95 protein-coding genes, 1 tRNA gene and 1 pseudogene are annotated in these 115,343 nt (G+C 56.5%); 42 read left to right on the top strand and 55 right to left on the bottom strand.

Annotated elements, in window-relative coordinates; all coding sequences use genetic code 11:
* Positions 1-62: 62 nt before the first annotated feature.
* Both cdd and sanA read left to right on the top strand, forming a co-directional pair.
* Positions 63-947, top strand: coding sequence for a cytidine deaminase (cdd, locus tag PGR79_RS15740; RefSeq protein WP_087860163.1), 885 nt, complete (start codon positions 63-65; stop codon positions 945-947).
* Between the two features lie 169 nt (positions 948-1,116).
* Positions 1,117-1,833: an outer membrane permeability protein SanA gene (gene sanA, locus PGR79_RS15735; RefSeq protein ID WP_015365714.1), complete on the top strand. Its 717-nt coding sequence runs from the start codon at positions 1,117-1,119 to the stop codon at positions 1,831-1,833.
* A 70-nt stretch (positions 1,834-1,903) separates the two neighbouring features.
* Here sanA and mglC read toward each other — a convergent pair whose 3' ends face one another.
* The 6 genes from mglC to folE all read right to left on the bottom strand — a co-directional run bounded on the left by mglC (position 1,904) and on the right by folE (position 8,883).
* Positions 1,904-2,914, bottom strand: coding sequence for a galactose/methyl galactoside ABC transporter permease MglC (mglC, locus tag PGR79_RS15730; RefSeq protein WP_015365713.1), 1,011 nt, complete (start codon positions 2,912-2,914; stop codon positions 1,904-1,906).
* Positions 2,915-2,929: 15 nt separating this feature from the next.
* Positions 2,930-4,450 (bottom strand): galactose/methyl galactoside ABC transporter ATP-binding protein MglA, encoded by a 1,521-nt coding sequence (gene mglA / locus PGR79_RS15725; RefSeq protein ID WP_015365712.1) that lies wholly within the window; start codon positions 4,448-4,450, stop codon positions 2,930-2,932.
* A 116-nt stretch (positions 4,451-4,566) separates the two neighbouring features.
* On the bottom strand, positions 4,567-5,565 hold the full coding sequence (gene mglB, locus PGR79_RS15720) for a galactose/glucose ABC transporter substrate-binding protein MglB (protein WP_045391288.1): 999 nt from the start codon (positions 5,563-5,565) through the stop codon (positions 4,567-4,569).
* 298 nt (positions 5,566-5,863) lie between these two features.
* The gene (gene galS / locus PGR79_RS15715; RefSeq protein ID WP_015365710.1) at positions 5,864-6,886 is read right to left on the bottom strand and encodes an HTH-type transcriptional regulator GalS; all 1,023 of its coding nucleotides are present in this window, start codon (positions 6,884-6,886) and stop codon (positions 5,864-5,866) included.
* Positions 6,887-7,041: 155 nt separating this feature from the next.
* On the bottom strand, positions 7,042-8,199 hold the full coding sequence (gene yeiB, locus PGR79_RS15710; protein WP_113374364.1) for a DUF418 domain-containing protein YeiB: 1,158 nt from the start codon (positions 8,197-8,199) through the stop codon (positions 7,042-7,044).
* A gap of 15 nt (positions 8,200-8,214) precedes the next feature.
* Positions 8,215-8,883 (bottom strand): GTP cyclohydrolase I FolE, encoded by a 669-nt coding sequence (gene folE, locus PGR79_RS15705; RefSeq protein WP_015365708.1) that lies wholly within the window; start codon positions 8,881-8,883, stop codon positions 8,215-8,217.
* Between the two features lie 343 nt (positions 8,884-9,226).
* Between folE and fghA the strand changes: the two genes are divergently transcribed.
* Positions 9,227-10,063 (top strand): S-formylglutathione hydrolase, encoded by an 837-nt coding sequence (gene fghA / locus PGR79_RS15700; RefSeq protein ID WP_430921994.1) that lies wholly within the window; start codon positions 9,227-9,229, stop codon positions 10,061-10,063.
* Positions 10,064-10,113: 50 nt separating this feature from the next.
* On the opposite strand, the gene cirA is transcribed toward fghA, so the two are convergent.
* Both cirA and PGR79_RS15690 read right to left on the bottom strand, forming a co-directional pair.
* A complete protein-coding gene (gene cirA / locus PGR79_RS15695) occupies positions 10,114-12,087 on the bottom strand; it encodes a catecholate siderophore receptor CirA (RefSeq protein WP_045391307.1) in 1,974 nt (657 codons plus the stop codon).
* A gap of 304 nt (positions 12,088-12,391) precedes the next feature.
* Positions 12,392-13,861, bottom strand: coding sequence for an amino acid permease (locus PGR79_RS15690; RefSeq protein WP_045376788.1), 1,470 nt, complete (start codon positions 13,859-13,861; stop codon positions 12,392-12,394).
* 215 nt (positions 13,862-14,076) lie between these two features.
* Here PGR79_RS15690 and PGR79_RS15685 point away from each other — a divergent pair, with 215 nt between their 5' ends.
* Entirely contained in the window at positions 14,077-14,538 is a 462-nt protein-coding gene (locus tag PGR79_RS15685; protein WP_411325878.1) for a hypothetical protein, read from the top strand.
* Between the two features lie 2 nt (positions 14,539-14,540).
* Positions 14,541-15,047 (top strand): hypothetical protein, encoded by a 507-nt coding sequence (locus tag PGR79_RS15680; protein WP_411325879.1) that lies wholly within the window; start codon positions 14,541-14,543, stop codon positions 15,045-15,047.
* Here PGR79_RS15680 and yieE read toward each other — a convergent pair.
* Complete coding sequence (gene yieE / locus PGR79_RS15675; RefSeq protein WP_087860155.1) at positions 15,025-15,891, bottom strand: DNA-binding transcriptional regulator YeiE; 867 nt, start codon at positions 15,889-15,891, stop codon at positions 15,025-15,027. The two genes, PGR79_RS15680 and yieE, sit on opposite strands and share 23 nt — an antisense overlap.
* Before the next feature lie 179 nt (positions 15,892-16,070).
* Here yieE and PGR79_RS15670 point away from each other — a divergent pair, with 179 nt between their 5' ends.
* Together PGR79_RS15670 and nfo are read left to right on the top strand one after the other, a co-directional pair.
* The gene (locus PGR79_RS15670; RefSeq protein WP_113374360.1) at positions 16,071-17,120 is read left to right on the top strand and encodes a YeiH family protein; all 1,050 of its coding nucleotides are present in this window, start codon (positions 16,071-16,073) and stop codon (positions 17,118-17,120) included.
* 96 nt (positions 17,121-17,216) lie between these two features.
* Complete coding sequence (nfo, locus tag PGR79_RS15665) at positions 17,217-18,071, top strand: deoxyribonuclease IV (RefSeq protein WP_113374359.1); 855 nt, start codon at positions 17,217-17,219, stop codon at positions 18,069-18,071.
* Between the two features lie 53 nt (positions 18,072-18,124).
* Here nfo and fruA read toward each other — a convergent pair whose 3' ends face one another.
* From fruA to fruB, 3 genes are read right to left on the bottom strand one after another with little or no spacing between them, the layout of a single operon-like run.
* Positions 18,125-19,819: a PTS fructose transporter subunit IIBC gene (gene fruA / locus PGR79_RS15660; protein WP_045391316.1), complete on the bottom strand. Its 1,695-nt coding sequence runs from the start codon at positions 19,817-19,819 to the stop codon at positions 18,125-18,127.
* Between the two features lie 16 nt (positions 19,820-19,835).
* Positions 19,836-20,774: a 1-phosphofructokinase gene (gene fruK / locus PGR79_RS15655; RefSeq protein WP_015365695.1), complete on the bottom strand. Its 939-nt coding sequence runs from the start codon at positions 20,772-20,774 to the stop codon at positions 19,836-19,838.
* Positions 20,775-21,905, bottom strand: coding sequence for a fused PTS fructose transporter subunit IIA/HPr protein (gene fruB / locus PGR79_RS15650; protein WP_087860153.1), 1,131 nt, complete (start codon positions 21,903-21,905; stop codon positions 20,775-20,777). It lies immediately after the preceding gene.
* A 330-nt stretch (positions 21,906-22,235) separates the two neighbouring features.
* Here fruB and setB point away from each other — a divergent pair, with 330 nt between their 5' ends.
* The gene (gene setB, locus PGR79_RS15645; RefSeq protein ID WP_087860152.1) at positions 22,236-23,417 is read left to right on the top strand and encodes a sugar efflux transporter SetB; all 1,182 of its coding nucleotides are present in this window, start codon (positions 22,236-22,238) and stop codon (positions 23,415-23,417) included.
* Here setB and PGR79_RS15640 read toward each other — a convergent pair.
* Entirely contained in the window at positions 23,414-23,668 is a 255-nt protein-coding gene (locus PGR79_RS15640) for a YkgJ family cysteine cluster protein (RefSeq protein WP_015365691.1), read from the bottom strand. The two genes, setB and PGR79_RS15640, sit on opposite strands and share 4 nt — an antisense overlap.
* Before the next feature lie 205 nt (positions 23,669-23,873).
* Between PGR79_RS15640 and yeiP the strand changes: the two genes are divergently transcribed.
* On the top strand, positions 23,874-24,446 hold the full coding sequence (gene yeiP, locus PGR79_RS15635) for an elongation factor P-like protein YeiP (RefSeq protein ID WP_015365690.1): 573 nt from the start codon (positions 23,874-23,876) through the stop codon (positions 24,444-24,446).
* 149 nt (positions 24,447-24,595) lie between these two features.
* Here yeiP and uxuA read toward each other — a convergent pair whose 3' ends face one another.
* Entirely contained in the window at positions 24,596-25,786 is a 1,191-nt protein-coding gene (gene uxuA / locus PGR79_RS15630) for a mannonate dehydratase (protein WP_113374355.1), read from the bottom strand.
* Between the two features lie 206 nt (positions 25,787-25,992).
* On the opposite strand from uxuA, the gene PGR79_RS15625 reads away from it, so the two are divergent.
* The 9 genes from PGR79_RS15625 to yejF all read left to right on the top strand — a co-directional run bounded on the left by PGR79_RS15625 (position 25,993) and on the right by yejF (position 37,653).
* A complete protein-coding gene (locus tag PGR79_RS15625) occupies positions 25,993-27,459 on the top strand; it encodes a mannitol dehydrogenase family protein (RefSeq protein WP_430921991.1) in 1,467 nt (488 codons plus the stop codon).
* A 121-nt stretch (positions 27,460-27,580) separates the two neighbouring features.
* Positions 27,581-28,558: a CobW family GTP-binding protein gene (locus PGR79_RS15620; RefSeq protein WP_430921989.1), complete on the top strand. Its 978-nt coding sequence runs from the start codon at positions 27,581-27,583 to the stop codon at positions 28,556-28,558.
* 42 nt (positions 28,559-28,600) lie between these two features.
* On the top strand, positions 28,601-29,308 hold the full coding sequence (locus PGR79_RS15615) for a phosphatase PAP2 family protein (protein WP_087860148.1): 708 nt from the start codon (positions 28,601-28,603) through the stop codon (positions 29,306-29,308).
* Positions 29,309-29,734: 426 nt separating this feature from the next.
* Positions 29,735-30,304: a bifunctional murein DD-endopeptidase/murein LD-carboxypeptidase gene (gene mepS / locus PGR79_RS15610; RefSeq protein ID WP_047043201.1), complete on the top strand. Its 570-nt coding sequence runs from the start codon at positions 29,735-29,737 to the stop codon at positions 30,302-30,304.
* Positions 30,305-30,507: 203 nt separating this feature from the next.
* Positions 30,508-32,070, top strand: a complete 1,563-nt coding sequence (locus PGR79_RS15605; protein ID WP_316424253.1) for a cyclic di-GMP phosphodiesterase — start codon at positions 30,508-30,510, stop codon at positions 32,068-32,070.
* 57 nt (positions 32,071-32,127) lie between these two features.
* Positions 32,128-33,933 carry an extracellular solute-binding protein gene (locus PGR79_RS15600; RefSeq protein ID WP_113374352.1) on the top strand — a complete coding sequence of 602 codons (1,806 nt, stop codon included), beginning with the start codon at positions 32,128-32,130 and terminating at the stop codon, positions 33,931-33,933.
* A 9-nt stretch (positions 33,934-33,942) separates the two neighbouring features.
* Entirely contained in the window at positions 33,943-35,037 is a 1,095-nt protein-coding gene (locus PGR79_RS15595) for a microcin C ABC transporter permease YejB (RefSeq protein ID WP_316424256.1), read from the top strand.
* A complete protein-coding gene (locus tag PGR79_RS15590) occupies positions 35,037-36,062 on the top strand; it encodes a microcin C ABC transporter permease (RefSeq protein WP_047043209.1) in 1,026 nt (341 codons plus the stop codon). Before PGR79_RS15595 ends, PGR79_RS15590 begins: the two co-directional genes overlap by 1 nt.
* A 1-nt stretch (position 36,063) precedes the next feature.
* On the top strand, positions 36,064-37,653 hold the full coding sequence (gene yejF / locus PGR79_RS15585; RefSeq protein WP_430921987.1) for a microcin C ABC transporter ATP-binding protein YejF: 1,590 nt from the start codon (positions 36,064-36,066) through the stop codon (positions 37,651-37,653).
* A gap of 3 nt (positions 37,654-37,656) precedes the next feature.
* Here yejF and PGR79_RS15580 read toward each other — a convergent pair whose 3' ends face one another.
* The 3 genes from PGR79_RS15580 to rsuA all read right to left on the bottom strand — a co-directional run bounded on the left by PGR79_RS15580 (position 37,657) and on the right by rsuA (position 40,245).
* Positions 37,657-38,001 (bottom strand): YejG family protein, encoded by a 345-nt coding sequence (locus PGR79_RS15580; RefSeq protein ID WP_015365678.1) that lies wholly within the window; start codon positions 37,999-38,001, stop codon positions 37,657-37,659.
* Positions 38,002-38,332: 331 nt separating this feature from the next.
* Positions 38,333-39,529 carry a Bcr/CflA family multidrug efflux MFS transporter gene (locus PGR79_RS15575; protein ID WP_045391357.1) on the bottom strand — a complete coding sequence of 399 codons (1,197 nt, stop codon included), beginning with the start codon at positions 39,527-39,529 and terminating at the stop codon, positions 38,333-38,335.
* Positions 39,526-40,245 carry a 16S rRNA pseudouridine(516) synthase RsuA gene (gene rsuA / locus PGR79_RS15570; RefSeq protein ID WP_047043216.1) on the bottom strand — a complete coding sequence of 240 codons (720 nt, stop codon included), beginning with the start codon at positions 40,243-40,245 and terminating at the stop codon, positions 39,526-39,528. The genes PGR79_RS15575 and rsuA overlap by 4 nt, the downstream gene beginning before the upstream one ends.
* A 148-nt stretch (positions 40,246-40,393) precedes the next feature.
* Between rsuA and PGR79_RS15565 the strand changes: the two genes are divergently transcribed.
* Positions 40,394-42,151, top strand: coding sequence for a DEAD/DEAH box helicase (locus tag PGR79_RS15565; protein WP_316424258.1), 1,758 nt, complete (start codon positions 40,394-40,396; stop codon positions 42,149-42,151).
* 136 nt (positions 42,152-42,287) lie between these two features.
* The gene (gene rplY, locus PGR79_RS15560; RefSeq protein WP_015365674.1) at positions 42,288-42,572 is read left to right on the top strand and encodes a 50S ribosomal protein L25; all 285 of its coding nucleotides are present in this window, start codon (positions 42,288-42,290) and stop codon (positions 42,570-42,572) included.
* A gap of 58 nt (positions 42,573-42,630) precedes the next feature.
* Here the strand turns inward: rplY and PGR79_RS15555 are convergent, their stop codons facing one another.
* Positions 42,631-43,518: a LysR family transcriptional regulator gene (locus tag PGR79_RS15555; RefSeq protein ID WP_430921984.1), complete on the bottom strand. Its 888-nt coding sequence runs from the start codon at positions 43,516-43,518 to the stop codon at positions 42,631-42,633.
* A gap of 103 nt (positions 43,519-43,621) precedes the next feature.
* On the opposite strand from PGR79_RS15555, the gene PGR79_RS15550 reads away from it, so the two are divergent.
* On the top strand, positions 43,622-44,908 hold the full coding sequence (locus PGR79_RS15550) for a serine hydrolase domain-containing protein (RefSeq protein ID WP_087860140.1): 1,287 nt from the start codon (positions 43,622-43,624) through the stop codon (positions 44,906-44,908).
* A 20-nt stretch (positions 44,909-44,928) separates the two neighbouring features.
* Here PGR79_RS15550 and PGR79_RS15545 read toward each other — a convergent pair whose 3' ends face one another.
* On the bottom strand, positions 44,929-45,525 hold the full coding sequence (locus PGR79_RS15545; protein ID WP_430921982.1) for an NUDIX domain-containing protein: 597 nt from the start codon (positions 45,523-45,525) through the stop codon (positions 44,929-44,931).
* 82 nt (positions 45,526-45,607) lie between these two features.
* On the opposite strand from PGR79_RS15545, the gene PGR79_RS15540 reads away from it, so the two are divergent.
* Entirely contained in the window at positions 45,608-46,369 is a 762-nt protein-coding gene (locus PGR79_RS15540; protein WP_430914784.1) for a DeoR/GlpR family DNA-binding transcription regulator, read from the top strand.
* Positions 46,370-46,408: 39 nt separating this feature from the next.
* On the opposite strand, the gene yejK is transcribed toward PGR79_RS15540, so the two are convergent.
* On the bottom strand, positions 46,409-47,416 hold the full coding sequence (yejK, locus tag PGR79_RS15535; protein WP_015365669.1) for a nucleoid-associated protein YejK: 1,008 nt from the start codon (positions 47,414-47,416) through the stop codon (positions 46,409-46,411).
* A 188-nt stretch (positions 47,417-47,604) separates the two neighbouring features.
* Here yejK and PGR79_RS15530 point away from each other — a divergent pair, with 188 nt between their 5' ends.
* From PGR79_RS15530 to eco, 5 genes are all read left to right on the top strand, one after another.
* Positions 47,605-47,832 carry a YejL family protein gene (locus tag PGR79_RS15530; protein ID WP_045377048.1) on the top strand — a complete coding sequence of 76 codons (228 nt, stop codon included), beginning with the start codon at positions 47,605-47,607 and terminating at the stop codon, positions 47,830-47,832.
* A 19-nt stretch (positions 47,833-47,851) separates the two neighbouring features.
* On the top strand, positions 47,852-49,612 hold the full coding sequence (gene yejM / locus PGR79_RS15525) for an LPS biosynthesis-modulating metalloenzyme YejM (protein WP_430921980.1): 1,761 nt from the start codon (positions 47,852-47,854) through the stop codon (positions 49,610-49,612).
* A 76-nt stretch (positions 49,613-49,688) separates the two neighbouring features.
* Positions 49,689-49,765, top strand: a tRNA-Pro gene (locus PGR79_RS15520).
* Positions 49,766-49,946: 181 nt separating this feature from the next.
* Positions 49,947-51,056 carry an AI-2E family transporter gene (locus PGR79_RS15515; RefSeq protein WP_045391382.1) on the top strand — a complete coding sequence of 370 codons (1,110 nt, stop codon included), beginning with the start codon at positions 49,947-49,949 and terminating at the stop codon, positions 51,054-51,056.
* A gap of 129 nt (positions 51,057-51,185) precedes the next feature.
* A complete protein-coding gene (gene eco / locus PGR79_RS15510; RefSeq protein ID WP_087860136.1) occupies positions 51,186-51,677 on the top strand; it encodes a serine protease inhibitor ecotin in 492 nt (163 codons plus the stop codon).
* 46 nt (positions 51,678-51,723) lie between these two features.
* Here the strand turns inward: eco and mqo are convergent, their stop codons facing one another.
* Positions 51,724-53,358, bottom strand: a complete 1,635-nt coding sequence (gene mqo, locus PGR79_RS15505; RefSeq protein ID WP_047043232.1) for a malate dehydrogenase (quinone) — start codon at positions 53,356-53,358, stop codon at positions 51,724-51,726.
* Between the two features lie 278 nt (positions 53,359-53,636).
* On the opposite strand from mqo, the gene PGR79_RS15500 reads away from it, so the two are divergent.
* On the top strand, positions 53,637-54,845 hold the full coding sequence (locus tag PGR79_RS15500; protein ID WP_411325888.1) for a SulP family inorganic anion transporter: 1,209 nt from the start codon (positions 53,637-53,639) through the stop codon (positions 54,843-54,845).
* Here the strand turns inward: PGR79_RS15500 and mgtE are convergent.
* The 6 genes from mgtE to PGR79_RS15470 form a co-directional block, all read right to left on the bottom strand.
* Positions 54,808-56,244, bottom strand: a complete 1,437-nt coding sequence (gene mgtE, locus PGR79_RS15495) for a magnesium transporter (protein ID WP_015706137.1) — start codon at positions 56,242-56,244, stop codon at positions 54,808-54,810. The genes PGR79_RS15500 and mgtE overlap by 38 nt on opposite strands.
* A gap of 165 nt (positions 56,245-56,409) precedes the next feature.
* Positions 56,410-58,053: a multidrug ABC transporter permease/ATP-binding protein gene (locus PGR79_RS15490; RefSeq protein WP_087860134.1), complete on the bottom strand. Its 1,644-nt coding sequence runs from the start codon at positions 58,051-58,053 to the stop codon at positions 56,410-56,412.
* A gap of 68 nt (positions 58,054-58,121) precedes the next feature.
* On the bottom strand, positions 58,122-58,781 hold the full coding sequence (gene alkB, locus PGR79_RS15485) for a DNA oxidative demethylase AlkB (protein WP_113374344.1): 660 nt from the start codon (positions 58,779-58,781) through the stop codon (positions 58,122-58,124).
* On the bottom strand, positions 58,781-59,851 hold the full coding sequence (ada, locus tag PGR79_RS15480) for a bifunctional DNA-binding transcriptional regulator/O6-methylguanine-DNA methyltransferase Ada (RefSeq protein WP_113374343.1): 1,071 nt from the start codon (positions 59,849-59,851) through the stop codon (positions 58,781-58,783). The genes alkB and ada overlap by 1 nt, the downstream gene beginning before the upstream one ends.
* A gap of 72 nt (positions 59,852-59,923) precedes the next feature.
* On the bottom strand, positions 59,924-60,976 hold the full coding sequence (gene apbE / locus PGR79_RS15475; protein ID WP_113374342.1) for an FAD:protein FMN transferase ApbE: 1,053 nt from the start codon (positions 60,974-60,976) through the stop codon (positions 59,924-59,926).
* A gap of 103 nt (positions 60,977-61,079) precedes the next feature.
* Positions 61,080-62,192 (bottom strand): porin OmpC, encoded by a 1,113-nt coding sequence (locus PGR79_RS15470; RefSeq protein WP_045391399.1) that lies wholly within the window; start codon positions 62,190-62,192, stop codon positions 61,080-61,082.
* Positions 62,193-62,963: 771 nt separating this feature from the next.
* Between PGR79_RS15470 and rcsD the strand changes: the two genes are divergently transcribed.
* A complete protein-coding gene (rcsD, locus tag PGR79_RS15465; RefSeq protein WP_113374340.1) occupies positions 62,964-65,624 on the top strand; it encodes a phosphotransferase RcsD in 2,661 nt (886 codons plus the stop codon).
* Between the two features lie 16 nt (positions 65,625-65,640).
* Positions 65,641-66,291 carry a response regulator transcription factor RcsB gene (rcsB, locus tag PGR79_RS15460; RefSeq protein WP_015365624.1) on the top strand — a complete coding sequence of 217 codons (651 nt, stop codon included), beginning with the start codon at positions 65,641-65,643 and terminating at the stop codon, positions 66,289-66,291.
* Positions 66,292-66,405: 114 nt separating this feature from the next.
* On the opposite strand, the gene rcsC is transcribed toward rcsB, so the two are convergent.
* Together rcsC and gyrA are read right to left on the bottom strand one after the other, a co-directional pair.
* Positions 66,406-69,258, bottom strand: coding sequence for a two-component system sensor histidine kinase RcsC (rcsC, locus tag PGR79_RS15455; protein ID WP_113374339.1), 2,853 nt, complete (start codon positions 69,256-69,258; stop codon positions 66,406-66,408).
* Between the two features lie 131 nt (positions 69,259-69,389).
* Positions 69,390-72,023 carry a DNA topoisomerase (ATP-hydrolyzing) subunit A gene (gyrA, locus tag PGR79_RS15450; RefSeq protein ID WP_045391405.1) on the bottom strand — a complete coding sequence of 878 codons (2,634 nt, stop codon included), beginning with the start codon at positions 72,021-72,023 and terminating at the stop codon, positions 69,390-69,392.
* Between the two features lie 146 nt (positions 72,024-72,169).
* Here gyrA and ubiG point away from each other — a divergent pair, with 146 nt between their 5' ends.
* From ubiG to yfaE, 4 genes are all read left to right on the top strand, one after another.
* On the top strand, positions 72,170-72,898 hold the full coding sequence (gene ubiG, locus PGR79_RS15445; protein ID WP_045391407.1) for a bifunctional 2-polyprenyl-6-hydroxyphenol methylase/3-demethylubiquinol 3-O-methyltransferase UbiG: 729 nt from the start codon (positions 72,170-72,172) through the stop codon (positions 72,896-72,898).
* 346 nt (positions 72,899-73,244) lie between these two features.
* The gene (gene nrdA / locus PGR79_RS15440; RefSeq protein WP_113374338.1) at positions 73,245-75,530 is read left to right on the top strand and encodes a class 1a ribonucleoside-diphosphate reductase subunit alpha; all 2,286 of its coding nucleotides are present in this window, start codon (positions 73,245-73,247) and stop codon (positions 75,528-75,530) included.
* 100 nt (positions 75,531-75,630) lie between these two features.
* Positions 75,631-76,761 carry a class Ia ribonucleoside-diphosphate reductase subunit beta gene (gene nrdB / locus PGR79_RS15435; protein ID WP_015365618.1) on the top strand — a complete coding sequence of 377 codons (1,131 nt, stop codon included), beginning with the start codon at positions 75,631-75,633 and terminating at the stop codon, positions 76,759-76,761.
* Positions 76,761-77,015 carry a class I ribonucleotide reductase maintenance protein YfaE gene (gene yfaE, locus PGR79_RS15430; RefSeq protein ID WP_015365617.1) on the top strand — a complete coding sequence of 85 codons (255 nt, stop codon included), beginning with the start codon at positions 76,761-76,763 and terminating at the stop codon, positions 77,013-77,015. The genes nrdB and yfaE overlap by 1 nt, the downstream gene beginning before the upstream one ends.
* Positions 77,016-77,110: 95 nt before the next feature.
* Here the strand turns inward: yfaE and glpQ are convergent, their stop codons facing one another.
* Positions 77,111-78,178, bottom strand: coding sequence for a glycerophosphodiester phosphodiesterase (gene glpQ, locus PGR79_RS15425; RefSeq protein WP_213794356.1), 1,068 nt, complete (start codon positions 78,176-78,178; stop codon positions 77,111-77,113).
* Positions 78,179-78,187: 9 nt separating this feature from the next.
* Positions 78,188-79,534 carry a glycerol-3-phosphate transporter gene (glpT, locus tag PGR79_RS15420; protein WP_047066187.1) on the bottom strand — a complete coding sequence of 449 codons (1,347 nt, stop codon included), beginning with the start codon at positions 79,532-79,534 and terminating at the stop codon, positions 78,188-78,190.
* Between the two features lie 270 nt (positions 79,535-79,804).
* Between glpT and glpA the strand changes: the two genes are divergently transcribed.
* Genes glpA through glpC form a run of 3 tightly spaced genes read left to right on the top strand, consistent with a single transcriptional unit; the run spans position 79,805 to position 83,860 of the window.
* Complete coding sequence (gene glpA / locus PGR79_RS15415) at positions 79,805-81,427, top strand: anaerobic glycerol-3-phosphate dehydrogenase subunit A (protein WP_430921975.1); 1,623 nt, start codon at positions 79,805-79,807, stop codon at positions 81,425-81,427.
* Complete coding sequence (gene glpB / locus PGR79_RS15410) at positions 81,417-82,676, top strand: glycerol-3-phosphate dehydrogenase subunit GlpB (protein ID WP_430921973.1); 1,260 nt, start codon at positions 81,417-81,419, stop codon at positions 82,674-82,676. Before glpA ends, glpB begins: the two co-directional genes overlap by 11 nt.
* Positions 82,673-83,860, top strand: coding sequence for an anaerobic glycerol-3-phosphate dehydrogenase subunit GlpC (gene glpC / locus PGR79_RS15405; protein ID WP_430921971.1), 1,188 nt, complete (start codon positions 82,673-82,675; stop codon positions 83,858-83,860). The genes glpB and glpC overlap by 4 nt, the downstream gene beginning before the upstream one ends.
* Position 83,861: 1 nt before the next feature.
* Here glpC and PGR79_RS15400 read toward each other — a convergent pair whose 3' ends face one another.
* The 3 genes and pseudogenes from PGR79_RS15400 to PGR79_RS15390 all read right to left on the bottom strand — a co-directional run.
* Positions 83,862-85,061, bottom strand: coding sequence for a nicotinamide mononucleotide deamidase-related protein YfaY (locus PGR79_RS15400; RefSeq protein WP_113374333.1), 1,200 nt, complete (start codon positions 85,059-85,061; stop codon positions 83,862-83,864).
* Positions 85,062-85,155: 94 nt separating this feature from the next.
* Positions 85,156-85,698, bottom strand: coding sequence for a YfaZ family outer membrane protein (locus tag PGR79_RS15395; RefSeq protein ID WP_113374332.1), 543 nt, complete (start codon positions 85,696-85,698; stop codon positions 85,156-85,158).
* Positions 85,699-85,981: 283 nt separating this feature from the next.
* Positions 85,982-86,404 (bottom strand): annotated as a pseudogene (locus PGR79_RS15390) (ISNCY family transposase); the annotation flags it as partial.
* Between the two features lie 115 nt (positions 86,405-86,519).
* On the opposite strand from PGR79_RS15390, the gene nudI reads away from it, so the two are divergent.
* Complete coding sequence (nudI, locus tag PGR79_RS15385; protein ID WP_113374331.1) at positions 86,520-86,945, top strand: nucleoside triphosphatase NudI; 426 nt, start codon at positions 86,520-86,522, stop codon at positions 86,943-86,945.
* Here nudI and PGR79_RS15380 read toward each other — a convergent pair.
* Positions 86,942-88,351 (bottom strand): sensor histidine kinase, encoded by a 1,410-nt coding sequence (locus tag PGR79_RS15380; RefSeq protein ID WP_430921968.1) that lies wholly within the window; start codon positions 88,349-88,351, stop codon positions 86,942-86,944. The two genes, nudI and PGR79_RS15380, sit on opposite strands and share 4 nt — an antisense overlap.
* Positions 88,338-89,015, bottom strand: coding sequence for a transcriptional regulator TctD (gene tctD, locus PGR79_RS15375; protein WP_087860117.1), 678 nt, complete (start codon positions 89,013-89,015; stop codon positions 88,338-88,340). Before tctD ends, PGR79_RS15380 begins: the two co-directional genes overlap by 14 nt.
* Before the next feature lie 133 nt (positions 89,016-89,148).
* On the opposite strand from tctD, the gene PGR79_RS15370 reads away from it, so the two are divergent.
* The 3 genes from PGR79_RS15370 to PGR79_RS15360 are packed head-to-tail and all read left to right on the top strand — an operon-like array spanning position 89,149 to position 92,105.
* Positions 89,149-90,129 carry a Bug family tripartite tricarboxylate transporter substrate binding protein gene (locus PGR79_RS15370; protein WP_087860116.1) on the top strand — a complete coding sequence of 327 codons (981 nt, stop codon included), beginning with the start codon at positions 89,149-89,151 and terminating at the stop codon, positions 90,127-90,129.
* A gap of 15 nt (positions 90,130-90,144) precedes the next feature.
* Positions 90,145-90,576: a tripartite tricarboxylate transporter TctB family protein gene (locus PGR79_RS15365; protein WP_430914756.1), complete on the top strand. Its 432-nt coding sequence runs from the start codon at positions 90,145-90,147 to the stop codon at positions 90,574-90,576.
* Positions 90,577-90,587: 11 nt separating this feature from the next.
* The gene (locus PGR79_RS15360; RefSeq protein WP_015365603.1) at positions 90,588-92,105 is read left to right on the top strand and encodes a tripartite tricarboxylate transporter permease; all 1,518 of its coding nucleotides are present in this window, start codon (positions 90,588-90,590) and stop codon (positions 92,103-92,105) included.
* Here PGR79_RS15360 and menE read toward each other — a convergent pair.
* From menE to PGR79_RS15325, 7 genes are all read right to left on the bottom strand, one after another.
* Positions 92,102-93,463 (bottom strand): o-succinylbenzoate--CoA ligase, encoded by a 1,362-nt coding sequence (gene menE, locus PGR79_RS15355; protein WP_430914755.1) that lies wholly within the window; start codon positions 93,461-93,463, stop codon positions 92,102-92,104. The genes PGR79_RS15360 and menE overlap by 4 nt on opposite strands.
* Complete coding sequence (gene menC / locus PGR79_RS15350) at positions 93,460-94,425, bottom strand: o-succinylbenzoate synthase (protein WP_411325961.1); 966 nt, start codon at positions 94,423-94,425, stop codon at positions 93,460-93,462. The genes menE and menC overlap by 4 nt, the downstream gene beginning before the upstream one ends.
* Complete coding sequence (gene menB / locus PGR79_RS15345) at positions 94,425-95,282, bottom strand: 1,4-dihydroxy-2-naphthoyl-CoA synthase (RefSeq protein WP_015365600.1); 858 nt, start codon at positions 95,280-95,282, stop codon at positions 94,425-94,427. Before menB ends, menC begins: the two co-directional genes overlap by 1 nt.
* 14 nt (positions 95,283-95,296) lie before the next feature.
* Positions 95,297-96,055 (bottom strand): 2-succinyl-6-hydroxy-2,4-cyclohexadiene-1-carboxylate synthase, encoded by a 759-nt coding sequence (menH, locus tag PGR79_RS15340; protein ID WP_430914754.1) that lies wholly within the window; start codon positions 96,053-96,055, stop codon positions 95,297-95,299.
* Complete coding sequence (gene menD, locus PGR79_RS15335; protein WP_430914753.1) at positions 96,052-97,722, bottom strand: 2-succinyl-5-enolpyruvyl-6-hydroxy-3-cyclohexene-1-carboxylic-acid synthase; 1,671 nt, start codon at positions 97,720-97,722, stop codon at positions 96,052-96,054. The genes menH and menD overlap by 4 nt, the downstream gene beginning before the upstream one ends.
* 76 nt (positions 97,723-97,798) lie before the next feature.
* Entirely contained in the window at positions 97,799-99,094 is a 1,296-nt protein-coding gene (gene menF / locus PGR79_RS15330) for an isochorismate synthase MenF (RefSeq protein ID WP_430914752.1), read from the bottom strand.
* Between the two features lie 173 nt (positions 99,095-99,267).
* Positions 99,268-99,729: a GNAT family N-acetyltransferase gene (locus PGR79_RS15325; protein WP_015365596.1), complete on the bottom strand. Its 462-nt coding sequence runs from the start codon at positions 99,727-99,729 to the stop codon at positions 99,268-99,270.
* A gap of 56 nt (positions 99,730-99,785) precedes the next feature.
* On the opposite strand from PGR79_RS15325, the gene rnz reads away from it, so the two are divergent.
* Positions 99,786-100,706 (top strand): ribonuclease Z, encoded by a 921-nt coding sequence (rnz, locus tag PGR79_RS15320; protein ID WP_320482570.1) that lies wholly within the window; start codon positions 99,786-99,788, stop codon positions 100,704-100,706.
* Positions 100,707-100,764: 58 nt separating this feature from the next.
* Here the strand turns inward: rnz and nuoN are convergent, their stop codons facing one another.
* The 12 genes from nuoN to nuoB all read right to left on the bottom strand — a co-directional run bounded on the left by nuoN (position 100,765) and on the right by nuoB (position 115,329).
* Positions 100,765-102,222, bottom strand: a complete 1,458-nt coding sequence (gene nuoN / locus PGR79_RS15315) for an NADH-quinone oxidoreductase subunit NuoN (protein WP_015365594.1) — start codon at positions 102,220-102,222, stop codon at positions 100,765-100,767.
* A 6-nt stretch (positions 102,223-102,228) separates the two neighbouring features.
* Entirely contained in the window at positions 102,229-103,758 is a 1,530-nt protein-coding gene (gene nuoM / locus PGR79_RS15310; RefSeq protein WP_015365593.1) for an NADH-quinone oxidoreductase subunit M, read from the bottom strand.
* Positions 103,759-103,927: 169 nt separating this feature from the next.
* Positions 103,928-105,769, bottom strand: a complete 1,842-nt coding sequence (nuoL, locus tag PGR79_RS15305; RefSeq protein WP_015706160.1) for an NADH-quinone oxidoreductase subunit L — start codon at positions 105,767-105,769, stop codon at positions 103,928-103,930.
* Positions 105,766-106,068, bottom strand: a complete 303-nt coding sequence (gene nuoK, locus PGR79_RS15300) for an NADH-quinone oxidoreductase subunit NuoK (protein WP_004865088.1) — start codon at positions 106,066-106,068, stop codon at positions 105,766-105,768. Before nuoK ends, nuoL begins: the two co-directional genes overlap by 4 nt.
* Positions 106,065-106,619, bottom strand: a complete 555-nt coding sequence (nuoJ, locus tag PGR79_RS15295) for an NADH-quinone oxidoreductase subunit J (protein WP_015365591.1) — start codon at positions 106,617-106,619, stop codon at positions 106,065-106,067. Before nuoJ ends, nuoK begins: the two co-directional genes overlap by 4 nt.
* Positions 106,620-106,630: 11 nt before the next feature.
* Positions 106,631-107,173 carry an NADH-quinone oxidoreductase subunit NuoI gene (gene nuoI, locus PGR79_RS15290; RefSeq protein WP_015365590.1) on the bottom strand — a complete coding sequence of 181 codons (543 nt, stop codon included), beginning with the start codon at positions 107,171-107,173 and terminating at the stop codon, positions 106,631-106,633.
* Between the two features lie 14 nt (positions 107,174-107,187).
* Positions 107,188-108,165, bottom strand: coding sequence for an NADH-quinone oxidoreductase subunit NuoH (nuoH, locus tag PGR79_RS15285; protein ID WP_015365589.1), 978 nt, complete (start codon positions 108,163-108,165; stop codon positions 107,188-107,190).
* Positions 108,162-110,888, bottom strand: coding sequence for an NADH-quinone oxidoreductase subunit NuoG (gene nuoG / locus PGR79_RS15280; protein WP_171824516.1), 2,727 nt, complete (start codon positions 110,886-110,888; stop codon positions 108,162-108,164). Before nuoG ends, nuoH begins: the two co-directional genes overlap by 4 nt.
* A gap of 32 nt (positions 110,889-110,920) precedes the next feature.
* Positions 110,921-112,258 (bottom strand): NADH-quinone oxidoreductase subunit NuoF, encoded by a 1,338-nt coding sequence (gene nuoF, locus PGR79_RS15275; RefSeq protein WP_015365587.1) that lies wholly within the window; start codon positions 112,256-112,258, stop codon positions 110,921-110,923.
* Positions 112,255-112,755, bottom strand: coding sequence for an NADH-quinone oxidoreductase subunit NuoE (nuoE, locus tag PGR79_RS15270; protein ID WP_015365586.1), 501 nt, complete (start codon positions 112,753-112,755; stop codon positions 112,255-112,257). Before nuoE ends, nuoF begins: the two co-directional genes overlap by 4 nt.
* 2 nt (positions 112,756-112,757) lie before the next feature.
* A complete protein-coding gene (gene nuoC, locus PGR79_RS15265) occupies positions 112,758-114,566 on the bottom strand; it encodes an NADH-quinone oxidoreductase subunit C/D (RefSeq protein ID WP_015365585.1) in 1,809 nt (602 codons plus the stop codon).
* An 88-nt stretch (positions 114,567-114,654) separates the two neighbouring features.
* Positions 114,655-115,329, bottom strand: coding sequence for an NADH-quinone oxidoreductase subunit NuoB (gene nuoB, locus PGR79_RS15260; protein WP_002913178.1), 675 nt, complete (start codon positions 115,327-115,329; stop codon positions 114,655-114,657).
* Positions 115,330-115,343 lie beyond the last annotated feature (14 nt).

Here is a 115,343-nt window from a genome sequence, read left to right as displayed (position 1 = left end):
ACATATGGGTCCCGTGCGGGCCCGTACACTAGCTTCCCATTACATTGTTATGAGGCAACGCTATGCACTCTCGTTTTCAAGCTGCTTTGACTAATCTGGCGGCAGACCTGCAGGCGGCCATCGCCCCGATGCTCGCAGACCCGCACTTCCCGGCGCTGCTCGAAGCCGATCAGGTGGCGACGCTACAACAAGCAACAGGTTTGGATGAAGACGCGCTGGCCTTTGCGCTACTGCCGCTTGCCGCCGCCTGCGCCCGCGCCGATCTTTCTCACTTTAACGTTGGCGCTATCGCCCGCGGCGTGAGCGGTCGCTGGTACTTCGGCGGCAACATGGAATTCCTCGGCGCCACCATGCAACAGACCGTCCACGCGGAACAGAGCGCCATCAGCCACGCCTGGCTACGCGGCGAAAAATCCCTGCGCGCCATTACCGTCAACTACACGCCTTGCGGCCACTGCCGCCAGTTTATGAATGAACTGAACAGCGGTCTGGCGCTGCGCATTCATCTGCCGGGTCGCGAAGCGCACTCCCTGCAGCACTATCTGCCGGACGCCTTTGGCCCGAAAGATCTGGAAATCAAAACTCTGTTGATGGATGAGCAGGATCACGGCTTCCCTCTCAGCGGCGATGCGCTCACGCAGGCGGCTATTCAGGCGGCGAACCGCTGCCACGCGCCGTACAGCGACTCCCCTTCCGGCGTGGCGCTGGAGCTGAAAGACGGCACCATTTTCTGCGGCAGCTACGCGGAAAACGCGGCGTTCAATCCGACGCTACCGCCGCTGCAGGGCGCGCTGAACCTGCTGAGCCTTAACGGTTACGACTATCCGGATATCCAGCGCGCGCTGCTGGCCGAGAAAGCCGATGCATCGCTTATCCAGTGGGATGCGACCGTCGCAACCCTGAAAGCGTTAGGCTGTCAGAATATCGACCGCGTGCTGTTAGGTTAACTAGCCCGATAGTCTGAGCAGATTGCCGGATGCGCCTTTGGCTTCTCCGGCCTGGATTCGGTAATCTGCCATATTGCTGAAAATCCCCGCAATTAAACGATGGTTTCTTGCGCTTACCCGGCGGGTAAAGTAGCCTGAAGCTTCCCTCGTCCACCATTGAGTCAAGTTCATGTTAAAGCGTGTGTTATACAGCCTGTTAGTCCTGCTCGGCCTGCTGCTGTTGACCGTGCTGGGTCTTGACCGCTGGATGAGCTGGAAAACCGCGCCCTATATTTACGATGAGCTGCAGGATCTCCCCTACCGCCAGGTTGGCGTGGTGTTGGGTACTGCCAAATATTATCGCACCGGCGTGATCAATCAGTATTATCGTTACCGGATCCAGGGCGCGCTCAACGCCTACAATAGCGGTAAGGTTAATTATCTGCTGTTAAGCGGTGACAACGCCCTGCAAAGCTATAACGAACCGATGACCATGCGCCGGGATCTGATCAAAGCCGGCGTCGATCCGGCGGATATCGTGCTGGACTACGCCGGTTTCCGCACCCTCGATTCGATCGTGCGCACCCGCAAAGTGTTCGATACCAATGATTTTATTATTATCACCCAGCGCTTCCACTGCGAGCGTGCATTGTTTATCGCCCTGCATATGGGGATTCAGGCGCAGTGCTATGCGGTGCCTTCGCCGAAGGATATGTGGACCGTGCGTCTGCGCGAGTTTGGTGCCCGGTTTGGCGCGCTGGCGGATCTCTATATCTTCAAACGCGAGCCGCGTTTCCTCGGGCCGCTGATCCCCATCCCGGCGCAGCAGCATGAAGTTCCGGAGGATGCGCAATCCTACCCGGCGGTCACGCCCGAGCAGTTACTGGAGCTACAGAAAGAAAAATAGCCGCCGTCGTTTGGTCGATTTGAGGTATAAAAAAACCCGCGCCAGGCGCGGGTTTTTGATGCGTTCAATCTTATTTCTTGCGCGCGTATTTCAGTGAATCCAGCGCCACGGCGAAGATGATAATCGCCCCTTTAATAATGTACTGCCAGTACGGATTGACGCCGATGTAGGTCAGACCATAGTTGATGACGGTAAAGATAATAACCCCGGTCACCACGCCGAAAACCGTACCCACGCCGCCGCTGAAGGAAACGCCCCCCACCACGCAGGCGGCAATCGCATCCAGTTCGTACATAAAGCCGAGGTTGTTGGTCGCCGAACCGATACGTCCGGCTTCCAACAGCCCGCCGAAGGCGTAAAACACCCCGGACAGGGCATAAATCATCAGCAGGTTCAGCGCCACGTTAACGCCGGAGACACGCGCCGCTTCCGGGTTGCCGCCGATAGCGAAGATGTTTTTACCGAAACGGGTTTTATTCCACAGGATCCACACGAAGAAGATAGCGATCAGCGCGTAGAAAGTAATGTACGACAGGCGGAATGAACCTAAAGCGACAAAGCCTTGGGCAAACTGCGAGAAGTGGCTGTCGAAACCGGAAATCGGCGACGCGCCGACAAAGTCGTAGTACAGGGAGTTGATACCGTAAACGATGATCATTGTACCCAAGGTAGTGATAAACGGCGTCACGTTGAGATAGGCAATGACGATACCGTTAATCAAGCCAATCACCGCGCCAATCGCGCAGACCAGCAGGATAACCAACGGGATCGGCATGGTCGCCATCTCCGGGAAAACCTTGTTGGCGTTATCCACCGCCTGCAGCATGGTAGCCGCTACCACCGCCGCCAGACCAACCTGACGTCCGGCGGAAAGGTCGGTCCCCTGGGTGACAATCAGCCCAGCGACGCCGAGCGCGATGATAATACGTACCGAGGATTGCGTCAGGATGTTACTTAAGTTCAGCAAACTTAAGAAGGTCGGGTCCTGGAAAATAATAATGGCCAGTAAGACCAAAAGGACAACGTAAATCCCACCCTCTTTCAGGTAAGTGAGGAAACTCTTTTTATTTAACGCACTCATGGAAAGCCCCTGATCTCAAAGGTGCAATGATGCAAGACGCAGAATTTCATTTTGCGTCGTGGTTTTGGTCTCAACAATTCCGGCAACCAGCCCGTTGCTCATAACCAGAATACGGTCGGTAATTCCCAGCAGCTCCGGCATTTCAGAAGAGATAATAATGATGCCTTTATCTTTTTTGGCCAGTTCGGCAATCAGCTGGTAAATTTCAAATTTCGCGCCGACGTCAATTCCACGGGTCGGTTCATCAAGCATTAATATTTCCGGCTGGGTTAATAACCAACGGCCGATAATAACCTTCTGCTGGTTACCACCGGAAAGCGAACCGATTTGCGTTTGATGGCCCGGGGTTTTAACCCGCATGGAATCGATAACCCATTGGGTATCGCTTTTCATCCGCGAATTATCCAGCAGGCCGACCTTGTTTTTATACTTCTTGATATTTGATATCAGCGAGTTAAAACCAATATCGAGGTAAGCATAAATTCCCGTCGAGCGACGCTCTTCGGTCACCAGCGCAAAGCCGTGGTTTATCGCCTCGTTAGCGCTATGGTTATTAATTTTTTTACCATGCAGGGTAATGGTGCCGCTGGCCTTTTCGCGGATGCCAAACAGCGTTTCAACGATATCGGTACGTTTAGCGCCCACCAGTCCGGCAATGCCGAGGATTTCGCCTTTATGCAGATCGAATGAGACATCGCGAATTGACGGCTGGCGCAACGAGGTCAGGTTTCGAACTTCAAGGATTACTTCACCCGGTTTGTTTTGTTTATCCGGAAAACGCTGGTTCAGCGAACGGCCAACCATCATCGCAATGATCTTATCCATATCTAGCCCTTCCAGCGGCTGGGTGGCAATCCACTGACCATCGCGCAGGATAGTAATCTCATCGCAGAGCTGAAATATCTCCTCCATTTTATGGGAGATATAAACAATACCGCAGCCACGCTCTTTCAGCTTGCGGATTATTTTAAACAGGTGATTGACCTCTTTCTCGGTCAGCGATGAGGTAGGCTCATCCATAATGACGATTTTGGCGTCATAAGAGAATGCCTTCGCTATTTCAATCATCTGCATCTGAGATACCGATAAAGTTCCCACGCGAGCGCGCGGATCAATATCAATATCGAGCTCATCAAATATCGCTTTGGTATCGCGATACATTTTATCCTGATCGACAAACATGCCTTTGGTGGGGTAGCGTCCCAGCCACATGTTGTCCATGACCGAACGTTGAAGTACCAGGTTTAATTCCTGGTGCACCATAGAAATACCGTTTTCCAACGCTTCTTTCGCCGAATGGAAATCGATCTCTTTTCCCTGAAAAAGAATACTGCCGGAATCTTTTTGATAGATCCCAAATAAGCATTTTAATAATGTCGATTTACCCGCGCCATTCTCCCCCATTAATGCATGGATAGAGTGCGGACGAACCTTCAGGTTGACATTATCAAGAGCTTTAACGCCGGGGAAGGATTTGTTGATGTCGCTCATTTCCAACAAATATTCGCCCGACTGTACGCTATTATTGCTGACCATAGTTATACCTGGCTGCGTTCGTGACGATCCGCGACGATAAGTTATATCGCAGCAAAATCGGCTTCGGTATCAGGAATAATCGGACGCGCTGAACGCGCCCGCAATGCATGTAAAACTTATTTACCGATAAACTGGCTGAGGTTGTCTTTATCGACGCCTACGTACGGTACGCGGACAATCTTATTCTCAATTTTCCAGTTGGTGCCAGCAGCGGGCTCTTTGCCGTCAGCCAGGTTCTTCGCCAGATCGAAAGTCGCTTTCGCCTGGTTATTGGCATCGTTCAGCACGGTACCGGCCATCGCGCCGGATTTCACCAGCGCCAGCGCTTCAGGCAGGGCATCGACGCCGAACACAGGAATGCTGCTCTTGTTATGCGCTTTCAGCGCTTCTACCGCGCCCATCGCCATCGCATCGTTGTTAGCGATGACCACTTCGATTTTGTTAGCGTTCGGGCCGGAGAGCCAGGCGTCCATTTTATCTTTCGCTTGCGCGGTATCCCACATGGCGGTATCTAACGCCAGTTGCTGAGTTTTAAGCCCTTTTTCATTCAGCTCTTTGATGACGTAGGAAGTACGCGCTTCGGCGTCCGGGTGGCCCGGCTCGCCTTTCAACAGGACAAACTGAATCTGACCATCTTTGTTCAGATCCCAGTTTGGGTTCGCTTTCCAGTGTTTGGCGATAAGATCGCCCTGGATAATCCCGGATTCTTTGGAGTCGGTACCTACATAGTAGGCTTTATCGTAGCTATCCAGCGCCTTGCGCGATGGCTCTTTGTTAAAGAACACCACCGGCACATTTTGCCCGCGCGCTTTGTCGATAACCGTACCCGCCGCCGCCGGGTCAACCAGGTTGATGGCCAGCGCCTTCACCCCCTTCGCCAGCAGCACGTCGATCTGATCGTTCTGTTTGGACTGATCGTTCTGCGAGTCATTCATCAGCAGTTTCACATCCGGCGCAGATTTGCCGTCTTTTTCGATAGCTTTACGCACGACGGACATGAAGTTGTCGTCATACTTGTAGATCGTAACGCCGATACGGGTATCCGCGGCATGCGCTGCGGCGCCGAAAAGCATGCCAGCCATGACGGCGGACAGAGCTAAGACCTTCTTATTCATGGAATCTCCGGTTTTATTATTTTGCATCGTTTTTTTTGGCGTGAAGATAGCTGGCGGGAGTTGTTACATTAGGGTTACCGCACAACGATATTCACAACGTTAATTCTGTCTTCCGTGTAGGGTAACGCTCCAGAAAAACGGCTTCATCAAGTGCCTAACCTATTGTTTAAGATGATGTTTAAACGCATCATCAGCACAGCCTGGTTCGGACTGGTCAACGCTGCCATCATAAACAGCGGAATGTTAATATACTGTGAATTTACTCACAGATTGAAAGCGGTTACATCGATTGATAGATTCAGTTAGTGATCGGCCCCACACTTTGCTTCTGCGTCACCGAATGGCGCCGCACCAGCGTGGGCATAAAACAGTGGCTGGCCTCACTATCGAGTTTTCCTGCCGCCCCTTGTAGCGCCAGTTCGGTAGCCAGTTTAGCCATCGACATTATGGGATAGCGCACCGTGGTCAGCTGCGGATCGGTGTAACGGGAAATGGGAATGTCATCAAAACCAATCAGCGAGAGATGCTGCGGCACGGCAATGCCGTTATCCTTGAGGGTGGTGAGCGCGCCGGCAGCCATACTGTCGTTATAGGCAAACACCGCCGTCAGGCCTAAATTACGCCCCAGCAGTTCAACCATCGCCGCTTCGCCGCCCTGCATATCCGGCGAACCTGAGCCCACCCAGCTATCCGGCGCGATAATGCCCTGCTCCTGCAGCGCTTTACTCCACCCTTCGCGGCGCAGTTCATCATCCTCAATGCCGTGATTGGAAGAGAGATAGCCAATCCGCTGATGGCCGTGATTGAGCAGCATTCGCGTAGCCATTAGCGCGCCGCTGACGTTATCGAGACCCACGCAGCGGTGCGCGAAACCCGGCACAATGCGGTTTATCAGCACCATGCCCGGAATATGCTGCATAAAGTCGCCAAGTTCGGCATCGCTTAACGCTTTCGAATGCACGATAAGCGCCGAACAGCGCTGGCGAATCAGCACCTCAATGGCGTTACGCTCTTTTTCAGCTTCATGGTAGCTGTTGCCGATTAGCACATATTTCTGATGCTGCTGCGCGACGGTATCCACCGCTTTCACCAGCGCGCCGAAAAAGGCGTCTGACACATCCATCACCACCACGCCAATGGTATCGCTAACCTGGGTCGCCAGCGCCTGGGCATTGGCATTCGGCCGATAGCCCAGTTGCGCGACCGCCTTCATCACTGCCTCCCGGGTATCCGGGCTCACCAGCGCGCTGTTATTCAGCACCCGCGAAACCGTTGCTACCGAAACCCCCGCCTGACGGGCGACATCACGAATGGTGATCATACATACCCGCCTTTATCGCATTGCAATACGTCACACCCACCTCCTGTGTTCAGCAAGGTGGCTATTCTGGCAGCGACGCGCGCCGCGCTACGTGAGTGAGGTCACACCGCTGGAAACGGTTACATCCATTTTGTTAATGATTGTGATCGAGATCGTTATACAGATGTATCTCTGGATGATGTCCCTGAGGCTCTCAGGGTTAACTGTCGCCATAGCCACTCAACGGGCCCCTGGCGGAAATGACGCAGCCAAAACTGCGAGAAGAGGAGATTAACGGCCCACACCGCCGGCACAAAGGCCAACAGCTGAAAACGGTCAAATTTCATAAACAGGCCGAGATGATAGAACAGCGTGGTGCAGATCAGGGTTTGCAGTAAATAGTTACTGAGCGCCATCCGCCCAACGCAGGCAATCGCCCCGACCAGACGAAAGCGGCATAATTGCGGCCAGAATCCCCACGCCAGCGCGGCATAGCCAATGGTTTGTAGCGGCGCGCCCAGTTCACGCGGCGCCTGCAGCAGAAAACCGCACCAGCGGTAGTCCCATTGCAAGTACCACTGCGCGGCGATGGCCGGCACATTTACCATCATTCCGGCAATAATCAGCACAGCCCCGACGCGGCGGTAGTGACTAAGGCTAAACTGCCCTTTCAACCAGCCGCAGCGCATCAGCGCCGCGCCCATTAGCATCATCCCCGCCAGCTGCCAGCCGTACTGCACGCCAAGCGCCACCAGGTTATCGGACAGCATATCCGCGCGATTGCTCACCGCCTCCATACCGCCTTTGAGCTTCCAGAACTGCTCATACTGCACATTCGCGGCATCGGGCACCCATGACCGACTGGCGCCGTTGCCGGAAATCAACCCCAGCAATACCAGCACCGCAATACCGATGAGATATAGCACTACGCCGGTATTAAATAGCGATTTAACGTGATGGGCATCGCGTACCATGCGCCAGGCAATTAGCCCCACCAACGCATAGGCCAGCAGAATATCTCCGTCCCAGAAAAAGAGACCGTGAATAAAACCAAGTAGGGCAAGCAGCGTTAGCCGCGACTGGATCCAGCGTTTACCGCGTACCAGCAGCATTTGCAATCCGGCGCCGAACAGCAGAGCAAACAGGGTGAGAAATTTTACCTGCGCAAACAGATCGAGGATTGCCCAGCTCCAGGCGTCGCTCGGCGAAATACTCCCGGCCCAGGCCGGATTAAGATAGGCCGCCTTCGGCAAGCCGAAGGCGGTGATATTCAGTAGCAGAATGCCGAGGATGGCGACGCCGCGAACGAAGTCCAGCGTGACGTTTCTCTCCATGCACCCTGCTCCGAATTAATTGTGGTGACGTACGGCGCGCAGGAACTCCTGGCGGGTATTCTGGCTGGATTTAAACAGACCGCCAAGCGAAGTGGTGGTCGTGGCGCTGGTCGCATCGCGGATGCCGCGCGCTTTCACGCAGTAATGCACCGCATCAATGGATACCGCGACGTTACTGGTACCGAGCAGAGTCTGCAGCGCGGTAAGGATCTGCTGCGTCAGGCGCTCCTGCACCTGTGGACGCTGGGCAAAGAACTGCACGATGCGGTTAATTTTCGACAGGCCGATTACCGAATCTTTCGGGATATAAGCAACGGTCGCTTTGCCGTCAATCGTCACAAAGTGATGTTCACAGGTACTGGTCAGCGTGATATCGCGAACCGTCACCATCTCGTCAACTTTCATTTTGTTTTCAATAACGGTGATTTTCGGGAATCTGGCGTAATCCAGACCGGAGAAAATCTCATCAACGTACATTTTTGCGATGCGATGCGGAGTCTCCATCAGGCTGTCGTCACTGAGATCAAGATTCAGCAGCTGCATAATCTCAGTCATGTGCCCGGCGATCAGACGCTTGCGCGTTTCATTATCAATTTCTTGTACTGGCGGACGCAGCGGCGTCTCCAGCCCACGAGCGACCAGCGCTTCATGAACGAGTATGGCTTCTTTACTCAATGATGACATTTAGGTTCTCCTGCAGGTGTGGCGCTCTTTGCTCTTCTGAGGGCAAAGTTTGCACTCATTGTGCGTGAGGTGGCGCACATAATCCAGTAGCCGTCACGATAATTATTGAAATTGGCGCAACCTTTCATTTTTACCGCTGCGGTTGGACGTTGTCGATGCGCCACGCCAGCGAGCCCCGCCGCTACCGCGCGCAATCATAAGTACTGTAAATGTTCAGAGAAGTTCTTTATAACTTGTATTAATGATGCAATAGCTTTGCGCGACGGGAAAGTGAAAGTTACTCACCGGTTAATGAAATATCTGTATTATTAAGCATTACACATAGATACCCGAGGAGCCCTGGATGGAACTGCTTGAAGAACATCGCTGTTACGAGGGTCGGCAGCAGCGCTGGCGTCATCACTCCAGTACCCTGAACTGTGCGATGACGTTTAGCATTTTTTTACCGACGACGACGGAAACCGCCCCACCGCCGGTGCTGTACTGGCTATCCGGTTTGACCTGCAATGACGAAAACTTCACCACTAAGGCCGGCGCTCAGCGGATAGCCGCCGAACTTGGTATCGCGCTGGTGATGCCCGACACCAGCCCGCGCGGCGATGACGTCGCCGATGATGCCGGTTACGATCTCGGTAAAGGCGCAGGTTTTTACCTCAACGCCACTCAGGCGCCGTGGGCGGCCCATTTTCGCATGTATGACTACCTGCGCGATGAGCTGCCGCAGTTGATTAACCACCAGTTTCAGGTCGCCGACCATTGCGCCATCAGCGGCCACTCGATGGGCGGCCACGGCGCGCTCATCATGGCGCTGAAAAACCCAGGGCGCTTTACCAGCGTCTCGGCCTTCGCGCCGATCGTCAACCCATGCAAAGTTCCGTGGGGACAAAAAGCGTTCAGCGCTTATCTGGGCGATGATGAAGCGACCTGGCAGGAGTGGGACAGCTGCGCGCTGATGCAGGCAAGCCAGGCCGGGGATGCCATTCCGACCTTAATTGACCAAGGTGACGCCGACCAGTTTCTTGGCGCACAGCTGCAGCCCGCGGTCCTTGCAGAGGTGGCGCGACAGAAACAGTGGCCGCTGAGCCTGCGTATCCAGCCCGGCTACGACCACAGCTACTATTTCATTGCCACCTTTATAGAAGATCATCTGCGCTTCCATGCGCAGTTCCTGCTGAAGTAGTTTCAGCCGCGAGTCTCTGCGGGCGATTTACATCGCCCGGTTCATCGCTATCAGAAGCGGTAATCGACGGCCATAAAGTAGCGACGGCCATCTTCGGTATAGCTGTAATCGTCGCGGTTCAGATCTTTGTCGCCAACGTTAAGCACGCCGGAGCGCAGTTTCACGTTTTTACTGACCTGCCACGCGGCGCCGATATCGAACATGGTATAACCGCCTGGGGTTTTACCCGTCGCGCTTACCGCACGCTGCTCGCCGGTATAGTTGGCCGTGACGTAGAAAGACCAATCCTCCAGCGGTTTCCAGTCGAGTGTACCGTTAGCAGTATGGAACGGCAGCGTCTGCAGCGGTTTATTGCCGCCGTTGCTCAGATCGCGACCATCGTTATAGGTATAGTTGACCGTCAGTTTCCACTCTTCGCCGAACGGAACCTTCACTTCGGTCTCCACGCCTTTAATCCGCGCTTTGTTGACGTTGAAGTAGCGGAATACCGGCACGCGCTTACCGTTCACGGTCTTCCAGCCGACGAAGTTCGGGTAACCCGGCGCCTCGCTGGCGCTGGAGGTGCGCAGGATGTCGATCATATCGTCAACGTTGTTCTGGAAGGCGGTCACGCTGCCTTCAACACCTTCCAGCCAGCCCTCTTCACCGCTGTAATACAGACCAAGCTCAAAGCTTTCGCTGGTTTCCGGCTTCAGATTCGGGTTACCGATAATGCTGCAGCTACCGCGACAGGAGTTGGTGGTCCAGTCCGGGTTCAATTGCAGCAGCGACGGCGCTTTAAAGGCCGTAGCCCAACCGCCTTTCACGGTCACGGTATCGGTGGCGTTATAGACCAGGTACGCACGCGGGCTCCAGTGATCGCCGTAGGTTTGGTGATCGTCCATACGGATGCCGGTGGTCAGCGCCAGCGGTTCAAAGATCCGCCACTCATCTTCGAGGAACAGCGCGTACTGGCTGGCGGAAGTCGATTTGCCGCCGCTGCTCAGGTTTACCGGATCTTTGAGTTTATCGTGGCGCCATTCACCGCCGAGGGTGACGATCTGGTTGATCATACCCAGCGGCATCACATATTTACCATCGACCGCATTACTCTCAGAAGTAATAGTGCCCGCCTGCCCTGGATTTTTGTTATCCACTTTCTCGCCGTAGAATTTCACTTCGCTATTGCCGACATCCCAGCGCCCGTTATGGGTCAAAGAGTAGTTTTGGCGTTCAAGGCGGTTTTTGTCGAGCGAGTCTGAATCGCGATCCTGGCGATCGAAACCGTAGCCGGCGGTAATGTCCTGGTTCTCCGTTGGCGTCCAGGCGAACTCAACGTTGCCGTCGCGGCTGGTAAAACCTTCAATGCGCGGCGTTTCGCCCGCGGCGTTACTGGAAGATTGTTGATCGTCTTTACTGCGTTTCGCCAGGCTGCCGTAGGCTTTCATGCCCAACACGCCGTCAATCAGCGGACCGCTGGTGAAGAACTGGCCGTTGTAAGTGTCACCGCGATCGCGGTGTTCCTGAATGGTGGCATCGCTGCTGAGGGTACCGGTCCATTTCTGGCCGATTTTTTTGGTAATGATGTTGACCACGCCGCCGAGCGCGTCGGAACCGTACAGGGAAGACATCGGGCCGCGCACTACTTCAATCCGCTCGATGGAGTCCACCGGGATCCAGTTAAGATCGAAATCGTTATGGCGGAAGACAGCATTACGCGAGTTCACCCGTTTGCCATCGATGAGAATCAGCGTATAGCTGCTACTCAGGCCGCGAATACTCACGCCCTTACGGTTATCCCCTTCGTTGGTGAGCTGAACGCCAGGCACATCGCGCAGCACGTCCTTCAGGTTCTGCACCGGCTTACGCTGCAAGTCCTGTTGGGTGATAACGCTGATACTGGCGGGGGCATCTTTGACGCTCTGTTCAGTCGCCGCGGCGGTGACAACCAGCGTTTCGTCATCATTTGCGGCCAGCGCCGGAAATGCCAATGCTACGACGGACGCGCACAGTCCCGCCCGGGCAAAAGGGTTTAACCTGAACATACCAAATCTCCATGAGGTCAACTACAAATCAAACAAAGGGTGCAGCTTGCACATCTTGTCGACACGCGGCTCTGGCGGCCGCGTGCAAATTTTTTACAGTCGATGTGGCTAGTCACCCCTTGCCTTTCGTTGTTGAGCGGCAAGATAGGGAGATTGGCTTCATCCTGAATTTTTCCGAAATGATAAGGATAATGATTACAATTATCAATACAATTATGAAGAAGTGTGTCCGTTTGTAAGCCTTGCAGGCATAAAAAAAGCCCTCTTTAAAAGAGGGCTTTATCGAAAGCGGTAAAGAGTGGAATTAGCCTTTAAAGCGTTCCGGGAACTTCATTTCGCTGTAGCGCACGAAGCGGGTACCTTTCACCAGCTTGTAACCAAACCAGATAACCAGGAATAGCGGAATGCCGATGTAGGTCGCCGCCACGCCGCCCCAATCAATGGTGTCCTTGAGGAAGGCTTCGTAGTTCTGGCCAAGGGTAATGATAAGGCACAGTACGAAAGCGAAGATCGGCCCCAGCGGGAAGAAGCCGGAACGGTACGGCAGGTTATTGATATCGTTACCCTGCAACACGTAGCCACGACGGAAACGGTAGTGGCTGATCGCAATACCCAACCAGGCGATAAAACCGGTCATCCCGGAGGTATTCAGCAGCCACAGATAAACCGTCTGGTTGCCGAACATCGAGGTCAGGAAGCACAGCGCCGCAATCACGGTAGTCGCATACAGCGCATTGCGCGGTACGCCGCCTCTCGACAGCTTCGAGAAAATGCGCGGCGCTTTGCCGTCGCACGCCAGGGTATACAACATACGCGTAGAGGCGTACATCCCGGAGTTACCCGCCGACAGCACCGCCGTCAGGATAACCGCGTTCATGATAGCCGCCGCAGAGAGCAGACCGGCGTGCTCGAACACCAGGGTGAACGGGCTAACGGAAATATCTTTAACGTCGTTGCGCAGCAGACTCGGATCGGTATACGGGATGATCAGGCTGATAATCAAAATCGCGAAGACATAGAACAGCAGGATACGCCAGAACACCTGACGCACCGCGCGCGGAATGTTCTTCTCCGGGTTTTCCGATTCGCCTGCGGCAATACCGATGAGCTCGGTGCCCTGGAAGGAGAAACCGACAATCATCGCCACGCCGATCATCGCCGCAAAGCCGCCGGCAAACGGCGCGTCATCAATGCCCCAGTTGCTCCAGCCCGCCGGCGTCGTGCCTTCGAAGATGCCAAAAATCATCATGATGCCGACGATGATAAAGATAATCACGGTGGCAACTTTAATCAGCGAGAACCAGTACTCCGCTTCGCCGAAGCCGCGTACCGAGATCCAGTTCAACAGGAACATGATACCAAGGAACAGCGCGCTCCAGATCCAGCCGGGGGTATCCGGGAACCAGTAGCTCATCACCAGCTGCGAGGCAACGAGGTCAACGGCGATAGTCACCGCCCAGTTGTACCAGTAGTTCCAGCCCAGCGCGAAACCAAAGCCTTCTTCTACGTAGTTCTGACCGTAGGTCGCAAAGGAGCCTGAAACCGGCATAAACGCCGCCAGCTCGCCGAGACTGGTCATCAGGAAATATACCATCAGACCGATCAGAATGTAGGAAAGCAGCGCGCCGCCGGGGCCTGCCTGTGAAATTGTTGCGCCAGAGGCAACGAAAAGACCTGTACCGATGGAACCGCCAATAGCGATCATGGTCAAGTGGCGCGCTTTTAGCTCGCGGCGGAGCGTGGGCGCTTCTGTGGTTTTAGTTTCCGAAACCATGTGAAAATGCTATCCATCCAAAAAATGAGGCGCGATTGTAGCAGACGATCGTCCGTCCATCCGGTACAAATGCAAAGTTATAAGAGAGCTTCATGATCTGACACAAATTATTAGTAAAGCAGTAATCCTGCATTGGCGCATAAAAAAACAGACAAAAAATCGTAGCTTACGGCAAAATAACGCGAGGATTGTCACAATGCTGAAGGAGTCAGCTTATGGTTTCCCCCACTCGTCGCAGTCTGGCCCCCGATGCCTTTCTGCTGCTGGCGATTTTCTGCCTGTATCTATTCGTTATTGGCCTGTACACCAGTATCACGGTGCTGGAACAGTGGTTGCGGCTGCCGAATTACCTGACCGATAACAGGGAGACTTTTCTTGTCGGCGCGCTTCCTCTTGCGATTGCTGGACTGCTGGGGCTACTGGCGGGCGTCGGAGTGAAAAAGCGGCTGATGGTTCGGCTGTGCAAAGTCTTCTGCGCCTTTTCTCTTATCTATATTGCGGCTTTCACCTGGCTGGACTGGCGCACGATGGACCACTATCGGGATAACCCGCAATACGGCGTGTGCAAGCAATACAGCAAACACACCATTTATATGTACGTATGGAACAGCGACTGGTGCGACTATTTCGGCAGAAGGGTGCAATACCCCTCTCCCATTGCTAATCGGGAGAACTAGCCGTGAAGAAACCAACAAAAGTCACCAATGCTAAACCACAAACCACTCGCGCACAGCGAATCTGGCAACAGCTGATCGCAGGATTTATTTTGCCCGCATTAGGGATTTACGCGCTCTATTTAGCAACCGACTATCTGCCGTTACTGAAATTGCGCGGTTGGCCAGACTTCGCCTCCATTTCCTTACTGAAGGCTAATTTTACCGGCTCCGCGCTGCTCTTTTTTTCATTCGCCTGGCGGATGGGCAGAGTGCTGCACGGTAAGACGGTCGATGGAAGTTATGAAAATCGCCTGCTGACGGCTATCGCCGGATTTACGCTGGTGCTGCTGATCGTCATCAACAGCGCCATTTTTACCTTACATTTTACAGTATACAGCTCGCCGCATTACATTCGCTGCTGGGAACCCGTTCCCATGGGCAGCTGGCATTATGCCAGAACCCCAGAGATCTGCGTGCGGCACGGCTACGCGCCAATAAGGGATACAGCTACACCTCGCAGTAACGGATAAAACGCTGCAGCGCCTTGGAAACGTGCTTTTGCCGATGGCGAATACGCCACAACGTGCGCGTCAGGCGCGGCAGCGGCAGCTTGAGCTCCACCAGCGTTCCGGCTGCCAGCTGTTCAGCAATTACCCGCCGCGACAAGCAACTAATGCCTAACCCATGACGGACCGCATGTTTAATGGCCTCTGAGTTGCCAAGCTCCATGCCTAACTGGAACGCGGGCAGATGCGATAACAGCACGTAGTCGACGATTTCCCGCGTGCCGGAGCCATGCTCGCGCAGGATCCACTGTGCTTCCGCCAGCCGTTGCAGCGTCAATTCGCCTTCGAGGAATGGAGAATCAGGGGCGGCGAACACCACCAGTTCATCTTCAATCCACGGCTCGGCGATAATATCCGCCGCGTGGCACGGCCCTTCAATCAGGCCAATATCGACGCGCAGATCGCTGACCGCATTAATCACGTCCTGGCTGTTGCCGACGCTCAGTTCCAGCGGCAGTTCGGGGAAATCGCGGCGGTAGCGGGCGATGATTTCCGGCAGAATATAGTTGCCGATGGTGCTACTGGCATAAACGCGGATAGCGCCATTATCGCCACGGAACAGCTGTTCTATCTCCCCGGCGCGCTCCAGCAGCGCAAGCGCGCGCGGATAGAGCAAACGCCCGTGCTCGTTGACCACCAGCCGTTTGCCGACGCGGTCAAACAGCTGGACGCCAAGTTGCCCCTCTAGTTCGGTCAGCGCCGCGCTCACCGCCGACTGCGATAGCGCCAGCATCTGTGACGCCTGAGTCGTTGACCCGCTTTTCAAAACCTCAGCAAAAACTTCCAGTTGCCGTAGCGTGATATGCATAACTCACCTGTTTATTAGCCCAATCTGGATAACCGTCAACGCTATGGTGACATAAATCATCAGGACTGTGGCCTGAAGGATGAAGGGTTTATCACTTATTCCGATAGATTATAAATATATAATCAATTTTATTTTTAAACCAGTCAGTCGTATTCTTTGCCCAGACAAAGGAGAAGGTTATGACAGCACTCACTTTACCCACTAAACATCGCACCCTGTGGCATTTCGTCCCAGGCCTGGCGCTGACCGCCGCGTTGACCGGCGCCGCCCTGTGGGCAGGCAGTTTCCCTGCAATCGCCGGCGCGGGCTTCAGCGCGCTAACGCTGGCTATCTTGTTCGGCATGGTGGTCGGTAACACCGTTTATCCCAAAATTTGGCAGTCCTGCGACGGCGGGGTGATTTTCGCCAAGCAGTATCTGCTGCGCCTGGGGATCATTCTTTATGGTTTTCGTCTGACGTTTGCCCAGATTGCTGACGTCGGCGTCAGCGGGATCCTGATTGACGTGCTGACGCTGTCCAGCACCTTCTTTATCGCCTGTTTCCTCGGGCAGAAGGTTTTCGGGCTCGATAAACACACCAGCTGGCTTATCGGCGCCGGTAGCAGCATCTGCGGCGCCGCGGCGGTTCTGGCCACCGAGCCGGTCGTCAAAGCCGAAGCCAGTAAAGTGACGGTCGCCGTGGCGACAGTGGTTATCTTCGGTACTATCGCCATCTTCCTCTACCCGGCGATGTATCCGCTGCTGGCGCACTGGTTCACTCCGGAAACTTACGGCATCTATATGGGCTCCACCATGCATGAAGTCGCCCAGGTCGTTGCCGCCGGTCACGCGGTTAGCCCGGATGCCGAAAATGCCGCGGTTATCGCCAAAATGCTGCGCGTGATGATGCTGGCTCCGTTCCTGCTGTTCATCGCCGCTCGTGTAAAACAGCTGGCGCCAGCCGGTAACGGCGAAAAGAGCAAAATCACCATTCCGTGGTTTGCCATCCTGTTTATTCTGGTGGCGGTGTTTAACTCCTTCCATCTGCTGCCAAAAGCCGTAGTCGATATGCTGGTCACCCTCGATACCGTACTGCTGGCGATGGCAATGGCCGCGCTGGGCTTAACCACCCACGTCAGCGCGCTGAAAAAAGCCGGTGCGAAGCCGCTGCTGATGGCGCTGGTACTGTTCGTCTGGCTAATTGTTGGCGGCGCCGCGATTAACTTCGCTATCCACCACCTGATTGGTTAAACAGTAAGTTTCCTCATCGATATTCATTCATTGCTGTAACTCTCCGGTTAAGCCGCTATCATTACCCTCCCCCCAGCGGCTTAACTGGAGTTTTTTATGAAATACATTGGAGCGCACGTTAGCGCCTCCGGCGGGTTGGCCAATGCCGCCATCCGCGCCGCCGAAATCGAAGCGACCGCATTCGCCCTGTTCACCAAAAATCAGCGTCAATGGCGCGCCGCGCCGCTCACCGACGAAGCGATTGCCGAATTCAAAGCCGCCTGCGAAAAATATCACTTCGGCCCGGGGCAGATCCTGCCGCACGACAGCTACCTCATTAACCTCGGTCATCCGGTCGAAGAAGCGCTGGAGAAATCTCGCGAGGCGTTTATCGATGAATTAACCCGCTGCCAGCGGTTGGGATTAACGCTGCTCAACTTCCATCCGGGCAGCCACCTGCAGCAGATCCCGGAAGATGAATGCCTGGCGCGTATCGCTGAATCCATCAACATCGCGCTGGCGAAAACCGAAGGCGTGACCGCGGTTATCGAAAATACCGCCGGCCAGGGCAGCAATCTCGGGTTTAAATTTGAACATCTGGCCGCCATCATTGACGGCGTTGAGGACAAATCCCGCGTTGGCGTCTGCATTGATACCTGCCACGCTTTCGCCGCCGGTTATGACCTACGCAGCGCGGAGGAGTGTGAAAAGACCTTTGCCGAATTCGAACGAATCGTCGGCTTCCAGTATCTGCGCGGCATGCATCTGAATGATGCCAAAAGCGCTTTTGGCAGCCGCGTCGACCGTCACCATAGCCTGGGTGAAGGCAATATCGGCCATGATGCTTTTCGTTGGATCATGCAGGATAACCGTTTCGATGGTATCCCGCTGATTCTGGAAACCATTAACCCGGATATCTGGGCGGAAGAAATTGCCTGGCTGCGGGCGCAGCAGACCGCCGAAGTGGCCTGAATTCAGGAACAAAAAAAGGGCCGATGAATCGGCCCTTTTCTATTGCGCTGATATTACGCCGCTTTTTCAACTTCCGCTGCCGGCGCTTCCGGGCGCTTCAGCACCGCGTAAGAGAGACCCGCGACCAGCGTACCGGCAATAATCGCCAGCAGATAACCCAGCACCGGAGTGATGGCGCCAGGGATCAGCAGGACGAACAGACCGCCGTGCGGCGCCATCAGTTTCGCGCCTACCGCCATCGAGATAGCGCCGGTCACCGCGCCGCCAACGATACAGCAAGGCAGTACGCGCATCGGGTCACGTGCGGCGAATGGAATCGCCCCTTCGGTGATAAAGCACAGCCCCAGAACCAGCGCCGCTTTACCGCCTTCACGCTGCGATTTATCGAACTTGTTACGAGCAATCAGCGTTGCCAGGCCAAGCGCCAGCGGTGGCACCATACCGGCCGCCATGATCGCCGCCATCGGCGCATAGGTTTGGGTACTCAACAGACCCACACCGAAAGCATAAGCCGCTTTGTTCACCGGCCCGCCCATATCGGTACACATCATACCGCCGAGGATCGCGCCCAGCAGCACCGCGTTCGCCGTCCCCATGGTTTGCAGCCAGTGGGTCAGCCAGGCCAGGATACCCGCCACCGGTTTGCCAATCAGGTAGATCATTGCCAGGCCGACAATCAGGCTGGAAATCAGCGGAATGATCAGAATCGGCTTCAACGCTTCCATACTCTGCGGCAGCTTCAGCTTGGTGCTGATTAACTTCGCCACATAACCGGCAAGGAAACCGGCGATAATACCGCCGATAAAGCCGGAGCCGCCGCTGACGGCCAGCATACCGCCGATAAGACCAGGCGTCAGACCCGGACGGTCAGCGATGGAGAAAGCGATAAAGCCCGCCAGTACCGGCACCATCAGCGCAAAGGCTGAACCGCCGCCGATTTGCATCAGCGCCGCCGCCATGGTGTCTTTCACTTCAAACGCTTTAATACCAAACGCGAACGACAGCGCGATACACAGCCCGCCCGCGACCACCATCGGCAGCATGTAGGATACGCCGGTCAGCAGGTGACGATAGGCGCCAGCCGACTCTTTTTTACCTTCACCGGACGCCTGCGGTTTGCCGGATGGCTGGTACGGCTTCGCTTCCGCAACGGCTTTATCCAGCTCCTGCGCGGTTTTCTTCAGCGCCAGGCCGGTGGTGGTGCGATACATCGGTTTACCGGCGAACTTCGCCAGATCGACTTCAATGTCGGCGGCGACGATGACCAGATCCGCCTGCTCCACCTCTTCCGGAGTAATGGCATTACCCGCCCCCACGGAGCCACGGGTTTCCACTTTCACCCACCAGCCGCGTTTTTTGGCTTCGGTTTCGATGGCTTCCGCCGCCATAAAGGTATGAGCAACGCCGGTCGGACAAGCGGTAACGGCGACAATACGTTTCTGCCCCTGAGCGGCGGCCGGAACGGCTACCGCCGCTGGCGCAACGTACGGCTTAGCGTGGTCTTTCGCTTCGCCGAGGAACAATTCCGGATGAGCGACTGCACGGTTAATATCGCCCAGATAGACGTTTTTACCGTTCAGCGCGCTGTCAGCCGGCAGCGCGGTTCCCAGCACGATGGCCAGTTCAGCATCGTTCGGGTTATCAATCAGCTCAAGGTGCGCTTTCTGCGCCGCGGCGCTGAGCAGGGTCTTCGCCATGTAGGCGCGAGCCTGTCCAAGCCCGGCATCAATAATCAGCAGCGTTTTCATTATGCCTCTCCTGCTGTCAATTAAAGGGTTGTAAGTCGACGCGCGCCATCATTGCGGCCAACTGGGTACGATCGGTAATGCCAACGTTGCTCTGGCTAACGGCCAGGGCGGCGACGGCGGTAGCCAGGCGCAGGGTATGCTCGCTGGATTCACGCATCAGCAGGCCGTAAATCAGGCCGCCGACCATCGAATCACCGGCGCCTACGGTGCTGACAACCTCGACTGAAGGCGGTTTGGCAATCCATTCGCCGGAGGCGTTAACCCACAGCGCGCCCTCTTCGCCCAGCGAAATCACCACGTGGGCAATACCTTGCTCGCGCAGCGCATGGGCGGCGTCGATGACATCTTTCATCTCCGGCAGCTTGCGGCCAGCCCAGATTTCCAGCTCGCGGCGGTTTGGTTTTACCAGCCACGGCGCGGCTTTCAGTCCGGCGACCAGCGCTTCTCGGCTACTATCGAAAATAATGCACGGGCACTGGCTGCGCAGGCGCGTCATCCAATCGGTAAAAGCTTCCGGACTCACGCCGGACGGCAGGCTGCCGCTGACGCAAACCATATCGAACTGCCCCAGCCAGCTCAGAGAATCATTAACGAAACGCTCCCAATCCGCCGGAGTCACTTCAAAACCGGAGAAGTTGAAATCGGTCACTTCGCCGTCTTTTTCCGTCAGCTTGACGTTGATACGGGTACGCCCCTGCACCACCTGGAAGCGGTTGGCGATGCCCAGCTCGCTGAACAGCTGCTGGAAGCCATCCTGGTTATCTTTACCGAGGAAGCCGCCGACGGTGACGTCGATGCCGAGATCTTTCAGCACCTTCGCCACGTTGATACCTTTACCTGCCGCATGCAGGCCGGTGGTACGTACCAGGTTCACTTCGCCACGTTCGATTTCCGGGGTGAAGCCCACCAGGTCGTACGCCGGATTTAAAGTAATTGTTGCTACACGTCTGCTCATTTATGCGCCCTCCCCAAGGCCTGCGGCGATCGCTTCGCCAATCGCATCCAGCGCTTGTTGCGCATCTTCACCCTGCGCGGTAAAACGCAGACGGTGACCTTTTTTCACGCCCAGCGCCACGACCTTCATCAGGCTGCGGCCATTGGCCGGCTTGCCGGAACCGTCGAGGTTGGTGACGGTAATGTCGCTGGAGAATTGTTTAATCGTATTAACCAGCATCGTGCCCGGACGCGCGTGCAGCCCGTGCTCGTTGCGTACTACAAATTCAGCATTCAGCACGTCTTCAGCAATGGCGTCGTCGCTGGTCAGCAACGCCAGCAGCGTGGCGGCGTCGGCTTTCAGCAGATGCTCCGCTTTTTTATCAATGAGCAGATTGCTCAGGCGATTAAGCACCGCGGTCGGCTGCTCATCGGCCATCGCGACGGTGATCAGCAGCGCTACCGGCTGCCCATCAGCGGTAAAGGCATTGGCAGCGCGACTCACGGCAACGGCGCTGCGCAGGTTGCCTTGCGCACAATCGTTCAACCAGATCCCCTGGCCCAGATTGAGCGGCGCATCGTTAATGGTACGGCTGACGAAGTCGGCGTTTACCGCCCCCGCCTCTTTCAGCCGCGCGGCGTTCAGCGCCTGCAGCGTCAGCAGATCGTTGGCGACCACGTCCAGGCTCAACGTTTCGTTGTCGAGCTTCAGCGCTTCGCTTTGCTTTTCACCCATCAGCAGAGCCCGCAGATCTTCTGCGGTGGTGACGGTTCTCAGCTGTTCAGCCACCGAGTCGTCGCTCAGGACGTGCGTCAACTGACGCAGCAGACCGAGATGCTCGTCGGAGCTGGCGGCAATACCGATCGCCACATAAGCGGTTTGCCCTTCTCCCCAGGTCACGCCCTGCGGGAACTGATACACCTGGACACCGGTTTTCAGAACCTGGTCGCGGGTATCGGTGGTGCCGTGCGGGATGGCGATGCCGTTGCCGAGGAAAGTGGAGGTCTGCTGCTCGCGGGCAAGCATACCGTTAACGTAGCCGTCAGCCACATTACCCGCGCTAACCAGCGCGCCAGCAATCTGACGTATTGCCTCTTCTTTATTCGCGGCCTGCTGGCCGGGATGGATATCCTGTACAGATAACTGGAACATAGTTCTCCTCTCCGCTGAATTGAATCGTTTCAGCTAACATGAGAAAAAATACGCCACCCGATGACTGGATAATACTCTGATGACGCTGAAACGTTTCAATGAGTCTGTACCTTTCTTGCACACTGCGCAAGTAAACTCCGAAGACTGATAACAGAATTTAGAGATACCGCACATTTTTGCTGAAGTTAATGGTGAAGTACTCCGCGAGCTTCAGCTTTTTGCTGAACGACATAATTTGAAACGCCTTTTTAATTTTTCGTGCCATACCACTATTTATTTTATGGGTGTCGGCGTAAACTTCGCCTCTCCTGAAACCAACGATATTCCAGCATGCAAAACAGTAGCGCCGCCCTTCCCCGCCGCGGGTTTGACCTGACATCCTCAGCCTTTTTAATTGTCGCCTTCCTGACCGGGATCGCTGGCGCTTTACAAACCCCGACCCTGAGCCTGTTTCTGACCAACGAGGTGCACGTGCGCCCGGCAATGGTCGGCTTCTTTTTTACCGGCAGCGCGGTCATCGGCATTCTGGTAAGCCAGTTTCTTGCCGGGCGTTCGGATCGTAAAGGCGATCGCAAGCAGCTGATTGTCGCCTGCTGCCTGCTGGGGGTGCTGGCCTGCGTGCTGTTCGCCTGGAACCGCAACTACTTTATTCTGCTGTTCGTCGGCGTCTTTCTCAGTAGTTTTGGCTCTACCGCCAACCCGCAAATGTTCGCCCTCGCCCGCGAACACGCGGACAAAACCGGGCGCGAGGCGGTGATGTTCAGCTCCATTCTGCGCGCGCAGGTATCGCTGGCGTGGGTGATCGGCCCGCCGCTGGCCTACGCGCTGGCAATGGGTTTTGGTTTTACCGTGATGTATCTCAGCGCCGCCGTGGCGTTCATCGTCTGTGCGCTGATGGTCTGGTTCTTCCTGCCCAGCATGCGTAAAGAGAGCAAAACCGCCGGTGCTCATCTTGAAGCGCCGCGCACCAACCGCCGCGACGCGCTGCTGCTGTTCAGCATCTGTACGTTAATGTGGGGCACCAACAGCCTCTATATCATTAATATGCCGCTGTTTATCATTAATGAATTGCATCTGCCGGAGAAACTGGCCGGGCTGATGATGGGGACCGCCGCCGGGCTGGAAATCCCCACCATGCTGATTGCCGGTTATTACGCGAAACGCTTTGGTAAGCGCTTGCTGATGCGCATTGCCGCGCTTGCCGGGCTGTTGTTTTATGTCGGTATGCTGACTGTCCATACTCCAGCCCTGCTGCTGGGGATGCAGGCGCTGAACGCGATTTACATCGGGATCCTGGCCGGCATCGGTATGCTCTATTTTCAGGATCTGATGCCGGGTCAGGCGGGCGCGGCGACCACGCTGTATACCAATACCACGCGCGTCGGCTGGATCATCGCCGGCTCGCTGGCGGGCGTCGTCGCGGAAATCTGGAGCTATCACGCGGTGTTCTGGATTGCGCTAATGATGGGAATTATCGCCCAGGTCTGCCTGTGGCGTATTAAAGACGTTTAGGGCGCGGTCAGCGCTTCGAGATGAATGAGATAAGCCATCGCCTGCTGACGCGTGCTGCCGCACATTTCCGCGGCCGGCTGTAAACCTGCACAGACTTTAGGGCGCAGCGGCGAGGCAAAAATCTTGCAGCGCAGATGTTCATCCAGCTGCACGCATGGGGTGTTGGCCGGCTTGCCGTCAGGCATTCCGGGAATGGGGCTTGAGATGGACGGCGCGGTGCAACAGGCTCCGCAGTCCGGGCGACATTCCATACCTGACTCCTTAATGAGTGGGAGGCGGACAGTAGCAAAATATCGGCTATCAGGAAAGCTGAAGCTGGCGATACGGCTTTTTCAGCAGCGCCGCTCGAAGATTTGCCGAGAGATAGCAAAAGTCGCGAATTCCGCTTGCCTGAAAGGCCCGGCGCGAGTAGTTTTACGCGATATTTTTGACCCTTTAAGTGACAGGATTACTGCAATGCCAAGAGCGAATGAAATTAAAAAAGGTATGGTGCTGAATTACAACGGCAAACTGCTGATTGTTAAAAATATTGATATTCAGTCGCCAAGCGCCCGTGGCGCAGCAACGCTGTACAAAATGCGTTTTTCCGACGTGCGTACCGGCCTGAAAGTAGAAGAGCGTTTTAAGGGCGACGACATCGTCGATACCGTGACCCTGACCCGTCGTTTCGTTGACTTCTCCTACGTCGATGGCAACGAATACGTGTTCATGGATAAAGAAGACTATACCCCGTATACCTTCACCAAAGAGCAGATCGAAGAAGAGCTGCAGTTTATCCCTGAAGGCGGCATGCCGGATATGCAGGTTCTGACCTGGGATGGCCAGCTGTTGGCGCTGGAACTGCCGCAGACCGTTGACCTGGAAATCGTAGAAACCGCGCCGGGCATTAAAGGCGCCTCCGCCAGCTCGCGCACCAAACCGGCCACCATGAGCACCGGGCTGGTGATTCAGGTTCCGGAATACCTGACCAGCGGCGAGAAAATCCGCATTCATATCGAAGAGTGCCGCTATATGGGCCGCGCGGACTAACCACCCTCCTCTGACGGTTGCCCGGCCCCGCAGGCCGGGTCTGTTCCCGGATGGCGACGCTGCGCGCCTTACCCGGGGTACTCGCTGCCAGTATCTGGCACAAAAAAGGACAACCACCGGTTGTCCTTTTTCTTTACCCTACACCCCGATTACAGCAGCTCAGGGTATTTGGTCATCTTCAGCGCCAGCTCAACGCCGCGCACTTCCGCCATGCCTTTCAGGCGGCCAATCGCCGAATAACCGGGATTAGTTTTCTTACGCAGATCGTCAAGCATCTGATGGCCGTGATCCGGACGGAACGGAATCGGGCGCAGATCGCCGGCTTTCTTACGACGCAGCTCTTCGCTGAGGATCGCATTGACCACCGCCACCATATTGACGTCGCCATTCAGATGCGCCGCCTCGTGGAAGGTTTTAGGATTCTCTTCACGGCAGGTAGAACGCAAATGGGTAAAGTGGATACGATCGCCGAAGGTTTCCACCATCTTCACCAGATCGTTATCGGCGCGCACGCCGTAGGATCCAGTACACATGGTAAAGCCGTTATAAATGCTGTCTACCGTCTCTTTCAACCACTGCATATCGTCGATCGTCGACACGATACGCGGCAGGCCGAGGATCGGACGCGGCGGATCGTCCGGGTGAACCGCCAGACGCACGCCGACTTCTTCGCACACCGGCACAATCGCCCGCAGGAAGTAAGCCATGTTCTCACGCAGCTGCGCTTTATCAATGTGGTCATACTCCGCCAGACGAGCGCGGAACTGATCGAGGGTATAGCCCTCTTCCGCTCCCGGCAGGCCAGCGATGATATTGCGGGTCAGCTTGTCGATATCCGCCTCGCTCATCGCCTTAAAGTAAACTTCAGCCTGCTGCTGTTCTTCAGCGCTGTAGTCAGCTTCGGCGCCCGGACGTTTAAGGATGTGCAGTTCAAAAGCGGCGAAAGCAACCTGGTCAAAACGCAGCGCTTTGGAGCCATCGGCCAGCTGATATTCCAGATCGGTACGCGTCCAGTCCAGAATCGGCATGAAGTTATAGCACACGGTATCAATACCGCAGGCCGCCAGATTGCGGATGCTCTGCTGGTAGTTGGCAATCCACGTCTCATATTGCCCGCTGTGGGTTTTGATATCTTCATGAACCGGGATACTTTCAACCACCGACCAGCTCAGGCCTTTTTCCGCTAGCAGCGCTAAACGCTGCTGAATCTCTTCAACCGGCCAGACCTGACCATTAGGAATGTGATGCAACGCGGTCACGACGCCCGTGGCGCCCGCCTGGCGCACATCATCAAGCGATACCGGATCGTTCGGTCCATACCAACGCCAGGTTTGCTCCATCGCAATGCCCTCTTTAAGTTGTTATACCAATAATGTGAAACCTTATGGCGACTACCATACATGCTTCTGCTGAATGGTCAATTTCGCCCGTATCATTGATTGATCCAGCTCACACTAAGCGGATAAATTCGGCTTACCAATTTAAATTGCTGTCATATAACTTTACACTACCTCATGTTAATCATTGGTTAATCAGGTGTATAAAAATGACAATTATCGCTACCGCCGCGCTACCCGCAAGCGTACAACTTCCGCAGTACGATCGCCGCCAATTGCGCTCGCGTATCGTACATTTGGGTTTTGGCGCGTTTCACCGCGCGCATCAGGCGCTGCTGACCGACCGGGTACTTAACGCCAGCGGCGGCGACTGGGGAATTTGTGAAATCAGCCTGTTCAGCGGCGATAAGCTGATGAGCCAACTGCGTGCGCAGGACCACCTGTTTACGGTGCTGGAAAAAGGCGCTGAGGGGAACCAGCCGATCGTGGTTGGCGCAGTACATGAATGCCTGAATGCCAAACTTGATTCTCTGGCAGCGATTATCGAAAAATTTTGCGAACCGCAGGTGGCTATCGTTTCGCTGACGATCACCGAGAAAGGTTATTGCATCGATCCGGCGACCGGTAAACTGGATCCAACCCAGCCGCGCATCGTTAACGATCTGGAAAACCCGACGCTTCCGCAGTCGGCTCCCGGTATTTTAGTTGAAGCGCTCAATCGCCGCCGCGAACGCGGACTCGCCCCTTTTACCGTTCTGTCCTGCGACAATATTCCCGACAATGGTCACGTCGTGAAAAACGCCGTCCTCGGTATGGCGGAGAAACGAAGCCAGGAGTTGGCAAACTGGATTGCTGAACATGTCAGCTTCCCCGGCACCATGGTTGACCGCATCGTCCCGGCCGCCACCGAAGAATCTTTGGCGGAGATTGCCTCCGTGCTGGGCGTTGAAGATCCCTGCGCCATCAGCTGCGAACCGTTTATTCAATGGGTGGTGGAAGACAATTTTGTCGCCGGACGCCCGGTCTGGGAAACGGCGGGGGTACAGATGACCCGCGACGTCCTGCCGTGGGAACAAATGAAACTACGGATGCTCAACGGTAGCCACTCCTTCCTCGCCTGGCTGGGCTACCTGGCGGGGCACGCGCACGTTAGCGACTGCATGCAGGATGATGTTTTCCGCCATGCCGCCCGCCGCCTGATGCTGGATGAACAAGCGCCAACGCTATCGATTACCGGCGTGGATTTAGTCGCCTATGCCGACAGCCTGATAACGCGCTTCGCCAATCCGGCGTTAAAGCATCGTACCTGGCAAATCGCCATGGACGGCAGCCAAAAGCTGCCGCAGAGGATGCTCGATAGTATTCGCGTTCATCTGGCAAACGGCAGCCGCTGGCCGCTGCTGGCGCTGGGCGTGGCTGGCTGGATGCGTTATGTAAGCGGCGTCGACGACGCCGGGCAGGCCATTGACGTGCGCGACCCGCTGGTCGACAAAATCAAACAGTTGGTCGCTACCAGCCAGCCGGACGAGCGCGTCAGCGCCCTGCTTAACCTGCAGGAGATATTTGGTCAGGACCTGCCGGGCAACCCACTGTTTGTCGAGGAAATCACTTCAGCCTGGCATCAACTGGCTAAATCGGGTGCCCGCGAAGCCGTGGCTACCGCGCTGCGTAATTAACAATTTCTGCTGTTTAGCGGACAGAATGCTTTTCTGTCCGCAGTAACCCTTCTCTTTTCCCCTTTTTTTCGTCAGGATAGTCGCAACTGTTACAACATTACATTTCTATGCTGGAGAAATTGTGACCAAAACTAACCTGATCACGGGCTTTCTCGGCAGCGGCAAAACGACCTCGATTCTTCATTTACTGGCCCACAAGCCTGCAAATGAAAAATGGGCCGTGCTGGTCAACGAGTTCGGCGAAGTCGGCATCGACGGCGCCCTGCTGGCGGAAAGCGGCGCGTTGCTAAAAGAGATCCCCGGCGGCTGCATGTGCTGTGTCAACGGTCTGCCGATGCAGGTTGGGCTCAATACGCTGCTGCGTCAGGGAAAGCCGGATCGTCTGCTGATTGAGCCAACCGGACTGGGCCATCCGAAGCAAATTCTCGATATCCTCACCGCTGCCGTCTATGAACCCTGGATCGATCTGCGCGCGACGCTGTGCATCCTGGATCCGCGCCAGTTGCTGGAAGAGAAGATCGTCGCTAATGAAAATTTCCGCGACCAACTGGCCGCCGCCGACGTGATCGTGGCTAATAAAAGCGACCGTGCGACGCCGGAAAGCGATGCCGCTTTTGCCAACTGGTGGCAACAGTACGCCGGCGAGCGTCTGCAGGTGACCGCCACCCAGGGCAATATCGAGCTCGCGCTGCTGGATCTCCCGCGCCGTAACACCGCGCCGCTGCCGGCAAGCCCGGACCACGTGCATAGTCACGGGCAAAAGCAGGGTCTGGCGGCGTTGAATCTACCGGCGCATCAACGCTGGCGTCGCAGTGTTAACAGCGACCAGGGATATCATGCCTGCGGCTGGATTTTTGATGCTGATACCCAATTTGACACCGTTGGGTTGCTGGAATGGGCGCGCCTGGCGCCGGTTGGCCGGGTGAAAGGCGTGATGCGTATTGCTGAAGGATTGGTGCGAATCAACCGCCAGGGACTCGATCTGCACATCGAAACCCAAAACGCGCCGCCGCCGGATAGCCGCATCGAACTGATTTCCGAGTCAGAAGTTGACTGGAATACCCTGCAGTCCTCGCTGTTGAAGCTTCGTTTAAGTTAATGCGGCTATTTTTGGCCGCTGTTTAAAAAAATCGCATTCGTTATGACTAAAAACCGTATACCCCTAATCTTGCTGCTGAACGCCGCGGGCGTGGCCTTATTTTGTTCCTGGTATCTACCGGCAAACCACGGTTTCTGGTTCCCGCTTGACTCGGCTATTTTTCACTTCTTTAACCAGGGCGTGAGCACCAACCACGCGTATGCCTGGCTGTTAGCCATCATCAACAATCGCGCTTTCGACGCCTGCTCGCTGCTGGCGATGGGCTGTCTGATGCTCAATTTTTGGATCAAAGCGCAGAGCGCTGAACGCCGCCGCATTATACTTATGGGGCTGGTGATGTTGCTCGCGGCGGTGATTATCAATCAACTTGCCCAGCATTTGATGCCGGTACAGCGCGCCAGCCCTTCGTTGTTCTTTACGGATATTACGAAAGTCAGCGACGTGGTCTCACTGCCAACCAAAGACGCTTCAAAAGATAGCTTTCCGGGCGACCACGGCATGATGTTGCTCATTTTCGCCTCGTTTATGTGGCGATATTTCGGCCGCCGGGCATTTATCATTGCACTGGTTATTTTTGTGGTTTTTGCTTTCCCGCGAGTGATGATCGGCGCCCATTGGTTCACCGATATTGCCGTAGGTTCGCTCAGCGCGGTGCTGATAGGCGCGCCGTGGGTATTAATGACCTCGCTTTCCGATAAGTTGATCGCCTGGTTTGACCGTTCGCTTCCGGGTGGAATAGCAAAAAAATAAGATCATTTTTACATTTTATTAATATTATCCATAAGGGGTCGTTCTGACCCCTTTTTTTATATTTGCTGATGATTTATTCGCGACATCATCTTCCTGTCACATTAATCATCATTGAAATGAAGATATTGCATATTTTTCAGCCAAAAAAGGCGCTATTTTCCCCTTTGCCGATGATTCACTTTTTGTCGCAAAAATACTTATAAGAAATCGCGCAAAACCGCTCGCCATCCCACGTTTGATAGGGTAATCTCTTTCTCGTTTTGCCTTCCCAAGCAACACAATTCATCATCTGAATAAAAATGTGCGGTACTCCACATTTTTAGGCTTAAGGAATTGTCTCATTGCTTTCTGGAATCTAGGCTCTACCACGTTTGGCATTTTTTATAACGACATTGTCGTTAAGGACAACAAGGGAAAATAAACATAATGGTCAAATCTCAGCCGATTTTGAGATATATCTTGCGGGTCGTCCCCGCGATTGCAGTTGCGGTTCTGCTTTCCGCGTGTAGTTCAACAAGTACCGCCAAGAATATGCATTCTGAGACGCATGCTGTGGGTAGTGGAGATTTATCATCACTGCAAGCCTCTCAGGATGAATTTGAAAAAATGGTCAGCAACCTGGACGTGAAGTCCCGCTTGATGGACCAGTATGCTAGCTGGAAAGGCGTGCGTTACCGCCTTGGCGGCAGCACCCGGAAAGGGATCGATTGCTCGGCGTTCGTGCAGCGTACTTTCCGTGAACAATTTGGTCTGGAACTGCCACGCTCAACTTCCGAGCAGCAGGATTCCGGCAAATCGATTTCGCGCACTCAACTGCGTACCGGTGATTTAGTGCTGTTCCGTGCTGGCTCTACGGGCCGTCATGTTGGTATCTACATCGGCAACAACCAGTTTGTACATGCCTCTACCAGCAGCGGCGTCACCATCTCAAGCCTGGATGAGCCATACTGGAAAAAGCGCTATAACGAAGCGCGTCGCGTTCTGAGTCGTTCCTGATCCTTCTTCTTACCGTCGGTTATCCCTTGGCTGACGGTGAGAAATGAAAAAACACTGCCCCGGCGGTGTTTTTTTTGCTTTTCCGCCGATGAACTCCGCAAAATAAGCTATGTCTTTACAAGCTATGCCTTTTAAAGGAAATGGAACCATACTCTTCTGGCACCCCATTGGCATGATTCAATAATACGGACAGATTCTGGCCTATGCTAACCCGCTACTTTTCACCCCGACGTAAAATCTGGCTTACCAGTATTTGCATTGGCATTGCCGTCGCGCTACTGGCCGGCAGCATCCAGTTTATGGTTATCTACCACAACCGCTCTGAACGTTTCGATCAGATAATCAATAACGTCAGTCACTACCTTAATAGTTATTTCGCCGATTTAAGCGAAACCATCGATGGCCTGCAGCCTCTGCTCGATCAGCCCTGCGAGCATGTTGACTCCGGACTGGCCGCCAGCGCCGCCTTTAGTCCGAACGTACGCGCCTTCCTGCTGGTGAAAAACGGTAAAGCGTTCTGTTCATCCGCCACCGGCGCAATGAACACACCGTTTAAACAATTGATACCGCAGCTTGATACAAATAAAGCCCTGGATATGGCCATCCTCCAGGGCACACCGATGATGCCGGACACCGCCGCGTTGGCAATGTGGGTGCAACGTCCCGGCGATCGAGACAGCGGCATTTTTGTATCCATCAATGCTAATCTGACGCCTTATATCCTCTATACCGCACGGCAGAATGACTTCAACGGTATTGCGCTGGCCATCGGCCATACTGCAATTTCTACCTTCAGCAGCAAAATTATCGACCCGCTATCATTGCCCAATGAGCCGATACGCCAGATTCAGGTTCCGGGGCTACCGCTAAAAGTGTATCTCTTTTCCAACAGCTGGCTTGGCGAGAATACCCAGTTCGCCCTGCTGCTTGGCGTGGTATGCGGTATGCTCGCAGGCTTACTCAGCTACTACATTTTGACGATCAAATCCGATCCGCGGAAATCAATCCAGCTGGGGATCAAAAACAACCAGTTCTACGTGGTCTACCAGCCGGTTGTAAGAGCCGACACCCTGCAGATTAGCGGCGTTGAAGTGCTGATGCGCTGGCGGCATCCGGTGGTTGGCGAGATCCCGCCAGACGTCTTTATTAATCTGGCGGAAACGCAGCAAATGATCGTGCCGCTTACCCATCACCTGTTAATGTTGATCGCCCGCGACGCGCCGACTCTGCAGCGTATTTTGCCGCGCGGTACCAAGCTTGGCCTGAATATCTCGCCCACCCACCTGCATGCCGCCGATTTTCAGCAAGATATGCAACGTTTTGCCGCCGCGTTACCCGCAAACTACTTCGACGTCGTGCTGGAAATAACCGAACGCTCGATGATCGATAAAAACCAGTCGATGGCCATTTTTGAGTGGCTGCATCAGCAGGGCTTCGAAATTGCTATTGATGATTTTGGTACCGGCCACAGCGCGCTGATTTATCTGGAGCGCTATAACTTTGATTATCTGAAGATCGATCGTGGTTTTGTACAGGCGATCGGTACCGAAACCGTCACCTCTCCCGTCCTGGATGCGGTCTTAACGCTAAGCCGCCGTCTGCAGCTGAAAACCGTGGCTGAAGGCGTAGAAACGCCGGAGCAGGCGGAATGGCTGCGCGCTCACGGCGTGAAATATCTACAAGGTTACTGCTTCAGCCGCCCGCTGCCGCTGGAGAAACTGGTTGCCGCCCATGATGAGCCGGCAAATTATTTCACAAGCCGCTGAGGGTCGCTTATGATGCGAAACTACCGGGGTTAATGGTCAGAGGATGATATTCCAACTATGTTTGCGCGCATCGGCCTGCTGCTGCTGGCTTTATTTAGCCTTAGTAGCCAGGCGCAAACCATTAAAGAGAGCGAGGCGTTCGCTATTATCGGCGAGCCAAAGTATGCCGTTGACTTTCATCACTTCGATTACGTCAACCCGGACGCGCCCAAAGGCGGCAGTATCACGCTTGCCGCCATTGGCACCTTTGACAATTTCAACCGCTACGCCCTTCGCGGTAATCCCGGCGTACGTACCGATGCGCTGTATGACACTCTGTATACCACCTCGGACGATGAACCGGGCAGCTACTACCCGCTGATTGCCGATCGCGCGCGCTTTACTGATGATTTCTCGTGGATGGAAATTACCCTCAACCCGCGAGCCCGCTTTCATGACGGTAGCCCGATTACCGCCAGCGACGTTGCTTTCACCTTCCACAAATTTATGACCGAAGGGGTGCCGCAGTTTCGTCTTATCTATAAAGGAACGACCGTCAAAGCCATCGCCCCGCTGACGGTGCGCATTGAACTGGCCAAGCCGGGCAAAGAAAATATGCTCAGCCTGCTGTCCTTGCCGGTAATGCCCGCGTCATTCTGGCGCCATCATAAACTGAGCGATCCCCTTTCAACACCGCCGCTCGCCAGTGGCCCCTATCGCATCAGCAGTTGGCGGATGGGGCAATATATTGTCTATTCGCGAGTCGAGAACTACTGGGCCGCCGACCTGCCGGTGAACCGCGGACGCTGGAACTTCGACACGATTCGCTATGACTACTATCTCGACGATAACGTCGCTTTCGAAGCCTTCAAAGCCGGAGCGGTAGATATGCGCGAGGAGAGTTCGACAAAAAACTGGGCGACGCGCTATATCGGGCGCAACTTTAGCAACGGTTATATAGTGAAAGACGATCGCACGACTACCTCGGCAAAGGATACCCGCTGGCTGGCTTTTAATACTCAGCGCCCGGTCTTTGCCGACCGCCAGGTGCGTGAAGCCATCACCCTTGCATTTGATTTCGAATGGATGAATAAGGCGCTGTTTTACGGCGCCTACAGTCGGCCAAACAGTTACTTTCAGAATACAGAATATGCCGCTCGTGATTACCCGAAGGCCGATGAACTCACTTTGCTGGCGCCGTTGAAAAAAGATTTGCCGCCAGAGGTCTTTACCCGGATTTATCAGCCGCCCGTTTCCAACGGCAATGGTTTCGATCGCGCCAATTTACTTAAAGCAGATGCCCTGTTGAACCAGGCGGGATGGGTGCTAAAAAATCGTCAGCGCGTTAATGCCAAAACCGGCAAACCGCTGCGTTTTGAGCTGCTGCTCGCCTCCGGCGGCAACGTCAGTTGGGTACTACCGTTCCAGCATAATTTGCAGCGTTTAGGCGTGACGATGGATATCCGTCAGGTGGATAACTCCCAGGCCAACAGCCGACTGCGGAGCCGCGATTACGACATGATGCCCTCACTGTGGCGCGCCACCGCCTGGCCAGATACGGGTTTACAGGTTTCGTGGGCCTCGGACTATATTAACTCCAGCTATAACGCGCCGGGAGTGCAGAACCCGGCGGTCGACGCGTTGATTGCGCAGATCGTGCGCTGGCAGGGCAACAAACAGAAGCTTCTGCCGCTGGGCCGCGCGCTCGACCGGGTGCTGACCTGGAACTATTACATGCTGCCGATGTGGTATATGGCGCAGGACAGGACGGCCTACTGGAATAAGTTCTCCTTCCCGCAAACTCGCCCAACCTACTCCTCCGGTTTTGATGGCTGGTGGTACGATGTTAACAAAGCCGCCAGGCTTCCCGCGGACCGACGTTAAGGATTTAAGATGGGCGCCTACCTGCTCCGCCGACTATTACTGGTGATCCCGACACTCTGGGCCATCATCACCATCAATTTTTTTATCGTGCAGATTGCGCCAGGCGGTCCGGTCGATCAGGCGATCGCCGCCGTGGAGTTCGGCGACCGCAGCGGGTTGCCCGGCGCAGGAGATAGCGGTATGAGCGCCAGCCATGCGCGTACCGGCGTCGGCAATATCAGTGAAGGCCATTATCGCGGCGGACGTGGGCTCGATCCGGAAGTGATTGCCGAAATCACCCACCGCTACGGCTTCGATAAACCGATTCACGAACGCTACTTTAAGATGCTCGGCGACTATCTGCGTTTTGATTTTGGCGATAGCCTGTTTCGCAGCGCCTCGGTGCTGCAGTTAATTAAAGACAGCCTGCCGGTGTCTATTACCCTCGGCCTGTGGAGCACGCTGATTATCTACCTGGTGTCGATACCGCTGGGGATCCGTAAAGCCGTCAGTAACGGCAGCCATTTCGACGTCTGGAGCAGCACATTTATCATCATCGGTTACGCCATCCCGGCATTTCTGTTCGCGATATTACTGATCGTGATCTTCGCCGGCGGCAGCTATTTCGATCTTTTTCCGCTGCGCGGCCTGGTCTCCGCTAATTTTGATAGCCTGCCGTGGTATCAGAAGATCGCCGACTATCTCTGGCATATCACCTTACCGGTGCTGGCGACGGTGATTGGCGGTTTCGCCGCCCTGACGATGCTGACTAAAAACAGTTTCCTTGATGAAATCCGCAAGCAGTATGTGGTGACGGCCCGCGCTAAAGGCGTCGGGGAAAAACAGATCCTGTGGAAACACGTTTTCCGCAACGCCATGCTGCTGGTGATTGCCGGTTTTCCCGCCACTTTTATCAGCATGTTCTTTACCGGTTCGCTGCTGATTGAGGTGATGTTCTCGCTCAATGGTCTTGGGCTGCTCGGCTACGAAGCCACCGTGTCGCGTGATTACCCGGTGATGTTCGGCACTCTGTATATCTTCACGTTAATCGGCCTGTTATTAAACATTGTCAGCGACATCAGCTATACGCTGGTCGATCCGCGTATCGATTTCGAGGGCCGCTAATGTCATTTCTCTCCCCCGTTAATCAGGCTCGCTGGGCGCGTTTTCGCCACAATCGCCGCGGCTACTGGTCGCTATGGATCTTCCTGGCGCTGTTTATTTGTAGCCTGTGCGCCGAGCTTATCGCCAACGATAAGCCACTGCTGGTGCAGTATCGCGGCAGTTTGTACGTACCGGCGCTGAAAACCTATAGCGAAACAACCTTCGGCGGTGATTTTGCCACCGCCGCCGACTATCAGGATCCCTGGCTGCAAAAACGGCTAGCGGAAAACGGCTGGGTGCTGTGGGCTCCGGTACGTTTCGGCGCCACCAGCATCAATTTCGCCACCGACAGCCCCTTCCCTTCGCCGCCGTCCCGGCACAACTGGCTGGGTACCGACGCTAACGGCGGCGATGTATTCGCGCGGATCCTCTATGGCGCGCGGATCTCATTATTATTCGGCCTGCTGCTGACGCTCTTTTCCAGCGTGCTTGGCGTACTTGCCGGGGCGCTACAGGGCTATTACGGCGGGAAGCTCGACCTGTGGGGGCAGCGTTTTATCGAAGTATGGTCCGGAATGCCGACGCTATTTTTAATTATTCTGCTCTCAAGCGTGGTGCAACCTGATTTCTGGTGGCTGCTGGCGATCACCGTTTTATTTGGCTGGATGACGCTGGTCGGGGTGGTTCGCGCCGAATTCCTGCGCACTCGTAACTACGATTATATTCGCGCCGCACAGGCGCTGGGGGTCAGCGATCGCCATATTATCCTGCGCCATATGCTGCCGAATGCGATGGTCGCCACCCTCACCTTCCTGCCGTTTATTTTGTGCAGTTCGATAACCACCCTGACCTCGCTCGATTTTCTCGGCTTTGGCCTGCCGCTAGGCTCGCCGTCGCTGGGCGAACTGCTACTGCAGGGGAAAAATAACCTGCAGGCGCCGTGGCTGGGGATGGCGGCATTTTTGTCGGTGGCGGTGCTGCTGACGCTGCTGATTTTCATTGGCGAAGCGGTCCGCGACGCCTTCGATCCGAGTAAGGCGGTATAACATGAGCCAGCCGTTATTAGACATTGACGACCTCTCTATCGCCTTCCGCCAGCAGGGAGCAAGCCAGACGGTCGTCAGCAACCTGACGCTGCGGATTGCCGCAGGTGAAACGCTGGCGTTGGTCGGCGAATCAGGCTCCGGCAAGAGCGTCTCCGCGCTGTCGGTGCTGCGCCTCCTGCCCTCGCCGCCGGTCAGCTATCCCAGCGGCGATATTCGCTTTCACGGTCAATCATTGCTGCACGCCGATGAACGAACCCTGCGCGGGATCCGCGGCAACCGCATCGCGATGATTTTCCAGGAGCCGATGGTGTCGCTCAATCCGCTGCATAATCTGGAGAAACAGCTGTACGAGGTGCTCTCGCTGCACCGCGGCATGCGCAAAGAGGCGGCGCGCGGCGAAATCCTCGACTGTCTGGATCGGGTTGGCATCCGTAACGCTTCACGGCGGCTTGCCGACTATCCGCACCAGCTTTCCGGCGGCGAACGCCAACGGGTAATGATCGCCATGGCGCTGCTGACGCGCCCGGAGCTGCTCATTGCCGATGAACCGACCACCGCGCTGGACGTCTCGGTACAGGCGCAGATTCTGCAACTGCTGCGCGAACTGAAGCATGAGCTCAACATGGGGATGTTGTTCATCACCCACAATCTGAGTATTGTCCGCCAGCTTGCCGACCGGGTGGCGGTGATGCAAAACGGCCGCTGCGTCGAACAAAACGGCTGCCGGGAGCTGTTTCAGGCGCCCGCGCATCCGTATACCCGCCGCCTGTTGGATAGCGAACCGACCGGCAAACCGGTGCCGCTGCCCGCCGACGCGCCCATCCTACTACAGGCCCGCGATATCAATGTCGCCTTCCCTATCCGCAAAGGGATCCTGCGCCGGGTGGTCGATCACAATCGGGTGGTCAACCACCTGACTTTTACCTTGCGGGCCGGAGAAACGCTGGGGCTGGTGGGAGAGTCGGGTTCCGGAAAAAGCACCACCGGCCTGGCGCTGCTGCGGCTGATTAACTCCAGCGGAGAAATGCAGTTTGCCGGCGAGTCGATCCAGGGGCGAAATCGCCGCCAAATGCTGCCGCTGCGCCGACGCATTCAGGTCGTCTTTCAGGATCCGAATTCCTCGCTCAACCCGCGCCTGAGCGCCCTGCAGATTATCGAGGAAGGATTACGCGTTCACCAGCCGACGCTGACGCCCGCGGAACGTGAACACGCGGTAATTCAGGTGATGCAAGAAGTGGGACTCGACCCCGCGACGCGACAGCGCTATCCGGCGGAATTCTCTGGCGGCCAGCGCCAGCGTATTGCCATTGCCCGGGCGCTGATCGTCAAACCGCAGCTGATTGTGTTAGATGAACCGACTTCATCGCTGGATAAAACCGTGCAGGCGCAGATCCTGGCGCTGCTGAAGACGCTACAGCAAAAGCATCAGCTGGCCTATCTGTTTATCAGCCATGATTTACGTGTTGTGCGGACGCTCTGTCATCAGGTGATAGTGCTGCGGCAGGGAGAAGTCGTCGAGCAGGGTGAATGCGAGCGCGTATTTACGGCACCGCGTCAGGAGTACACCCGCCAGCTGCTGGCGTTAAGCTGACGGTCAGAAGGGGTTGTTGCCAGAAAAAGGTTCGGCAATGGCCACGCCGAAATTTTTCAGACGACAGGTAGCGGCAAACTCATCCTGCATATTAACGAACAGGCACGGCTCGCCTTCACACTCGAGAATGGAACAATCCACTTCGATGTCGCTCAGCGCCTGGCTCAGCGTGCGCATCACCGGCCACGCTTTCTCGCCGTCCGGGCTGAGCAATTTTAATGCCACCAGGCTATTTTCGCCCTCAGCGCCGTTTTGCGGAATCGGTTCAACTCTTGAACCCGCAAAACCGGCCAGCCAGCGATAGCTCTGCGGCAGTCGGTGTACGATAGAGAGTTGCTGTGTATTCACTTGGTTTCCCCGGAAGCAAAAGGCTTCACAATAAATTTACATCAATATTAACACATTGTTGACAAATAGTCCTGCAACAGCTTAGAAAACGCTTACACCCGCATCGGGCCAGGGCTAACAGCTTATTATCCAGAACTTTATAGTTGCCTTGCGGAAACAGTTCGCGGCTATATGTACCCGTTTCTGTGATCCAAAACAACTTTTTTATCGCAACATTGCGACTTTTTACACTAATTGATTTTACATAAAAGAAACAAATAGCTAAACAGGGAAGCCGATTTCGGTTGATATGTATCAAAAAAGGGGCGGAAATCGCCCCTGAAAATGTGACTTAATGTGCGACTTTTCGTCGCCGGCTGGCGTACAGATAGAAGAGAATGGAGCTCGCGGCGCAAAAAGCGATAGAAATCAGCATCGGCCAGGCGGTGGTAAAGGTGGCCATCGACAGCAACGCGCCGATAATCGCGCCAATCCCAAAACGAAATGTTCCGGCCAACGACGATGCGGTTCCCGCCATATGCGGAAACTCGTCGAGGATCACCGCCATGGCGTTAGAGGAGACCATTGATACGCAGCCGACGAACGCCGCCACGCCCACCACCAGCGACCAGAAACCAACATCAAGTAGCGCGCACACCACCATCCACACCGCCATCGCCAGCTGGATCCACAGCCCGGCGCGGAACATGTTCAATGCGCCGACCCGGCGAACAAAGCGGCTGTTAATGATGGTCATGATGAACAGGAACACGATATTCAGCGCAAAATAGTAGCCAAAGTGCTGCGGCGACACGTGATTAATGTTGATGTAGACAAATGGACCCGCGCTGAGGAATGAAAACATGCCGGCGAAACTAAAGCCGCTGGCCAGCATATAGCTGAGCACCCGCTTGTGGCGGAATAAGGTGGCGAAGTTGCCAAGCGTGGTGCGAATATGAAATTTCTGCCGCCTTTCTACCGGCAGCGTCTCGCTAATAAAGAAAGCGATCATCGCCGATGCCAGCAGCGCCGCCAGCGCCAGGATCCAGAAAATCGCGTGCCAGCTGAACCACACCAGCACCGCGCCGCCGACCATCGGCGCCACCAGCGGCGCAATGGTGGTGACCAGCATGACAAACGACATCATGCGCGAGAACTCTTCTTTCGGGTAAATATCGCGCATCAGGGCGTTGATCACCACGCTGGCCGCCGCGGCCGCCAGGCCGTGGAAGAAACGCATAGTAATCAGCATCTCGATGGTCTGCGATAACGCGCAGGCCACCGCCGCCGCGGCGAAAATCAGCGTCCCGCCGAGGATCACCGGTTTACGGCCAATGCTGTCGGCCATCGGCCCGTACAGCAGCTGGCCCAGCGCAAAGCCCAGAATATAGGTGCTGAGCGTCATTTGCGCGCTGCCGTCCGGCACGTTGAACTGCGACGAGATGACCGGCAGCGCCGGCAGATACATATCAATCGACAGCGGCATTAACATGGCCAACAGACCAAGAATAAACACAATCCCCAATGAAGAATTCTGCTTTGTCGTCACGTTTTACTCCGTGCTTGTGGGGCGCCAACGCTGGCGATTTCGTCCGCCGTCAGCGGGCGGTATTCACCGGGCTCCAGCGACGCATCGAGGGTAATGTCGCCGATACGCTCGCGATGTAATCCCACGACGTGGTTACCCACCGCCGCGAACATGCGTTTTACCTGGTGGTAGCGGCCTTCGCTGATGGTCAGGCGCACTTCTGTCGGAGTGATGACTTCGAGGACAGCAGGTTTGGTGAGATCTTTTTCATTATGCAGCTGCACGCCTTTGGCAAACTGCTCGGCGACGCCCTCTTCCAGCGGGTTTTCCAGCTCCACCAGATAGGTTTTTTCGCAGTGATGGCGCGGCGAAGTAATGCGATGTGACCACTGCCCATCATCGGTCATCAGTACCAGACCGGTGGTGTCGATATCCAGACGCCCGGCGGCGTGCAGCTTATGGGCAACCGGCTCATCGAGGAAATAGAGGACCGTTGGATGATCGGGATCGTCTGTTGAACAGACATAACCCTGCGGCTTGTTGAGCATAAAGTAACGGGGGCCGTGCTGCTGGGTCAGCGTATTGCCGTCATATTCCACCTCGTGCTCCGGCTGGAGCTTAAAAGAGGCATCTTTCACAATGTCGCCGTCCACGGTAACGCGGCTACCGCGGATTTCACGCCCGGCAATAGCACGGCTGACGCCAAGCTGCTGAGCGATAAACTTATCAAGTCGCATGAGATTTTTTTAGCCTGTAATAATGCTGGAGCGGGCAATTCGCCCGAAAAAGAAGAATTCCATTGGTTAGTATAACGGGCTCTTAACACCACTCAAGGGAAAAGATTCATGGCATACTATTTGCGAGTTAATTAACCCCCGAGAATTGATGACTTTTACACTACGCCCCTATCAAAAAGAGGCGGTCGATGCCACGCTTGCCTGGTTCCGCCGCCATCACGAACCTGCCGCCATCGTGCTGCCGACCGGTGCCGGTAAAAGTCTGGTGATCGCCGAACTGGCGCGGCTGGCGCGCGGACGCGTATTGGTTCTGGCCCATGTTAAAGAACTGGTGGCGCAGAATCACAGTAAATACTGTGCGCTTGGGCTGGAAGCGGATATTTTCGCCGCCGGTCTGCAGCGTAAAGAGAGCCAGGGCAAGGTGGTCTTCGGCAGCGTGCAGTCGGTGGCGCGTAATCTTGAGCAGTTTCAAAGCGAATTCTCCTTACTGATCGTCGATGAGTGCCACCGTATCAGCGACGATGACGACAGCCAGTATCAGCAAATCATCAGCCACCTACGACAGGTGAACCCACAGCTCAGGCTGCTCGGCCTGACCGCGACCCCCTTTCGCCTGGGCAAGGGTTGGATCTATCAGTTCCACTATCACGGTATGGTACGCGGCGACGAGAAAGCGCTGTTCCGCGATTGCATCTACGAGCTGCCGCTGCGTTATATGATTAAGCACGGCTACCTGACGCCGCCTGAGCGCCTCGATATGCCGGTGGTCCAGTACGATTTCAGCCGCCTGCAGGCGCAGAGCAATGGCCTGTTCAGCGAAGCTGACCTTAACCACGAGCTGAAAAAACAGCAGCGCATCACGCCACATATCGTTAGCCAAATCGTTGAGTTTGCCGAAAGCCGTAAAGGCGTGATGATCTTCGCCGCGACCGTCGAGCATGCGCGGGAAATTACCGGCCTGCTGCCGCCCACGCAGGCGGCGCTGATTACCGGCGAAACGCCGGGGCCGGAGCGCGATCGCATCATCGAAGCTTTTAAAGCGCAGCAGTATCGCTATCTGGTGAATGTCGCGGTACTGACCACCGGCTTTGACGCGCCGCACGTCGATCTTATCGCGATTCTTCGGCCAACCGAGTCGGTAAGCCTTTACCAACAAATTGTTGGCCGCGGCCTGCGTCTGGCGCCGGGCAAAACCGACTGTCTGATCCTCGACTATGCCGGTAATCCTCACGACCTGTATGCGCCGGAAGTCGGCACGCCAAAAGGCAAAAGCGATAATGTCCCGGTGCAGGTCTTCTGCCCGGCCTGCGGTTTCGCCAATACTTTTTGGGGGAAAACCACCGCCGACGGCACGTTGATTGAGCATTTTGGCCGCCGCTGCCAGGGCTGGTTCGAAGACGATGACGGCCACCGCGAACAGTGCGACTTCCGCTTTCGTTTTAAAAACTGCCCGCAGTGCAACGCCGAGAATGACATTGCCGCCCGCCGCTGTCGCGAGTGCGATACTGTACTGGTCGACCCGGACGACATGCTGAAGGCGGCGCTGAAGCTTAAAGACGCGCTGGTGTTGCGCTGCAGCGGCATGGCGCTGCAGCATGGCGGCGACGAAAAAGGCCCGTGGCTAAAAATCACCTATTACGATGAGGACGGCGCCGATGTCAGTGAGCGCTTCCGTTTACAAACGCCCGCGCAGCGTACCGCTTTTGAGCAGTTGTTTATCCGCCCGCATACCCGTACGCCGGGGGTGCCGCTGCGCTGGATAACCCCGGCGGATATCATTGCCCAGCAGGCGCTACTGCGAAATCCAGACTTTGTCGTCGCCCGTATGAAGGGGCAATACTGGCAGGTGCGGGAAAAAGTGTTCGATTATCAGGGCCGTTTCCGTCGCGCCAATGAGCTACGTTAATCCGCCAAAAACTGAGGTTTTGATTGCCGCTGTGCCGATAGGCGGCTATAATGCCGCCCGCTTTTGCATTCGCAAAGCAGATAATCTGCCTGCTGCTGGGTCGCCTGTTGCAGGCTTTATATATAGAGAGACATCAATGTTTACTATCAACGCAGAAGTACGTAAAGAGCAGGGTAAGGGTGCGAGCCGCCGCCTGCGCGCAGCTAACAAGTTCCCGGCAATCATCTACGGTGGCGAAGCTGCTCCGGTTGCTATCGAACTGGACCACGACAAACTGTGGAACATGCAGGACAAAGCTGAGTTCTACGGCGAAGTTCTGACCCTGGTTGTCGATGGCAAAGAAGAAAAAGTTAAAGTTCAGGCTGTTCAGCGTCACGCGTTCAAGCCGAAACTGACCCACATCGACTTCGTTCGCGCTTAATCGCCGATAGCAAGTTGTATGGCAAACGCCCTGGTGTCTTCTGACCCGGGGCGTTTTGTTATCTGCGCCGCCATAGCCCTGGCGCGTCATCAACTATCTCTCCCAGCGCGCGGTGTTTATTCATTCCCGGCAACCACAGCATCACCATGGTAACGTTAAGCCCCTGATTACCAACCTCGGTGGCAATTTCAGCAACCCCCTGCCACTCGTCGGGCTGTAAATGATCGGGTAAAAACCCCCAGCCCTGCCCCTGCTCCATTGCGTGGCGCAACATGGTGATTTCATTCATATACAGCGTATGGCCGGATATCTGCAGCCGGCGGGCGATTTGATCGTCGCTGCGCCGGTGCATCACTAACTGCGGGATGAGCGATAAATTCAGCAACGTCAGCGGCCTTGCGGCCTCAGCGAACAATCGCTGCGCGGCGTAAAAGCGTAAATCAACGGTACCCAGCGCCCGCCACTCCATTTCGCTACCCAGCGTACGATTATTCGCCTGGCAAATGGCCATATCCGCGACGCCATCGCCCAACGCCTGTTCGGCTTCGCGACGCGAGGCGCTCCAGCAGCTTAAACGGATCTGCCGCCGGGCAAGCGTATCGGCCAGCAAACTGAGGAATTCACGCGGCACGAAGGGATCGTACACCAGGCGTAACTCCTGCCAGGCCGTTTGCGGCAGCGTTTGCGCAAAAGACTCGAAAGCCTGCGCCTGACGCAACAACAAATGCGCCTGGCGAAAAAGCTGCTCGCCCTCGGCGGTTAAAGTCAGGCTACGCCCTTCACGGCTGAATAGCCGATAGTCCAAGGCATCTTCCAGGTAATCCAGCAGATCGCGAAGCGTCGTACGGTCTTTCCCTAAACGGATCGCCGCCCGCGACAGGCTGCCGGTCTCAGCAATTGTCGCGAAGGCTTCAATCTGTGCAAAAGAATACTGCAGGGTTTTCATCCTTTTCTCCCTTTCGGGGGAAAATCCCCCACATGGTGATTTTAGCCGCCGCGCGCCGATTTATATACTGCGATGCGAATCTATGGCAAACGAGGAAATGAAAATGATAAGAAAACCACTGGTCCTGGCGTTAATTTTGGCGGCGCTGCCGGCGGCGGCAATGGCGCAAAACTGCGGCGGCCTGACGCTGGATGTCTGCCCCACGCCTTACGATCAAACGCTACCCGCGGCCAAAGACATGCTCACCTGGGATCAGGCGTCACGCGTCGTTGGCTTTCGTAATGACTATCGCAACTATGCTGGCGACGTTTTCCGTCACGGCGCATCGGTCCCGCTGGAGCGCGCTAAAAAGCAGCTGACCGATGCCCGCTACACGCTCAACGGCCATACCTGGAATTTGCAGGATTACCTGAAGCGCGAAAACGTCAGCGGTATGCTGGTGCTGAAAGAGGGTAAAGTCGCCTGGAAATATCTCGCCGAAGGTAATACCGACACCACGCTGTGGACCTCGCGCTCGGTGGGTAAATCGGTCGTCTCGACGCTGGTCGGTATCGCCATTCAACAGGGTAAAATCCACTCCCTCGATGACCTGATTACCGTTTATGAACCCGAACTGAAAGGCACCGCCTGGGACGGCGTGACGCTCAAGCAGCTCATTCAACATACCAGCGGCGTGGAATGGAATGAAGATTACACCAATCCACAGTCGCACTTCGCCCGCCTGACCCAGTGTGAAGCGCAGCCCGGCGCCTATGATTGCGTGCGTAAAATTGTGTCGACGCTATCGCGCAAACACCCGGCAGGCGAGCAGTGGTCCTACTCTTCCGGCGGCGCCTGGCTGCTGGGCGATGTGCTGGAGCGCGCGACCGGTATGTCGCTGGCCGCCTGGCTTGAACAATCATTGTGGCAGCCTGCGGGCATGGCCCACGATGGCGTATGGCATGCTTACAAAAAAGGTCAACATGATGTCGGCGCCCACGGCTTTAACGCCACCCTCGAAGACTGGGGTCGCTTTGGCGAGTTTGTCGCCCGCGATGGCCGCCTGAGCAACGGTAAACAGCTGGTGCCCGCAGGCTGGTTCGATCAAACCGCAAGCTGGACAAAAGCGCTGAACTCGGTTTCAGCAGCGCATCCGGAAGGTATCTACGGCTATCAATGGTGGAATAACGCTATTCCGGCCAATGCGCAAAACGTACAGCCAACGCCGCAGGAAGGGCTGAAAGGCTCGCTGTGGGCGCTGGGGATCTACGGCCAGGTGATTATGGTGAACCGTGCGGAACATCTGGTGATCGTGCAGTGGTCAACCTGGCCACAGGCGGAACCGTCCTTTAACGCACAGCCGCTGGAAGCGGCGCTGATGTACAGCGCCATTGCCCGCGAATTGCGCTAATCTCGCCGGCTCCTTGCCGCTTAACCGGCAAGGAGCGTATCGGCATTTAACGCCAGATGCTGCAGCAGCATAATGGTTTTCGCATCCACGATTTCACCCTCGCGAATGGCCTGTAACGCCCGCGCCAGCGGCCACTCCAGCACTTCAATATCCTCTCCTTCCGTCGCCAGCCCGCCGCCATCGCCACGGCGATCGTCCGCGGAGTATTCGGCAATAAAGAAGTACAGTTTTTCAGTAACCGACCCCGGGCTCATAAACGCGGTGAATACCGGCTCGATGCGGGTGACGCGAAACCCGGTCTCCTCTTCCGCTTCGGCGATAATGCGCTCTTCCGGCGAGGCGTTATCCAGTAATCCTGCGGCAGCTTCGATCAGAAAGCCGTTGTGACCGTTGATCCACACCGGAAAACGAAACTGGCGGATGAGCACCACGCTCTGCTTATGGCGGTTATAGAGCAGAATAACCGCGCCGTTGCCGCGGTCGTAGGCTTCCCGGCTCTGCTCCTGCCAGCGCCCGTCCCGCCGCAACAGCTCGAAGGTATATTTTTTCAGCGTGTACCAGTTATCTGACAAGAGCGTTTCGCGAACGTGGCGAACGCGCGGTGCGTCTGCGTGCATGTTTCTTCCCCTTCTAAGGTGACAGCAGGCAACATAACATGCATAATCGTGCACAAACAAGATCAATCGTGAAGTGAACAACATGCTCGCCAGCCAGAGAAAACAGCATATCCTGCAGATCCTTGCCGCAGAAAAACAGGTGATGTCGGGGGAGTTAAGCCAGCGCTTTCAGGTCTCAGAAGACTCCATTCGTCGCGATCTGCGCGAACTGGCGGCGGAAGGTAAGCTGCAACGGGTCCACGGCGGCGCGCTGCCGGTATCGGCCGCTATTGCGCCAATAGAAAGCAGAAAAAGCGTGCAGATGGCTTCCAAACAGGCGATAGCCCGCCGGGCGGCGGCGCTTATCCAGCCAGGACAGGTGGTTATCGTCGATGGCGGCACCACCACCACGGCGATGATCGCCGCGCTCCCCGCCGACCTTGCTTGTACCGTGGTGACGCACAGTCCAGGGATCGCCGTGGCGCTGGTCGAGCATCCGCGGATCGAGGTGATCCTGCTCGGCGGTACAATGTTTAAACATTCGGTAGTCACGGTCGGCGCCGAGACGCTAGCGGCGATGGCGCGGATTAATGCCGATCTGTTCTTTATGGGGGTGACCGGCGTGCACCCGCATGCGGGCTTTACCACCGGTGATTATGAAGAGGCGGGCATTAAGCGCGCGCTGGCGGCCAGAGCCGCAGAAACCGTGGTGATGGCCTCTGCCGAAAAAATTAATTCCGCCTCCGCGTTTGCCATCGGCGAGCTTAATCTTGCCAGCACAGTGGTTATCGACAGCGAACTGGATGACAAGTTACGTCAGAAGCTTAAGCAAAGCGGCGTCGGGATTATTCAGGTAGCAGGTTAACCCGGCGGCATCATGTCCCGCCGGGATAATCAGCAGGGATTAATTACCGCCTGAGGTACGGCGCTGCAGCTGATCGCGCAGATTCGGCGGCGTGCCTTTAATGGTCAACGTATCCGTTGCCGGATCCCAGAATACGCGCTCGCCTAACAGCATCGCGTCAAAATTGATGGTCAAGCCGCCGCCGCTACCGGCAAATTTGGTCAGCTGGCGCAGCGTACTGCGGTCCGCCGGGAAGCTCTCCTCCAGCTCATAGCCCTGCTCAGCGGTAAACTCCTGGAAACTCTTTTCGCTGACGCCGGAGAGCTCTTTAGACAGCGACTCCAGCTCGATCTCTTCGCCCGCCTGCAGCTGTTCGTTACAGTAGGCATACACCTGCTGGCGCACGTTCTGGCGCTCGGATTTATCCAGCTGCGCGTCAGCGGCGAAATCATCCACCGCCTGCAGCAGACCGCGGTTCTGCGCTTTGGCATTGAGCCCTTCGCTGGCGCCGAGGAAGTCCATGAAAAAATCAGCGACTTTACGCCCCACGCGCCCTTTCAGGAAAGTCAGATAACGGGTCGATTCGGGATTAGTTTCCCACTCGGTCAGATCGATACGCGCCACGATGTCGGCATGGTTGATATCCAGGTAATGCGTGGAACTGATATCCAGCTCTTCGTTGACGCGCATGCTGCTCAGATTATTGAGCACCGCCACCAGCAGATACTCGACCGCCAGGTAACGATACTGGCAGAACAATACGATGCCGCCTTCGGCAAACGGATACTTCGCCAGCTCATCGCGCAGGCGGCCGGTTGCCGCACGGCTGAAAGGAAGAAACTCTTCTTCACCCTGACGCTGTAAACGCAACGCTTGCGCCAGCTCGCTCTCTTCATTAAAGAGGCCGTAGGCTTTGCTTTTTGCGCTGTAGACACGATGCAGTTCAGCCATCATTTCCACGACAGTGGCATTTGGTTCCAGCAGCGACTCGCGCAGCACCAGTTCCAGATTCTGTTCATCACGTTTGATCAACTGATGCAGGGCAATCTGGTCGATATCCAGACTCATGTTAAACTCTCCTTTTAGACCGGGCGGTATTCAACCACCACCGGGACGACGACGCAACCGGCAGATGCCTCTTTTACGCTTGAGTCTCGCGTTGCTGGGCGCTTTTGCGCCGTGGCGAAAAAATGCGGAAAAAAAGCTGCTGCTACGGTAATATGTTGCCCTTTCACGAACAAACAGATTTTGAGTTTATGCCACAAATATCCCGCTATAGCGATGAACAGGTCGAGCAGCTGCTCAGCGAGCTAACGAACGTCCTGGAAACACACAAAGCGCCGGTTGACCTGTCACTGATGGTGCTGGGCAATATGGTGACCAACCTGATCAACAGTAGCGTCGCGCCGGCGCAGCGTCAGGCAATCGCCCGTTCTTTCGCCCAGGCGCTGCAATCGTCCATTAACGACGATCCCGCGCACTAAGGATAACGAACAACAGTATATGGTGACTCTTCGTCAGCCCTACCGAGAAAAAGTCTCCCAGATGGTCAGCTGGGGACACTGGTTCGCCCTGTTCAACATGTTGTTGGCAATGGCGCTCGGCAGCCGCTATCTTTTTGTCGCCGACTGGCCAACGACGCTTGCCGGGCGGGTATTCTCGTATGTCAGCCTCGTTGGTCATTTCAGTTTTCTGGTTTTCACCAGCTATGTACTGATTCTCTTCCCGCTGACCTTTATCGTCGGCTCGCAGCGACTTATGCGCTTCCTGTCGGTCATCTTCGCCACCGCCGGGATGACGCTGCTGCTGATCGATAGCGAAGTCTTCACTCGCTTCCACCTGCACTTAAACCCTGTCGTCTGGGAACTGGTGATTAACCCCGACCAGAACGAGATGGCTCGCGACTGGCAGCTGATGTTTATCAGCGTACCGATCATCTTCCTGCTTGAGATGCTCTTCGCCACCTGGAGCTGGCAAAAGCTGCGCAGCCTGACGCGCCGCCGCCACTACGCGCGCCCCGTCGCCTGGTTTTTCTTTATTTCGTTTATCAGCAGCCACCTGATTTATATCTGGGCGGATGCCAATTTCTATCGCCCGATCACCATGCAGCGGGCCAACTTACCGCTCTCTTATCCGATGACCGCTCGCCGCTTCCTTGAGAAGCACGGCCTGCTCGATGCGCAAGACTATCAGCGCCGTCTGGTTGAGCAAGGCGCGCCGGAAGCGGTCTCGGTGCAGTATCCGCTGAGCGATCTGCGCTATCGCGACCTCGGCACGGGCTACAACGTGCTGCTCATTACGGTGGATAACCTCAACTATTCACGCTTCGAAAAGAACATGCCGCAGCTGGCTGCTTTTGCGAAAGAAAGCGTCAACTTTAGCCAGCATATGAGCTCCGGTAATAGCACCGACAGCGGGATGTTCGGCCTGTTCTACGGCATATCGCCGGGTTATATGGATGGCGTGCTCTCGGCGCGTATTCCGGCGGCGCTGATTACCGCCCTCAACCAACAGGGTTACCAGCTTGGCCTGTTCTCATCAGACGGTTTCAGCAGCCCGCTTTATCGCCAGGCGCTGCTGTCGGACTTCTCGCTGCCGGCGGCTAAAACGCAGAGCGATGAACAAACGGCCGACCAATGGATCGGCTGGCTGGATCGCTACGCCCAGGATGAGAACCGCTGGTTCTCGTGGGTATCGCTGAACGGCACTAATATTGATAACAGCCAGCAGCAGAATTTTGCCCGCACCTACGGGCGCGCCGCGGGCGACGTCGATACGCAAATTGGCCGCGTGCTCGACGCGCTGCGTAAAGCGGGCAAACTGGATAATACGGTGGTGATTGTTACCGCCGGGCACGGTATGCCGCTGGATAGCAAGCAGGGTAAATTCGACTGGTCACGCGGCAATCTGCAGGTACCGCTGGTTATCCACTGGCCGGGAACCCCAGCGCAGGAGATCTCAGCGCTCACGGATAACAAAGACGTGATGACGACGCTGATGCAGCGTCTGCTACACGTCTCAACGCCAGCGAATGAATATTCGCAGGGCGAAGACCTGTTTAGCCCGGCGCGCCGCCGCAGCTGGGTCACCGCCGCTAATAGCGATACACTGGCGATTACCACGCCAACGATGACCGTAGTGCTCGACCACAACGGCACCTATCACACCTGGAACAGCGGTGGCGAGAAGGTGAAAGACCAAAAACCGCAGCTTAGCCTGCTGCTGCAGGTGCTGACGGATGAAAAACGCTTTATCGCTAACTGATTGATTAATTTTAAATCAATCAGTTGTCGGTCGCTTGCATTCGATGGGGGAACGGGTAATATTATCCTCCACGCGTCGGCACGTAGCGCAGCCTGGTAGCGCACCGTCATGGGGTGTCGGGGGTCGGAGGTTCAAATCCTCTCGTGCCGACCAAAAAATTTAACCGATAGGTTGCTACAACCATCGGTCCCCTTTAGAACCCGCACTCTCTCTGAGAGCGCGGGTTTTTTAATGCTTGTACTCCCTTCCCGCTAAGACTGCGATTATCCTGATGGCAAATTGTTAAATTCCATCTATTATTCGACTGTATTCGTTATCATCTGGAGCGGACCCAATGAGAGTTAAAGGACTTCCCAAAGGATTTTTTATCCTTATTTTACTGATCGTTACCCTGGCCTTTTTTGACGTACTCTCCCCTTACTATTCCGCTATCCTGTGGGCCGCTATCCTGGCGGTGATATTTAATCCGATAAAAAACAACATCCGTACGCGCATCGGTGAACGCAACGGTATCGCGGCGCTACTGACCGTCGTCATTATCTGTCTTATTGTTTTCACCCCGTTGGCGATTATCATTTCGTCGCTAGCCTTCGAGCTAAACGTGGTCTACACCAAGCTACAGCATAATGACACCCAGTTTCCGACGGTGGTCGCCAACCTGTTTGCCCATCTCCCGAGCTGGGCCAGAAGTTTCCTCTCAGAGCACAATCTCGATAGCGCGGAACAAATTCAGCAGCAACTATCCGATGCCGCCCTGAAAGGCGGACAATATCTGGCCGGTAGCGCCTTCCTGATCGGTAAAGGGACGTTTGGCTTTACCGTCAGCTTCGGCATTATGTTATATCTGCTGTTCTTCTTGCTGAAAGATGGCCCTTATCTGGTGCTGTTAATCCTCGAATCTTTGCCGCTATCCAATTATGTCAAACAGCACCTGTTTGCCAAATTCGCCGCCGTCGCGCGGGCGACGGTTAAAGGTACCGTCGCCGTCGCGCTGGCACAGGGGGCGCTCGGCGGCTTTGCATTCTGGATCGTCGGTCTTGATGGCAGCATTCTGTGGGGCGCTTTAATGGCCTTTCTGTCACTCATCCCGGCGGTGGGCTCCGCCATTATCTGGGTGCCGGCGGCGATTTACCTGTTCGCCACCGGGCAATTGTGGCAAGGGGCGTTTATTGTCGGTTTCTTCGTCATTGTCATCGGCCTGGTGGATAACATTCTGCGTCCGCTACTGGTGGGGAAAGATACCAAAATGCCGGATTATCTGATCCTGATTGCCACCCTTGGCGGCATGGAAATCTATGGCATCAACGGCTTTGTCATCGGCCCGCTGATTGCCGCCTTGTTTATTGCCTGCTGGAACCTGTTATCGGGCCGTGAACACGCCGGGAACGCCGACTTACTGGACGAAGAGTTTATTGAAGAAGCCAAAAACAGCCGCGATGAATAGCTGACGCACGTTTCACTTTACTAGTGCATTTCACTATTCATATTGAAAATAATGGTAAATAACTCTTACCATTCAGGGCAATGATGTTAGTCTGTATTGGTTAGTAACGATAATAAAGGATGATCAACCGTGAAAAAAATCGCTACGCTTGCTGTTTCTCTGCTGGCCGTTGCCTGTGTTTCCACCAGCGCGTTAGCCGCTGAACAGCCGCTGGAGAAAATCGCCCCCTATCCGAAAGCGGAAAAAGGGATGAAGCGTCAGGTGATTCAGCTGCCGCAGCAGCAGGATGAATCCGCGTTAAAAGTTGAACTGATGATTGGCCAGACGCTGGAAGTCGACTGCAACCATCATCGCCTGGGCGGTCAACTGGAAAGTAAAACGCTGGAAGGCTGGGGCTATGACTACTATGTCTTTGATAAGCTGACGTCCCCGGTTTCCACCATGATGGCCTGCCCGGACGGTAAGAAAGAGAAGAAATTTATTACCGCGGGTCTCGGCGATGAAGGCCTGCTGCGTTACAACAGCAAGCTGCCGATCGTGGTTTATACTCCAGCCAACGTTGAAGTGAAATACCGCATCTGGAAAGCTGAAGAAACTATCGGTAATGCCGTGGAGCGTTAATCGCCAGCGGTAATACAAAACGGCAGCCCGAGGGCTGCCGTTTTTGTTATAGCGCGATATCCGCCATCGGTTTTCCGCCGGTTAGCGGCTTGAGTTCGGCCTGCGGCACGTCGTCTGCCGCGGTCGTCGGCTCGTAGTGTAGCCCCAGCACTTCACTGGTCCACGCCAGCGCCTGCTCAATAGCGGCCGGATTACCATCCAGACGCATGCCGTAGCTCGGCACGATCTCTTTCATCTTCGCCTGCCAGGCCGGCGTCTGTACTTTGTCTTTGAAGACTTTCTCCAACAGCTGCACCATGATCGGCGCCGCCGTCGACGCGCCAGGAGAAGCGCCCAGTAGCGCGGCTACGGTGCCTTCGTCATCGCACACTACTTCGGTGCCAAGACGCAACACGCCGCCCATTTTCTTATCACGCTTGATAATCTGTACACGCTGGCCGGCCTGCCACAGGCGCCAGTCTTCTTTACGCGCTTCCGGGTAGTACTCGCACAGCGCGGCATGACGATCTTTATCTTTCTGCAATACCTGGCTAATCAGATATTTCACCAGGTCGAAGTTATCCATCCCGACGTTAAGCATTGGCAGAATATTCGAGGTATTCGTCGAGGCCAGCAGATCCCAAAGCGAACCGTTTTTCAGGAAGCGGGTCGAGAAAGTCGCGAACGGCCCGAACAGCACCACGCGTTTACCGTCGATAATACGGGTGTCGATATGCGGCACCGACATCGGCGGCGCGCCAACTTCCGCCTGGCCGTAGACTTTCGCCAGGTGATGATTAACTACTTCCGGGTTCTCACATACCAGGAACTGTCCGCCAACCGGGAAGCCCGCGTACTCTTTCGCCTGCGGAATACCGGTTTCCTGCAGCAGCGTCAGGGCAGCGCCGCCCGCGCCAATAAAGATGAATTTGGTTTTGATCGTCCGCTTCTGGTGACGATTGTTGGCATCCGCCAGCGTCACCGTCCAGCTGTTGTCCGCATTGCGCTTAAAGCGGCGAACGACGGTACCTAACTGGAGAGAGAAATTATCATGCGTCTGTAGCCCGGCGATCAGCTGGCGAGTGATCTCGCCGTAGTTAACGTCGGTGCCCATTTCGGTACGCGTTGCCGCCACTTTTTGCTGCGGATCGCGACCTTCCATCACCAGCGGCGCCCACTCCTTAATCTGCTGATGATCTTCAGAATAACGAATACCGCGGAACAGCTCGCTCTGCTGCAGCGCCGCGTAGCGCGCGCGCAGGAAGTTAACGTTGTCTTCACCCCACACAAAGCTCATGTGCGGCACGCTGTTAATAAAGGATTTCGGCTTAGTCAGGATACCGCGGGTCACCTGATGGGCCCAAAACTGACGAGAAATATGGAAGGACTCATTGATATCGACCGCTTTGTCGATATTGATCCCATTGGCGGTTTGCGGCGTGTAGTTGAGCTCCATCAGCGCCGCATGGCCGGTACCCGCATTGTTCCAGCCGTTCGAGCTTTCCTCGGCAACGCTGGTCATCTGCTCGACCATGGTAATAGACCAATCCGGCTCCAGTTCCTGCAGCCAGGTTCCCAACGTGGCGCTCATGATACCGCCGCCAATCAACAATACATCCGTCTCTTGCTCATGGCGGGTGTTGGTCCGATTTGTATTGGAACCAACCGCCTGTGAGCTGGGTACGGCCATCTTTTTCTTCATCGGATTTGAGCCTTACTTTTACTCGCTTTTTTTATTTAGCGCAGGTGAAACGATTCTCGGGATCAAAGGTACCACCTGTACTCAAAAATTTAAATATTGTTTAAATTTTAAGTTGAGTTTTGAGATCTGTTATAAAAATGTTTAATAAATGTGTACACAAAATCACTTTTTGTACTGGTATGATGGCCCTTTCCGCGCTATCATCTCCCGTTCTGTGATGGAGCGCACGTCAACTGCGGCTTGTCTCAATTCAAATTTTTTATCATCCGCGAACTTTTATGCCCTCAACTTCCCGCACACTCTCTCCGGCGTTGATAACACGTGAGACCCTTGCTGGCGTGCTGACTGCCCTGGCGTTAATTCCTGAAGTCATTTCATTTTCGGTCATTGCCGGCGTTGACCCGCAGGTCAGCCTGATTGCTTCGGTGGTGCTCTGTCTGGCGATGTCGGTTCTTGGCGGGCGCCCCGCGATGGTGACGGCGGCGGCAGGTTCTGTCGCCCTGGTGATTGGCCCGATGGTACATCAGCATGGCGTAGGGTATATTCTGCCTGCTGTCATTCTGGCTGGTATTATTCAAATTTTGTTTGGGGTCTGCGGTATGGCGCGGTTGATGCGCTTTATCCCGCCAGCGGTGATGACCGGTTTTGTTAATGCGCTCGGCATTCTTATTTTTTTCGCCCAGGTACCTCATTTCTGGAGCAGGCAGCCGCTCATCGTTGGCCTGTTCGTTCTGACGCTACTCATCGTGCTGTGGGCGCCGCGTTTTATCAAAGCCGTGCCGGCGCCGCTTATCGCTATCGTCCTCCTTACCGCTTATACCGTCACCAGCGGACAGCTCCTGCCAACCGTGGGTGATGAAGGCGCTATGGGCGGCGGTCTGCCGGGCTTCAACGCGCTGGCGGTGCCGCTGGATTTAAGCACCTTGAAAATTATCTGGCCCTGCGCCCTGAGTATCGCCTTTGTCGGCCTGATGGAATCGCTGCTGACGGCAAAGCTGGTTGACGATCTCACCCATACGCCGTCAAATAAGTCGCGTGAGAGCGCAGGACTGGGGATCGCCAATATCCTCGCGGGCTGCTATGGCGGCATCGCCGGGTGCGCGATGATCGGCCAGACTATCGTTAACGTGGAAATGGGCAAGGCGCGTAGCCGCCTATCGACAATAGTGGCCGGTCTGGTACTGCTGCTTCTGGTGACGGTGCTAAGCCAGGTGATGGCCAAAATTCCAATGGCGGTGCTGGCCGGGGTCATGGTGATCGTGGCGGTGAAAACCTTCAGCTGGCAGAGCATTCGCCCAACCGCGCTGGCGGGCAATCCGTGGCCGGAAACGGTGGTCATGGCGGTAACCGTCATCGTGACGGTCGCCACCGCTAATCTGGCGATCGGCGTACTGGCAGGACTTATCGCGATGGCGCTCATCCCTCGCCGCCTGCGCGTAAAAGCGCAGCTTACATCAGAAACAGCGTCGCCAGACCAAGGAAAATAAAGAAGCCGCCGGTATCGGTAATCGCGGTGATCATCACGCTGGAGCCGACCGCCGGATCGCGCCCCAGCTTGACCATTACCATCGGGATGATAACCCCCATCATCGCCGCCATCAGCAGGTTGAGCATCATCGCCAACGTCATCACCCCGCCAAGCTGCGGGTCATCATACAGCCACCAGGTGATAGCGCCCATTATCCCGCCCCATACCAGGCCATTAATCAGCGCGACGCCCATCTCGCGCAGGATGAGGAAGGTAAAACTTCCCGGCTGGATCTGCTGCAGCGCCATCGCGCGGACGATCATGGTGATCGTCTGATTGCCGGTATTCCCGCCTATCCCGGCGACGATCGGCATCAGCGAGGCCAGAGCCACCAGCTGCGAAATCGTATGTTCAAAGCCATCGATCACCCGGGAAGCGATAAACGCCGTACAGAGGTTCACCGCCAGCCACGCCCAGCGGGTTTTCACCGCTTTGCTCACCGGCGCAAAAACATCATCATCTTCGCTCAGACCGCCCATCCGGCGCAGGTCATTATCGGTCTCTTCGTACACCACATCGACGATTTCATCGATGGTCAAACGCCCCATCAGCTTGCCGTCGGCATCAATCACCGCAGCACTCAGTAAGTCATCACGTTCGAAGGTACGCGCCACTTTTTCCGCCTCTTCCTGCGGCTGGAAAGTCACCGGATCGCCTTCCATCACTTCGCCAACGCGCTTTTGCGCATCATTGAGCAGAATTGTCTGCAGCTCCAGCTCGCCAAGCAGCAGTTTATTACGGGTGGTGACGAACAGTTTGTCGGTGTTTTCCGGCATTTTGCCCAGACGGCGCAGATAGCGCTGTACCGCCGCCAGAGTGGCTTCCGGGCGAACGGTAATCACTTCAAATTCCATGATCGCGCCGACGGTGTTATCGGCGTAGCGCATCATCTGACGAATGCGCGCGCGTTTATCCGGCGGCAGCGTCGCCAGCAGGCGACCGGTTAAGTCGCGCGGCAGGTGCTGCAACAGGTAAACCTGTTCATCAATATCCAGCGATTGCAGGGCAAATATCAGGTCGTGGTCGCTCATCTTATCGATGAGATCGCCCCATACGCTCTCTGACGCCTCCAGCAGCACCTCGCCGCGCTTGTCATCGGCAACCAGCCCCCACAGCGCGGTACGCGCGTCATAAGGCAGCGCTTCCAGGGCATCGGCGAGGTCCGGCGGCGGCAGATGCGACACCAGTACTTCCACTTCCGCCAGGTCATCGGCCAGCGTCCCTTCATCATAGCGCTCCGCGAGGGTGAGTTTCCCCAACAGCGCGGAGGTGACGGCTTTATCAGTACTTAATAGCCAAATCAGGCGGGCGCGTTCTTCATCGCGTAATCGGGCGCTTTTTTTATGCAAAACGGACATCGCTCAGGCAATCCTTGTGAGAATAGAAGTCGACCTGCATGGCCGCAGCCATAAGCATAGCGCGAGGAGGGAGAAATAATAACCGCCAGCAATTTATCTGCCGCAAAAACCAGCAATATGGCCCGATCGGGCGAGAAAGCCCGGATCGGGTAATCAGCAAAAGCGTTAGGCGGTACGCGCGACCGCGTCGCGGGTCGCCAGTTCGCGCTCAACGCCGGTGAGCTCGCTAAGCTTGCCGCTGCGCATCTCCAGCAGGCGATCGGCATGCTGGAAATAGTGGTCATCGTGGCTGATGGCAAACACGGTTTTTCCCATTTGCTGCATCAGCGGCAGTAACACCTGATAAAACTCGCGGCGGAAATGCGGATCCTGATCCGCTGCCCATTCATCGAGCAAAATGATATCGCGCTCTTCGGCCAGCGCCAGCAGCAGCGCCACGCGCTTTTTCTGCCCTTTAGACAGCTTCAGATCGAGGATTTTCCCCTCTTCCAGCTGCAGCTTGTGGTCCATCTTCAGATACGCCAGCCACTTCGCGACCAGCGCCGGATCGGCGCGTTCGCCTTTTGGCCCCAAAAGACGATCAAATAGCCAGACATCGGTAAATACCGCCGAGAATAGCTTGCGGTAATCTTCTGGTTTTTCCGCCGCCAGCGGTTGACCATCGAGCAGGATCTGCCCGGAGAACGGTTGATACAGCCCGGTCAGCAACATCGCCAGCGTCGACTTGCCGCTGCCATTGCCGCCAATCAGAAACACCAGTTCGCCGCGTTTGAGAGTCAGATTAATCGGCCCGACGGCAAAACTGTTATCAGGATAATGGAACGACACATCGCGCAGCTCCAGGGTCTGCCAGTGCGGATGCGCCTGCGGCTCGGGGAAACCGGCGCGATAAGGCGCCAGCGCGAACTGATGCAGTTTATTGAATGCCACCTGGGCGCTGAGCAAGGTTGGCAGCGCCCCCACCGCCGACAGCAGCGGCGTACGCAGAAATAGCAGCGTCAGAGAATAGGTCGCCGCCACCGCGGTATTGGCCCACCCGAGGCCATTAGCCATCCAGAACACCAGACCGATGGCGCCAAGCATCATGATATTCGACCAGTTCACCGCGCTCAGGTGGAAGGTATCGGCGCGAATGATGTGGTGGCGATAGTCGCGGGCATCCGGCAGATACAGCTGATTAAAAACATATTCGGCGCGTTCGCGGTTCAGCGTCAGCTCTTTGCGCCCTTCCAGCACCGTCTGGTAATCATGATACAGCTTATCTTCGGTCTCGCGCAGGGTCGCCATATGCTTATAGACGCGCGCCACCAGCACAAAGCCGCCCCAGATAGTGACCGCCATCCAGACCGCGGTCACCAGCATCATTTTTCCTGACAGAAACGCCAGGTAGGCGGCGGACCCGAAGGTCAGGATAATCCCCTGCACCAGCTCAGGCAGGCGCACAAAGGCGATGGTGATGTTACGCACGTCACTGGTTAAGCCCGCCAACAGCGAAGCGCTGCCGATTTTTTCGATCTTTTCGATTTGGGTGTCGAGAATGCGTTTAATAAATTCGCCGCGCAGGCGATAGACGAAGTGGTGGCCAAGCGTGGTTAACGCCAGCTGCGAGCCGAGCGTGACCGCCATCAACAGCAGCAGCAGGCCGAGAAACTCCGGCAGCACGGTGAGCGAGGTATCAACAAGGGAAATCAGACGTAGGTTAATAAAGGCGATAAGCCCGATACCCAGCGCCGCGCTGAGCAAACTCAGCGCCATGACGGCAATGAACGGCCAGCGGTACTGGCGCCAAACAAGAACAAGTAATTCCATAAGCTACGATCCGGACAAGCAAACAGCCAGCAGTTTAAACGGCTTACCGACGACAGCAAGAATAATTCTTATTTTTGTTTTTGCCGTTGACCCGCGAGACGAAACGTGAGGTTGTAACGACAGGCGCCGGTCAGCGGATGCTCCCCCGGTTTAAGCGGCTGGATGCCGTGATAGAAGAGCCGTGATTCGCCGCCCCACACCACCACATCGCCATGCTCCAGCAGCAGCCTGCGCAGCGGATCGTTACGTTTAAGCCCGCCAAATTGAAACACCGCCGGCAGACCCAGCGACACTGAAACGATAGGCGCGCGCAAATCATGCTCATCTTTATCCTGATGCAGCGACAGCTTCGCGCCCGGTTGGTAGCGGTTAATCAGACAGGCATCCGGGGAAAAATGCGCATAACCCGCCTCCTGCGCCGCCTCCGCCGCCAGTTGCTGAAAAACCAATGGCATCGGCGGCCAATGCTCGCCGGTCAACGGATCGCCCGGCGCATAGAGATAGCCGTGCATATCGGTCGTCCAGCCGAGTTGGCCACAGTTGGTCATAGCCACCGACATGGTATAACCACCGGGGGTCACCATCTGGCGGAACGGAGAAGCGCTGGCCACTCCGGCGATGGCCTGCAGCAGCGCCGGCGCGCGCTGCACGGCGAAACGGCGTAATATCATCGCCCCGGGGGCCAGCGGCTCCTGCCAGGGCGGCGTATCGGCAAACAGATCGAGCATTATTTCTCCCGTATTTTTGCTTCGCGCGCCAGCAGCAGCGCTTTGCGTTCGCTTCCCCAACGATAGCCGGAAAGCGCCCCGCCCTCACGCACCACCCGATGGCAAGGAATAACTATCGCCAGCTTATTGGCAGCGCAGGCCCCGGCAACCGCTCTGACCGCGCGCGGTTGACCAATGCTGTGAGCCACCTCGCGGTAGCTGCGGGTTTCGCCTGCCGGGATCTGGCGCAAAGCTTGCCACACCCGTTGCTGGAAAGCGGTACCGCGAATATCCAGCGGCAAATTCACCGCCTGCTGCGGATTATCCAGATGGGCAACCACCTGCGCCACGCGTTCGGTAAACGTATCATCACCCGGCTGTAATTGGGCGCCGGGAAACAAGCTCGCCAGCTGCGCATATAACGCCTTATCGTCATCGCCCAGCAACACGGCGCATACGCCACGTTCGCTGAACGCCACCAGGCACCGGCCAGAGGCGCTATCGCTGCAAACCCAGCTAATCGCCACATCTTCGCCGCCGCGTTTAAACTGGCGGGCGGTCATGCCCAGCGTCTCGTTTGCCTGGCGATAATAGCTAGCGGAATCAGGGAAGCCGGCGGCTAATGCCGCGCTGGTGACATTCTCGCCGTGGCTTAATGCTTCGCGTAGGCGCCGCGCGCGCCAGGCCTGCTGCCAGGCCTTGGGCGTGAGCCCGGTGACGGATTTAAAAATACGATGGAAGTGAAACGGGCTGACCGCCAGCTGCTGCGCCAGCGCCTCAAGGGTGATTGGCGCCTCTTGTTCCAGCAGACGACAGGCGGCGGCCACCTTCTCGACCCGCTGTTGGTCGGGGTCGAGATTATCCGGCCGACACCGTTTACAGGGGCGATATCCGGCGGCCTTTGCGGCTTCGACATCAGCATAAAAGCGGACATTCTCCCGTAGCGCGCGCCGTGAACGGCACGAGGGACGGCAGCAGACGCCGGTGGTCAACACGGCGAAGACAAACTGCCCGTCGGCGCTGGCGTCGCGTTCGCAGACCGCCAGCCAGCGGCGGTCATCGTTAGTCATATCGGCAATCATCGGTTTCATAGCGGGCTCCTGCTGTAAGTGTATCCCTACTTTGCGCCTTGCTCCGCTCTAAAAAACTGCGCTTCTTGCTTTTTAATTCTGCTCGCCGACCAGGAAGGTGCGGAACTGCGGCGACATCCAGGTCTTAAAGCCGTCGCCCTCTTTCACAATCATATAGACCGCCAGCCCCTGCTCGTGTGCCACCTGTTGCGCTTTTTCCGGCCCTAATACCATCAGCCCGGTATCCCAGCCGTCGGCTTCCAGCGCGGTCGGCGCAATCACCGTCACCGAAACCAGCTTATGGTTGATGGGGTGCCCGGTTTGCGGATCGATAACGTGAGAAATACGTTTGCCGTCCAGCTCGTAGTAGTTGCGATAGCTGCCGGAGGTGCTGATGCCGTGGCCGTTGATATCGACTATCGCCTGGACGGCGTTTTCACGGTCGGTCGGTTTTTGAATCGCCACTCGCCAGGGTTTATCGTCGCCGTTCATCCCACGGCTGACCAATGCGCCGCCAACCGACACCAGATAACGGGCAATTCCTTCCTGCTCCATCAGCCGCGCCAGATGATCGGCCGCGTAGCCCTCGCCGACGGTGGAAAGATCGACAAATAAATCGGCAATATCTTTTTGCAGATACTGTTGGTCGGCGCGGTTAATCACCGTCAGATGCTGCAGCCCGGTACGCGCTTTTGCCGCCGCGATTTGCTGCTCCGTCGGCGTTTTTACCGGCTGCTTATCCGGGCCAAATCCCCATAGATTGACCAGCGGCCCGACGGTAACATCCATCGCTCCGGCGGTTTTTGCGCCAATACGCAGCGACAGAGTGACGATATCCGCCATCGCTTCGTTCACCGGCCACGGTTTGGTCGTGGCGGCATGATTGAAGCGCATCAGCGCGGAGTCGTTTTTCCAGGTCGAAAGCAGCAGATCGTCGCCATCGAGCTGCACCTGAACTTTATGGCGTAAATCTTCGGCTTTCGCCGGATCCAGCCCGACGACGCTAACGCGCCAATAGGTCCCCATCGTTTTGCCATCGAGCACGGTGGCGGCGGATTTTGGCGTGGCCGGGGATGTCGCGGAATCACAGCCGGTAAGCAGAACGCAAAGGCCGAAAAAGGCGGCGCGGAAAAAGGTGGTATCCATGAAAACGGGCTCCTGTTACAAAGGCAGCCAGAGTATACCAGCGAGGTTAAACCGGGCATAAAAAAAGGCGCCCGCAGGCGCCTTTTTCAACACTTCAGCTTGCTTAGAACTGGTAAACCAGGCCCAGAGCCACAACGTTGTCGGTAGAGATACCGGCCGCGCGGGTGAAGTCGTTGTCGTCCAGCAGGTTGATTTTGTAATCAACGTAGGTGGACATGTTTTTGTTGAAGTAGTAGGTCGCACCCAGGTCAACGTATTTCAGGATATCCTGGTCGCCATAGTTGATACCGGTGCCACGAATGGACAGGTCCTTACCTTTAGACTGCAGGTAAGCGATGGACGGACGCAGGCCGAAATCGAACTGGTACTGAGCAACCACTTCGAAGTTCTGCGCTTTGTCAGCAAAACCGATGTCGCCAGTGCGAGTTGCGTTGTAAGTCTGGGTGTACTGAGTCGCCAGGTATACGTTGTTAGCGTCGTATTTCAGACCACCGGTATAGGTTTCAGCGTCGTCGCCGTGACCCATAACACCATTAACGTTCTGATCGTCAGTACGTTTAGAGTGGGAGTAAGCGAAACCAGCGCTGATGCCGTCCCAGATATCATAAGTTACGGAGGTACCGTAGCCTTCGCCGTTCTGTTTCTGGAAGCCGCGACCGTTGTTGGTCATGTCTTCACCGCTGGTGCTGCCGTTTTTACCCTGGTACTGCAGAGCAAAATTCAGGCCGTCAACCAGACCGAAGAAGTCAGAGTTACGGTAGGTAGCAACGCCGTTAGCACGGGACTGCAGGAAGTTGTCGGAACCGTAGGTGTCGCCGCCGAATTCCGGCAGAACGTCGGTCCAGGAAGTTACGTCGTAAACAACGCCGTAGTTACGACCGTAGTCGAAAGAACCCGCGTCGCCGAATTTCAGACCAGCGAATGCCAGACGAGTCCAGGACTGCTTGTCAGAACCTTCGGTGTTGTTCGCCTGAACGTTGTATTCCCACTGGCCGTAACCGGTCAGCTGGTCGTTGATCTGGGTTTCGCCTTTCACGCCGATACGCATGTAGGTCTGGTCGCCGTCTACGCTCTTGTCGTCAGAGAAGTAGTGCAGACCATCAATTTTACCATACAGGTCTAATTTGTTGCCGTCTTTGTTATAAATTTCAGCCGCATTTGCTGCGCCCGCTACCAGCAGTGCTGGTACCAGGAGGGACAGTACTTTAACTTTCATGTTATTAACCCTCTGTTTGTTATATGCCTTTTATTATTGCCACTGCTTACTGATTACCCTTCTAATCAGTCGGCTGTATTCATTGTGCTGCAAAATGCAGAATAATCCAACAAGAATATGATACGAAAACTTCTAAGGTGTTTCAAAATGCGCACAAGATGTTTCAATTTGTAAATTCAAAGGAACTTTTCAGGCACGATAATGGTCGTCAAAATAAGCATCAAAAATCAAAAAAATAATATTTACCTTTAAAATCAAATCATTGAAAGCTGGTAAATGTATAGCACTGAATGGTAAAACAAAATCTTCTCCGAGGACTAAAATAATCCTCGCTATCATCATTAACTTTATTTATTACCGTCATTCAGTTCTGAATGTCTGTTTACCCCTATTTCAACCGGATGCCTCGCATCCGGTTTTTTTTACCCTTCTTTACGTATCTTTAATTAGGCTGTGCTAACGCAGAAAAAAATAACGACTATTAATCAATCAATTCCGAATGAAAGTCAGCCTATTTCGCCAATTTCTTGTTTTTTCGTGCTATTTACCTGCAACAAATGCCGGTTAATTGTACAAGATCAATTCCACTGTACATATTCGTCGTCGCTATGGTTTTGAGACAAATCTCAGCATTAAAAGATCCCTCAGCGTCAATCTGTTGTATGGATTTCCCGTTTTAGCCTTTATACTTCCAGCCAGTATTCGTTGTGCTGCCCGTCACTATGGCGCAACATCTTGTTTACAAACACTACTGAGCAGCTCTGCTACGCGATGACCCAAAAAAAATTCTCCCTGATCCCAGGCAACATCACCCGGTTCTTCATTTTGATGGTTATCGTCTTGCTCGCGATGATGGGCGTGATGATCCAAAGCTCGGTCAATACGTGGCTAAAAGACAGAAGTTACCAGGTGGTTGATATCAGCCACGCATTGCATAAACGCATCGATACCTGGCGTTACGCCACCTGGCAGATTTACGACAATATCGCCGCCACCAGCTCCAGTACCTCAAGCGATGGGCTACAGGAAACCCGACTGAAGCAGGACGTCTACTATCTGGAAAAGCCCCGACGCAAAACCGAAGCGCTGATTTTCGGATCTCATGACAGTTCGACGCTTGAGATGACGCAGAAGATTTCTAACTATCTCGATATTCTATGGGGCGCAGAAACCATCCCCTGGTCGATGTACTACCTCAACGGGCTGGATAACAGCCTGATTCTGGTCTCTACCCTGCCGCTGAAAGATCTGTCTTCGAGTTTTAAAGAATCGACGATAAGCAGCGTCGTGGAATCCCGCCGCGCCGAAATGCTGCTGCAGGCAAATACGCTGGATGAGCGTGAAACCTTTTCTTCGCTGCGCCATTTGACCTGGCAAAATGGCCACTACTTCACTCTGCGTACCACCTTTAACCAACCGGGCCACCTGGCAACGGTGGTGGCTTTCGATTTACCGATTAACGACCTCATCCCGCCGAGCATGTCGCTGGACAGCTTCCGTCTGGAGGCAGATCCGGCGCAGAATGCCGCCAACAGCCCTGATAAAGAAGCCGTTGATAACGTTAGCGTCAGCTTCAATGGCCTACGAATTGAGATAACCACCGCCATTAATACCACCGGCATGCGGCTGGTGTGGGTCGTGCCGTTCAGCACTTTGCTGATGGAGTCGCTGCAGAATATTTTACTGCCGCTGCTGCTCACCATTGGTCTGCTGGCATTAACCCTGTTTGGCTTTACTACTTTCCGCAACTATAGCGGTCGCCGTAGCCCCGGCAGCGTTAGCGCGGCACCCACCGCCGCCAACAGCGAACTTCGCGCTCAGCGCGCAATTAATGAAGAGATTGTCTCTTTGCTGCCGCTGGGCCTGTTGGTGCACGATCAGGAAGCCAATCGCACTATTATCAGCAACCCGATCGCCGATCATCTGTTGCCTCATCTGAACCTGCAGAACATCACCAACATGGCCGATCAGCATCAAGGGGTCATTCAGGCGACGATCAATAATGAACTTTATGAAATCCGCCAGTACCGAAGCCAGGTAGCTCCTCGTACGCAGATCCTGATTATTCGCGATCAGGATAGAGAAGTACTGGTGAATAAAAAGCTTAAGCAAGCCCAGCGGCTGTATGAAAAAAATCAGCAGGGGCGCATCGCTTTTATGCAAAATATTGGCGCCGCGCTCAAAGACCCCGCGCAGACTCTGGCGCAGGAAGCGGCGGCAATTGGCATTCATGAAAGCCGAAAACTGGCGCAGCATGCCGATGAACTAGTTCATCTTATCGATGAGATTCAGTTGGCGAACTTACTGGAAAGCGACGCCTGGAAAACCACTCCCGGTTTGTTCTCGATCCAGGGCTTAATAGATGAAGTGGTTCCTGAAGTTCTGCCGATGATCAAACGCAAAGGACTTCAGCTGTTAATCAATAACGCGCTGCCTGCTAACGAACAGCGCTATGGCGACCGCGATGCGCTGCGTCGTACGCTGTTACTGCTTATCCAATACGCCATTACCACGACGCAAATAGGAAAAATTACGCTTGAGGTGAGCAAAGATGAATCGGCCGACGATCGTCTGACCTTCCGTATCCTTGATACCGGCAACGGCGTGAGCGCTAATGAAATCGATAATATGCACTTCCCGTTCCTTAACGAGACGCAAGCCGACCAGTACGGCAAGGCTAATGCCCTCACCTTCTGGTTATGCGACCGTTTAACCCGCAAGCTTGGCGGGCAGCTTAATATTAAGGCGCGGGAATCGCTCGGCACCCGCTACTCGCTACACCTTAAAATGGCGGCAAGCGAGGAAGAGAGCGACTCCGGCGAACACCTGCTGGACGATGTGGTCGTGATGATTGACATTACCGCCAATGAAGTACGCCGCATCGTGACGCGCCAGTTAGAGAGCTGGGGCGCAAGTTGCATCACCCCGGACGAAAGACTCGCAAGTCAAGAGTACGATCTCTTTTTAACTGATAATCCGTCTAATCTTACTGCTTCAGGCTTGCTTTTAAGCGATGATGAGGTTGGGATACGCAAAATTGGCCCAGGTCAGTTGAGCGTCAATTTTAATATCAGCACTGCCATGCAGGAAGCTATCCTGCAGCTGATTGAGCAACAGCTGGCGCAAGAAGAGATTCAGCCCTCCTCAACTGGAAATGAAGGAAATGCTGAACTCCATGCCAGTGGTTATTACGCGCTGTTTGCCGACACTGTTCCGGATGATGTTCAGAGATTGTATACTGAATTCACCATCAGCGATTTCGCTGCGCTGGCGCAGACCGCTCACCGCCTCAAAGGGGCGTTTGCGATGCTTAATCTGATACCCGGCAAGCAGTTATGTGAAGCGCTTGAGCATCTGATTCATGAAAGAGATGCCCAAGGTATAGAAAAATACATCAGCGACATTGACGGTTACGTCAAGAGCTTGCTGTAGCAAGGTAGCCTAATACATGAACAATATGAACGTAATTATTGCCGATGACCATCCGATCGTACTGTTCGGCATTCGCAAGTCACTTGAGCAGATCGAGTGGGTGAATGTTGTTGGCGAATTTGAAGATTCCACAGCTCTGATTAACAATCTTCCTAAGCTTGACGCGCACGTCCTGATTACCGACTTGTCGATGCCTGGCGACAAATATGGCGATGGGATCACTCTGATCAAATACATCAAACGCCATTTCCCTGAGCTGTCGATTATCGTTCTGACCATGAACAACAACCCGGCTATTCTCAGCGCAGTGCTGGATCTCGACATTGAAGGGATCGTGCTGAAACAGGGTGCCCCGACCGACCTGCCGAAAGCGCTGGCCGCGCTGCAGAAAGGCAAAAAGTTTACTCCGGAAAGCGTCTCCCGCCTGCTGGAAAAAATCAGCGCCGGCGGTTATGGCGACAAACGCCTGTCGCCAAAAGAGAGTGAAGTTTTGCGTTTGTTCGCTGAAGGCTTCCTGGTCACCGAGATCGCCAAAAAGCTGAACCGCAGCATCAAGACCATCAGTAGCCAGAAGAAATCGGCAATGATGAAGCTGGGCGTCGAAAATGATATCGCGCTGCTGAACTATCTCTCTTCCGTCTCTCTCACCTCAACGGATAAAGAGTAATTCACTTTTCCCGGATGGCGGCAAGCCGCCGTTTCCGGGCCATTCTGAAGCTTTATGTCCCCACCCCGGAAAGCATCGCGCTCCGGGGAGATCTCAACGCCATGGAGTGCGACTTCAGCTTGTTGTTCTGGCCTTACGTACCTGTGCGGCATAGGTGGCCAGCGTGTGCTTGAGGATATCCAGCGTCACCGGTTTTGACAGACAACTATCCATTCCCGACTCCAGGCAGCGCTGCTTTTCTTCCGCCAGTGCGTTAGCCGTCACGCCAATGACCGGCAGAGTCATCTCCAGTTGCCGGATCCGCTGCGTCAGACGGTAGCCATCCATATTCGGCATGTTCACATCGCTGAGAACAATATCAATATGTTGTTTACTGAGGACGTTAAGCGCATCGACGCCATCATTGGCCGTCACGCATTGATAACCCAGTGAGCCAAGCTGGTCAGCCAACAGGCGGCGGTTAATCGGGTGATCGTCGACCACCAGAATCATCATGTCGTCATTGCTGACCGTTGGCGCGTCGTGGGCCGATAGCGCCGGACCATTCTCTTCCGCCGCCAGCGCCAGATGCAGCAGGCGTCCCAGCAACGGCAGGAGCTCATGCGGCGTGGTTACGCTATGCAACCACTCCCCAGGCGCGCGCTCAACGGGGATGCCGATATGGCGACGGCAGAAGATCACCGCAGCGCTTCCCGACCAACGCTCGCTGAGTTCATCATCGGTTAATAAAATATCGTCAGCGGCCGGCGTCTGGCCAGCAAATTGCCGTACCGTCAGGCCATGATATTTCAGCAGCGATTCGATAAACAGCGCCAGTGACGTGTTATGAATCGCCAGCCAGCAGGTGCTGTTGCTGTGCCGATCGGCCAACAGCGCCGGCATCTGCTGCATGCCATATAGCGGAATGCGGATGGTGAAACGGCTGCCCATGCCGGGTTCAGTTTCCACGGCAATGTCGCCATCCATCATGCTGATAAGTTTTTCACAGATAGCCAGCCCCAAGCCGGTGCCCTGGAAATTACGCTGTACCCCGGTACCGACCTGGAAGAACGGGTCGAACAGGCGCACAACTTCTTTCGCCGGGATCCCCTCTCCGGTGTCACGTACGCTAATTTGCAGATAGTCGCCGGCGCGCTGGACGTGTAACACGATACAGCCGGTATCGGTAAATTTAATGGCGTTACTCAGCAGGTTGGAGATGACCTGCTGCAGGCGCATCGGGTCGCCTATCATCGTTTGCGGAACATCCGGCTCGATGAAGCAGTACAGCCCAAGCTGCTTGCGCACCACCAGCGGTAGATAGTTCGCCGAAATATGATTCATAACCTCGCGCGGCGAAAACTCTCGTGGCTCGATTTTGAGCTGCTCAGACTCAATCTTCGAGAAGTCGAGAATATCGCTGATAATCTTCAATAGCAGGCTGGAGGAGTTATTCATCGCCGTCACCAGCCGATCGACCCCCTTCGGCAACGCTTTGGTCTGCAGCAGATCGAGGTTGCCAATAATGCCGTACAGCGGCGTACGCAGCTCGTGGCTGACGGTGGCGAGGAACATCGATTTCGACTGGCTGGCCTGCTCCGCCGCCTGGGCCATCTCCTGCAGCGACTCTTCCATTTTCACACGGGCGGAAACATCCACCAGCACACATATCGCTACGTTTTCATTACGATAGCGCGAGTGCACAAAGCTAATCTGCAGGTTGGTGTTGTTGCTGGTTAACACGTCGACGAAATTGACCTGCTGGCCGCAGATAATCTGCGTGAGCCGCTGGCGGTCTTCGTGAGTCAGCATATTCAGATAGTTATGCGCCAGTTCGTTACTCAGTATGTTAGTGCCGTCCTGAGTACGCAGAATACAGATCCCAACCGGCGCGGAGGCGACGATTTTACGGTTGAACTGCTCATGCTCTTCCAGACGCTGGGCGTCGTTTTCCGCCGGAATAAATATCCGCCGTTCATACATGCGCGCCAGCGCGAACAGGATCGCGCCGGTCAGGATATTCAATACGATAGCGTTGAGGATCAGCATCCTGATACGCTCCAGCACCTGATCGACGGAAACCGAATAGACAATACTCAGCGATGACGGCAGCAGGCTCTTTTTCAGCACCAGTTCGCGGAAACCAGAGCTATAGCCAAACCACATCCGCTCCTGCATCCAGCGGGTTTCCGGTTTAATGCTGTTATCCGGCCCGGCAAGAGAAATGAGCTGCTGGCCGTTATCATCGAGAATCGTCACGCTCATCGGCAGGCTGCCTGGCGTAAAGAAGCTCTCCATGCGGATAGTCTGCTCAACGCCGAGCATCGCCTGCAGGCGGTTGGCCATATAAATAGGCGTCAGCGCATAGAAATAGCCGACGCCCGGACGCACGCCCTGGCTAATCCAGAACAGGTTATTGCCGCGCTCGTTTTGCGGCGCATCGCGATATTGTTCGATACGCTGATGCAGCACCTTCAGCGCCTGATCGCGCTCCAGCGGCATATCGCGCAGGCCAAAATTAGCCATGCAGAGGTTGTCGCTGCCAATTAAAAAAATACGGTTCAGGTCGTAGGCGGCGGAGAAATTATCGCGCCAGTAGCGCATGAACCACGCCAGCGATTGCAGCGAATTACGCCAGGCGCCGCTCATTGCGCTGCAGTCGGAATCCGGATACAGCGGTTCAAAATTTGGGATAGTGATATTACCGCTGTTGGCAAGCGCCGCGCTGCCCTCGCTCCCGGTCGCCGCGCGGTTGCCTGCGACGTACTTCAGCTCTTTAATGACATCCGCAGTCCGCTGGATATAGCGCTGCGCCTGGTCGGCGTTAAGATTAAGCTCCTGACGAATTTCCGATTCCCGTTCATGCAGCGCGTTAACGATATAAAACACGGAGACAAAAGCAATCAGCATCCATAGCAGAACCGCCAGCGCTCTGAACAGATAACGAGAAACCTTTAAGGTCGTATGAAACGAGGCAAGATATTTCAATGGGGTAATGCTCGGTCGTCAGGGGCTCAACAGAATGGGGTTAAAGTAGCGGTAAATGGGCTTTGCCGCAATGTTAATGCAAAAAGGGCCGGGATAATACCCGGCCCTTTCAGAACATTTACCTGCGACGATTACTCTTCGTCTTCGGCGATGTCGTCGTCAGCATCGTTTTCCGGCGCAATATCATCATCGCCCTCCGCTACGCTGCCGTCGATGGCATCCAGTTCTTCGTCGTCAACCGGTTCAGCCACGCGCTGCAGGCCAACAACGTTTTCATCTTCCGCGGTACGGATCAGAATCACGCCCTGAGTATTACGACCCACGATGCTCACTTCAGAAACGCGAGTACGCACCAGGGTGCCCGCATCGGTGATCATCATGATCTGGTCGCAATCATCGACCTGCACGGCGCCGACCACTGAACCGTTACGTTCGGTGACCTTAATAGAGATAACGCCCTGCGTCGCACGTGACTTGGTCGGATACTCTGCTGCCGCAGTACGCTTGCCGTAACCGTTTTGCGTCACGGTCAGGATAGCGCCTTCGCCGCGAGGAATAATCAGCGACACCACGCTATCTTCGCCCGCCAGCTTGATGCCGCGTACGCCGGTTGCGGTACGCCCCATCGCGCGAACGGCGTCTTCTTTAAAGCGCACCACTTTACCGGCGGCGGAAAACAGCATCACTTCGTCCTGACCAGAAGTCAGATCGACGCCGATCAGTTCGTCCCCTTCGTTCAGATTGACGGCGATGATACCGGCAGAACGCGGACGGCTGAACTCGGTCAATGCCGTTTTCTTCACGGTACCGCTGGCGGTCGCCATAAAGACGTTAACGCCCTCTTCGTACTCGCGAACCGGCAGGATTGCGGTGATACGCTCGTCAGCTTCCAGCGGCAGCAGGTTGACGATCGGCCGACCACGCGCGCCGCGGCTTGCTTCCGGCAGTTGATAAACCTTCATCCAGTACAAACGACCGCGGCTGGAGAAGCAGAGGATCGTGTCATGGGTGTTGGCCACCAGCAGGCGGTCGATAAAGTCTTCTTCTTTAATACGCGCTGCCGATTTGCCTTTACCGCCACGACGCTGCGCTTCGTAGTCGGTTAACGGCTGATACTTCACATAACCCTGGTGCGACAGGGTCACGACAACATCTTCCTGGTTAATCAGGTCTTCGATATTGATATCAGCGCTGTTGGCGGTGATTTCAGTACGACGCGCATCGCCAAACTGTTCTTTGACCAGCTCCAGCTCTTCGCGAATAACTTCCATCAGACGATCGGCGCTACCCAGAATGTGCAGCAGCTCGGCAATCTGATCGAGCAGCTCTTTGTACTCGTCGAGCAGTTTTTCATGCTCCAGACCGGTCAGTTTCTGCAGACGCAGATCCAGAATCGCCTGGGCCTGCTGTTCGGTCAGATAGTACTGGCCGTCACGCACGCCGAACTCCGGCTCCAGCCATTCCGGGCGCGCAGCGTTATCGCCCGCGCGCTCCAGCATCGCGGAGACATTGCCCAGATCCCATGAACGCGCGATTAAACCCGCTTTTGCTTCCGCCGGCGTCGGCGCACGGCGAATCAGCTCAATGATCGGATCGATGTTAGCCAGCGCAATCGCCAGCGCTTCAAGGATATGCGCACGGTCGCGCGCTTTACGCAGTTCGAAAATAGTACGACGAGTGACAACTTCGCGGCGGTGACGAACAAACGCCGCAATGATGTCTTTCAGGTTCATGATCTTCGGCTGACCGTGGTGCAGCGCAACCATGTTGATACCGAAAGAAACCTGCAGTTGGGTCTGGGAGTAGAGGTTGTTAAGAACCACTTCACCCACCGCGTCGCGTTTCACTTCGATAACGATACGCATACCGTCTTTGTCAGATTCGTCGCGCAGCGCGCTGATGCCTTCAACGCGTTTTTCTTTCACCAGCTCGGCGATTTTCTCAATCAGGCGCGCTTTGTTCACCTGATACGGAATTTCGTGCACGATGATGGTTTCACGACCGGTTTTCGCGTCAGCTTCGACTTCCGCGCGCGCGCGAATGTAAACTTTACCGCGACCGGTACGATAGGCCTCTTCAATACCGCGACGGCCGTTAATGATAGCGGCGGTCGGGAAGTCCGGGCCCGGAATGTGTTCCATCAGCCCTTCAATGCTGATGTCTTCGTTATCAACGTACGCCAGGCAGCCGTTGATCACTTCCGTCAGGTTATGCGGCGGAATGTTGGTCGCCATACCTACGGCGATACCGGAAGAACCGTTCACCAGCAGGTTAGGGATTTTTGTCGGCATGACGTCAGGGATTTTCTCCGTGCCGTCATAGTTGTCGACGAAATCAACCGTCTCTTTTTCGAGATCGGCCATCAGCTCATGAGCGATCTTCGACATACGGATTTCCGTATAACGCATCGCTGCGGCGGAGTCGCCATCGACAGAACCAAAGTTACCCTGGCCATCGACCAGCATATAACGCAAGGAGAACGGCTGCGCCATACGTACGATGGTGTCATAAACGGCGGTATCACCATGCGGGTGGTATTTACCGATTACGTCGCCAACGACACGGGCTGATTTTTTATAGGCTTTGTTCCAGTCATTGCCCAATACGTTCATGGCGTATAGTACGCGACGGTGTACCGGCTTCAGGCCATCTCGGACATCCGGCAGCGCACGGCCAACAATGACCGACATCGCATAATCCAGATACGAGCTTTTCAGCTCTTCCTCAATGTTGACCGGTGTAATTTCTCTCGCAAGGTCGCTCATCTAACCGCTATCCCTCTACTGTGTCCCGGATTCAAAGGTCGCAAATTATAACACAGCCGTCGTAATAGAGGTAAAGCAATACGGTTTATTCGTGGCAGTCTGCTGATATACTCGCAGGTCAGAACAGAAAAGGAGTAAAAGCGCCCATGAATGCCGAAAAACCGTCGGTGGCCCCCAACGTTGATCACAATGAAATCGCCAAATTTGAAGCCGTCGCCTCGCGCTGGTGGGATTTAGAAGGCGAGTTCAAACCGCTGCATCGCATCAACCCGTTGCGCCTAGGCTATATTGCCGAACGCTCCGGCGGCCTGTTCGGCAAAAAAGTGCTTGATGTCGGCTGCGGTGGCGGCATCCTCGCCGAAAGCATGGCGCGCGAAGGTGCGACGGTCACCGGTCTGGATATGGGCTTCGAGCCGCTGCAGGTCGCAAAACTGCACGCGCTGGAGAGCGGCGTTCAGGTGGAGTATGTGCAGGAGACCGTCGAAGAGCACGCGGCGAAGCACGCCCAACAGTACGACGTCGTCACCTGTATGGAGATGCTCGAGCACGTCCCTGACCCACAGTCGGTGGTGCACGCCTGCGCGCGGCTGGTGAAGCCCGGCGGGCAGGTCTTCTTCTCGACCATTAACCGCAACGGCAAAGCCTGGCTGATGGCCGTGGTCGGCGCGGAATACGTGATGAAAATGGTGCCAAAAGGTACGCATGACGTGAAGAAGTTTATCAAGCCGGCGGAGCTCATCGGCTGGATCGATCAGACTTCTCTGAAAGAGCAGCACATCACCGGCCTGCATTACAATCCGCTCACCAATACCTTCAAGCTGGCGCCGGGCGTTGATGTTAACTATATGTTGCATACAACGGCGAAAAAAGCATAACGTCATACGTTTTTATGATGATGATTGCGCGGCATCAAGCTGCGCAATTTTCCCTTCCGACGAAGAAATCAGCACTCGATCAAATTTTGATTTTTTTTTCTGTTTTATTGACTTCTTCTCCAGGCCTTATACGGCGTGGACTTAGCGATTATTACGCCTGCGCAACCTCAAATTAACGTCAAAATCAACCCTTGTACTCAAAAGAATCCTTACTAAAATAACTCACCATATAGCGTTCTTTTTATCGACAACCCCCTACATATAGTATTTATCCACAGAGTTAGTCACAACGACTTGCTGTGGATAAATGGGGGGATATTTTTTCTCACGGACAGGTAAAAACCACATGAATCAGAGTCTGCTGGTGACAAAGCGCGACGGTAGCACCGAGCGTATCAATCTCGACAAAATCCATCGCGTACTAGATTGGGCGGCAGAAGGACTGAATAACGTTTCGATTTCTCAGGTAGAACTGCGTTCACATATTCAGTTCTATGACGGCATCAAAACCGCCGACATCCACGAGACTATTATTAAGGCCGCAGCGGACCTGATCTCCCGCGATGCGCCGGACTACCAGTACCTCGCCGCGCGACTGGCGATTTTCCACCTGCGCAAGAAAGCGTTTGGCCAGTTTGAACCGCCAGCGCTGTACGCCCATGTGGTAAACATGGTCGAAAAAGGTAAATACGATCATCATCTGCTGGAAGACTACACGGAAGAAGAGTTCCAGCAGATGGACGGTTTTATCGACCACTGGCGCGATATGAACTTCTCCTATGCCGCCGTTAAGCAGCTGGAAGGTAAATACCTGGTGCAGAACCGCGTCAGCGGCGAAATCTATGAAAGCGCCCAGTTCCTCTATATTCTGGTCGCGGCTTGCCTGTTCTCTAACTATCCGCGTGAGACCCGTCTGGACTACATCAAGCGTTTCTATGACGCGGTGTCCACCTTTAAAATTTCGCTGCCGACGCCGATCATGTCCGGCGTGCGTACCCCAACTCGTCAGTTCAGCTCCTGCGTGCTGATTGAGTGCGGCGATAGCCTGGATTCGATCAACGCCACCTCCAGCGCGATTGTGAAATACGTTTCCCAGCGCGCCGGTATCGGTATCAACGCCGGCCGCATTCGTGCGCTGGGTAGCCCGATCCGCGGCGGCGAAGCCTTCCACACCGGCTGCATCCCGTTCTATAAGCACTTCCAGACCGCGGTGAAATCCTGCTCGCAGGGCGGCGTTCGCGGCGGCGCGGCCACCCTCTTCTATCCGATGTGGCATCTGGAAGTCGAAAGCCTGCTGGTGTTGAAAAACAACCGCGGCACCGACGCCAACCGCGTTCGCCACATGGACTACGGCGTGCAGATCAACAAGCTGATGTACACCCGCCTGCTGAAAGGCGAGGACATCACTCTGTTCAGCCCATCCGACGTTCCTGGCCTGTACGATGCGTTCTTCGCCGATCAGGATGAGTTCGAACGTCTGTACACTAAATACGAAAAAGACGACAGCATCCGCAAACAGCGTATTAAAGCCGTTGAGCTGTTCTCGCTGATGATGCAGGAACGCGCGTCTACCGGCCGTATCTATATCCAGAACGTTGACCACTGCAACACCCACAGCCCGTTCGACCCGGTTGTCGCGCCGGTGCGCCAGTCTAACCTGTGCCTGGAAATCGCCTTGCCGACCAAACCGCTGGACGATGTGAACGACGAAAATGGCGAAATCGCGCTGTGCACGCTGTCGGCGTTCAACCTTGGCGCCATCGATAGCCTCGACGAGCTGGAAGACCTGGCGGTACTGGCGGTGCGCGCGCTGGATGCCCTGCTGGATTATCAGGATTACCCAATCCCGGCGGCCAAACGCGGCGCGATGGGTCGTCGTACGCTGGGCATCGGCGTTATCAACTTCGCTTACTATCTGGCGAAACATGGCAAGCGCTACTCCGACGGCAGCGCCAACAATCTGACGCACAAAACGTTCGAAGCCATTCAGTACTATCTGCTGAAGGCCTCCAACGAACTGGCTATCGAACAAGGCGCCTGCCCGTGGTTCAATGAAACTACCTACGCGCAGGGTATTCTGCCGATCGATACCTACAAGAAAGACCTGGATGCGATCGTGAGCGAATCTCTGCATTTCGACTGGGAGCAGCTGCGTGAATCCATCAAAACCCACGGCCTGCGTAACTCCACGCTCTCCGCGTTGATGCCGTCTGAGACCTCTTCGCAGATCTCCAACGCCACCAACGGCATCGAACCGCCGCGCGGCCACGTGAGCATCAAAGCGTCGAAAGACGGGATCCTGCGCCAGGTCGTTCCGGATTACGAAAATCTGCAGAACGCCTACGAACTGCTGTGGGAAATGCCGAATAACGACGGTTATCTGCAGCTGGTCGGCATCATGCAGAAGTTCATCGATCAGTCGATTTCCGCCAACACCAACTACGACCCGACGCGTTTCCCGTCCGGAAAAGTGCCGATGCAACAGTTGCTGAAAGACCTGCTTAACGCCTATAAATTCGGCGTGAAAACGCTGTACTATCACAACACCCGTGATGGCGCGGAAGACGCCCAGGATGACCTGGCGCCGTCAATTCAGGACGACGGCTGCGAAAGCGGCGCATGTAAGATCTAAGGTATTTTTGCCGGGTGGCGCGATGCTTACCCGGCCTACGGTTTTGTAGGCCCGGCAAACGCAGTGTTGCCGGGCGATACAATCTCAACAGGACCCACTCATGGCATACACCACTTTTTCACAGACGAAAAACAATCAACTGCTTGAGCCGATGTTTTTTGGCCAGCCGGTTAACGTGGCCCGCTACGATCAGCAAAAATATGACATCTTTGAAAAACTGATTGAAAAGCAGCTCTCCTTCTTCTGGCGCCCGGAAGAAGTCGACGTTTCGCGCGATCGCATCGACTATCAGGCGCTGCCGGAACATGAAAAGCATATTTTTATCAGCAACCTGAAATATCAGACGCTGCTCGACTCCATCCAGGGCCGTAGCCCGAACGTCGCGCTGCTGCCGCTGATTTCCATCCCGGAACTGGAAACTTGGGTGGAAACCTGGGCCTTTTCAGAGACGATCCACTCGCGTTCCTACACCCACATTATCCGCAACATCGTCAACGACCCGGCGACGGTGTTCGACGATATCGTGACCAATGAGCAGATCCAGAAACGCGCCGAAGGCATCTCTCACTATTACGATTCTTTGATCGAAATGACCAGCTACTGGCATCTGCTGGGCGAAGGCACTCACACCGTCAACGGCAAAACCGTGACCGTGAATCTGCGCGAGCTGAAAAAGAAACTGTATCTATGCCTGATGAGCGTCAACGCGCTGGAAGCGATCCGCTTCTACGTTAGTTTCGCCTGCTCCTTCGCCTTTGCCGAACGCAAGCTGATGGAAGGTAACGCCAAAATTATTCGCCTGATCGCCCGCGATGAAGCGCTGCACCTGACCGGCACTCAGCATATGCTGAACCTGCTGCGCTCCGGCAGCGACGATCCGGAAATGGCGGAAATCGCCGAAGAGTGCAAACAAGAGTGCTATGACCTGTTTGTACTGGCGGCGCAGCAGGAAAAAGAGTGGGCGGACTATCTTTTCCGCGACGGCTCGATGATCGGCCTGAACAAAGATATTCTCTGCCAGTACGTAGAGTACATCACCAATATCCGCATGCAGGCGGTGGGCCTCGATCTACCGTTCCAGACCCGCTCCAACCCGATCCCATGGATCAACACCTGGCTGGTTTCCGACAACGTTCAGGTCGCGCCGCAGGAAGTGGAAGTCAGCTCTTATCTCGTCGGTCAGATCGATTCTGAAGTCGATGCCGACGATCTGAGCAACTTCCAGCTGTAATGAAGCGGATTTTCTTGAGGATTTCTGACACTCGCCTTGAGTGTCAGGATGAACATCCTTCCCTGTTGGCCGCTCTTGAATCGCATAACATCGACGTGGAGTATCAGTGCCGCGAAGGCTATTGCGGTTCCTGCCGCACGCGTCTGGTGTCAGGCCAGGTTGACTGGTTGACAGAACCGCTGGCGTTTATCCAGCCGGGAGAAATTTTGCCCTGCTGCTGCCGGGCGAAAGGCGATATTGAGATCGAGATGTAAGTGTTGTCGATGTGTGCGGCCTGATGCCCTCACCTCGGCCCTCTCCCACAGGGAGAGGGTGAAAACATAAAAAAGGGCCTTACGGCCCTTTTGTTTTATTTCGCGTCCAGGAACTGCACTGCTTTATCCGGGAAATCGGTAAACAAGCCGTCGACGCCCGCCTGGTTATACAGCACGTCATAGAGCTGGTTAACGTTAGTGGCGTACTCCGGCAACTGATCCGCGCGCACGGTGTACGGATGCACCTGCAGATGGCTGGCGTGCGCCTCTTTTACCATCGCCGTCAGCTTCACCGCGCCTGGCTTCGAGCCTTCCGCTACCAGCATATGGTAATCCGGGCCGATACCGTCGGCGTACTGCGCAATCTGCGTCATCGCCCCCGGCTTGAACATCCAGTCATAGCTGTAGTTCACCCATTTACCATCGGCCTGTTTCTGCTGCGTTTCATTCCAGTCGGTATAGGCGATGAGCTGCACCAGATTGAGATCCATACCCATCTTCGGCTCCAGCTCATTCTTAATGCGTTTGAGCTCGTTGGCGTCAAAACACTGCAGATAAACCTTATCCTGCTTGCTGGTGTAGCCATATTCCTTCAGCACCTTCAGCGTGCTGGCGGCAATATCTTTGCCTTCCTGATGGTGGAACCACGGCGCTTTGATTTCCGGGTAGATACCGATATTTTTCCCCGTCGAATGATTCAGCCCCTGCACAAACTCAATCTCTTCTTCAAAGGTATGAATGCGGAAATCGGATTTACCCATCGGGAAACGCCCGGGATAGGTCTGCACGTTCTTACCATCTTTCGGCTCAAAACCTTCGGTGAACTTCAGCGACTTAATCTCGGCCAGGGTAAAGTCGATGGCGTAAAAACGGCCATCTTTACGCGCCCGCTGCGGGAAACGCTGCGCAACATCAGTCACCCGATCGAGATAGTGGTCATGCAACACCACCAGCCGATCGTCTTTGGTCATGACCAGGTCTTGCTCAAGGTAATCCGCCCCCTGAGCGTAAGCCATCGCTTTCGCCGGCAGGGTATGTTCCGGCAGATACCCGCTGGCGCCGCGGTGGGCGATGACAATTTTATCAGCGGCTGTCGCGCTGAAGCACAGCGCTGAACTGGCCAAAATCATTCCGCTCATTAGCGCGGTAAGTTTCATTTTCATCGCCGCTCCTTAGGCTTGTTTCAGTTGTTGATGATGACGACGCTCGCCAAGCATGACGATAATGAGCAGCAGAACCGCCAGTACGCTACCGCCAATCATCACCATGAAGCCGCCATCCCAGCCGAAGAAATCGACGGTATAGCCAACAATGGCGCTCGCGGCTACGGAACCGCCGAGATAACCGAACAGACCGGTGAAGCCCGCAGCGGTGCCGGCAGCTTTTTTCGGCGCCAGTTCCAGCGCATGCAGACCGATCAGCATTACCGGGCCGTAAATCAGGAAGCCAATGACGATCATACAGGCCATATCGACGCCCGGATTACCCGGAGGGTTCAGCCAGTAAACGACGGTGGCAATCGTCACCAGGGTCATAAAGAACACGCCGGTTGCGCCGCGGTTGCCTTTAAATACTTTGTCCGACATCCAGCCGCACAACAGGGTGCCCGGAATGCCCGCGTACTCATACAGGAAGTAGGCCCAGGAGGATTTATCCAGCGCGAAGTGTTTGACCTCTTTCAGGTAGGTCGGCGACCAGTCCAGAATGCCGTAGCGCAGCAGATAAACGAAGACGTTAGCGATCGCGATGTACCACAGCAGTTTGTTCGGCAGAATGTACTGCATAAAGATCTGCTTCGCCGTCAGCTCTTCTTCGTGCTTTTCGCTATAGTCATCCGGATAGTCGTTTTTATACTCTTCGATCGGCGGCAGACCGCAGGACTGCGGGGTATCGCGCATCATCGCAAAAGCAAAAATGGCCAGCAGAATCGCGCCGAAAGCCGGCATATATAGCGCCGCGTGCCAGTCGTTAAACCACGCCATCCCCAGCAGGAACAGCAGCGGCGGAATACCGCCGCCGACGTTATGCGCGCAGTTCCACACTGAGACAATCCCGCCGCGCTCTTTCTGCGACCACCAGTGCACCATGGTACGACCACACGGCGGCCAGCCCATCCCCTGGAACCATCCGCAAAGGAACAGCAATACGAACATGATCATGATGCTGGAAGTCGCCCACGGCACGAAGCCCATCACCAGCATCACCAGCGCCGCCAGAATTAACCCTGCAGGAAGGAAAATGCGCGGATTCGAGCGGTCGGAGACCGATCCCATGATGAATTTCGAAAATCCGTAGGCGATGGAGATACCGGAAAGCGCGAAGCCGAGGTCGCCACGAGAGAACCCCTGCTCAATCAGATAAGGCATCGCCAGCGCAAAGTTCTTACGAACCAGATAGTAAGCGGCATAACCGAAGAAGATGCCAATAAAGATCTGCCAACGTAATCGACGATATAAAGGGTCGATTTCCGCCGCCGGCAAACGCGCTTTATGCGCTGCGGGTTTAAAAATACTTAACATATCAGCCTCCGTGGCCATTGCTGTTTCACTGACATCGACGCAAAAAATCTAATTTATTCACGCACTTCTAATTAGGTCGCGATGGTAGGCAAAGCGTAGAACTAATACTGTGAAATATCGCACATTTTGTTACAGATATATGACAAAATTTTCCAATGTGAGCACAAAATCACAGCAAACGCTCGAATTGCGCGCAAATATGCTCGAAATCAAACATTCCACACTATTGGTATGGCTAAATGGTGTAAAACGAAAGTAGAGGACCGGAAGATGGCCGAGACGCAAGAATTTGATGCGCTGATTATTGGCGGCGGCGCCACCGGCGCGGGAATCGCCCGCGACTGCGCCCTGCGCGGGTTACGTGTGGCGTTGATTGAGCGGCACGATATCGCCACCGGCGCCACCGGCCGCAACCATGGTCTGTTGCACAGCGGCGCGCGCTATGCCGTTACCGATAGCGAATCCGCACGCGAATGTATCAGCGAGAATCGCATTTTACGTCGCATCGCCCGCCACTGCATTGAACCCACCAACGGGCTGTTTATCACCCTGCCTGAAGATGACATGGCCTGGCAGCAAACCTTCATCAACGCTTGTCAGCAGGCCGGTATCGATGCTAAACCGCTTACCCCCGCTGAAGCATTACGTCTGGAGCCTGCGGTGAACCCTACGTTGCTTGGCGCCGTACAGGTACCGGATGGCACCGTCGATCCGTTCCGCCTGACGGCAGCCAATATGCTCGACGCCCGCGAACACGGTGCGCAGATCCTTACCGGCTGCGAGGTCACCGGCCTGCTGCGTCAGGGCGATCGTGTGTACGGAGTACAGATCTACGATCATCAACGCTGCGAAGCGCGTAGCATTCGCGCACAGGTGGTGGTCAACGCCGCCGGGATTTGGGGCCAACGCATCGCGGAATACGCCGATCTGCGCATCTCCATGTTCCCGGCAAAAGGCTCGCTGCTGATCCTCGACCATCGTATTAATAATCAGGTGATTAACCGCTGCCGCAAGCCGGCGGATGCCGATATTCTGGTGCCCGGCGATACCATCTCGCTGATTGGCACCACCTCGACGCATATTCCTTATGACGAAATTGACGATAACCGGGTGACGACGGAAGAGGTCGATACGCTGCTGCGCGAAGGGGAAAAACTGGCGCCGATCATGGGGCGCACCCGGGTGCTACGCGCTTACTCCGGCGTCCGTCCGCTGGTCGCCAGCGATGACGACCCCAGTGGGCGCAGCGTCAGCCGCGGTATTGTGCTGCTCGACCACGCCGCGCGCGACGGTATGGAAGGCTTTATCACCATCACCGGCGGTAAGTTGATGACCTACCGTCTGATGGCGGAATGGGCCAGCGACGCCGTCTGCCGCAAACTCGGCAATACTGAGCCGTGCCGCACCGCGGAGCGTCCGCTGCCGGGCTCGCAGGAAGCCACAGAAACCACGCTGAAAAAGATTATCTCGCTACCGACGCCGCTGCGCGGGTCGGCGGTCTATCGCCACGGCGACCGCACCCCGGCATGGCTCGGCGACAGCCGCCAGCACCGCAGCCTGGTCTGTGAATGTGAAGCGGTCACCGCCGGGGAAGTGCAGTACGCGGTAGAGAATCTGGCGGTGAAGAATCTGCTCGACCTGCGCCGTCGTACCCGAGTCGGTATGGGCACCTGCCAGGGGGAACTGTGCGCCTGCCGCGCCGCCGGGCTGCTACAGCGCTTCAACGTCGCCACACCGGCGCAGTCGTTAACTCAGCTGTCGGAATTTCTCAATGAACGCTGGAAAGGCGTTCAGCCCATCGCCTGGGGTGACGCGCTGCGCGAAAGTGAATTTACCCGCTGGGTCTACCTCGGCTTATGCGGACTGCAAAAGGAACATCAGGATGAAATTTGATTGCGCCATCGTCGGCGGCGGGCTGGCCGGGCTACTGTGCGGACTGGCGCTGAATCAGTACGGCCTACGCTGCGTGATAATCAGCCGCGGGCAAAGCGCGCTGCACTTTTCCTCTGCTTCATTAGACCTGCTCTCGGCGCTGCCGAACGGCGATACCGTCACTGATATCGCACAAGGTCTTCAGCAACTGGCCGTTCAGCTTCCTGAACACCCCTACTCCCGTCTCGGTGCCGACGCGGTGTTCGAATACGCCAGGCAGGCCGAAGCGCTGCTGGCCGCCTGCGGCGCGAACATGCAAGGCGAAGCGCGCCGACCGCATCTGCGGGTGACGCCGCTGGGAACGTTGCGCCCGGCGTGGCTGTCGCCCGAAGAGGTTCCGCTGGCGCCCATCGCGCAGCAGCGCGTATGCATGGTGGGGATTAGCGGTTTTGCCGATTTTCAACCGCACCTGGCCGCCGCCGCCCTCGGACAGAGCGGAGTGGACGCCTCCGCCGCGGAGATTGATTTACCGCTGCTTGATGTGCTGCGCGATAACCCTACGGAGTTCCGTGCCGCCAACATCGCCCGCGTGCTTGATGATGAAAACCTGTGGCCTGCCCTGCAGTCCGCGCTGCTGCCGCTAGCGCAAGAGTACGAACTGCTGATAATGCCCGCCTGTTTTGGGCTCGCGGATAATCGCCTCTGGCATTGGCTACAGGAACATCTGCCCTGCCCGCTGCGCCTGCTGCCGACGCTGCCGCCTTCGGTGCCGGGGATGCGCCTGCATAGCCAGCTTCAGCGTCAGTTCATCCGCACCGGTGGTACCTGGCTTGCCGGTGACGAAGTGGTGAAAATCAGCCATCAGCAGGGCGCCGTCGAGGCCGTATGGACGCGAAATCACGGCGATATCGCGCTGCGCCCGCGCTTTACCGTGCTGGCGAGCGGTAGCTTTTTCAGTAACGGTCTCGTCGCCACCCGTGATAGCGTGCGCGAACCGATCCTCGGCCTCGATCTGCAGCAAACGCTGGCGCGCGATAGCTGGTATCAGCGTGATTTCTTCGCGTCACAACCGTGGCAACGCTTTGGTTTGAAGACGGACCCCATGCTACGCCCACACCTGCTCGGCCAGCCGCTGAGTAATCTTTTCGCTATCGGCTCGCTGCTCGGCGGTTTCGATGCCATTCAACTCGGCTGCGGCGGCGGCGTTTGCGCCGTCACCGCGCTGCATGCCGCCAGACAGATCCACACCCTTGCAGGAGGCCGGTCATGAACGATACCCGCTTTGAAAGCTGCATAAAATGCACGGTCTGTACCACCGCCTGCCCGGTGAGCCGGGTGAATCCGCACTATCCCGGCCCGAAACAGGCGGGGCCGGACGGCGAACGTCTGCGTCTGAAAGATGGCGCGCTGTACGACGATGCGCTGAAATATTGTATTAATTGCAAACGCTGCGAGGTGGCCTGTCCGTCTGATGTGAAAATCGGCGATATCATTCAACGCGCGCGTGCGCAGTACAGCCAACAAAAACCGACCCTGCGCGATACCATCCTCAGCCATACCGATCTGATGGGCACCCTTTCCACGCCTTTCGCGCCGCTGGTCAACGCCACTACGGGGTTAAAACCGGTGCGCCGCCTGCTCGACGCGGCGCTGAAAATCGACCATCGCCGCACGCTGCCGAAATATGGCTTCGGCACCTTCCGCCGCGCTTATCGCCAGCTCGCCGCCAAACAGGCGCAGTACAGCGAGCAGGTGGCTTTCTTCCATGGCTGCTACGTCAACTATAACCACCCGCAATTGGGTAAGGATCTGATTCGCGTCGTCAACGCGCTGGGTACCGGCGTGCAGCTCTTATCGAAAGAAAAATGCTGCGGCGTCCCGCTTATCGCCAACGGCTTTTTTGACAAAGCACGCAAGCAAGCGCACAGCAACGTCGCCGCCATGCGCGAAAACGCGTTGCCGATCATCGCCACCTCTTCAACCTGTACTTTTACCCTGCGCGATGAATATCCCCATCTCCTGGATATCGATAACAGCGATCTGCGGGATCGGGTGGAGTTAGCGACCCGCTGGATTTGGAAACAGCTCGATGCCGGCAAAACCCTTCCATTGCGCCCGCTGCCGCTGAAGGTGGTCTATCACACCCCATGTCATATGGAAAAAATGGGCTGGTCGCTATACACCCTTGAGCTTTTGCGCCAAATCCCGGGCCTACAGCTGGAAGTACTGGATTCGCAGTGCTGCGGTATCGCCGGCACCTTCGGCTTTAAGTCGGAAAACTATTCGTCGGCGCAGGCGATTGGCGCGCCATTATTTCGCCAGATTGAGGAGAGCGGCGCGGACTTAGTGATTACCGATTGCGAAACCTGCAAATGGCAGATAGAGATGTCCACCAGCAAGCGCTGCGAACATCCCATTACTCTGCTGGCGCAGGCGCTGGGGGCGCCTGCCTGAATCAGTCGATAAACAGCGTCTCGACGACGTTAATCCAGCCATGCTCGCCGCTGACCGGCTTACCGTTGAGCCAGCGGCGCAGCATATTCAGCGCCATCATGGCGCAGACTTCTTGTCGCACCGCCAGCCCATGACGATTCACGCTGAACTTAACCCGCAGCGCGTGCGTACCTTCCGGCGTCGCCAGCACAAAGTTCAGGTAATCGGCCTCCTGACCGCTGACCGACAACGCCAGTCCGGCAAAATGGTTTACGCGCCGCTCGGCGGCCCAGCGCGCCGATTGCGCTAACGTCTCCTCCTGCGCCGGCACCACTTCGCTGGCGAGAAGCGGCGCGTTCGCCCGCCTCAGCTGCAGCGCCAGCAGACCGCTGGTGAACTGTTCGCTCAAGGTCAGGCTAAGCTGACGCTCCTGCAGGCAGCGCGCGATCTGCGCCGATAACCCTTCCGTGCCCTCGAAGATAAGGCTCTCTCCGGCTACCTTACGCACTTCTGGCCACAGCGCCAGCATGGCATCGCGCTGCTCGGCAGGACCGGTTAGTTTTAGCTCGATAATCGGCATTGACGAGCGATAGCCCATCACCACACCAGGGGGGAGCTGCAGGTGATTGAGGCTTTGCGCCAACTCGCTTTCCGAACGTCCGAAGGTGGTTAAACGCAGACAGACAGGCGGAGACGGAAGCGTGAAGCGCGCACGTAAGCGCGGTACGATCTCCTGCTCGACCATAACTTTGAATTCAGACGGTACGCCGGGGGTGAAAAACATCAGGCAGCGGTTGAGCTGTACGGCAAACCCGCAGGCGGTGCCCACCGGATTATTGATCATTTCGGCGCTGGCGGGGATTTCCGCCTGCTTGCGATTGCTTTCCGCCATTGGCCGACCGCGTTCGGCAAAGAATCGCGTCATTGTCTCAAGCCATTCAGCGTTGAGGACCAACCCTTCACCTTTCGCCGTCGCCGCCGCCAGCGCGCTAAGATCGTCGCTGGTCGGCCCCAGGCCGCCATTCACGATCAGCACATCCGCCTGTTCGCTGCGTTCGCGCAGAATAGCCACCAGCGCGTCGAGGTCATCGCCGACGGTATTGCGGCGCGTTAACGGTAAACCCTGATTAAAAAAGTAATCCGCCAGCCAGGCGGCATTGGTATCGACAATCTGCCCATGCAGCACTTCATCGCCGGTGGACAGCATTTCCACTTGTAGCATTATGAACTCCAGCCTGATAAGTCGAATTACTATAGCGCAAAGGCGCGGGCTGGCGACGAAGAAATTTGGCGCGGCGGATGGCCGCGCCGGAGGATTAGAAGCTGGCGCTGGCGCCGATGTACGGACCGTCGGCGATGGTGTTATCACGGTTGCCGTCTTTGCCCGCCAGGTTCAGGTAGCGATAGCCTGCCTGGATGCTAATCGGACGCATGATGGTCCAGCTGGCGCCGACGTTCGCTTCTTCATAGCTCTCGATGCCGCTGGAGAGGGAATCAGGCGAGTAGTAATAGTCGCCGTACAGACGGAAGCTATCGCCAATTTTCCACTGCAGGCCGCCGCCGACCGCGGCCGCGTAACCTTCATCGCCCTGCTTCGGATTGGTGTAGATGCCTTTGCCCCCCACGGTCGCCAGGAATGGTCCCAGCGGAATATTCAGACCCAGACCTAAACCCGCGGCGTCGCCGTCGTTATCGCTATGCAACCAGTTGCCGGAAATAGCCAGGCCGGTGGATTCGGTTCCGAAGCCAACGCCGAGGTTGGTATAGTGTTCGCCGGCTTCGCCGGTAACGCTAATAGCATGGGCCGCCGAGGAAACCATCATTACCCCGGCCAGGGCCATAAAAATGCTCTTTTTCATTATTTACTCTATCCAGAAAAGAAGAATCAAAGAAGTCCCGAAAAAACCAGAAAATTCTACTGCGCACCCGTCAGGAATCAATGACCTGGCGAAATGATTTTTCACAAGAGTGTAACCAGTTGCGTCTTTTTACATCAATACTGACGCCCAGTTGCGAAAGAATGCAAATTCTGCCGAATTTAAATTCATCAGAATTATATTGAATTGAGTTATATTGATTAAATAAATCTATATTAACCTGCGCGATCGCCATCACGCAGGCCGTTTGAAGGAAGCAGAGAAATTAATGGGCGAGCAGAGCCAGACGCTCCGGCGCAAGCCCCGTCAGCTTCGCCACCAGCGCCAGATCAAGCCCGTTTTCCAGCATCGCTTGGGCAATACGTTGCGCAGCCAATTGTTCTCCCTGTTCAAGACCTTGTTGCAGGCCCTGCTCAAGGCCTTGCTGATGGCCTTGCTGATGGCCGCGTTGTTCCAGAAACTGGGCAATGTTCATTAGCGTCTCCTTATGCGGCCGTCTGGGGACATTTTGCGCAAGATTACGTAAAAAGGCGACCGGATCGGCGGCATTTCCTGCCTGCAATAAATAGTGAAGCAGCGTCCTGAGCTGTCTGCGGCTAGTGTATCCCAGCGCCAACAGGCTGGCTAGTTGCTCCTGCAGTTCCATCATATCGCGTTGCCGGATATGCTTTTGCAGCAACTCAAGCATTTCGCTTAACTTAGCACTCTGTAGAGCCAGCGCCGTATTTCCCTTGCGGTTTGCCGAGGCGCCCGCAAACTGTTTCCTCTATACCCGGCCCGACTCACTGCAAAGGAGAAAAATCATGCGTCAAAGGACGATTGTTTGCCCGCTAATCCAAAATGATGGCCATTACCTGTTGTGCAAGATGGCTGCCGACCGCGGGGTTTTTCCCGGACAGTGGGCGCTGTCAGGCGGCGGCGTGGAGCCGGGGGAAACTATTGAAGAGGCGCTGCGACGTGAAGTCCGCGAGGAGCTTGGCGAAAAACTGCAGTTGACCCGTATCACGCCATGGAGCTTCCGCGATGATACCCGTGTGAAAACCTATGCCGATGGTCGCCAGGAAGAGATCTACATGATCTATTTGATTTTCGATTGCATAAGCGCCAACCGTGACGTGACGATCAACGAGGAATTCGACGATTACGCGTGGGTGAAGGGCGAAGATCTGCAACACTACGATCTTAATGCCGCGACTCGCCTCACCCTCAGCCGGAAAGGACTACTTTAAGCTACGGTCAGCAGACGCAGCGTCACCTTTAGTCCTCCCAGGCTTTCGCTACGCGACAGCTGAGGCCGGCTACGATGTAGACGCGCGATATCGTTTACCAGCGCCAGGCCCAGCCCGGCTCCGGGTAGGCCGCCGCCATTCTCCAGCCGTCGAAACGGCGTCAGCGCCTGATTAATCAGGTTTTCCTCGATGCCCGGGCCGCTATCCTCCACGCTCAGCGTGACGGCTTCGCCATCGCGATGCAGGCTCAGCGTCACCGTTCCGCATGCCGGGGTGTAGCGAATCGCATTATCGAGCAGGTTGGCGCACAGTTCGCCCAACAAAACGCCATCACCCAAAACGTACACCGGCGACTGTTCGCCCTCATAGCCCAGATCGATGTTTTTACTGCGTGCCTGAGCAATACGCGAAAAACAGCTATGGTGCACGACCTCCTGCAGATCGACCGCGGCAAACGCCTGCTCGCCCTGCTCCCGACGTTTCACCGTCGCCAGTTGCAACAAACGTTCGGTGAGTAAAATCGTATCATCCAGCGTCGCGCGCATGGCTTGCAAACTCTCGCGCCACAGACGCGGATCGTCGCTGGCCAGCGCCACCGAGGCCTGGGTTTTCAGGACCGCCAGCGGCGTTTTCAACTGATGTGAAGCGTCGGCGCTAAAGCGTTCTTGCCGGGAGATCATCACCCGCAGGCGGTCGATATAGCGGTTAAAAGCCACGATCAGCAGCCGAGTTTCCGACCACGGCAGCAATTCCGGTAGCGGCGTCAGCAGGCCGGGTTCGCGGCGCACCATCAGCGCCGAGAGCTGACGCATTGGCCGCAGAACGCGGCGCAGTAGCCACCCCGCCAGTACCAACGTCAATAGCACTAATAAGCCCTGTGACACCCAGGATGAGAACAGCAGTTGTCCGGCCAGCCAGCGCCGCGACTGCAGCGTTTCGGCAATATAAATCTCCGCCATTCCGACGATACCGCCTTCGTTGACCGGCTGCAGCAGGCGCGCCACGCGGATTGCCTGACCGCGGTATTCGGTATGATAAAACCATGCCAGCGCCGGATAGAGTTGAGTTCGTGAAGTGGCCGGCGGCATCGCTGGCAGATCGTCAAAGCCGGAAATCACTTTCCCCTGCGGGTCGACCACCTTGTAATACAGCCGGTCGTTCATGTTGAGTTCAAAGCTGTCCAGCACCACCCAGGGCACATTGACCTCCAGATGGCCGCCGCGCACTACCAGCCGCTCGGCCACGGTGCGCGCCGAGGAGAGCAGCGTACGATCGTAGGCCTGCGTCGCCGCCTGCAGCGCGCTCACGTAGCTATTGAATGCCGATAGCCCCCACAACAGCGCCAGCGGCAGGCCAAGAAACAGCAGCAGTTGGGCATACAGCGATTGCGGTTTACCCCAGCTCATGCGGCTCACGCTCCAGCAGATAACCCAGCCCACGTAGCGTAGTAATACGCACGTTGCTTTGCTGGAGCTTCTTGCGCAGGCGGTGAATATAAAGTTCGATGCTTTCCGGACTGACGTCGTCGCTGAGGCTAAACACCTGTTCAAATAGCTGCTGGCGGGAAACCGGACGGGTACGGCGAAACATCAGCACTTTCAACAGCGCCAGCTCGCGCGGCGTCAGGGACAACATCTCACCACGCAGCAGAAAATAGCCTTCATCGCGATATTCCAGATCCCCAAGCTGCTGTACCTCATGCACCTGCCCTTCGCTGCGTCGCAGCAACGCCCGCAGACGGGCGTCGAGCTCCTCCAGCTCAAAAGGTTTAGGCAGGTAATCATCGGCACCGACGTTCAGCCCTTTCACCCGGTCCGCTACCGCGCTGCGCGCGGTCAACAGCAGCACCGGCAGCGTTTGCCCGCGCTTACGCAACCGCTGTACCACCTCGAGGCCATCCAGGCCCGGCATACCGATATCCAGCACCGCCAGCGCATATTTTTCGCTTTGCAGCAGGTGATCCGCCGCCCGGCCATCAAAAACGCAATCCACGGCAAAACCGCCCTGCACCAGAGCCTTTTCCAACCAGTGAGCCAGCTCACGATTATCCTCGGCTAATAAGAGACGCATATCACATCCTGTAAGGTTGCTGCCCCATTGAAAGGGAAATGAAAGATAACTGTTTTAACAATCACGCAACCGAATCGCCACATGTCGGTTCACATAATCAGAAAAACATTCCCTGTCCCTACTGAGGAAGCCTATGAAAACGCCATTTTTCCGCCATCTTAGCGCCATCGCGCTGTGCCTCTGTACAACCACCGCTTTCGCGGCGCAAGCCCCGTCCCGCACCGAATGTATCGCGCCCGCCAAACCTGGCGGCGGCTTTGACCTTACCTGTAAGCTGATTCAGGTAAGCATGATGGAAACCGGCGCGATCGAGAAACCGATGCGCGTTACCTATATGCCCGGCGGCGTCGGCGCGGTGGCCTACAACGCCATCGTCGCCCAGCGTCCGGCGGAAGCCGGAACCGTGGTTGCCTTTTCCGGCGGCTCGCTGCTGAATTTGTCGCAGGGGAAATTCGGTCGCTACGGCGTTGATGACGTGCGATGGCTGGCGAGCGTCGGTACCGACTACGGCATGATTGCCGTGCGCGCCGATTCGCCATGGAAAGACCTGAAGTCATTCATGACCGCGATGGAGAAAAATCCCGCCACTATCGTCATTGGCGCCGGGGCCTCCATCGGCAGCCAGGACTGGATGAAAGCGGCGCTGCTGGCGCAAAAAGCCAACGTTGATCCGCACAAGATGCGCTATGTCGCCTTTGAGGGCGGCGGCGAGCCGGTAACCGCGCTGCTCGGCAACCATGTGCAGGCGGTCTCCGGCGATCTGAGTGAAATGGTGCCGTACCTGCAGGGAAATAAGATCCGCGTCCTGGCGGTCTTCTCCAACGAACGTCTGCCGGGCGCGCTGGCCGATGTCCCTACCGCTAAAGAGCAGGGCTATGACCTGGTGTGGCCGATTATTCGCGGCTTCTTTATGGGCCCGAAGGTAAGCGATGCCGACTATCAGTGGTGGGTTGATGAATTCACTAAACTGCAGCAAACCGATGAGTTCAAAAAGCAACGTGAACTGCGCGGCCTGTTTGAATTCAACATGAACGGTAAGGAGCTCGATACCTATGTAAAACAGCAGGTCAGCGATTATCGCGAACAGGCGAAAGCCTTTGGTCTGGCTAAATAATCCGCGGAGGCGCTAATGAGCGATCGTATCTTTGCCGGAGTCTGGCTGTTGCTATGCATCGGCGGCCTGTTTATCGCCTGGCAGATCCACAGCGAATACTCGTATGAACCCGTCGGCCCGCGCCCTTTCCCATTGGGCATTATCGGCCTGATGCTGCTGTGTTCGGCGCTGATGCTGCTGCGTCGCCCGGACGCCATCGAGTGGCCGGGACGACATGTACTGCAACGTCTGTTAACCATGGTTGTGGTGCTGGTGGTCTATGCCTGGGGATTTGAATGGCTGGGCTTTCCGCTAGCCACTGCGCTACTGACGGCGGTGATTGGCCTGCTGTTCGGCGCCACGCTATCGGCGGCAGGCATTGCCGGCGTGGTGATGGGCGTCTCGTTATGGTACGCCTTCGATACCTTACTTGATGTGACCCTGCCGCTTGGCGTCTGGTTAAATTAACGGAGAAGCTTATGGATACCTGGATCTATCTGTCGCAGGGTTTCGCCGTCGCCATGACGCCGGAAAATCTGCTTATTGCCCTCATCGGCTGCTTTGTCGGAACCATCGTCGGGCTGCTGCCCGGCCTCGGGCCGATTAACGGCGTCGCCATTCTGCTGCCGCTGGCCTTTGCTCTGCACCTGCCCGCGGAATCGGCGCTGATCCTGTTGGCGACGGTCTATATCGGTTGCGAATATGGCGGGCGTATTTCGTCTATCCTGCTGAACGTGCCCGGCGATGCCGCCGCCATCATGACGGCGCTTGATGGCTATCCCATGGCGCAGCAAGGGCGCGGCGGCGTCGCACTATCGATTTCCGCCGTTAGCTCTTTCTTCGGTTCGCTTATCGCGATCGGCGGCATTATTCTGTTCGCGCCGCTTCTCGCCCAGTGGTCACTGGCGTTCGGCCCGGCGGAATATTTCGCGCTGATGGTGTTTGCCATCGCCTGCCTCGGCAGCATGATGGCGCAAAACCCGCTGAAGTCGTTCCTCGCGGCGTTAATCGGTTTGGGCCTGGCGACGGTGGGCGTGGATGCCAACACCGGGGTTTACCGCTTTACCTTCGACAGCGTCCATCTCTCCGATGGCGTTCAGTTTATAGTGGTGGTTATCGGCCTGTTCTCCGTTTCCGAGATCCTGTTGATGCTGGAGAGCACCAGCGGCGGGCAAACGCTGGTGCGTAAAACCGGGCGCATGCTGTTTAACACCAAAGAGGCCGCGCAGTGCGTCGGCGCGACCCTGCGTTCTTCCGTGGTGGGTTTCTTCGTCGGTATTCTGCCCGGCGCCGGGGCGACCATCGCCAGCGCCATTACCTATATGACGGAGAAAAAAATCAGCGGCAACAGCGATAACTTCGGCAAGGGGGATATTCGCGGCGTGGCGGCGCCGGAAGCCGCTAATAACGCCTCCGCCTGCGGTTCATTTATCCCGATGTTGACGCTCGGCGTACCTGGCTCCGGCACCACCGCAGTCATGATGGGCGCATTGACGCTGTATAACATTACGCCCGGCCCGGCGATGTTCACCGAACAGCCGGATATCGTCTGGGGGCTCATCGCCGCGCTGCTTATCGCCAACGTGATGCTGCTTATTATGAACATTCCGCTGATTGGCCTGTTCACCCGCATGCTGACGATCCCGCTATGGTTCCTGGTACCCGCCATCGCCGCCGTTTCCGCTGTTGGCGTCTATGCGGTGCACAGCACCACCTTTGACCTGTTGCTGATGGTTGGTCTCGGCGTGCTCGGCTACATCATGCGTAAAATGCATTTCCCGATGTCGCCGCTGATCCTCGGTTTTGTGCTGGGCGAGATGCTGGAGCAGAACCTGCGCCGCGCGCTGTCAATTAGCAACGGTAATCTGGCTATCCTCTGGGAAAGCGGCGTAACCAAAACATTGCTAATGCTGGCTGTCGCCGTCCTGGTGGTGCCGCCGCTGCTGCGTCTGAGACGTAAACAGCGCCAGCGCCGCGCCGAGGCGAATATCGGCTAAACCGGCGAATTGACCCATTCGCGCAGCGCCCGGCGCGAAATCTTAATCCCGCCGTTCTTTAACGTTTCCGGCAGCCGTAGCCACTGTACCGGCTGCTGGAAACGCGCTAACCGTTCAGCGCTCCATGCCGCCAGCGTGGCCATTTCGCAGCCGTCCTCGCATTCAACCACCGCCACCGGACGTTGGCCGTATTCGACATCATCCTGCGGCACAATAAACACCTGCTGAACCTGCGGATGGGCGAGTATCACGCGCTCAACCTCCTCCGGCTGAATGCCTTCGCCGCCGCTAAAAAAGAGATTATCCAGTCGCCCTATAATCGACAGCCTGGCGTTGCGTAACTCCCCGCGATCGCGCGTCGCAAACCAGCCTTCATCGTTGGTTAATGACAACAGTTGACCATCCCGCCAGTAGCCCGCGGCCATGCTCGCCGCCCGCAGCCAGATCTCGCCGGCGACAATTTTTACCTCCCTTCCCGGCAGCGCTTCGCCCACATCCGCCTCGCCGTCGGCCTCTTTGGCGCAGACCGTGGAGGCGAATTCAGTGAGGCCATAGCCGCAGAAACTGCGTATCCCCTGCGCTCGCGCCCTTTCGGTCAGCTCGACCGGAATCGCCGCACCGCCAAGCAACACCGCCTTGAGTGAAACATCGGCATCGCCATTCAGCAGACGCCATAGCTGAGTCGGTACCAGTGAAGCATGGGTACAGCCCTGTAACGCTTGCTCCAGCGGTTGTTTGTCACGCACCGTCAGCCGCGCGCCCGCCAGCAGCCAGCGCCAGATGATCCCCTGCCCGGAGACATGGAACAACGGCAGCGACAGTAGCCAGTCGTCCTCCCCGGCAAACGGCATCAGCGCCAGCACGCCAGCGGCGCTAGCCAAATGGGCGCTGGCGCTATGGACTGCCGCCTTCGGCAGGCCGGTTGAGCCGGAGGTTAACGTCATCGACACCAACCGTTCGCCATGCCAGCAAACGGCATGGGCGCCTTCTGCCGCCTGCAGAGTTAACGCCGGTAAATTCCCCGGCAGCGTATCACCGTTAAGCACCAGTTGATGCTGTACGGTTAACGCAGGCAGCAGTTCCTGCAGCAATACCGTAGGCAGTTGCGGATTAAGCGGCAGCACCCGCGCCCCACACTGCAGCAACGCCAGCCAGGCGAGTAGCGTCTCCGGCTGGTTGTAGGCCCTAAGCGCCACGCCCTGACCTTCCATGACGCCCTGCGCGGCAAAACCAGACGCCAGCGCGTCAATCCGCGCGCATAGCTCACGCCAGGTCAACGCCTGGTCATTCAGGCGTAGCGCCTGCGACGCGCCGCGTAACTGACACCAGTGGCGCCACGGCCAATCGGAAAACATCACAGCAGTTGCTCCAGCTCATCAGCATGAAAAATTGGCAGCGTACTTTCCGGCCACGCCCGCACCAGCTGCGCGCCCATCAGCGCCAGCGTATCGAGTCCGGGGATAGTCTGCGGGGTCAGCCAGGCGGCGATCCGCGCCAGCTGCGTTAACCCCAGGCTGGACTCGATCGACGAGCTAATCACTGCACTCAGCCCCAGCGCATGCGCCGCGGCGACCTGTTGCTGAACCTTTTGTAAACTGCCGGTCAGCGTCGGTTTGATCACCACCGCGCGCACGCCGGGCTCGGCGACAAAACGGAAATCCGCCTCGCGCAGGCTTTCATCCCAGGCGATAGCGATACCGGTCTGCTGACTGAATTCGCGCGAATCGTCGCGGCTTTTGCACGGTTCTTCGAGAAAGGCAATGCGTTGGCGATACGCCGGATTAACATATTTGGCGAACTGCTGCGCTTTGACCGGCGTCCACGCCCGGTTGGCATCCAGCCGCAGCTGCAGGTCGGGGATCGCTTCCAGCAGCAGATTCACCACCATGCCGTCGCGTACCGCCTCCCACAGCCCTACTTTCACCTTAGCGACTTTCTCGCCGGGCATCGCCGCCAGTTTGGCGAACAGTTCATCCGGGTCGCCGGAACAGAGCGGCGCCGCGCGATAATCCGCCGCCTGTGGTAGCTCGCCGCCAAGCTCCGCCTGCGCGCAACTAATACCAAAAGCGACGGAGGGCTGCATAGGAAGCGGCGCCTCGGCGCCGTCGCGCCAGGCCCGCGCCCACGCCAGCAGCGCCATTTGCGCCTCTTCCAGCGTTTCGTCACTGAATCCCGGCAGGGGAGAAATTTCCCCCCAGCCTTCGCGTTCACCCTCCTGCAGGCGGATGAACAGCCCATCGCGGGTTTTTAACCGCCGTTCGCGCAGAACCACGCCCGCGTCCATCGGTATCTGCCAGCGGTAAACCTGCGAAACGCGCATTATGGATTCCGTTTAAATTTGCTGAAGTCCGGCTGACGTTTCTGGTTGAAGGCGTTACGTCCTTCCTGCCCTTCTTCCGTCATGTAGAACAGCATGGTGGCGTTACCCGCCAGCTCCTGCAGCCCGGCCTGGCCGTCGCAGTCGGCGTTCAGCGCCGCTTTCAGGCAACGCAGCGCCATCGGGCTGTTTTGCAGCATTTCACGACACCAGCGCACGGTCTCTTTTTCCAGATCCGCCAATGGGACCACGGTATTCACCAGCCCCATATCCAGCGCCTGCTGGGCGTCGTACTGACGGCACAGGAACCAGATTTCGCGCGCTTTTTTCTGCCCGACGATACGCGCCATATAGGAAGCGCCCCAGCCGCCATCAAAGGAGCCGACTTTTGGCCCGGTCTGGCCGAAGATGGCATTATCCGCCGCGATGGTCAGGTCGCACATCATGTGCAGTACGTGGCCGCCACCGATAGAGTAACCGGCGACCATCGCCACTACTGGTTTCGGGCAGGTGCGGATCTGGCGCTGGAAGTCGAGTACGTTGAGATGGTGAACCCCGGAGTCGTCCTGATAGCCGCCGTAGTCGCCGCGGACTTTCTGGTCGCCGCCGGCGCAGAAAGCTTTATCGCCTTCACCGGTCAGCACGATAACGCCGATATTGTCGTCGTAGCGGGCATCCGCCAGCGCCTGAATCATCTCTTTGACGGTCAGCGGACGGAAGGCGTTGCGCACCTGCGGACGATTGATGGTGATTTTAGCAATCCCGTCAGTCGATTTTTGATAACGAATATCGGTATAGCCTTCTGAGCAATCGTGCCATTCAACGGGGGCGTAGAGCATTGCTTCATCAAGAGAGATCATAGAATGTCCTTCAGTTAACTTGCCAGAATCTGCGCCAGACAGGCAATCACCGCAGCGGGGTTGTCCCGGTGCGCGTTGTGTCCGGCATGGTGAATGATATGGGTATCGGCGGCGAGCGCTTGCGCGATAGCGCGAAACTTCGCGTCGTGTTCGCCGCACAGGTAGTGAAAAGGAAAATCGCGAGCCTGCAGAGACGCGCGCAAATCGGCCTGCTCCGCAAGGGAGGTTGCCTCCAGCATCGCCGCCAGCGTAGCGCCATTATTGCGGCGACGTAGGGCGACCAATGACTCACGCTGCGCCGCATCCAGCGAAGCGAAGACCGGCTGCTGATACCAGTCGGCGAAGACCTGCGCTAACGGCTCGCGGCGAAAACGTTCCGCCCAGGCGCTATCATTGCCGCGCCGCGCCTGCCGCGACGCTTCGTCCTGCAGGCCCGGATGTCCGCCCTCGACGATCAGGCCGCGCAGGCCCGCGCGCGGCTGGCAGGCGAAGTTCATCGCCACCCGGCCGCCCAGGGAGTAGCCAACCAACCAGTAATCCAGGATGTTGTAACTATTTAGCGTAGCCTGCAGTAATTCGCTGACCCCGGTAAAGCCATCGACCGCGATATCCGCCGAGCCACCGTGCCCCGGCAGATCGAGATACAGCCGCGGCCAAGCCGGAAACGCTTCACCAACCGTACGCCACTCGTCGCGGTCTCCGGAAAAGCCGTGCAGGAATACCAGCCAGGGATAACCCGGCTGGCCGCTTTCAACCGTCGCGTTGAGCGTCACAGGCGGCTTACCTGCGCCAGCAGTTGCTGGAGAGTCTGCGTACCGTCGGTCTCGTTAACCGCCAGCTCAATTACCGTCGCCCCGGCGCGGCGCCACGCGCCTGCCAGCGCCTCATCCAGCGACTGCCAGTCATCAGGGCGGTGATAAGCCAGACCAAACATCGCCGCCGCGTGGCTGAAATCAACGTCCTGCGGCATTAAATAGAACTGGCGGCGCTCGTCCTGCGGCGTCGGCAGCATAGAGAAAATCTGCCCGCCGTTATTATTGACCACGATCAGCACCAGCGGCGCCGACGCCTGGCGCAGCAGGGCCAGCGAGTTGAGATCGTATAACGCCGAAAGATCGCCGACGATCGCAAGCGTAGGCCGGGCGCTCGCGCGCTGCACGCCGGCGGCGGTCGCCAGTAGGCCATCGATGCCGCTGGCGCCGCGATTACTATAGACCGGATAACCCGCCGGCAGTTGCCCCAGCGCGTCTATCAGGCGTACCACTAAACTGTTGCCAACAAACAGCTGTCCCTGATCCGGCAAATAGCGCCGAATGCGCTGCGCCAGCTGCGCTTCGCCAAAAGGCTCGTTGCTGGCGACCGCGGCCTGCCACGCCTGCCCGGCAAGCTGCGGGATCACCGTCGCCCACGGCTGGCGTTTCTCCGCCGGATGCAGTTCGAGCCAGCGCTCAACGCTTGAGAGCAGACGGCGACCGCGGTGCTGCGCCGGGTCGAGACGACCGCGCAGATTATCCACCAGCCAGTATTCATCCGGCTCGCAGGTCGCCTGCCACTGAAGCACGCGTTTGCCGGTCAGGCTGCTACCGAGTTGCACGACGATTTGCGCCTGCGCCAGTTCGCTGACCGCTTTACCGTTGCCAAGCCACAGGTCGGCGCACGGTAACGGCTGCCCGGTCTGCGACAGGACATCGCCAATCATCGGCCAGCCGAGGGTCTGCGCCCATTCAGCCACTTTTTTACCTTCCGCGGCGCTCATCCTGCCCGCGACCACTACGCCGCGTTTTTGCCGCCAGAAGAACCAGTCGCGCTGTTTCTCACTCTCCATCTGCAGCGCCTGACGTAGCCAGGGTTTATCGCTCTGCCACCAGTTGCCGAGCTGCTGTTGCCACTCCAGCCCGGTATCGTCCATATCGCCATATAGCGGCTCCGCGAACGGGCAGTTGATATGCACCCCACCGGCATGCAGCTCGCCCAGCGCCTGATCGATAGTCGAGACTAGCCAGCGGGCGGAAATATCCTGCGAAGGTCGCGGTAAAGAAACGGTCTGCGCAGGATGAGAAGCAAACATTCCCGGTTGGCGGATGGCCTGATTGGCGCCGCAGTCGATAAGCTCCGGCGGGCGGTCGGCGGTCAGCAGGATCAGTTTTTCACCCGTCAGGCCCGCTTCAATCAGCGCCGGATAGAGATTCGCGGTTGCGGTTCCGGAGGTCACAATCACCGCCACCGGCTGGCGGCTAGCCTTCGCCAGTCCCAGCGCCAGGTGGCCAAGGCCACGTTCGTCAAAATGAGTGTGATGAATAAAAGCGCGGTTTTCCGCCGCCGCCAGGGTTAAGGGCGTCGAGCGCGAGCCTGGGGCAATGCAAATGTGCTGCACGCCGTGGCGGGTTAAAGCTTCAAGGATCACCGCCGCCCAGCGTCGGTTAAATGCGCTTACTGACATGAAATTGTCCGGTATCAAATATTGATGCTAAGTATAGATAAGGCAGAGTTGCGCCGTTTTGATATACGTCGTCTCTCTACGTTTCTGAAAGTAATAACGTTCGTAATCCCGCCGCTTTATTTTCTATTTCTTGCCACTCCTGCTGCGGGTCAGATCCGCTGACAATACCGGCCCCGGCATACAGCCGCAGGGTGTCGTTCTCGACTTTTGCCGAGCGCAGCGCCACGCAAAACTCGCTTTGCGCCAGAGAAAGATAACCTGCGGAGCCGGCATACCATTCGCGGGCGAAAGGCTCATGACGGCGGATGAACGCCAGCGCCGCCTGGCGCGGCAGCCCCGCCACCGCGGCGGTAGGCTGCAACTGCAGCAAGCAGCGGCTGTCGTCGGGCTCAGCCAGTTCGCACCAGATACAGCGCCGCAGATGCTGCACCTTGCGCAGGCGTACGACCTGCGGCGGTAGAACGTCAAGCGTCGGCGACTCGCTCTGCAAACGCTGGCAGATATCCTCGACCACCAGCATATTTTCCCGCTGGTTTTTATCGTCTTTCATTAGCCAATCGCCCAACTGCTGCGCCCGGGCGTCATCAGGATGATTAGCGACGGTACCCGCCAGCGCTTCGGTGCGCAGCAGCGCGCCGCGTCGCCGCCATAGCCGTTCCGGCGTGGAGCCGAGAAACGCCTGCTTCGGGCTAAAGGCCATCAGGAAGTGAAAACAGTTAAGATTGCTGCGCCGACTGGCCGCCATAATGGCAAACGCCTGCAGCGGCGCGCTAAAGCGTAAATCCGTGACCCGCGCCAGCACAACCTTATCCATTTCGCCGGCGCCGATTGCCTGCGTCGCCTGCGTAATCAGCTCGCTCCACTGCGGGTATTCCGGCGCATGCTGCTCGCTTTGCAGCGGCGGCATCGATGCCGCCGTCGCCTGCTCGCTATTTAATGATTGGAGAAACGCCCGCGCGGCGGCCGCGTCGTCTTGCAGCGAGGTCGCACTGTGTACCACCAGCCGCAAAGTCGCTTTGCCGCCCAGGCGGCGCCACTCCAGCCGCGGCAGAAACAGATGGCCCTGCTGCGGGTCGAACGCGTTCAGCCCGCTGATGCGCAGATTTTCCCGCCCCTGCGCGCATAAAAAATCATGCGCCGCGGACAAAGAGGCAAAGGTGGTTACCGCCCCCAGCGCCGCCAGCTCTTCATCACCATTACGCTGCTGCCAGTAGAATTGCGGCCAGCACGGCTGGCGCGCGCACCACAGTAACGGGTCGAAGGCGTCGTTTAACGGGAATGGGATATCAAAAATTCGCGTGCCGGGCGACGGAGGGAAATCTTCAGCCAGACAACCCAACAGGCTTTCCAGCGCGGTGGAAACAGACAGCACGCGAACCTCCACGAAATTAAAAACCCCACATTATAAAGGGTAGCTGCGATAAATAGCAGTACCCATCATGAGGGAGCGAACCTTAACAGGCCCGGCGAACGCCAGACACTGGATTCGCTACAGGAGGAAAAGTATAGATAATTGATAGCGATACGCTATTACTATTTAGCTTCTTAATGAGTTGTGATGTCACGCGCCATACCGATATGGGCAATACCATCTTCATCGTATACCTCTGTCACCGGCACAAAACCAAAGCTGGCATAAAATTTCTGCAGATGCGCCTGCGCCCCCAGATAAATCGCCTTCTGCGGCCAGTTCTGCCGGCAGCTGGCCAGCGCCTGCTCCATCAACTGGTAGCCCAGCTTCTCGCCGCGCACGGACGGGCTAACGATAACCCGGCCAATCACCACCGGTTCGAACTCCTCTTCGCTTTTGAGGATCCGCGCGTAGGCCACCAGCTCTCCGTCGCGCCAGCCGAGCAGATGACGGTTCTCGCCGACTAAATCATCGCCGTCGATATCCTGATAGACGCAGCGTTGTTCGACGACAAACACCGCGCTGCGCAGCTTCAGCAAGGCGTACAGTTGAGCAACAGTGAGCTCGCTGTGATGTAAATCCTGCCAGGTCATCATTTGTGACTCCTTATTGATATACTGATGCTTTACCACTCGCCTGAGGACACTGGACGATGGAATTAACATTTTTGGGGACATCCGCCGGCGTGCCGACCCGTACGCGTAATATGACGTCGATAATACTGAATTTGCAACAACCCACCAGCGCTGAAATGTGGTTGTTTGACTGCGGCGAAGGCACCCAGCATCAGTTTCTCCATACCCCTTACCACCCAGGCAAACTGAATAAAATTTTCATCACTCACCTGCACGGCGATCATCTGTTCGGCCTGCCCGGCCTGTTGTGCAGCCGCTCGATGCAGGGAAACTCGCTGCCGCTGACGGTTTACGGGCCAAAAGGGATTAAAGAATTCATCGAAACCGCGCTGCGCCTGAGCGGCTCGTGGACCGATTATCCGCTCACTATCATCGAAGTCGGCCCCGGCCTGGTCTTCGACGAAGACGGCTATCGGGTCAGCGCGTACCCGCTCAGTCATCCGGTGGAGTGCTACGGCTACCGCATCGAACAGCATGACAAGCCCGGAACGCTCGATGCCGCCCAACTGATTGCCGATGGCGTGCGTCCGGGGCCGCTGTTCCATAAGCTCAAGCTCGGCCAGCGCGTTGAGCTGGAAGATGGCCGGGTCATCGACGGCAGCCGCTATCTGGGACCAGCGACCCCGGGTAAAACGCTGGCCATCTTCGGCGATACCGCCCCCTGCCCGCAGGCGCTGGAGATGGCGCGCGGCGCGGATGTGATGGTCCACGAAACCACCCTTGAGCAGGCGATGGCGGAGAAAGCCAATAGCCGTGGCCACTCTTCCAGTCAGCAAACCGCGGCGCTTGCCAAAGAAGCGGGGGTCGGCACGCTAATCGCCACCCACTTTAGCTCGCGCTACGATGCCGAAGGCTGCCTGCGCATGCTGGCGGAATGCCGGGAGATTTTCGCCAATACGCTACTGGCGGAGGATTTTATGGTTTATCGACTGGCATAAATCGCAGGCATAAAAAAACCGCCGACAAGTCGGCGGTTTTTTTTATTTATAGCGCAGATTACATCAGCGGCGTCGCCAGCTGCACGATGCTAATCAGCGGCTGCGGCCACACGCCAAGCACCAGCACCAGCAGCGCGGAGATCAGCACCACGATACCGCCGGCGCTGTACTGCCAGTTTGACGGCGCATCGCGGTTCAGCTGCTCCGGGGCGCTCAGGTACAGGCTGACGGCAACGCGCAGGTAGTAGTAGAGACCAATCGCCGAGCCAATCACTACCGCGGCAACCAGCCACCACAGGTGCGCATGTACACCGACGGCCAGCACGTAGAACTTACCGATAAAGCCGAGGGTCATCGGAATACCGGCCAGCGACAGCATCATCACCGTCATTACCGCCGACAGGATCGGACGGTGCCAGAACAGACCGCGGTAGGAGAACAGCGAGTCAGCATCCGGACCGCGGTACGGGCTGGACATCAGGCTGACCACGCCGAACGCGCCGAGGCTGCTGAACAGATAACCGGCCAGGTAGACGCCAACGGCTTCCATCGACATTTCGCCGCTCTGCAGGGCGATTAACGCCACCAGCAGATAGCCGAGGTGTGAGATGGAAGAGTAACCGAGCAGACGCTTAATGTTGGTCTGGCTCAGCGCCATCAGGTTACCGAAGATGATAGAGGCGAAGGCGATCAGGCCCAGCACCACGCGTACCGCTTCGCTGTCGCCCACCGGCATGTACAGGAACAGACGCATCACCACGCCGAAGATGGCAATCTTGCTGGCGGTCGCCAGGAAGGTGGATACCGGCGCAGGCGCGCCCTGGTATACATCCGGCGTCCACAGGTGGAACGGCACCAGCGACAGTTTAAAGCCAAGACCGACGATCATCAGACCGAGGCCCGCCAGCAGCAGCGGCTCGTGCAGCGCGTTGTCAGCCAGGCTCTTGCCCAGCGCGAGGAAGGACAGGTTACCGGAATTCGCATACACCAGCGCCATACCGAACAGCAGGAAAGACGAGGCTGCCGCGGAGAGGATGGTGTATTTGATGCTCGCTTCCAGCGAACGTTTCTGGCGGAAGGCGTAACCGACCAGGCCGAACAACGGCAGCGAAATCAATTCGATACCGAGGAACAGCGAGGCCAGGTGATTAGCGCCGGCCAGCAGAATACCACCCAGCGCGGCGATCAGCACCAGCAGGTAGAACTCTTCTTTATTGTCCTTGTAACCCTCAAGCCATGGGTAGGCGAAAGTACAGGTCGCGAGGCTCGCTAACAGCACCAGCCCGGTATAGAGCATCGAGTAACCGTCAACGCGGATCAGCGGGGTGACGTCCATCGCCCCGTTCTGACCAACAAACCAGAGCGAGACCAGCGCGGCGTTAAGTCCGAGAACCGACAACGTGGCATTGAGAAAATGATTGCGTCGCCACGCAATGGAGAGCATCACAACCACCACCGTCAAGCCGACGATCAGCAGCGGTAGCAGTGCGATCAGTTGTTGTGGAGTTATTGTCATGGCGAATTACGGCCTTGTAGTAGAAACAGAATTAACAAACCACTGCTGAATGTTGCTCATCGCAGCATGCGAGGTGTCGAGAATTGGCTGCGGGAAGAAGCCCAACAGCACCAGCAGCACCACCAGCAGCAGGATGATAGACAGTTCACGCAGGGACATCCCCGGCAGCTCTTTCGTCGCGATTTCGCTTTTCGCTTTACCGAAGTAGGCGCGATGCAGCATCGACAGCGAGTAAACGGAAGCGAATACCAGACCAAAGGTCGAGATAACGGTAATCACCGGCACCACTTTATAGCTGCCGAACAGAATCATAAATTCGCCGACAAAGTTACCGGTGCCCGGCATCCCCAGGGTGGCGACAGCGAAGAACATCGACATCGCCGGCAGCCATTTAATTTTGCTCCACAAGCCGCCCATCTGGCGCATATCGCGGGTGTGCAGACGTTCGTACAGCTGACCACACAGAATGAACAGACCCGCCGCGGACAGACCGTGGGCAATCATCTGAATCACCGCCCCTTGATAAGCCAGCTGGCTACCGGTGTAGATAGCAATCAGCACGAAGCCCATGTGGGAAACGGAGGTGTATGCAATCAGACGTTTGATATCGGTCTGGGCGAAGGCCATCCACGCGCCGTAGAAGATACCGATCACGCCCAGCCACATGGCGATTGGCGCAAACTCGGCGGAGGCGTTCGGGAACAGCGGCAGCGCAAAGCGCAGCAGACCGTAGGCCGCGGTTTTCAACAAGATGCCCGCGAGGTCGACGGAACCGGCAGTCGGCGCCTGGGAGTGGGCGTCCGGTAGCCAGCCGTGCAGCGGCACCACCGGCATTTTCACCGCGAAGGCGATGAAGAAGCCGAGCATCAGCATGTATTCCACGCCGTGCGACATCGGGGTTTTCAGCAGCTCTTCATAGTTGAAGGTCCACACGCCGGTGGCGTTGAAATGGACGAATGCCAGCGCCAGAATGGCGATCAGCATCACCAGACCGCTCGCCTGGGTATAGATGAAGAACTTGGTGGCCGCCGTGATACGCGTTTTACCGTCAGAGGCTTTGTGACCCCACAGCGCGATCAGGAAGTACATCGGCACCAACATCATTTCCCAGAAGAAGAAGAACAGGAACATGTCGATGGCGAGGAATACGCCGATGACGCCGCCCAGGATCCACATCAGGTTGAGGTGGAAGAAGCCCTGGTACTTTTCGATTTCGCGCCAGGAACAGAGCACCGCCAACACGCCGAGCAGGCCAGTCAGCACCACCATGAGCAGCGACAGACCGTCAATCGCCAGATGGATGCTAATGCCGAAACGTGGGATCCACGGCAGCACGAATTCCGACTGCCACTGCGGAATCCCCGCGGATTGTGTCAGAGAATAGCCGCCCTGCATCCACAGCTGCAGGCCAAGCACCAGCGTCAGTCCCATGGTAATCAGCGCAATCCAGCGCGGCAGTTTCACGCCAAAGCGTTCAGTCTGCCAGCACAGGAAGCCGCCAATAAAGGGGATTAATATTAGCCAGGGTAATAACATGGCGATTTTTATTCCTTGTTAAAGTCCCGTTCAGGACCGATTTTCAACGAATTCGACTACATTCACGTTTGAGTGCGGTTTGTTGTGTCGGGTGGCGTTTCACTTACCCGACCTACGGTTTCGTAGGCCCGGTAAGCGAAACGCCACCGGGCAAAACCGCGCGCTCAAATCAACGCAGTACCATCAGCAGAGCCAGCACTACCACCGCGCCAATGCTCATTGAAGCCACATACCACCGCAGATAGCCGTTCTCGCTCACCAGCAGGCCTTTACCTGCGAAGCGGGACAGAATCGCCGGGATATTCATCAACGAGTTCAGCGGATCGCTCTTCAGCAGCCAGGCGATACCGAGGAATGGTTTCACGAACACTTTGTCGTATAACCAGTCGAAGCCCCAGGCATGGAACCACCAGGTACCGAAGAAGCGGCCAGGCGCGCTGTTGGCGATGGAAGTCACCAGCGTACGTTTGCCCAGCCACAGCCATGCGGCGATCAGGATGCCGGCGATAGCGATAATCCCGGAGGTCATTTCCAGCGTCATCACGCTACCGTGAGCGAGCTCGGTGGTCTGCGGCAGTACGCCTTCCAGCGGCGGCACAATCAGCGCGCCAACGAAGGTGGACAGAATCAGCAGCACAATCAGCGGCAGATGGTGGGTAATCCCCTTCCCTGCGTGCGCGTGAATTTGCTCTTTACCGTGGAACACGATGAAAATCATACGGAAGGTATACAGCGAGGTCATAAAGGCGCCAACCAGGCCCGCTACCATCAGATTGATATGGCCGTTGGCCATCGCGCCAGCCAGAATCTCATCCTTACTGAAGAAGCCTGCGGTGATAAGCGGCAGAGCGGACAGCGCCGCGCCCCCCACCAGGAAGCAGACATAAACCAGCGGAATGGATTTGCGCAGGCCGCCCATCTTGAAGATGTTCTGTTCGTGATGGCAGGCGAGGATCACCGAACCGGACGACAGGAACAGCAGCGCTTTAAAGAACGCATGCGTCATCAGGTGGAAGATCGCCGCGTCCCATGCCTGCACGCCCAGCGCGAGGAACATGTAGCCAATCTGGCTCATAGTCGAGTAAGCCAGCACGCGTTTGATGTCGGTCTGCACCAGCGCGGCGAAGCCCGCCAACACCAGCGTGATTGCGCCAACGATACCGACCAGATGCAGCACTTCCGGCGTCATCAGGAACAGGCCGTGGGTACGGGCAATCAGGTACACGCCCGCGGTCACCATGGTAGCGGCGTGGATCAGCGCAGAGACCGGCGTCGGGCCCGCCATCGCATCGGCAAGCCACGTTTGCAGCGGCAGCTGAGCGGATTTACCGACCGCGCCGCCGAGCAGCATCAGCGTCGCCCACTGCAGCGTGGTGCTGCCGTTAGCGAAGTGCTGCGGCGCCAGCTCAACCATTTCGCGGAAGTTCAGGGTGCCCAGTTCGTTATAAAGAATGAACAGCGCGAAGGCGAGGAACACGTCGCCGACGCGGGTGACCACGAACGCTTTCATCGCCGCGGCGTTGTTCTTCGGATCGGTGTAGTAGAAGCCGATCAGCAGGTAAGAACAGAGACCCACGCCTTCCCAACCCAGGTACATCAACAGCAGGTTATCGGCCAGCACCAAAACGACCATGCTGGCGATAAACAGGTTGGTGTAAGCGAAGAAGCGAGAGTAGCCCTCTTCGCCGCGCATGTACCAGGAGGCGAACATGTGGATCAGGAAGCCGACGCCGGTAACCACGGAGAGCATGGTCAGAGACAGGCCATCCAGCACCAGGTTGAAGCCGATGTTGAAATCACCGACCGACATCCAGTTCCACAGCGGTACGCTGACCGCCTGTTTGCCGTTAGCGAAAAAGTCGACGCCGACGTACGCCGTCACCAGCGCCGCCAGGCCTACCGAGCCCATCCCCACGGTAGCGGAAAGATTTTCCGACCAGCGTCCGCGGGAGAAGGCCAGCAGCACAAAGCCAATCAATGGCAGAAGAATGGTTAAGGCAAGCATGTTCATCCACGCAACTCACTTACTGAATCGATGTTCAGGTTCTGGCGGCGACGATGGAGCTGCAGCAGCAGCGCCAGACCGATACTCGCTTCCGCAGCCGCGAGGCTGATGGCGAGGATATACATAATCTGACCATCAGTCTGGCCCCAGTAGCTTCCCGCGACCACGAATGCCAGCGCGGCGGCGTTAATCATGATTTCCAGGCTAATCAGCATAAACAGCAGATTGCGGCGGATCACAAGACCAGTCAGGCCGAGCACAAACAGGATGGCGGCGAGGATCAGTCCATGTGTTAAGGGGATCATGCGTGTTCCTCCGTTTTTCTTTTGTCGCTGTCGTTCACGCGGTTGCTCAGCACCTCACCGGCGCGCTCTTCGCGGCCAATGTGGAAGGCAACAACCAGGCCCGCCAGCAGCAGCATGGAGGCCAGCTCCACCGCCAGGACGTACGGCCCAAACAGCGCAATACCCACTTCTTTGGCGTTGATCGCCGCGCCGTCGATACCCTGGTCATTAATGCCCAGGATGGCGTAAACGATAACCACCAGCAGCACCGCGGAAAGGATGGCCGGGCCAATCCAGATCCCCGGCTGCAGCCATTTGCGTTCCTGTTCGATCTCGGTGCCGCCCAGGTTGAGCATCATCACCACGAACACGAACAGCACCATAATGGCCCCGGCGTAAACGATGATTTCCAGCGCACCGGCGAAGTAAGCGCCCAGCGAGAAAAACACCCCGGCAATCGCTAACAGCGAAATGATCAGGTACAGCAGCGCGTGCACCGGATTGGTGTGGGTGACGACCCGCAAGGTTGCGAGGATGGCTATCAGGCCACAGATATAAAAAGCGAATTCCATTGCCCCTCTCCTTACGGTAACAGGCTCTTGACGTCGATTGGCTTAGCTTCGTTTTCCGCTTCGCCCTTATCTTTGCCGTCGATTGCCATACCCGCCATCCGGTAGAAGTTATATTCCGGGTATTTGCCCGGACCGGAAATCAGCAGATCCTCTTTTTCGTACACCAGATCCTGACGTTTGTATTCGCCCAGTTCGAAGTCCGGGGTCAACTGAATCGCCGTGGTCGGGCACGCTTCTTCGCACAGGCCGCAGAAAATGCAGCGTGAGAAGTTGATGCGGAAGAACTCCGGGTACCAGCGGCCATCTTTGGTCTCTGCTTTCTGCAGAGAAATACAGCCAACCGGGCAGGCTACCGCACACAGGTTACAGGCAACGCAGCGCTCTTCACCGTCCGGATCGCGCGTCAGCACGATACGGCCACGATAGCGCGGCGGCAGATATACCGGCTCTTCCGGGTACATCTGAGTTTCACGTTTGGCGAAGGCGTGCATCCCGATCATGCAAATACTGCGGACCTGGGTGCCGAACCCTACCAATAATTCTTTTAAGGTCATGTTCAATTCACCCCTTATTGCGCCTGCCAGAGAATGACAGCCGCCGTTACCAACAAGTTGACCAGCGTTAACGGCAGGCATACCTTCCAGCCAAAGGACATTACCTGGTCATAACGCGGACGCGGTAATGATGCGCGGATCAAAATGAACATCATCATGAAGAACGCGGTTTTCAGCGCGAACCAGATGAAAGGCGGTAACCACGGGCCATTCCAGCCGCCGAAGAACAGCGTCACGATCAGCGCTGAAACGGTGACAATCCCGATGTATTCGCCGACGAAGAACAGACCGAATTTCATACCGGAATATTCAATGTGGTAACCATCGGCCAGTTCCTGCTCCGCTTCCGGCTGGTCGAACGGGTGACGGTGACACACCGCCACGCCGGCGATGGCGAAAGTGACGAAGCCAAAGAACTGCGGGATGACGTTCCACAGATGCGCCTGGTTGTTGACGATATCGGTCATGTTGAATGACCCCGCCTGCGCCACCACGCCCATCAGGGAGAGACCGAGGAACACTTCGTAGCTCAGCGTTTGCGCGGAAGCACGCATCGCCCCCAGCAGCGAGTATTTGTTGTTGCTCGACCAACCGGCGAACAGGACCGCGTACACCGCCAGGCCTGCCATCATCAGGAAGAACAGAATACCGATGTTCAGGTCGGCGACCACCCACGACGGGCTAACCGGCACGATAGCAAAGGCCAGCAGCAGCGAAGTAAAGGCGATAACCGGCGCCAGAGTAAAGATCACGCGATCGGAGAAGCGCGGGATCCAGTCCTCTTTGAAGAACATCTTGATCATGTCGGCGACCAGCTGCAGCGAACCGCCCCAGCCCACGCGGTTAGGTCCGTAGCGGTTCTGGAACAGGCCGAGCAGACGACGCTCGCCGAAGCTCATGAACGCGCCGCAGGTGACGACCACCAGCAGAATGACCACGGCCTTCAGGATGCTTAACAAAATGTCGATAAGATCCGGCGTTAACCAACTCATGCTTGCGCCTCCTGCAGTGAATCAATACGCGCCCCGGCCAGTACCGGCGCGATGCCTGGCATGCCCATCGGTAAGCCAACCTGTCCCGCGGCCAGCCCTTCAGAAATAACCAGCGGCAGACTCAGCGTCTGGCCTTCAACGCTGAAGGAAACCATCGCCCCGGCATTGACGCCAAGCTTTGCGGCATCCGCCGGGTTCAGCTTGATGTACGGCTCAGGCATCCGGCTCTGGAACACCGGAGAACGCTGCGACAGCTCATCGCTGCCAAACAGGTGGTAGTAAGGCGCGATACGCCATTTGCCCTCTTCCGCGTGGAAGCTGGCCGGAATCGCCGTGAAGTACTCCAGCCCGCTGGCGGAAGCTTCAATCAGACGCACGCCCGGATCGCCGTGGCGCAGTTTACCGCCCACTTCATCCTGGAATTTGTTCCATGCCTGCGGGGAGTTCCAGCCCGGCGCCCACGCAAACGGAATTTGCGAACGCGGCGCGGACGGCTGGTTGTTCCCTTCCATCGAGAAGGCGAACATGGTGTCTTTATCCTGCGGTTGGCGCGGTTCGTGCACGCTGATGTTGGCGCGCATCGCCGTGCGGCCGCTATAGCGGTGCGGTTCACGCGCCAGCTTCTGACCGCGAATGCGGAAGGTCGCATCCGGCGCGGCATCTTTAATGCCCGCCAGCTGCGGCAGCGCCGCAATCGCCGCATCGATGACGTGGTCCAGCTGCGTCCAGTCAACCTGACGGTTGTTGACGGTGCTGTGCAGCGAATGCAGCCAGCGCCAGCTTTCCAGCATCACGGTTTTCGCGTCGTAGTAAGCCGGATCGTAAACCTGGAAGAAACGCTGGGCGCGGCCTTCGTTGTTCACCACGGTACCGTCGCTTTCCGCAAAGCTTGCCGCGGAGAGCACCAGGTGCGCTTTGTCCATAATCGCGGTGCGCTGATGATCAACCACCATCACCAGCGGCGCTTTCGCCAGCGCAGCGTCGACGCGCGCGGCGGAAGCATGACGGTGCAGGTCGTTTTCCAGCACGATAACCGCATCTGCGGCACCGCTTTCCAGTTCGTCCAGCGCCTCTTCAAGCGAGCCGCCGCCGATCATGCCCAGACCAACGCTGTTCACCGCGCGGGCGACCATAGTCACGCCAACATCGGCGCCGCGGCCTTTCAACGCTTTCGCCACGTTGGCGGCAGCCTGAATGATTTCCATGCTGCCGGCGTTAGTGCCGGAGATAATCAGCGGTTTTTTCGCCCCGGCCAGCGCCTGAACGATCACATCAACTTTACCCTGCAGGTCATGGCTCAGGCCATCAACCGCCGGCGCGCTGTTGTCCAGCGCATGGGCGATAGCAAAGCCCAGACGCGCCTGATCTTCCACCGGCGCGCGATAGGTCCACGCCGCGATGTCATCGAGGCGGGTGTCGTCGATATTAGTGACGAATAACGGATGCTTAGCGCGCTGTCCGATGTTGAGAATTGCCGCAATCTGCCAGTCGGCCACTTTCTGCGCCGCCGCCATTTCGCGTGCTTTCCCTTTCACCGCCTGGCGTACCGCCAGGGCAACGCGCGCGCCGGTCTGGGTAATATCTTCGCCCAGCACCAGCACCGCATCGTAGGATTCGATATCGCGCAGCGTCGGGGTATGGATCCCGCCTTCACGCAGCACTTTGAGCATCATCTGCAGGCGCGCTTGTTCGCCTTTAGCGATGCCGGTATAGAAGTTTTCGCTACCGACCAGCTCACGCAGCGCGAAGTTGCTTTCAATGCTGGCGCGCGGAGAACCGATACCAATGACTTTCTTCGACTGGCGCAGGATATCCGCCGCCCCCTGCATCGCCTGTTCGGCGTTGAGCGCGATCAGATCGTCGCCGCGGCGCTGAACCGGCTGACGCGGACGATCTTTGAGGTTTACGTAGCCATAGCCGAAACGACCGCGGTCGCAGAGGAAGTAGCGGTTAACGGTACCGTTATAGCGGTTTTCGATACGACGCAGCTCGCCATAGCGTTCGCCAGGGCTGATGTTACAGCCAATGGAACACTGCTGGCAGATGCTCGGCGCAAACTGCATGTCCCACTTACGGTTGTAACGCTCAGAGTGCGTTTTATCGGTGAAGACGCCGGTCGGGCAAACTTCAACCAGGTTACCGGAGAACTCGCTTTCCAGCGTGCCATCTTCCGGGCGGCCGAAGTAGACGTTGTCATGAGCGCCATAAACGCCCAGATCGGTGCCATCGGCATAATCTTTATAGTAGCGAACGCAGCGGTAGCAGGCGATGCAGCGGTTCATTTCGTGAGAAATAAATGGCCCCAGATCCTGGTTGCGGTGGGTACGCTTGGTGAAACGATAGCGGCGGAAGCTATGACCGGTCATGACCGTCATATCCTGCAGGTGGCAGTTGCCGCCCTCTTCGCAGACCGGGCAGTCGTGCGGGTGGTTGGTCATCAGCCACTCCACCACGCTTTCGCGGAACTGCTTCGCTTCGCCGTCGTCAATAGAAATAAAGGTGCCGTCAGATGCCGGAGTCATACAGGACATCACCAGGCGACCACGCGTGTCTTCCGCGTTCTGATATTGCTTCACCGCACACTGGCGGCAAGCACCGACGCTCCCTAGCGCCGGGTGCCAGCAAAAGTATGGAATATCAAGACCAAGAGAGAGACAAGCCTCTAGCAGGTTGTCCGCTCCGTTGACCTCGTATTCTTTGCCGTCTACATGAATCGTAGCCATTTGCGTGCTTCCAAAAATAAAAAACCTTTAGATTACCAGCGCGTCTTAAGCAGGTTCGGCTGAATACCGTTAATTGCATGGGTATTGCTGAACTGCTGCTTAATGCCAGCCTCGAATTCTTCGCGGAAATATTTGATAGCGCTCTGCAGCGGTTCAACCGCGCCCGGCGCGTGCGCGCAGAAGGTTTTACCCGGCCCGAGGAATCGACACAGTTGCTCAAGAGTTTCGATATCGCCAGGCTGGCCTTCGCCGCGCTCCAGGGCGCGCAGGATCTTCACGCTCCACGGCAGGCCGTCGCGACAAGGCGTACACCAGCCGCAGGATTCGCGGGCAAAAAATTCTTCGAGGTTGCGCACCAGCGGAACCATGCCGATCTCGTGGTCGACGGCCATCGCCAGCGCGGTGCCCAGACGACTACCGGCTTTACCAATGCTTTCAAACTCCATCGGCAAATCGAGGTGCGCTTCGGTCAGGAAGTCGGTACCGGCGCCGCCCGGCTGCCAGGCTTTAAACTTCAGGCCATCACGCATGCCGCCGGCGTAATCTTCGAGGATCTCGCGCGCGGTGGTGCCGAAAGGCAGTTCCCAGACGCCCGGATTCTTCACGCGCCCGGAGAAGCCCATCAGCTTGGTGCCGGCATCCTTGCTGGTTGAAATATTCTGATACCACTCCACGCCGTTGGCGAGAATGGCAGGCACGTTGCACAGGGTTTCAACGTTGTTGACGCAGGTCGGTTTGCCCCATACGCCCGAGCTCGCCGGGAACGGCGGCTTGGAGCGCGGGTTCGCGCGGCGGCCTTCCAGGGAGTTGATAAGCGCCGTCTCTTCACCGCAAATATAGCGCCCTGCCCCGGTATGCACGAACAGCTCGAAGTCAAAACCGGTACCGAGGATATTTTTCCCCAACAGGCCCGCTTCGGTAGCTTCGGCAATCGCGCGACGCAGATGCTGCGCCGCTTCGATATATTCACCGCGCAGGAAGATGTAACCGCGGTAGGCCTTCAGCGCAAAGGCGGAGATCAGCATGCCTTCCACCAGCAGGTGCGGCAGCTGTTCCATCAGCAGACGGTCTTTATAGGTACCCGGTTCCATTTCATCGGCGTTACACAGCAGGTAACGGATGTTCATGGACTCGTCTTTCGGCATCAGGCTCCACTTCAGACCGGTGGAAAAGCCCGCGCCGCCGCGCCCTTTCAGGCCGGCGTCTTTTACCGCATTGACGATTTCATCCGGCGCCATACCGCTTAAGGCCTTGCGCGCCCCTTCATAACCGTTTTTACTGCGATACTCGTCCAGCCACACCGGCTGCTTGTCATCGCGCAGACGCCAGGTTAATGGATGCGTTTCGGCAGTACGAATAATGGTTTTCATTTATACCGCTCCAGGAGGTCAGGAATCGCTTCCGGCGTCAGATAACTGTGCGTGTCGTCATCAATCATCATGGTCGGCCCCTTGTCGCAGTTGCCAAGGCAACAGGTCGGCAGCAGCGTGAAGCGGCCATCAAAGGTGGTTTGACCCGGTTTGATGTCCAGCTTTTTCTCGATAGCCGACTGGATCCCCTGGAAGCCGGTGATATGGCACACCACGCTGTCGCAGTAGCGGATCACGTGACGGCCAACCGGCTGGCGGAAGATCTGGCTGTAGAATGTCGCCACGCCTTCGACGTCGCTTGCCGGGATCCCCAGCACATCGGCGATCGCGTAGATCGCGCCATCCGGTACCCAGCCGCGCTGTTTTTGAACAATTTTCAGCGCTTCGATGGACGCCGCACGCGGGTCTTCGTAGTGGTGCTTTTCGTGCTCAATAGCCTCACGCTCTGCCGCACTCAGCTCAAAAGCCTCGGTTTGTGGTTGTTGATTCTCGTGCATAATTAGCGGTCCACGTCTGACATAACAAAATCAATACTACCCAGATAGACGATAAGGTCGGATACCAGGCTGCCGCGGATCGCCGCCGGGATCTGCTGCAGGTGCGCATAGCTCGGGGTACGAATACGGGTACGGTAGCTCATAGTGCTGCCGTCGCTGGTCAGGTAGTAACTGTTAATCCCCTTCGTCGCTTCAACCATCTGGAAGGATTCGTTGGCCGGCATCACCGGGCCCCAGGAAACCTGCAGGAAGTGCGTAATCAGGGTCTCAATGTGCTGCAGCGTGCGCTCTTTCGGCGGCGGCGTGGTCAGCGGGTGATCCGCTTTGAACGGGCCTTCCGGCATATTATCGAGGCACTGCTGGAGAATGCGCAGGCTCTGGCGCAGCTCTTCCACTTTTAGCATCACGCGGGTGTAGCAGTCGGAAACGCCGCCGCCAGTCGGGATTTCAAAGTCGAAGTTTTCGTAGCCAGAATAAGGACGCCATTTACGCACGTCGAAGCCGATACCGGTCGCGCGCAGGCCTGCGCCGGTGGTACCCCACTCCAGCGCTTCTTTCGCGGTGTAGGCGGCAACGCCTTTGGAGCGGCCAATCAGAATAGTGTTGCGCAGCGCGGCTTTCTCATAGGAATCCAGGCGCTTAGGCATCCACTCAAGGAATTCACGCAGCAGGCGATCCCAGCCGCGCGGCAGGTCGTGGGCGACGCCGCCGATGCGGAACCATGCCGGGTGCATACGGAAACCGGTGATCGCTTCGACCAGATCGTAGATTTTCTGACGGTCGGTAAAGGCGAAGAAGACCGGGGTCATCGCGCCGACGTCCTGAATAAAGGTCGAGATATACAGCAGGTGGCTGTTAATGCGGAACAGTTCGGACAGCATCACGCGGATCACGTTCACGCGATCCGGCACGGTGATCCCGGCCAGTTTTTCCACCGCCAGCACGTACGGCATCTCGTTGACGCAGCCGCCGAGGTATTCGATACGGTCGGTGTACGGGATGTAGCTGTGCCAGGACTGGCGTTCACCCATCTTCTCCGCGCCGCGGTGGTGGTAGCCGATGTCCGGCACGCAGTCGACAATCTCTTCGCCATCCAACTGCAGAATAATACGGAATGCGCCGTGAGCGGACGGGTGGTTCGGGCCGAGGTTGAGGAACATAAAGTCCTCGTTTTCGGTACCGCGCTTCATACCCCACTCTTCCGGCTTGAAGGTTAACGCTTCCATTTCCAGATCCTGCTTGGCCTTGGTCAGCTCAAACGGATCGAATTCGGTGGCGCGCGCCGGATAGTCTTTACGCAGCGGGTGGCCTTCCCAGGTCGGCGGCATCATGATGCGGCGCAGATTCGGGTGACCGTCGAAGGTCACGCCAAACATTTCCCAGGTTTCACGCTCATACCAGTTGGCGTTAGGGAACAGTTTGGTGAAGGTCGGTAGATGCAGATCGTTTTCAGACAACGCCACCTTGAGCATGATATCGCGGTTGCGGTCTACTGAGATCAGGTGGTAGAAAACGGAAAAATCCGCGGCTGGCAAGCCGTCGCGGTGTGTACGTAAACGTTCGTCCATGCCGTGCAGGTCAAACAGCATCACGTAAGGTTTAGGCAATCTCTTCAGGAAATCACCCACCTCGAGCAGCTGTTCGCGCTTCACCCATACCACCGGAACGCCGGTACGGGTAGGCTGAACGGTAAAGGCATCCGGCCCAAAACGGTTGCGCAGTTCGCCGATCACCGGGTCATCAAGGTGATCGCGGGTTTGCCAGGCTGGTGCGGCGTCATGCGCGGTTAAATCAGTCATATTGTTCACCATTGCAAAAGGTCCGTGGTGACTGCCGGGCGAGGCTTCGCTGCTTTTGTAGATTGATTTGCGAAGTCTGGTTCCCGCCCGCAGGCGCAAGTTAAATCTCGTCCGGAGTCCGCAGATTGGTCACCGCAATTCGTTCGCCGCGTTTACGCTCGCGCTCGGATTGCATGTTGGCGCGATAGACGCCCTGATCGCCAACCACCCAAGAGAGAGGACGGCGCTCTTTACCAATGGATTCCTGCAGCAGCATCAGCGCCTGCATATAAGCTTCCGGACGCGGCGGACAGCCCGGGATGTAAACATCAACCGGAATAAACTTGTCCACGCCCTGGACGACGGAGTAGATATCGTACATCCCGCCGGAGTTAGCGCATGCGCCCATAGAGATAACCCACTTCGGCTCCAGCATCTGATCGTACAGGCGCTGAATAACCGGGGCCATTTTGGTGAAGCAGGTACCGGCGACCACCATCAGGTCGGCCTGACGCGGAGAGGCACGCAGTACTTCCGCGCCAAAACGCGCAACGTCATGCACCGCAGTGAATGACGTCACCATTTCTACATAGCAGCAAGACAGGCCGAAGTTGTACGGCCAAATCGAGTTCTTACGGCCCCAGTTCACCATGTCATGCAGCGCGTGTTCGAGTTTCCCCATATACACGCTTTTATTGACTTCTTGCTCCAGGGGGTCAGTTACGATCTCCTGTTTTTGCAGGGGGTAACGGTCGTTCTCACCGTTAGGATCTATGCGGGTGAGCGTATAATCCATCTTATTGCCTCGCT

It is taken from the genome of Klebsiella sp. 141161, assembly GCF_050600815.1.
Classification (GTDB): domain Bacteria; phylum Pseudomonadota; class Gammaproteobacteria; order Enterobacterales; family Enterobacteriaceae; genus Klebsiella; species Klebsiella aerogenes.
This window is presented reverse-complemented; position numbering and strand designations above follow the sequence as displayed.

Excerpts from the sequence above, each read along its gene's own strand:
- cdd (WP_087860163.1), top strand. The coding sequence starts at position 63 with ATGCACTCTCGTTTTCAAGCTGCTTTGACTAATCTGGCGGCAGACCTG.
- sanA (WP_015365714.1), top strand. The coding sequence starts at position 1,117 with ATGTTAAAGCGTGTGTTATACAGCCTGTTAGTCCTGCTCGGCCTGCTG.
- mglC (WP_015365713.1), bottom strand. The coding sequence starts at position 2,914 with ATGAGTGCGTTAAATAAAAAGAGTTTCCTCACTTACCTGAAAGAGGGT.
- mglA (WP_015365712.1), bottom strand. The coding sequence starts at position 4,450 with ATGGTCAGCAATAATAGCGTACAGTCGGGCGAATATTTGTTGGAAATG.
- mglB (WP_045391288.1), bottom strand. The coding sequence starts at position 5,565 with ATGAATAAGAAGGTCTTAGCTCTGTCCGCCGTCATGGCTGGCATGCTT.
- galS (WP_015365710.1), bottom strand. The coding sequence starts at position 6,886 with ATGATCACCATTCGTGATGTCGCCCGTCAGGCGGGGGTTTCGGTAGCA.
- yeiB (WP_113374364.1), bottom strand. The coding sequence starts at position 8,199 with ATGGAGAGAAACGTCACGCTGGACTTCGTTCGCGGCGTCGCCATCCTC.
- folE (WP_015365708.1), bottom strand. The coding sequence starts at position 8,883 with ATGTCATCATTGAGTAAAGAAGCCATACTCGTTCATGAAGCGCTGGTC.
- fghA (WP_430921994.1), top strand. The coding sequence starts at position 9,227 with ATGGAACTGCTTGAAGAACATCGCTGTTACGAGGGTCGGCAGCAGCGC.
- cirA (WP_045391307.1), bottom strand. The coding sequence starts at position 12,087 with ATGTTCAGGTTAAACCCTTTTGCCCGGGCGGGACTGTGCGCGTCCGTC.
- PGR79_RS15690 (WP_045376788.1), bottom strand. The coding sequence starts at position 13,861 with ATGGTTTCGGAAACTAAAACCACAGAAGCGCCCACGCTCCGCCGCGAG.
- PGR79_RS15685 (WP_411325878.1), top strand. The coding sequence starts at position 14,077 with ATGGTTTCCCCCACTCGTCGCAGTCTGGCCCCCGATGCCTTTCTGCTG.
- yieE (WP_087860155.1), bottom strand. The coding sequence starts at position 15,891 with ATGCATATCACGCTACGGCAACTGGAAGTTTTTGCTGAGGTTTTGAAA.
- PGR79_RS15670 (WP_113374360.1), top strand. The coding sequence starts at position 16,071 with ATGACAGCACTCACTTTACCCACTAAACATCGCACCCTGTGGCATTTC.
- nfo (WP_113374359.1), top strand. The coding sequence starts at position 17,217 with ATGAAATACATTGGAGCGCACGTTAGCGCCTCCGGCGGGTTGGCCAAT.
- fruA (WP_045391316.1), bottom strand. The coding sequence starts at position 19,819 with ATGAAAACGCTGCTGATTATTGATGCCGGGCTTGGACAGGCTCGCGCC.
- fruK (WP_015365695.1), bottom strand. The coding sequence starts at position 20,774 with ATGAGCAGACGTGTAGCAACAATTACTTTAAATCCGGCGTACGACCTG.
- fruB (WP_087860153.1), bottom strand. The coding sequence starts at position 21,905 with ATGTTCCAGTTATCTGTACAGGATATCCATCCCGGCCAGCAGGCCGCG.
- setB (WP_087860152.1), top strand. The coding sequence starts at position 22,236 with ATGCAAAACAGTAGCGCCGCCCTTCCCCGCCGCGGGTTTGACCTGACA.
- PGR79_RS15640 (WP_015365691.1), bottom strand. The coding sequence starts at position 23,668 with ATGGAATGTCGCCCGGACTGCGGAGCCTGTTGCACCGCGCCGTCCATC.
- yeiP (WP_015365690.1), top strand. The coding sequence starts at position 23,874 with ATGCCAAGAGCGAATGAAATTAAAAAAGGTATGGTGCTGAATTACAAC.
- uxuA (WP_113374355.1), bottom strand. The coding sequence starts at position 25,786 with ATGGAGCAAACCTGGCGTTGGTATGGACCGAACGATCCGGTATCGCTT.
- PGR79_RS15625 (WP_430921991.1), top strand. The coding sequence starts at position 25,993 with ATGACAATTATCGCTACCGCCGCGCTACCCGCAAGCGTACAACTTCCG.
- PGR79_RS15615 (WP_087860148.1), top strand. The coding sequence starts at position 28,601 with ATGACTAAAAACCGTATACCCCTAATCTTGCTGCTGAACGCCGCGGGC.
- mepS (WP_047043201.1), top strand. The coding sequence starts at position 29,735 with ATGGTCAAATCTCAGCCGATTTTGAGATATATCTTGCGGGTCGTCCCC.
- PGR79_RS15605 (WP_316424253.1), top strand. The coding sequence starts at position 30,508 with ATGCTAACCCGCTACTTTTCACCCCGACGTAAAATCTGGCTTACCAGT.
- PGR79_RS15600 (WP_113374352.1), top strand. The coding sequence starts at position 32,128 with ATGTTTGCGCGCATCGGCCTGCTGCTGCTGGCTTTATTTAGCCTTAGT.
- PGR79_RS15595 (WP_316424256.1), top strand. The coding sequence starts at position 33,943 with ATGGGCGCCTACCTGCTCCGCCGACTATTACTGGTGATCCCGACACTC.
- PGR79_RS15590 (WP_047043209.1), top strand. The coding sequence starts at position 35,037 with ATGTCATTTCTCTCCCCCGTTAATCAGGCTCGCTGGGCGCGTTTTCGC.
- yejF (WP_430921987.1), top strand. The coding sequence starts at position 36,064 with ATGAGCCAGCCGTTATTAGACATTGACGACCTCTCTATCGCCTTCCGC.
- rsuA (WP_047043216.1), bottom strand. The coding sequence starts at position 40,245 with ATGCGACTTGATAAGTTTATCGCTCAGCAGCTTGGCGTCAGCCGTGCT.
- PGR79_RS15565 (WP_316424258.1), top strand. The coding sequence starts at position 40,394 with ATGACTTTTACACTACGCCCCTATCAAAAAGAGGCGGTCGATGCCACG.
- rplY (WP_015365674.1), top strand. The coding sequence starts at position 42,288 with ATGTTTACTATCAACGCAGAAGTACGTAAAGAGCAGGGTAAGGGTGCG.
- PGR79_RS15555 (WP_430921984.1), bottom strand. The coding sequence starts at position 43,518 with ATGAAAACCCTGCAGTATTCTTTTGCACAGATTGAAGCCTTCGCGACA.
- PGR79_RS15550 (WP_087860140.1), top strand. The coding sequence starts at position 43,622 with ATGATAAGAAAACCACTGGTCCTGGCGTTAATTTTGGCGGCGCTGCCG.
- PGR79_RS15545 (WP_430921982.1), bottom strand. The coding sequence starts at position 45,525 with ATGCACGCAGACGCACCGCGCGTTCGCCACGTTCGCGAAACGCTCTTG.
- PGR79_RS15540 (WP_430914784.1), top strand. The coding sequence starts at position 45,608 with ATGCTCGCCAGCCAGAGAAAACAGCATATCCTGCAGATCCTTGCCGCA.
- yejK (WP_015365669.1), bottom strand. The coding sequence starts at position 47,416 with ATGAGTCTGGATATCGACCAGATTGCCCTGCATCAGTTGATCAAACGT.
- PGR79_RS15530 (WP_045377048.1), top strand. The coding sequence starts at position 47,605 with ATGCCACAAATATCCCGCTATAGCGATGAACAGGTCGAGCAGCTGCTC.
- yejM (WP_430921980.1), top strand. The coding sequence starts at position 47,852 with ATGGTGACTCTTCGTCAGCCCTACCGAGAAAAAGTCTCCCAGATGGTC.
- PGR79_RS15515 (WP_045391382.1), top strand. The coding sequence starts at position 49,947 with ATGAGAGTTAAAGGACTTCCCAAAGGATTTTTTATCCTTATTTTACTG.
- mqo (WP_047043232.1), bottom strand. The coding sequence starts at position 53,358 with ATGAAGAAAAAGATGGCCGTACCCAGCTCACAGGCGGTTGGTTCCAAT.
- PGR79_RS15500 (WP_411325888.1), top strand. The coding sequence starts at position 53,637 with ATGCCCTCAACTTCCCGCACACTCTCTCCGGCGTTGATAACACGTGAG.
- mgtE (WP_015706137.1), bottom strand. The coding sequence starts at position 56,244 with ATGTCCGTTTTGCATAAAAAAAGCGCCCGATTACGCGATGAAGAACGC.
- PGR79_RS15490 (WP_087860134.1), bottom strand. The coding sequence starts at position 58,053 with ATGGAATTACTTGTTCTTGTTTGGCGCCAGTACCGCTGGCCGTTCATT.
- alkB (WP_113374344.1), bottom strand. The coding sequence starts at position 58,781 with ATGCTCGATCTGTTTGCCGATACGCCGCCCTGGCAGGAGCCGCTGGCC.
- ada (WP_113374343.1), bottom strand. The coding sequence starts at position 59,851 with ATGAAACCGATGATTGCCGATATGACTAACGATGACCGCCGCTGGCTG.
- apbE (WP_113374342.1), bottom strand. The coding sequence starts at position 60,976 with ATGGATACCACCTTTTTCCGCGCCGCCTTTTTCGGCCTTTGCGTTCTG.
- PGR79_RS15470 (WP_045391399.1), bottom strand. The coding sequence starts at position 62,192 with ATGAAAGTTAAAGTACTGTCCCTCCTGGTACCAGCACTGCTGGTAGCG.
- rcsD (WP_113374340.1), top strand. The coding sequence starts at position 62,964 with ATGACCCAAAAAAAATTCTCCCTGATCCCAGGCAACATCACCCGGTTC.
- rcsB (WP_015365624.1), top strand. The coding sequence starts at position 65,641 with ATGAACAATATGAACGTAATTATTGCCGATGACCATCCGATCGTACTG.
- gyrA (WP_045391405.1), bottom strand. The coding sequence starts at position 72,023 with ATGAGCGACCTTGCGAGAGAAATTACACCGGTCAACATTGAGGAAGAG.
- ubiG (WP_045391407.1), top strand. The coding sequence starts at position 72,170 with ATGAATGCCGAAAAACCGTCGGTGGCCCCCAACGTTGATCACAATGAA.
- nrdA (WP_113374338.1), top strand. The coding sequence starts at position 73,245 with ATGAATCAGAGTCTGCTGGTGACAAAGCGCGACGGTAGCACCGAGCGT.
- nrdB (WP_015365618.1), top strand. The coding sequence starts at position 75,631 with ATGGCATACACCACTTTTTCACAGACGAAAAACAATCAACTGCTTGAG.
- yfaE (WP_015365617.1), top strand. The coding sequence starts at position 76,761 with ATGAAGCGGATTTTCTTGAGGATTTCTGACACTCGCCTTGAGTGTCAG.
- glpQ (WP_213794356.1), bottom strand. The coding sequence starts at position 78,178 with ATGAAAATGAAACTTACCGCGCTAATGAGCGGAATGATTTTGGCCAGT.
- glpT (WP_047066187.1), bottom strand. The coding sequence starts at position 79,534 with ATGTTAAGTATTTTTAAACCCGCAGCGCATAAAGCGCGTTTGCCGGCG.
- glpA (WP_430921975.1), top strand. The coding sequence starts at position 79,805 with ATGGCCGAGACGCAAGAATTTGATGCGCTGATTATTGGCGGCGGCGCC.
- glpB (WP_430921973.1), top strand. The coding sequence starts at position 81,417 with ATGAAATTTGATTGCGCCATCGTCGGCGGCGGGCTGGCCGGGCTACTG.
- glpC (WP_430921971.1), top strand. The coding sequence starts at position 82,673 with ATGAACGATACCCGCTTTGAAAGCTGCATAAAATGCACGGTCTGTACC.
- PGR79_RS15400 (WP_113374333.1), bottom strand. The coding sequence starts at position 85,061 with ATGCTACAAGTGGAAATGCTGTCCACCGGCGATGAAGTGCTGCATGGG.
- PGR79_RS15395 (WP_113374332.1), bottom strand. The coding sequence starts at position 85,698 with ATGAAAAAGAGCATTTTTATGGCCCTGGCCGGGGTAATGATGGTTTCC.
- nudI (WP_113374331.1), top strand. The coding sequence starts at position 86,520 with ATGCGTCAAAGGACGATTGTTTGCCCGCTAATCCAAAATGATGGCCAT.
- PGR79_RS15380 (WP_430921968.1), bottom strand. The coding sequence starts at position 88,351 with ATGAGCTGGGGTAAACCGCAATCGCTGTATGCCCAACTGCTGCTGTTT.
- tctD (WP_087860117.1), bottom strand. The coding sequence starts at position 89,015 with ATGCGTCTCTTATTAGCCGAGGATAATCGTGAGCTGGCTCACTGGTTG.
- PGR79_RS15370 (WP_087860116.1), top strand. The coding sequence starts at position 89,149 with ATGAAAACGCCATTTTTCCGCCATCTTAGCGCCATCGCGCTGTGCCTC.
- PGR79_RS15365 (WP_430914756.1), top strand. The coding sequence starts at position 90,145 with ATGAGCGATCGTATCTTTGCCGGAGTCTGGCTGTTGCTATGCATCGGC.
- PGR79_RS15360 (WP_015365603.1), top strand. The coding sequence starts at position 90,588 with ATGGATACCTGGATCTATCTGTCGCAGGGTTTCGCCGTCGCCATGACG.
- menC (WP_411325961.1), bottom strand. The coding sequence starts at position 94,425 with ATGCGCGTTTCGCAGGTTTACCGCTGGCAGATACCGATGGACGCGGGC.
- menB (WP_015365600.1), bottom strand. The coding sequence starts at position 95,282 with ATGATCTCTCTTGATGAAGCAATGCTCTACGCCCCCGTTGAATGGCAC.
- menD (WP_430914753.1), bottom strand. The coding sequence starts at position 97,722 with ATGTCAGTAAGCGCATTTAACCGACGCTGGGCGGCGGTGATCCTTGAA.
- PGR79_RS15325 (WP_015365596.1), bottom strand. The coding sequence starts at position 99,729 with ATGATGACCTGGCAGGATTTACATCACAGCGAGCTCACTGTTGCTCAA.
- rnz (WP_320482570.1), top strand. The coding sequence starts at position 99,786 with ATGGAATTAACATTTTTGGGGACATCCGCCGGCGTGCCGACCCGTACG.
- nuoN (WP_015365594.1), bottom strand. The coding sequence starts at position 102,222 with ATGACAATAACTCCACAACAACTGATCGCACTGCTACCGCTGCTGATC.
- nuoM (WP_015365593.1), bottom strand. The coding sequence starts at position 103,758 with ATGTTATTACCCTGGCTAATATTAATCCCCTTTATTGGCGGCTTCCTG.
- nuoL (WP_015706160.1), bottom strand. The coding sequence starts at position 105,769 with ATGAACATGCTTGCCTTAACCATTCTTCTGCCATTGATTGGCTTTGTG.
- nuoK (WP_004865088.1), bottom strand. The coding sequence starts at position 106,068 with ATGATCCCCTTAACACATGGACTGATCCTCGCCGCCATCCTGTTTGTG.
- nuoJ (WP_015365591.1), bottom strand. The coding sequence starts at position 106,619 with ATGGAATTCGCTTTTTATATCTGTGGCCTGATAGCCATCCTCGCAACC.
- nuoI (WP_015365590.1), bottom strand. The coding sequence starts at position 107,173 with ATGACCTTAAAAGAATTATTGGTAGGGTTCGGCACCCAGGTCCGCAGT.
- nuoH (WP_015365589.1), bottom strand. The coding sequence starts at position 108,165 with ATGAGTTGGTTAACGCCGGATCTTATCGACATTTTGTTAAGCATCCTG.
- nuoG (WP_171824516.1), bottom strand. The coding sequence starts at position 110,888 with ATGGCTACGATTCATGTAGACGGCAAAGAATACGAGGTCAACGGAGCG.
- nuoF (WP_015365587.1), bottom strand. The coding sequence starts at position 112,258 with ATGAAAACCATTATTCGTACTGCCGAAACGCATCCATTAACCTGGCGT.
- nuoE (WP_015365586.1), bottom strand. The coding sequence starts at position 112,755 with ATGCACGAGAATCAACAACCACAAACCGAGGCTTTTGAGCTGAGTGCG.
- nuoC (WP_015365585.1), bottom strand. The coding sequence starts at position 114,566 with ATGGTGAACAATATGACTGATTTAACCGCGCATGACGCCGCACCAGCC.
- nuoB (WP_002913178.1), bottom strand. The coding sequence starts at position 115,329 with ATGGATTATACGCTCACCCGCATAGATCCTAACGGTGAGAACGACCGT.